This window comes from Pseudomonas sp. GW458-11-26-14-LB4 (assembly GCF_059423925.1).
On the sequence record NZ_JBWKYU010000004.1, the window covers coordinates 110,259 to 221,795 of the forward strand.

A 111,537-nucleotide genomic window follows, 5' to 3' on the forward strand; every position below is an offset into this window, starting at 1 on the left:
GGCGGCGATGTTCCTGCACCAGGGTCATGACGCCCTGATCGAGGGCAGTCAGATACGGGTAACCGATGAACAGGCCGATCAGGATCAACAGGCTCATGCTGCTGATCCAGATCGTCGCCCGCCGATGGCGGCGCAGGCTGCTGTTGGCGCTCAGGCCGACCATCACCGCAATGCTGCCGGCGACGATTCCGGCCTGCAGCCAGAAACCTTCCGGCAACGGCAGGCGAATCGCCGCCCCGGTGGCCCAGCCCGGCAGCAGGTAGGCGAGGCTCCAGCCGGCCGCTGCCAGCAGACTCACGGCCGCGAAGCGCGGGAAGGGCATGTCGCACATCCCGGCGACCATCGGCAGCATCGGCCGCAGCGGGCCGATGAAACGTCCGACCAGCAGGCTGGCGATGCCGTACCGTTGGAAGTAGGTTTCCGCGCCGGCCATCCATTCCGGGTGATGGCGCAGACCCGGCAGGCGCCGGATATTCTGGTGGAAGTGGCGACCGAGGAAATAAGAAATCACATCGCCGAGAATCCCGCCGAGGAAACCCAGCAACAGGGTTTCGCTCAACGACAGCGCTCCGCTGCCGGCCAGCACCGCCACGGCAAACAGCAGCACCGTGCCGGGCACGATCAACCCGGCAATCGCCAGGCATTCCACGCAGGCCACGACAAACACAGCAGCGGCCAGCCACTGCGGATTGGCGGCCAGCCACCCGGTCACGCTATCGAGCCATGGGCCCATACAAACCACTCCATTTCATTGATGTCCCTGATCGGCGAGCCGAAGGGTGTGCATTCACAGCAAAAAATAATCGCGACCTTCGACCTGACCTCGACGCAGCGGGTTCCGCGTGCACCACTGGGCATAGGCGGCATCGACGAAGCGATACATCAAGTGTTCGTCACGGCCATGGGGAATGCCCAGTCGGGTGGTCTGAATGACGTGGGTCGGAGCCGGTCCGGTATCTTCCACCAGCAGGATTTCATGGTCGAAGCGCTTGGCATCCCACACCGGCACTTTCAGTCCCAGCGCCTTGCACAACAGCGTCTGCCCGGCACAGAGTTTCTGCGACGGACGCGGTCGCCCCTGGGCGTCGGGGTTGTTCAACAGCATCTGCGCCAGGCTGGCCGGGCCACTGATCTCGTCGACCCACGGATAGGCCGATTTGATCAGCACTGCATTGCCCGGACCCTGCGCGCTGAAGTTCAGCGAATCGCCGCCACGGGCGTAGTACATATAGATGTGGCCGCCGTCCAGAAACAAAGCCTTACGCTTTTCTGTGTAGCCGAGGGACGCGTGGCTGCCTTTTTCTTCGCAGTAATACGCTTCGGTTTCGATGATTCGGGCGCTGAGCCACAAATCGCCGACGCGGTGGCGGATGACTTTGCCGAGCAGATCGCGGGCCAGTGTCTGGGCGTCACGGTCGAAAAAAGCGTCCGCAAGGCCGACAGGCTGGCGCGCGGAGGTGGCGCGAACGGTCAGGTTGGACATGGCAAACAATGTTTATCCAGGCGAAGGAGGTCGTGATGATAACAATTCACGGCTTAATCCCGGCTGAACGTCGGCAAATCGCCGTCCATTTCGACCATCCGCCCGTCACCGCTGTTAGTCCCGGGACGCGACAGCTATAATCTGCCGCTTTCCTCTTTGCCAAGACCCCAGCAGACCATGACTGAGTCCGTTCTTGACTACATGACCCGATTGGGTCGCGCCGCCCGCGAAGCTTCCCGCGTCATCGGCCGTGCCAGCACCGCGCAGAAAAACCGCGCCCTGCTGGCTGCCGCCAATGCCCTGGACGCCGCCCGCGCCGAGCTTGCGGCAGCCAATGAACAGGATCTGGCGGCCGGTCGCGCCAACGGTCTGGAGCCGGCGCTGCTGGAACGTCTGGAACTGACCCCGGCGCGCATCGACGGCATGATCGTCGGTCTGCGTCAGGTCGCAGCGCTGCCGGATCCGGTCGGTGCGATCCGCGACATGAGCTTCCGTCCGTCGGGCATTCAGGTCGGCAAGATGCGCGTACCGCTGGGCGTGATCGGGATCATCTACGAATCCCGTCCCAACGTGACCATCGATGCCGCGAGCCTGTGCCTGAAGTCCGGCAACGCGACCATCCTGCGCGGCGGTTCCGAAGCGATTCATTCCAACCGCGCGATTGCCGCCTGCATCCAGCGCGGTCTGGCTGAAGCCGAACTGCCGGCTGCCGTGGTGCAAGTGGTGGAAACCACCGACCGCGCCGCCGTCGGCGCGCTGATCACCATGCCTGAATACGTCGACGTGATCGTGCCGCGCGGTGGCCGTGGCCTGATCGAGCGCATCAGCCGTGACGCCCGGGTGCCGGTGATCAAGCATCTTGACGGCATCTGCCACGTCTATGTCAGCGAACACGCCGACCTGCCGAAAGCCCAGCGCATCGCCTTCAATGCCAAGACCTACCGCTATGGCATCTGCGGTGCGATGGAGACCTTGCTGGTCGATCAAAGTGTTGCGAAGGATTTCCTGCCGTCGATGGCGAAGCAGTTCCGCGAAAAAGGCGTCGAGCTGCGCGGTTGCGAACGCACCCGGGCGATCATCGAGGCCGTAGCGGCAACGGAGGAAGACTGGAGCACCGAGTACCTGGCGCCGATTCTGTCGATCCGCGTGGTGGATGGCCTGGATCAGGCCATCGAACACATCAACCATTTCGGCTCCCACCACACCGACTCGATCGTCAGCGAAAACCTCGCCGACACCCGTCAGTTCGTGGCTCAGGTCGACTCGGCGTCGGTGATGATCAACACCCCGACCTGCTTCGCCGATGGATTCGAATACGGATTGGGTGCCGAGATCGGCATTTCTACTGATAAGCTGCACGCCCGTGGCCCGGTGGGCCTGGAAGGACTGACCTGCGAGAAGTACATCGTGGTCGGTGATGGCCAGTTGCGCGGCCAGGCGACGGTCTGACTTGTCCGACCTCGACCTGAAAGCGCCGAAACCCGGCAAGAGGTCCCGTCCCCGGCGCATTGGCGTCCTGGGTGGGACGTTCGATCCGGTGCATATCGGCCATTTGCGTGGCGCGCTGGAAGTTGCCGAAGCGCTGGGGCTTGATGAGCTGCGCATGATGCCCAGCGCCCGGCCGCCGCACCGCGATACGCCGCAGGTGTCTGCGCAGGACCGGCTGGCAATGGTTGAATGTGCGGTGGCCGGTGTGCCGCCGCTGGTGGTGGACGCCCGCGAATTGCAGCGGGACAAACCGTCCTGGACCATCGATACCCTGGAGTCGCTGCGTGCCGAAATGGCCGCCGAGACCCAGGTTTTTCTGCTTCTGGGCTGGGACGCATTTTGCGGCCTGCCCACTTGGCACCGCTGGGAAGAGTTGCTCCAGCATTGCCACATCCTGGTGCTACAGCGCCCGGACGCCGACAGCGAACCGCCGGATGCCTTGCGCAACCTGCTGGCAGCGCGTTCGGTGAGCGACCCGCTGGCCCTGAAGGGGCCGAGCGGACAGATTGCATTCGTCTGGCAGACACCGCTCGCGGTTTCCGCCACCCAGATCCGTCAACTGCTGGCCAGCGGTAAGTCGGTACGTTTCCTGGTGCCCGACGCGGTCCTGGCCTACATCGATGCGCACGGTCTGTACCGTGCGTCGAACTGAACAAGGCGTGCTTCACTGACACGAATCCACGTGTCGCCAAGCCGCCGAAAATATGAGCAAAACGAGTTTTATATGACTGACAAAGACCAAACCAAAGTAAAGCGCAAAGGCACATTCAAGAGCGCCCCGCTGCCAGAACCGGTCAACACCAACGAACCGCTGAAGGGCGACGAGCTGGTCAAGGTAGCCGTTGCAGCCCTGGAAGACGTCAAGGCCCAGGACATCCAGATCATTGATGTGCGCGACAAGCAGAGCATCACCGACTACATGATCATCGCCACCGGTACTTCCAACCGCCAGATCAACGCGATGCTGGACAAGGTTCGCGAAGAGGTCAAAAAGAACGGCGCCAAGCCGCTGGGTGAAGAAGGCAAGGGCGACAGCGACTGGGTGCTGCTGGACCTGGACCTGGTGATCGTGCACATGATGACCGCCTCCGCGCGTCAGTTCTACGACCTGGAGCGCCTGTGGGCCGGTGCCGAGCAAAGCCGTGCGGCGGACGCCAAGCACCACAGCCCGGAAAACACCCACGAGCACTTCACCAAGCTCAACAAAGACCAGCTGTAAGGGATTGCTGTGCGACTGCGACTGATCGCCGTCGGTTCACGCATGCCCAAGTGGGTGGAAGAAGGCTGGCATGAATATGCCAAGCGTCTTCCGTCCGAACTGGCGCTGGAACTGGTGGAAATTCCGCTCAATACCCGTGGCAAGAACGCCGACGTGGCCCGCTTCATCCGTCAGGAAGGCGAAGCCATGCTGGCCAAGGTCGGGCCGAACGAGCGGATCGTCACCCTCGAAGTTCATGGCAAGCCGTGGAGCACCGAGCAACTGGCGGTGGAACTCGATCGCTGGCGCCTGGACTCGCGCACGGTCAATTTCATGGTCGGTGGTCCGGAAGGGCTGGCGCCGGAAGTCTGTGCCCGCGCGGATCAGCGCTGGTCGTTGTCGCCGCTGACGCTGCCGCACCCACTGGTGCGCATCCTCATCGGCGAGCAGTTGTATCGTGCCTGGACGGTGCTGTCCGGCCACCCTTACCACAAGTAATCCGCCCTCATGTCTCAGCCGATCCGCATCAAGGACCACGAAAAAGACGCCCGTCTGGTGCGTGGTCGCGTCGTGTTCGGTGCAATTGCGGTGGTGGCGCTGATCTGCGTGCTGATTGCGCGGCTGTATTACCTGCAGGTGATTCAGTACGAATATCACTCGACCCTGTCGGAAAACAATCGGGTGCATGTCCAGCCGATCCCGCCGACCCGTGGCCTGATTTTCGACCGCAACGGTGTGGTGGTGGCGGACAACCGTCCGAGCTTCAGCCTGAGCATGACCCGCGAGCGCTCCGGCGACTGGCAGCAGGTGCTCGACGTGATCGTCGAGGTCTTGCAGCTGACGCCGGAAGACCGGGTGATCTTCGAGAAACGCATGCGTCAGGGTCGCCGGCCGTTCGAACCGGTGCCGATCCTGTTCGAGCTGAGCGAAGAGCAGATCGCCCGGATCGCGGTGAACCAGTTCCGTCTGCCGGGCGTCGAGGTGGTCGCGCAACTGGTGCGTCATTACCCGCAGGGCGCGCATTTCGCGCACTCGGTGGGTTACATGGGGCGGATCAACGAGAAAGAGCTGAAGACCCTCGATCCGGTCAATTACAGCGGTACCCACCACATCGGCAAGACCGGCATCGAGCGCTTCTATGAAGCCGAGCTGCACGGTCAGGTGGGTTACGAAGAGGTCGAGACCAACGCCCGTGGCCGCGTCCTGCGCGTGCTCAAGCGTACCGATCCGGTGCCTGGCAAGGACATTGTCCTGAGCCTCGACATCAAGTTGCAGGAAGCTGCCGAGGCTGCGCTGGGCGGTCGGCGTGGCGCGGTGGTGGCGCTCGATCCGAAAACCGGCGAAGTGCTGGCGATGGTCAGCCAGCCGAGCTTCGACCCGAACCTGTTCGTCACCGGCATCAGCTTCAAGGCCTACGCCGAGCTGCGCGATTCGATCGACCGGCCGCTGTTCAACCGCGTGCTGCGCGGCCTTTACCCGCCCGGTTCGACGATCAAGCCGGCGGTGGCGATTGCCGGTCTCGATGCGGGTGTGGTGACGGCGTCGAGCCGGGTGTTCGACCCCGGTTACTACATGCTGCCCAACTACGATCACAAGTACCGCAACTGGAACCGTACCGGCGACGGCTTCGTCGACCTCGACACGGCGATCATGCGGTCCAACGACACCTACTTCTATGACCTGGCACACAAGCTGGGCATCGACCGGTTGTCGGCCTACATGAACAAGTTCGGCATCGGCCAGAAGGTCTCGCTGGATATGTTCGAAGAATCTCCCGGCCTGATGCCGTCCCGCGAGTGGAAACGCGCGACCCGGCGTCAGGCGTGGTTCCCCGGCGAAACCCTGATTCTCGGGATCGGCCAGGGCTACATGCAATCGACCCCGCTGCAACTGGCCCAGGCCACGGCGCTGGTGGCCAACAAGGGCGTGTGGAACCGCCCGCACCTGGCCAAATCCCTCGAAGGCGTGAAACCGGTGGATGAGAATCCGATGCCGGACATCATCCTGCGCGATCCGTCGGACTGGACCAAGGTCAACCATGGCATGCAACAGGTGATGCACGGCGCACGGGGTACGGCGCGTAAAGCGGCCATCGGCGCGCAATACCGGATCGCCGGCAAGTCGGGTACGGCGCAGGTCGTGGCGATCAAGCAAGGTGAAAAGTACGACCGCTCCAAGGTTCAGGAACGCCACCGCGACCACGCCTTGTTCGTCGGTTTCGCGCCGGCGGATGACCCGAAAATCGTGGTGTCGGTGATGGTCGAGAACGGTGAGTCAGGTTCCGGCGTCGCTGCACCGGTGGTGCGGCAGGTCATGGATGCCTGGCTGCTGGATCAGGACGGACGGTTGAAGGCCGAATACGCCAGCCCTATCAGTGCGGAGGCTACGGCCCGTGATGAATAATTTCGATCGCATGCTCTCCAGCGAGGATGTGATGCGTCGCCGGGCGACGCTGTTGCAACGTTTGCATATCGACGGTCCGTTGCTGGTGCTGCTGCTGATTCTCGCGGCCGGCAGCTTGTTCGTGCTGTATTCGGCCAGCGGCAAGAGTTGGGATCTGCTGGCCAAACAGGCCACGTCGTTCGGCATCGGTCTGGTGTCGATGATTGTCATCGCCCAGTTCGAGCCAAGGTTCATGGCGCGCTGGGTGCCGCTCGGCTACGTGATCGGGGTGGTGCTGCTGCTGGTGGTGGACATCATGGGACACAACGCCATGGGTGCGACCCGCTGGATCAACATTCCCGGGGTGATCCGCTTCCAGCCCTCGGAATTCATGAAGATCCTGATGCCGGCGACCATCGCCTGGTACCTGTCCAAACGCACGCTGCCGCCGCAGCTCAAGCATGTCGGCATCAGTCTGCTGTTGATCGGCGTGCCGTTCGCCCTGATCGTGCGTCAGCCGGATCTCGGCACTTCGCTGCTGATTCTGGCCGGCGGCGCCTTCGTACTGTTCATGGGCGGGCTGCGCTGGCGCTGGATTCTCAGCGTGCTGGCGGCGGCGATTCCGGTATCGGTGGCGATGTGGTTCTTCATCATGCACGACTACCAGAAGCAGCGGATCCTGACGTTCCTCGACCCGGAAAGTGATCCACTCGGCACTGGCTGGAACATCATCCAGTCGAAAGCCGCCATCGGTTCCGGCGGCGTATTCGGCAAGGGCTGGCTGCTGGGCACCCAGTCGCACCTGGACTTCCTGCCGGAAAGCCACACCGACTTCATCATCGCCGTGCTCGGCGAAGAGTTCGGCCTGGTGGGTATCTGTGCGCTGTTGCTGATCTATCTGTTGCTGATCGGTCGCGGCCTGGTGATTACCGCCCAGGCGCAGACGCTGTTCGGCAAATTGCTGGCCGGCGCTCTGACCATGACGTTTTTTGTTTACGTTTTCGTCAACATCGGTATGGTCAGTGGCCTGCTGCCGGTGGTGGGGGTGCCGTTGCCGTTCATTAGCTATGGCGGAACTTCGCTGGTGACGCTGCTGTCAGCGTTTGGGGTTTTGATGTCGATCCATACCCATCGCAAGTGGATCGCACAGGTTTGAATAAGGTGAAGAGTTCAATGCAAGTAATGCGTGACTGGGCGACACGATACGCACCGTGGCTCGGCCTGGTAGGCATCCTTGGCAGCGCGCAGGAAGCGTTGGCCGGCGATTACGAAGGCTCGCCCCAGGTGGCCGAGTTCGTCGGTGAAATGACCCGCGACTACGGTTTTGCCGGCGAACAGCTGATGGCTGTGTTCCGCGAGGCCCAGCGCAAACAGGCGATTCTCGACGCCATTTCCAAACCGGCCGAACGGGTCAAGCAGTGGAAAGAATACCGGCCGATGTTCATCACCGACGCGCGCATCGCCCGCGGTGTGGACTTCTGGCGCCAGCATGAGGCGACCTTGGCCCGCGCCGAGCAGGAATACGGCGTTCCGGCCCAGGTGATCGTGTCGATCATCGGCGTTGAGACCTTTTTCGGACGTAATACCGGCAATTACCGGGTGATCGATGCCTTGTCCACGCTGGGTTTCGACTATCCTCCCCGTGCCGAATTTTTCCGCAAGGAGCTGCGTGAGTTCCTGCTGCTGGCGCGTGAAGAGCAGGTCGACCCGCTGACCCTCAAGGGTTCCTACGCCGGGGCGATGGGTCTGCCGCAGTTCATGCCGAGCAGTTTCCGCGCCTATGCGGTGGATTTCGACGGCGACGGCCACATCAATATCTGGAACAACCCGGATGATGCGATCGGTAGCGTCGCCAGCTATTTCAAGCGTCACGGCTGGGTCGCCGGCGAGCCGGTGGTCAGTCGCGCGGATGTACGCGGCGAGCAGGTGGATGAAGGCCTGACCACCGGCATCGAGCCGACGAAAACCGTCGGGGAGTTGCGAGCGCTGGGCTGGTCGAGTCATGATGCGCTGCGCGATGACATGCCGGTCACCGCATTCCGCCTGGAAGGCGACAATGGCCCGGAATACTGGATGGGCCTGAAGAATTTCTACGCGATCACGCGTTATAACCGCAGCGTGATGTACGCCATGGCCGTACATCAACTGTCTGAACAGCTGGTACAAGCACGGGGCGTCAAGTAATGCGGGCATTGCCTATCAATAAACCCCTGAAGCTGGTGGCTTTCGCTGCGTTGGCGGTGCTGGTCGCCAGTTGTTCGACCAGCCGTTCGCCGAGCCAGAAGCCGACCACCGCCGTTCGCTCGCAGCCGGGCCTGGACATCAACCGGGCCCACAAGGACGGCGCGCCGTGGTGGGATGTCGACGTATCGCGCATCCCGGATGCCACGCCGACCCTGCACACCGGCCCCTACAAGGCCAACCCGTACACCGTGCTGGGCAAGACCTACTTCCCGTTGCAGGAATCCAAGACGTACGTGGCTTCCGGCACCGCGTCCTGGTACGGCACCAAGTTCCACGGTCAGAACACCGCCAACGGCGAGGTCTACGACCTGTACGGCATGAGTGCCGCCCACAAGACATTACCGCTGCCGAGTTACGTTCGGGTGACCAACCTGGACAACAACAAGAGCGTGATCCTGCGGGTCAATGACCGCGGGCCGTTCTACTCGGACCGGATCATCGACCTGTCCTACGCCGCCGCCAAGAAGCTCGGTTATGCCGAAATCGGTACCGCGCGGGTCAAGGTCGAAGGCATCGACCCGCAGCAATGGTGGGCCGCCAAGGGCCGTCCGGCGCCTTTGATGCTCAACGAGCCGCAAGTCGCGCAGAATAGCGCCCCGGTGATCACGGCGTCGGCCGGTACCGTCGAGCAATGGACTCCGCCGCCGCAGCAGCACGCCGCGGCCGTCGTGCCAGTCCAGCTCGATGCAAAAAAAAACGCTTCTGCACCAGCGTCTGGCCAGTATCTGCAGGTGGGCGCGTTCGCCAACCCGGACGCTGCAGAACTCCTGAGGTCGAAGCTCAGCGGGATGGTGAGCGCTCCGGTGTTCATCAGCTCGATCGTGCGCAATCAGCAGACCCTGCACCGGGTTCGCCTGGGACCGATCGGTTCGCCGGGTGAAATTGCCCAGGTACAGAACAGCGTGCGCCTGGCCAACCTGGGTTCGCCAAGTGTGGTCACCGAGTAAACGTAGGACTTGATTGACGGTTCACCAGCGATTGGGGGGTGAACCAGGTTGTTGGCTCGTCGAAGAACAAAAGCCCGGCAAGGGTGACTGGAGTGAGCAACTGAACACGCGATGGCCCGTTAGAAAGCCATCTGATTAATTTTGCCCGCAAGGGCAGTTTCCATTAGCGATTTCGAGAGACGGATGAACATCACCACCTTTGCCAAACGCCTGTGTCTGCTAGTCCCGCTGCTCCTCTCGCCTGCCGCGTTCGCGGCCGAGATGATGCCGTCGCCACCACAACTGGCCGCCAAATCCTACGTGCTCATGGATGCCAACAGCGGCAACGTGCTGGTGGAGAACAACGGTGACCAGCGCCTGCCACCGGCCAGCCTGACCAAGCTGATGACTGCGTACATTGCCACGCTGGAAATCCGTCGCGGCCAGATCGGTGAAAACGACCCGGTGACCGTCAGCGAAAACGCCTGGCGCACCGGCGGTTCGCGGATGTTCATCAAGGTCGGCTCACAAGTCACTGTCAGCGACCTGCTGCACGGCATCATCATCCAGTCCGGCAACGACGCCAGCGTCGCGGTGGCTGAACACATCGCCGGCAGCGAAGATGCGTTCGCCGACCTGATGAACAAGACCGTCGCCGATCTGGGCATGACCAATACCCACTTCATGAACCCGACCGGTCTGCCGAACCCTGAGCACTACTCGTCGGCTCACGACATGGCGATCCTGGCTCGCGCGATCATCCACGAAGACCCGGCTCACTACGCGATCTACTCGCAGAAAGAGTTCTTCTGGAACGGCATCAAACAGCCTAACCGCAACCTGCTGCTGTGGCGCGACAAGACCGTCGACGGTCTGAAAACCGGTCACACCGACGAAGCCGGCTACTGCATGGTGTCCTCGGCCGTACGTGACGGCATGCGCCTGATCGCCGTGGTGTTCGGCACCAACAGCGAAGTGGCCCGTGCCGCCGAGACCCAGAAGCTGCTGACCTACGGTTTCCGCTTCTTTGAAACCCAGACCTTCTACCAGAAGGGCACTGAACTGGCTCAGGCCCCGGTGTGGAAAGGTACCACCAGTCAAGTCAAGGCCGGCCTGGCACAAGACCTGACCATGACCCTGCCGAAAGGCCAGCTGAAGAAGCTCGCTGCCAGCATGACCATGAACCCGCAACTGACCGCGCCAATCGCCAAGGGCGACGTGATCGGTAAAGTCGAAGTGAAACTGGACGACAAGGTGGTGCACAGCGCCGACCTGATCGCCCTGGACGCTGTCGAGGAGGGTGGTATCTTCCGCCGCATGTGGGATAGCATCCGTCTATTCTTCTACGGCTTGTTCAACTGATTCGAGTTGACCTGCATGGCCCCGTTCCGGTCCGGAGCGTGGCCTTGTTCGTTACCGGGCTTACGCTTACGAGGCCGTTACGCCATGACCGATACCGAAGTAAAGGCGCCAAAGATCGAATTTCCCCAGGTTGATTATCCGGTTAAGGTGATCAGCGATACGGGCGTCGGCAACAAAGACAGGATCATCGACATCGTCAAGAAACACGCCAAGATCAACGATGAGCGTGTCGACGAGCGTCAAAGCAGCAACGGCAAGTACACCACCATCCAGTTGCACATCGTCGCGACCGACCAGGATCAGCTGTACAACATCAACAGCGAACTGCGGGCCACCGGTTTCGTGCACATGGTGCTGTGATGCCGGGCACGCTGGGCTTTCGCGAGCTTGGCCAGATGGCTTACGAGCCGGTCTGGCAGGCCATGCAACGTTTTACCAACGAGCGTGGCACCACGGCCCCGGACGAAATCTGGCTGGTGGAACACCCGCCGGTGTTCACCCAGGGCCAGGCCGGCAAGGCCGAGCACCTGTTGCTGCCGGGGGATATTCCGGTGGTGCAGGTCGACCGCGGCGGTCAGGTGACCTACCATGGCCCAGGCCAGTTGGTAGCCTATCTGCTGCTGGATGTGCGCCGACTCGGTTTCGGCGTGCGCGATCTGGTCAGCCGCATGGAGCGCTGCCTGATCGAACTGCTGGCCAGCTACGGCGTGACCGCCGTGGCCAAGCCGGATGCTCCCGGCGTCTACGTCGACGGGGCGAAGATCGCTTCTCTGGGTTTGCGGATTCGCCATGGTTGTTCCTTTCATGGCTTGGCCCTGAACGTGGACATGAACCTGGAGCCGTTTCGACGGATTAATCCCTGCGGCTATGCCGGGCTGGCGATGACCCAGCTGAGCGAGCACGCAGGATCGATTGAATTTGCCGAGGTAAGTGCCCGGCTGCGCGCGCAGCTCGTCAAACACCTCGACTATGCTGAGCAGACGACCCTGACGGGCGGAATCGACTGATATGACTACTGATGCAGTGCAAACCATGATCCCGACGCTCGACGTGACCGAGCGCCCGGCCCCGCGTCCCAAGGTTGAAGCCGGCGTCAAGCTGCGCGGCGCCGAGAAGGTTGCACGCATCCCGGTGAAGATCATTCCGACCACCGAACTGCCGAAGAAACCCGACTGGATCCGCGTGCGCATCCCGGTTTCGCCGGAAGTCGACCGCATCAAGAGCCTGCTGCGCAAGCACAAGCTGCACAGCGTCTGCGAAGAGGCGTCCTGCCCGAACCTGGGCGAGTGCTTCTCCGGCGGCACCGCGACCTTCATGATCATGGGTGACATCTGCACCCGTCGTTGCCCGTTCTGTGACGTTGGCCACGGTCGTCCGAAGCCACTGGACGTCAACGAGCCGGAAAGCCTGGCCATCGCCATCGCCGACCTGAAACTCAAGTATGTGGTGATCACCTCGGTTGACCGCGACGACCTGCGTGACGGCGGTGCCCAGCACTTCGCCGACTGCATCCGCGAAATCCGCAAACTGTCGCCGAACGTGCAGCTCGAGACCCTGGTCCCGGACTACCGTGGCCGCATGGACATCGCCCTGGAAATCACCGCGGCCGAGCCGCCGGATGTGTTCAACCACAACCTGGAAACCGTACCGCGCCTGTACAAGGCTGCGCGTCCGGGTTCGGACTACCAGTGGTCGCTGACCCTGCTGCAACGCTTCAAGCAGATGATGCCGCACATTCCGACCAAATCCGGCCTGATGCTGGGTCTGGGCGAGACCGACGACGAAGTCATCGAAGTCATGAAGCGCATGCGCGAACACGACATCGACATGCTGACCCTGGGCCAGTACCTGCAACCGTCCCGCAGCCACTTGCCGGTGCAGCGTTTCGTGCACCCGGACACCTTCGCCTGGTTCGCCGAGGAAGGTTACAAGATGGGCTTCAAGAACGTCGCGTCCGGCCCGTTGGTGCGTTCTTCGTACCACGCCGACGAACAGGCGAAACTGGTCAAGGCCGAGCTGCTCGGTTCCTGATTCAGCGCTGAATAAAAAATGCCCGCCGGGGTTTATCGCCCGGCGGGCATTTTTTTGCCTGGCTTACACTCGTTACTGACTTTTCCTGCAATTTGCGGCGCGGCCGAGCCTCTTCTGTTTGTCGCCGTTCCTGACTACTGTGTGAGCATGACTTCACACAGGGAGATCCATGGATGACCGTTCGACCGACCCACACCCTTTTTCCGCACAAGCCCGTGCCCGCGCTGCCGTCGGAAGGGCTGATAGGCGTCATTGCGCCCGCCGGCCCCGGCACGCTGGATACCGAAAAGGCCGTTCAGTGGATGCGCGCCCGGGGTTACGGTTTGCGGGTGTTCCCTGGCGTCTACGAGAAGGATGGCTATCTGGCCGGCAGCGACGAGGTGCGGCTCAACGATCTGCACGCGGCGTTCGCTGACGAGGAGGTGGATGCAATCATTTGCCTGCGCGGTGGTTACGGCACGCCAAGGTTGCTGGACCGGATCGACTACGACTTGCTGAGCCGCCATGCCAAGCCCTTCGTCGGTTACAGCGACATCACAGCTCTGCATCTGGCCATCAGTCGCTACGCCGGGTTCGTGACCTTTCACGGGCCGTTATTGAATGCCGATCTGCTGGGTGACAAGGAACCGCCGACGGTGACGTCGTTCTTCGCCATGCTGCGCGGTCAGTTGAAGGCCGGCAGTGTGCTGAGTCATCCGGCGGCTTATCCATTGACCACAGTGGAGCCCGGCATTGCTCACGGGCGTTTGCAGGGTGGCAATCTGGCGATGATCGCCGCGACCCTGGGCACGCCTTACGAAATCGATGTCGAAGGGGTGATTCTGCTGATCGAGGACATCAACGAGCCGCTGTACCGGATCGACCGCTTGCTGACCCAGATGCGTCTGGCGGGCAAGTTGGCCAGATTGCGTGGCGTGCTGGTCGGGGATGTGGCGGGCGTGGATGTCGAGGCCTTGAACCGCTTGCTCAAGCAGACCTTTGAACCCCTGCGGATTCCGGTGCTTTCAGGATGGCGTAGCGGGCACTGTAATCCGAACCTGACGCTGCCGTTGGGGGCGCTGGTTCGACTGGACGCAGGGAAGAAGGAGTTGATGCTGGAACAGGATGTGGTGATTCGCTGATCGAGCCGCAAAAAAAGACCGCCGCCTGAAGAGGCGGCGGTCTTTTGGTTTTTACTGGTTACGCAGGCTTTCCAGCAGCTTGTGCGTCGGATAACCGTCCGCCGGCCAGCCGAATGACTGCTGCGCAGCGCGAATCGCCTTGCGCGTATTGGCACCGATGATGCCGTCGGCGGTGCCTGCGTCGTAGTTGCGCGCGGTCAGCAGGTTTTGCAGTTCGATCCGTTCGGTGCGGCTCAACGGCAGATCGTCTTTTGGCCAGCTGCCATTGATAAGGCCGGCACCGTTGAAGCGCTCGGACAACAGGCTGACGGCCAGTGCGTAGGACGACGAGTTGTTGTATTTGAGGATCGCCCGGAAGTTATCGAGGAACAGGAACGCCGGGCCGCGGTAGCCGGCCGGCAGCAGCAGGGCGGCGGACAGTTGCTCGGAGCCGGCCGGCACCTGGCCGCCGTTCGGCAGGATCACACCCAGTTGCCGCCATTCGGCGACGCTCTTGCGAATTGCGCCGTCGGCCAAGGTGTAGTTGAAACCGCTCGGCAGCTGCACTTCGAAGCCCCACGGCTGGCCACGCTGCCAGCCGGAGCTTTGCAGGTAATGCGCGGTGGAGGCCAATGCGTCAGCGGGGCTGCCCCAGATGTCGCGGCGACCGTCACCGTCGAAATCCACGGCATGAGTGTTGTAGGTGGTCGGGATGAACTGGGTCTGGCCCATGGCGCCGGCCCAGGAGCCGAGCATTTTCTCCGGCGTGATGTCGCCCTGTTGCAGGATCTGCAGCGCCGCAATCAGCTGCGCATGTGCAAAGCCCGGGCGGCGGCCTTCATAGGCCAGGGTCGCCAGCGAGTTGATCACCGACTTGCTGCCCTGGAACTGGCCGAAGTTGCTTTCCATTCCCCACACCGACACCAGTGCCTGACGATCGACGCCGTAACGCTGTTCGATGCTTTGCAGAATATCGGCGTACTGGCTGATCAGCGCCTGGCCTTTGCGCACGCGCAAGGGCGAAAGGGCGCCGTCCAGGTATTCCCATACCGGCCGGGCGAACTCCGGCTGGCTGCGGTCGGCGCGAATCACGCTGGCATCGAAACTGACATTGGCGAACGCGCGGTCGAACAGGTCGGCACGAATGCCGGCAGCCAGAGCTTCCTTGCGGAAACCGGCCTGCCATTCGGCAAAGGTCTGGGTCGGTTGCAGGTCGAGGTTGTCACCGGACGGCACTACCGGCGGGATGACCGCTGGGGCTGTGGCAACGGGAACGGTCTGAAGCGGTTGAGCGTCGGCGGCGGTGGGTTTTTCCGCGCAGGCGACGAGCAGTACGAAGCTGGAGGCAGCGATCAGTTGGCGCAAGGGCCAACGACGGGAAAGACTGAGGGGCATGCACAGGTCCAGGGGATACGAATCAGGTGCAGACCTTAACATGAGGAAGGGGTGCTGTGCTTCAAGCGGCCAGAAAGTAAGAAGCCTCCCAGCTGTCAGACTGGAAGGCTTCGCGGCGGTAGCTGCCCTTACCCTTGGTTGGTCGTTCCTGGCGGCTGCGGAACAGGGGTTGGGCGACGATGGATTTGGCCTTGTTGTGGCCATGTTTCGATGGCTTTTTGCTCATGAGAATTCTCTCGATTGAGTGGGTCTTTGCGCGGCAGATAATCTGCCGATCTCGAACGTCTGTCTATAGGACCGAGGGCGGGATGTTCTGTAGGAAATGGCCTGGATAAAAAACGGGATCGCAGAGCGCGATCCCGGATTTCATTCGGCAGGCAATGTCAGACGCTGACCGGCCATCAGCAGCGCCAACCGGCTCAGGCTCATCCACGGCGAACCGGCCGCCTGGCCCTTGATCTGCGCATCGATGCGCTGGGCTTCGAGCAGCAACTGCGCCCAGCGTTGCGCCGAGTAGCGTTGCAGGGCCTTGCTCATCAGCGGTTTGCGCTTGTCCCAGACCGGCGGCTTGGCCTGACTGAAGCACTTGTCCAGCGGTGTGCCCTGACTGTATTGCAACGAGATGTTGGCCAGCAGGCGCAACTCACGGGCCAGGGCCCAGAGAATCACCGGCGGCTCGACCCCTTCACCGCGCAGCCCTTCGAGCATGCGCAGGGCGTGGGCTGGTTCGCCGTTGAGCACCGCGTCGGTCAGGCCGAACACGTCGAAGCGCGCACTATCGGCCACGGCCGCCTGCACGGTTTCGACGGTAATCTGCCCGCCCTCGGCCATCAGCTTGAGCTTTTCGATCTCTTGCGCAGCGGCCAGCAGGTTGCCTTCGACCCGCGCGGCAATCAGCTCGACCGCGTCCTGGCTGGCTGACAGGCCGGCCTGGGACAGGCGCTGACGAATCCAGCTCGGCAACTGGTTGGCGTCCACCGGCCAGATCTGCACGAACTGGGTCTGCTGACCTTCGACCAGCGCCTTGCCCCACTTGGTTTTCTGCGCGCTACCGTCCAGCTTCGGCAGGCTGATCAACAGCACCGTGTCTTCTGCCGGGCGCGAGCAGTATTCGATGAGGGCGGCCGCGCCCTTGTCACCGGGCTTGCCCGAAGGCAGGCGCAGTTCCAGCAGGCGTTTTTCGGCGAACAGCGACATGCTGGCGCCAGCCTGCAGCAACGTCCCCCAATCGAAATTGGCGTCGGCGGCAAAGACCTGGCGTTCGTCGAATCCTTGCTGACGGGCGGCAGAGCGAATGGCGTCGGCAGCTTCCTGGCACAGCAGCGGGTCATCGCCGCTGATGATGTAGACCGGCGCGAGAGCGCCTTGCAGGTGTTTGCCGAGTTGGGCGGGAGCGAGCTTCATAAGAGAGGGCGAACGGGGCGCCTGAGCGCCCCGAACGTCTTACTGCTGCGGCAGTTCGAGCGGCGACTGGCGCGGGGTTTCCGCTTCAGCCTTCTGTGCCGCTTCGAGGGCGTCGGCTTCTGCCTTGGCCCGTGCATTGGCGGTTTGCTGCAGAGCGTCCAGCTGTGCCGGCGTCAGCTGTTGCAGACGCAGCATCATGCGCTGTACCAGCTCGCGGCGGGTTTCACGGCGGGCATCGTTGGCTTCCTGGTCGGAACCCACCAGATTGTTGCCGTCGTGGATGAACACTTTCTGCACTTCAAGCTTGTCGCTTTTCAGCAGCAAATCTTTTTCGCCACGGATATCGTAGGTAAGGACGGTGCTGACCTGGTACTCGCCGGTACGACCGGCGCCGGCGTAGCTGAGAATCCGCTGGGATTCCTGCTCATCGGCCAGATACAGCTTGTACGGTGCACCGGTAACGACCTTGACGCCGCTGGACTCCAGCACCTGACGCAGTTGCGTCACGGTTTCGCCGTAGGCGTTGCGGGCGCTCAGGTCGAGCTCCTTGATCGATAGCTCATTGGTGCCGGTGCCACGCAGCTGGAAACCGCAGGCGCTCAACAGGACGGCGAGGCCCATCACCAGCAGATTGCGTTTGATCATTGTGTTGCTCCCCTTGAAACCATGTGGGCCGACTCTGTGGCCCGAAAGGTTTTACTGGACGCCAGGCTCACCTGACGCCCGATCCAATTAGCTGGCGACGATATTGACCAGTTTCCCGGGCACTACGATCACTTTGCGAATCGTCAGGCCGTCAACGAAACGCAGCACGTTTTCGTTGGCGCGGGCTGCCGCTTCGACTTCTTCACGGGTGGCGGCGGCCGGCATTTCGATCTGGCCGCGCAGCTTGCCGTTGACCTGGATCACCAGGGTCAGGCTGTCCTGCACCAGCGCGCTTTCGTCCAGCACCGGCCAGCCGGCGTCGATCACCGGATCGGCGTGGCCCAGACGGTTCCACAGCTCGTGGCTGATGTGCGGCGTGATCGGTGCGAGCAGCAGCGTCACGGTTTCCAGACCTTCCTGAACCAGTGCGCGATCCTGTTCGGTCGCTTGCGCGGCTTTTTCCAGCACGTTCATCAGCGTCATCACCTGGGCGATGGCGGTGTTGAATTTGTGGTTCTGGCCGACGTCGTGGCTGGCCTGCTTGATCGCCTGGTGGATCGCGCGGCGAATGACTTTCTGCTCGTCATTCAGGCCGGCGATGTCCAGTTTGCCCGGCAGACCCTGAGTGACATGGGCCTGAGCCAGACGCCAGACGCGCTTGAGGAAGCGGTGCGAGCCTTCCACGCCGGAGTCCGACCATTCAGCGCTCATGTCAGGTGGCGAGGCGAACATCATGAACAGACGGCAGGTGTCGGCGCCGAACTGGTCGATCATCGACTGAGGGTCGACGCCGTTGTTCTTCGACTTGGCCATCTTCTCGGTGCCGCCGATTTCCACCGGCAGGCCGTCGGCGATCAGCTTGGCGCTGATGACCTTGGCCTTGCTGTCGCGCTCGAGTTCCACGTCCGCCGGGTTGAACCAGGTGTAGGCACCGTTGGCTTCACGACGATAGTAAGTCTCGGCGACCACCATGCCCTGGGTCAGCAGATTCTTGAACGGCTCGTTGGAGCTCACCAGGCCTTCGTCACGCATCAGCTTGTGGAAGAAGCGTGCGTAGAGCAGGTGAAGAATGGCGTGTTCGATACCGCCGATGTACTGATCCACCGGCAACCAGTGGTCGGCCGCGGATTTTTCCACCAGACCGCCTTCGAAGTGCGGCGAGGCGTAACGGGCGTAGTACCAGGACGACTCGACGAAGGTGTCCATGGTGTCGGTTTCACGCTTGGCAGGCTGACCGCATTTCGGGCAGGCGCACTCGTAGAACTCGGGCATGCGCGCCAGCGGCGAACCGGCGCCGTCCGGCACCACGTCTTCCGGCAGAACGACAGGCAGTTGATCTTCCGGCACCGGCACGTCACCGCAGGCATCGCAGTGGATGATCGGGATCGGGCAACCCCAGTAGCGTTGACGGCTGATGCCCCAGTCGCGCAGGCGGAACTGGGTGCGCGAGGCGCCGAGGTTTTTCTTGATCAGGGCGACTTCCATGGCGTCGAACGCGCCAGCGAAGTCCAGGCCGTCGAACTCGCCGGAGTTGATCAGCGTGCCGTGCTCGCCGTAGGCGTCCTGCCATGGCGCCGGGTTGGTTTCACCGGAGCTGGTGCGCACCACGGATTTGACCGGCAGGTTGTACTTGTGGGCGAATTCGAAATCGCGCTCGTCGTGCGCCGGCACCGCCATGACCGCGCCGTCGCCGTAGTGCATCAGCACGTAGTTGGCGACCCACACCGGCAGTTTTTCGCCGGTCAGCGGGTGCTCGACGAACAGGCCGGTCGGCAGGCCTTTCTTCTCTTGGGTGGCGACGTCGGCTTCGGCGACGCTGCCGCCCTTGCATTCGGCGATGAACGCTTGCAGCTCAGGGTTGTTCTTCGCGGCGAGAGCAGCCAGATGATGCTCGGCGGCCACGGCAACATAGGTTGCGCCCATCAGGGTGTCCGGACGGGTGGTGAAGACTTTCAGGGTGCCGCTTTCGCCGATCGAATCGACGTTGTACGGGAACTGCACTTCCATCCCGCGCGACTTGCCGATCCAGTTGCGCTGCATGGTCTTGACTTGCTCGGGCCAGCCGGTCAGTTCGTCGAGGCTCTCCAGCAGCTCATCCGCGTAAGCGGTGATCTTGAAGTAGTACATCGGGATTTCGCGCTTTTCGATCAGCGCGCCGGAACGCCAGCCGCGACCGTCGATGACCTGCTCGTTAGCCAGAACGGTCTGGTCGATCGGGTCCCAGTTCACGGTGCCGTTCTTGCGGTAGATCACGCCTTTTTCGAACAGGCGAGTGAACAGCCATTGTTCCCAGCGGTAGTAATCCGGTTTGCAGGTGGTGACTTCGCGCGACCAGTCCACCGCCAGGCCCAGGCTGCGCAGCTGGGACTTCATGTAGGCGATGTTTTCATAGGTCCACTTGGCCGGAGCCACGTTGTTCTTCATCGCGGCGTTTTCCGCCGGCATGCCGAAGGCGTCCCAACCCATCGGTTGCAGAACGTTCTTGCCGAGCATGCGCTGGTAGCGGGAGATCACGTCGCCGATGGTGTAGTTGCGCACGTGCCCCATGTGTAGCTTGCCGCTGGGGTAAGGGAACATCGACAGGCAGTAGTAAGTCTCCTTGCCTGGCTGTTCACTGACTTCAAAGGACTTTTGCTCGTCCCAGAAGGACTGGGCGGCGGCTTCGATTTCACGGGGCTGATATTGTTCGTGCATGGCTACTTTTGTACTGGATAGGGGTGGCCTAATCCTCTTCAATGCGACGTTCGGGACGTGCCGGACGAGCTGGAAGTGGAGTTACAGGAAGCGCCGTAGCATACATGACCGCGCTCGGCCTAGGGAAACCCTGATTGCAGCCGTTTGACCGGCTGAAATTGCGGCGAGGGCCGTTGGTCGCGGCGTGCAGCCGGTTTGTGCAGCGAAGCTAAGCTCTAACTGGGGAGTGAGTCTTATCTTCAATGAGGTGAGGGATGGTGGAGTCACAGCAAAAAAACGTTACCAAACCCGAGTTGTACGAGCGGTTGATCGATCGTCTGGGTATGGCCCTGGACGCGGCAAAAACCGCTGGAAGGCTGCGCGACGAGCGCCCCCTGGAGCTGGAATTGCGTGGCTTGAGTCCCGCCGAGTTCAAACTGGTCAAGGCCTATCTGGATCGCAGTGAGCGTGAAACCCACGGATACCTGTCACAAGCCGTGAAACAACTCGATGCAGCCCATACGGCCAAGGTCATCTGGCTCAAGGACAAGGCGCCCGGCAGAGACACCGTCAAGGTGCGGACTCTGCAGGCCAAGTAAACGCATGGCAGGTCAAAAAGCGGATCTTTTTCAACGGGATCCGACCCTACTGGTTGTCGCGCTGCATCAACCCACTTAGGCTTCGGGCATCTCTGGAGATGCTCGATGCCTTTTCGTTATTTCATTAAACAACTTCTATTGCCGCCCGGCCTTCTTTTGCTGCTGTTGCTGGCGGCCTGGTGGCTGCGTCGCTCGCGGCCACGGCTGGCGGGGCTGTGTTTTGCCCTGGGGTTTGGCGGCTTTTGGCTGATGAGTCTGCCGGTGGTCGTGCAGTGGGGCGCCAAGGCGTTGGAGCGTGAGCCGCCGCTGGCCCGGGAAGCATGGACAAGCCTGGCGCAGCGCGCCGATGCGATTGTGGTGCTGGGCTCCGGTCGTGAGCGCGGCGATCTCGCCTGGGGCGAAGATCAGCCGACCGGTGTCGGGCTGGAGCGCCAGCGTTACGCGGCGCGACTGGCCAAGGCTTCGGGGTTGCCGATTCTGACCAGTGGTGGCCTGCATTACGGTACGCCGCCGACTGAAGCCAAATTGATGGCCGACTCGTTGCGTGATGATTTCGGTGTGACGGTGCGCTGGCAGGAAGGGGAGAGCCGCACCACGTGGGAAAACGCCGAATTCAGCGCCAAAGTGCTGTTGCCGGAAGGCGTCAAACGCATCGTGCTGGTGACCCAGGCCTGGCACATGCCGCGAGCGGTGTGGAGTTATCAACAGGCAGGATTCGAAGTGGTGCCGGCGCCGGTTGGTTTTCTAGGTACGGACAATGCCCGGCCGTTTGGCGGCTGGCTGCCTGAGTTCAAGTCGATCTGGCAGAGCGGGCAGTTGATGAACGAAGCGGTGGGGCAGATCGGTTATTCGATGTTCTATCGAGGGGGTGACAGCGCCGATTGACGCGGTGTCGTTGGTGGCGCCTTCGCGAGCAAGCTCGCTCCCACAGCGGTCATCTGTGGGAGCGGGCGATATCTCAGAGTGTCTTGGACATCCGATTGGTCATCAGCGCCCAGCCGAACAGCACCACGCACAGGATGATCAGCGGCCACGAGCGCCATTGCAGATACGGCGTCAGGTTGTGCATCGGCACCACTTCGCCGTACAGCACGCCCTGTTCGAACTGCGGGATACGCTCGGTGATCTGCCCGAACGGGTTGATCAGCCCAGTCACACCGTTGTTGGTCGCACGAATCATCCAGCGTCCGGCCTCAAGCGCGCGCATCTGCGCCATTTGCAGATGTTGCAATGGGCCGATGGACGTACCGAACCAGGTGTCGTTGCTGATCGTCAGCAGCAGATCGCTGCGTGCCGCCAGGCCTGCGGCGAACTCCGGATACACCACTTCGTAGCAGATGAACGGCGCGATCTGATATCCCTTGGCCTGCAACAAGGCCTGATCGGCAGGGCCGCGGGCGAAGTCGGACATCGGCAGGTCGAAGAATGCGATCAGCCCGCGCAGGATGTCCTGCAACGGTACGTACTCGCCGAACGGCACCAGTTTTTGCTTGAGATAGGTGCCATCGCCTTCGCCAACCACGGTGATGCCGTTGTAGAAGCGTCTCTCGTGGTGAACCATTTCGCGGATCGGTACGCCGGTGATCAGCGCTGATTTACGCTCGGCGGCGAAGTTGCCCATCATGGTCAGGTAGCCCTCGGCGGACTCCTTGAGCACCGGGACGGCGGTTTCCGGCCAGATCAGCAGGTCCACCGGTTTGGAGCGGAAACTCAGGTCGCGGTACAGCGCCAGTTGCGCATTGAGTTCGGCCGGGTCCCATTTCATGCTTTGCGCGACGTTGCCCTGAATCGCGGCAACGGTCAGCGGCGCGCCCGCCGGGCTGGTCCAGGCATGGCCCTTGAGCGCAATGCCCGCCGCCCATGGCCCGATCAGCAATACCAGGCCGGCAGCGATGAAGGCTTTGCGGCGGGTTTGCAGCAGGCGCGGTGCGTTGTAGATCAGTGCAGCGGTCAGTGCCAGGACGAACGACACCAGCCACATGCCGCCTACTGGAGCGAGCCCGGCCAGCGGGCCGTCGAGCTGGCTGTAACCGGAATACAGCCACGGGAAACCGGTGAGGAACCAGCCACGGAAAGCTTCCTGACCCACCCACAGCGCCGCGAACGCCAGGGCGTCGGCCACCGGCGCTTCGTTACGCCGCAGCCAGCGCGCCCACAGCCACGCGGGCAGGGCGAAGAACCAGGCAATGGCCGCCGTGAAGATCAGCATCAGGGACCCGGCCAGCAGCACCGAAGCGCCGCCGAAGTGGTGGATGCTGTAATAGATCCAGCTGGTGCCGGCGCCGAACAGGCCGAAACCGAAGCACCAGCCACGGCCCAGGGCTTGTCGCGGGCTCAGCTCGCGCAGGCCGGCATAGAACAGGCCGACCGCCAGCAACGCCAGCGGCCAGAGATCGAACGGTGCCAGAGCGAAGGTGGTGATTGCACCGGCCGCCACGGCCAGCAGGTTACCGGGCCAGCCGGGGCGGGTTGTCCAGCGCATTTCAATCCTTAGATTTTTTACCGGGCGATTGGGGTCAGTCGCAGCAAATGAATCCGACGGCTGTCGGCGTTCAGGATGCGGAAACGATAGGCGCCGATTTCAGTGATTTCGTTGCGTTTTGGCAAGTGCCCGAACGCGCTCATCACCAGCCCGCCGACGGTGTCGAACTCGTCGTCGGAGAATTCGCTGTCGAAGAACTCGTTGAAGTTCTCGATCGGCGTCAGGGCCTTGATCAGGAAGTCACCGCTGGGCAGCGGCTTGATGTAGCTGTCTTCTTCGACGTCGTGCTCGTCTTCGATGTCGCCGACGATCTGCTCGAGCACGTCTTCGATGGTCACCAGGCCGGCCACGCCGCCGTATTCGTCGATCACGATGGCCATGTGGTTGTGGTTGGCGCGGAATTCACGCAGCAACACGTTCAGACGCTTGGACTCCGGCACGAACGTGGCCGGGCGCAGCAGGTCCTTGATGTTGAAGCTGTCGCCGTTCTCCTTGAGGATCAGCGGCAGCAGATCCTTGGCCAGCAGCACGCCCATCACGTCGTCATGGCTTTCGCCGATGACCGGGTAGCGCGAGTGGGCCGAGTCGACCACGGCAGGGAGGAATTCGCGGGGTGTCTGGGTCGCCTTGATGCTGATCATCTGCGAGCGCGGCACCATGATGTCGCGAACCTGCAGGTCAGCCACCTGGATGGCGCCTTCGACGATGGCCAGCGCTTCGCTGTCCAGCAGTTTGTTCTGATGTGCATCGCGCAGCAGCTCAAGCAGCTCCTGGCGGTTCTTCGGCTCGTGGGCAAAAGCCTGGGTCAGTTTGCCCAGCCATGACTTTTGCCCGTTGCTCGATCGATCTTCGCTCATAGCGATTACTCTGAATCCTTTGTTGTAACAGTAGGGGATGTTTCGGTTTCGTCGTCCGCGTACGGATCGGGATAACCCAATTCGGCAAGCAACTCGCGTTCCAGTGCTTCCATTTCCTCGGCTTCCTCGTCATCTATATGGTCGTAACCAAGCAGATGCAAGCAGCCGTGAATGACCAGATGTGCCCAGTGGGCCTTTAGTTCCTTGCCCTGTTCGGCAGCTTCGCGCTCGACCACCGCCACGCAGATCACCAGATCGCCCAGCAATGGAATGTCGAGAAACTCGTCGGGCACTTCGGCGGGAAAGGACAGGACGTTGGTCGCGTAATCCTTGTGGCGCCAGGTGTGATTCAGTTCACGGCCTTCTTCCTCGTCGACCAGACGAATGGTCATTTCCGAGTCAGCGGTACGCTGGCGCAGGGCCAGTTCGCACCATTGGCGGAACTCGGCTTCGGTCGGCGCAGACGCTTCGGTCGCGATTTGCAGGTCAAGCTCAAGCATCGTGGCGGGTGTCCTTTGGCGCTTCATCAGCGACACGCGTCTCGAAGCGCTCGTAGGCTTCGACGATGCGTTGCACCAACGGGTGGCGCACCACGTCTTTGGGCTGGAAGTGGGTGAAGCTGATACCCGGCACATCTTTCAGGACTTCGATGACGTGATGAAGTCCGGATTTGGTGCCGCGCGGCAGGTCGACCTGGGTGATGTCGCCGGTGATCACGGCCGTGGAGCCGAAACCAATCCGGGTCAGGAACATCTTCATCTGCTCGACGGTGGTGTTCTGACTTTCGTCGAGAATGATGAAGCTGTTGTTCAGCGTGCGACCGCGCATGTAGGCCAGCGGCGCGACTTCGATCACCTGACGCTCGATCAGCTTGGCCACGTATTCGAAACCGAGCATCTCGTAGAGCGCGTCGTAGAGCGGGCGCAGGTACGGGTCGATCTTCTGCGACAGATCGCCGGGCAGGAAGCCGAGTTTCTCACCCGCTTCGACCGCCGGACGCACCAGCAGGATGCGACGGATCTGTTCACGCTCCAGCGCATCGACGGCGCAGGCGACAGCCAGATAGGTCTTGCCGGTACCGGCCGGGCCGATGCCGAAGTTGATGTCGTTGCCGAGAATTTCCTTCACATAGCGCAGCTGGTTCAAGCCGCGTGGGCGAATCATGCCTTTCTTGGTGCGCAGGGCGACGGAGGCTTCGGCGGGGGCGGGGTTGTCCAGTTGCTCGACGGCCGATTCCTGGAGGAACAGGTGAACCGTATCCGGCGACAGCTCTGAACCCTTGGTTTCCCGGTACAGGCGGCGAATCAGGTTTTCCGCGGAAGTGGTGTGCTTGGGCTCGCCGATCAGCTCGAACTGATTGCCGCGATTGCGGATCTCGATGGCCAGGCGCTGTTCGATCAGCCGCAAGTGCTCGTCGAACTGCCCGCACAGATTGGCGAAGCGGCGAGCCTCAAAGGGCTCGAGGATGAAACGATGTGGTTCGATGGGTGCGTTCAAGGTCGTATTTAGCCGCCCTGGGGCAATTAGGATGAAATCAAGGATAACGCCAGCGGCGTGGGTGCGAAAGCTCTTAAATTGATGCCGTTCCTGTGGGAGCGAGCCTGCTCGCGATGGGCATGAATGCGGTTCATCTGAAAAACCGCGTCATCGTTCATCGCGAGCAGGCTCGCTCCCACAGTTGAACAAAGGGTGTTACTGGATCAGCGAGCCGCGCAGCGAGTGCGGTTGCGCCGCGTCGATGTGGACGTCGGCGAACTGGCCGATCAGGGTCGGATTATCGCAGCGGAAGTTGACGATACGGTTATTCTCGGTGCGCCCTTGCAGCTCGCCCGGGTCTTTCTTCGAATAATCGGTCACCAGAATGCGCTGGACCGAACCGACCATTTGTCGGCTGATCTCGAACCCTTGCTGATTCAAACGGTGCTGCAAGGCGTTCAGGCGTTCTTTCTTCAGTTCTTCCGGGGTGTCGTCGGCCAGATCGGCGGCTGGAGTGCCCGGGCGCTGGCTGTAGACAAACGAGTAGGAAAAATCGAAACCGACATCGGCAATCAGCTTCATGGTCTGCTCGAAATCTTTCTCGGTTTCCCCCGGGAAGCCGACGATAAAGTCCGAGCTGATGCAGATGCCCGGTACGGCGGCGCGCAGTTTGCGCAGCTTGGATTTGTACTCCAGCGCCGTGTGGTTGCGCTTCATCGCGGCCAGGATCCGGTCCGAACCCGACTGCACCGGCAAGTGCAGGTGCTTGACCAGTTCCGGCACTTCGGCGTGGGCCTGGATCAGGCTGTCGGAGAATTCCAGCGGGTGCGAGGTGGTGTAGCGGATGCGGTCGATGCCATCGACCGCCGCGACGACGCGGATCAGTTCGGCCAGATCCGCCAGACGACCGTCGTGGGTCAGCCCGCGATAGCCGTTGACGTTCTGGCCCAGCAGGGTCACTTCACGCACGCCATGTTCGGCCAGGTGGATGATCTCGGCGATCACGTCGTCGAACGGTCGGCTGACTTCTTCGCCGCGGGTGTAGGGCACCACGCAGAACGTGCAGTACTTGCTGCAGCCTTCCATCACCGACACGTAGGCGCTTGGCCCATCGATGCGCGGCTCGGGCAGGTGGTCGAATTTTTCGATTTCCGGGAACGAGACGTCGACTTGCGGCAGCTTGCTGATGCGCGCGGCGTCGATCATTTCCGGCAGGCGGTGCAGGGTCTGCGGGCCGAACACCACGTCGACGTACGGGGCGCGATCACGGATCGCCGCGCCTTCCTGGCTGGCCACGCAACCGCCGACGGCGATCACCATGTCCGGGTTGGCCAGTTTCAGTTCGCGCCAGCGGCCGAGCTGGGAATACACCCGGTCCTGGGCGCGTTCGCGGATCGAGCAGGTGTTGAGCAGGATCACGTCGGCATCTTCGGCGCGCGCCGTGACTTCCAGGGCCTGGTGTTCGCCCAGCAGATCGACCATGCGCGAGCTGTCGTACTCGTTCATCTGGCAACCGTGGGTTTCGATGTAAAGCTTCTTGGCCATGGAATAGGGTCGTCACGTGGTTCAAAGAACCGCGCATTATAGGGAACATGTCCCCAGGTTCCTACCGCTGCGCGTCCGGTGGCTATGCTATAGTTCGCGCCCTCATTTTTACCCCGATGTCGTCCGCCCGCCATGACCAAACGCGAAGCTCCAATCTACAAGGTGATTTTCCTCAACCAGGGCCAGGTGTTCGAAATGTACGCCAAGCAGATCTATCAAAGTGATCTGTGGGGGTTCCTGGAAGTGGAAGAGTTCGTCTTTGGCGAGCGCACGCAAGTGGTCGTCGACCCGAGCGAAGAAAAGCTCAAGGCGCAGTTCGAAGGCGTGGTGCGCAGCTTTGTGCCGATGCACTCGATCGTGCGCATCGATGAAGTCGAGCGACTGGGGACGCCAAAGATCAGCGAAGCCCGTGGCGGTGTTGGCAATGTGATGCCGTTTCCGGTGCCGATGCCCGAGAAGTAAAACCGGGTTTTATGGAAGTGATCGTTCCCATGCTCTGCGTGGGAATGCCGCCTTCGACGTTCCGCGTCGGTGACGAAAAGCGCGGGAACTATCGTTAGTCAGGGCAGGGGCGAGAACGGCGTACGCCCGTCGGCGCTCTGCAGTTCCATCAGGTATTTACGGAAAATTTGCCCGAGCACCTGGGTCGCGGTTTCCAGGTCTTCGCGGGACATCTTTTCAGACACTTCGTCGGCGGTGTCTAGCGCGTCTTCGGCGCCGTTGACCGCGGCCATCTTCAGCACGATATAAGCCTGAATGTTGTTGGCCTGCACGCCTTCACCGTGGAAGAACATGGTGCCGAGCTTGAATTGCGCCTGGGCGTGACCTTGCAGCGAGGCCTTTTCGAAATAGCTCAGGGCTTGATTGAGGTCGCGCGGCGCATTCTTGCCGTCGTAGTAGAACTCACCCAACTCGTATTGCGCTTGCGCATCCCCCTCATCCGCTGCCTTTTGGCAGGCGGCGAGTGCCTGCGTGACATCTTGCGGCTGAGTATTGAGGGTGCAGCGACCCATCGCCGGGATCAACAACGAGTTGCCGCCTGCTTGTGCATGTGCGAGCAGCGGCTGAAGGAGCAACAGGCAGCCCAAGGCAAGGGTGCGGCCGGTGCGGTTCATGGGAATCGACTTACCTCTGAAGGGCGCGCGGACCCGTCGAGGGATCCAATAAGCGCGCATTATGAAATAAGCAGGGCCATCCTTACAAAGTCTTTACTCGATTTTCTGCTGCGCGGGAAATATATCGCCCACTTTATGGGAGATTTTTGGCAGGCGTGTCGGAAAAGGCGTGCGGATGTAGGAGAACGCTGACGCTGGCAATGGCCAACGTCAGCGGCGGGGCGTTTTACTTCAACTTGGCGAAGGCGCGTTCGGCGGCGTCGAGGGTCAGTTTCAGCTCGGCTTCGCCATGGGCGATCGAGGTGAAACCGGCTTCGAAGGCGCTCGGTGCCAGGTACACGCCACCTTCCAGCATCAGGTGGAAGAAGCGGCCGAACAGCGCTGCATCGCTGGCCATCACGTCTTCAAAAGTAACAATGTCGTCGGCACCGCTGAAGTACAGACCGAACATGCCGCCCGCCTGGGTGGTCACGAACGGAATGCCGGCGGCATCGGCGCGCTGTTGCAGGCCGTCGAGCAGGCGCGTGGTGTAATCGGTCAGTTCGGCGTGGAAACCCGGACGGCTGATCAGGCGCAGGGTGGTCAGGCCGGCGGCCATCGCCAGTGGGTTACCCGACAAGGTGCCTGCCTGATAGACCGGGCCCAGCGGCGCGATGCGCTCCATGATCGAGCGCTTGCCGCCGAAGCAGCCGACCGGCATGCCGCCGCCGATGATCTTGCCGAAGGTGGTCAGGTCCGGGGTTACGCCGTAGTAAGCCTGGGCACCGCCGAGGGCGACGCGGAAACCGGTCATCACTTCGTCGAAAATCAGCACCACGCCGTGCTTGTCGCACAGGCTGCGCAGGCCTTCGAGAAAACCCGGCGCCGGCGGTACGCAGTTCATGTTGCCGGCCACTGGCTCGACGATGATGCACGCCACGTCCTGACCGACTTCGGCGAGCATTTTTTCAACCGCGTCGATGTCGTTGAACGGCAGGGTCAGGGTGTGTTTGGCGAATGCCGCCGGTACGCCGGCCGAGCTTGGTACGCCCTGGGTCAGTGCGCCGGAACCGGCCTTGACCAGCAGACTGTCGGAGTGGCCGTGGTAGCAGCCTTCGAACTTGATGATGCTGTCACGGCCGGTGAAACCACGGGCCAGACGGATCGCGCTCATGGTCGCTTCGGTGCCGGAGCTGACCATGCGTACCATTTCCATCGACGGCACCAGCGAGCAGACCAGGTCGGCCATCTCGGTTTCCATCGCGGTCGGCGCGCCGTAGGACAGGCCGTGCTGCAACTGGTTGCGCACCGCATCCAGCACTTCCGGGTGGCTGTGGCCGAGGATCATCGGGCCCCAGGAGCCGACGTAATCCACATAACGCTTGTCGTCTTCGTCAGTGACGTAGGCGCCTTCGGCGTGCTTGAAGAACAGCGGCGTGCCGCCAACGCTCTTGAACGCGCGCACCGGCGAGTTCACGCCACCGGGAATGTGTTTCTGGGCGTTGGCAAACAGGGTTTCGGAACGAGACATGATCGGGCTCTCAGACTTTTAGTAATTCATTGAAGGCGCGGGCGCGGCGGGTCACTTCGGCGGTGCTGTCGGCGCCGAACAGGCCATGGACCACGGCCAGCAGATCGACACCGTGGGCCACCAGTGGCGCAGCGTTGTCGAGGGTGATGCCGCCGATCGCGCAGATCGGCAGGTGCAGGGTACGTTTGGCCTCGTCGAGCAGATCGAGGCTGCAACTCGGTGCACCGGGTTTGGTATTGGAATTGAAGAAGCGACCGAAGGCGACATAACTCGCGCCCTCTTTGGCGGCCTGTTCAGCCAGTTCAAGCTGTGCGTGGCAGGTCGAACCGATAATTGCTTTCGAACCGAGCAGGGCGCGGGTCGGCGACAGCGGGCCGTCGGTCTGGCCCAAGTGCACGCCGACGTTCAGGCGCGCGGCCAGTTCGGCGTCATCGTTGATGATCAGTTGCGTCTTGTAGCGTTCGCACAGGTCGCGCAGGGCCTCGGCCTCACGCAGGCGGCGGGCTTCGTCGCTGCTTTTGTCGCGGTATTGCAGCAGGGTGACGCCGCCTTCCAGCGCCGCCTCCACGTAGGACAGAAACTTGCCGGCCAGCAACTGGCTGTCGGTGATGGCATACAGGCCACGTAGTTTCATCGCGCAGACCTCAGGCTCGGAACATCAGGAACAGAAATCCAGCGGCAGACGACGCGGCACGAACTGGCCTTTGCCCAGCTGTTCGGCATCGCGCAGGGTGCGCCAGGTGTAATCCAGCGCAGTACGCACCGCGCTCGCAAGGTTTTCGCCCAGTGCCAGGCGACCGGCGAGGGTGCTGGCCAGGGTGCAGCCCGAACCGTGATAGCTGCCCGGCAGGCGCTGGCACTTGAAGGTTTCGCGCAGCCCATCACGGCTGTACAGGCGGTTGTGGATTTCAGTTTCGTCGCCGTGACCGCCGGTGATCAGCAGGTTCTTGATGAACGGCAGAAGTTTTTCAGCGCACTCGTCTGCGGTGCCTTCTGGCAGTTCGGCGAGGATCCGGGCTTCGGGAAGGTTGGGGGTGGCGATGATCGACAGCGGCAGCAGGCGTTCGCGCATGGCGTAGCCGACTTCGTCCTTGCCCAGGCGTCCGCCGCCGCCGGCACGCAGCACCGGGTCGCAGACCACTGGCAAGTGCGGGTGCGCCTGAAGCAGTTCGACGACGGTGTCGACCATTTCCAGAGAACCGAGCATGCCCAGTTTCACTGCCGCGACTTCGGAGTCGTTGAGCACGGCATTGGCCTGGGCCAGTACCCACTCACGGTCGAGGACGCGAAAGTCAGTGACGTTGACCGTGTCTTGCACGGTCAGGGCGGTGACGGCCGGAGCCGCATGGCAACCCTGAGCGAGCAGGGCTTCGATATCTGCCTGCAAGCCGGCGCCACCACTGGGGTCGTGGCCGGAGAGACAGAGGACAACGGGGCGTGAGCTGTAGATATTCATGGTGCGCGAGCTTACCACCAAACCTGTTTTCCGGGTGTTGTGGCGCAGCGCGCGGCCGATAACCCGGGTAGCGAGATCCACAGCGCTTGTCACAATCTGACCGAGCCAACAGCTCTAGCCCGGTGTTTTGCTCTGGAACGCCCGTTCTAGAGCCTTCCTTGGAAAAATTTCCATGGTGCTCAATGGCCATCAACGGCTATGCTAGAGTGGATCCAAACCAATAACAGGTAATACCGGTTTTACGTCATCTCAAAGGGAATGGGGGGCTTCCTGACACAACCGGCCAAGCCACGCTGGGGCTTCAATGCGCTATTTGTTGATGTTGCTGTTCTGCTTGCCCCTCCTGGCAAGCGCCGTCGAGTTCGACGAGTTCACCCAGAGCCTCCCGCTGGGTCGATCCCTGCAAGTGTTCGAAGACCCGAGCGGTCTGGCGAGCATTGCTGACGTCCGCGCGCAAGCCGCCGCTGGAAACTTCAAACCCCATGACAAAGCCACGCTCAATGCCGGTTATTCGCGCTCGGCGTTCTGGCTGAAGATCGACCTGCATTACCGCCCGACCAATCCGTCGGCGCAGCGCAGCTGGTTGCTGGAGCTGGCGTATCCGCCGCTCGATCATCTCGACCTGTATCTGCCCGATGCCGCCGGTGACTACCGTCTGGTGCGGCAGACCGGCGACGCTTTGCCGTTCGCCAGTCGCGAGATCCGCCAGAACAATTACCTGTTCGATCTGGCGTTCAAGCCGGATCAGCAACGAACCGTTTATCTGCGGTTGTCCAGCGAAGGCTCGATCCAGGCGCCGGTAACGTTGTGGTCGAGCACCGCTTACCTCGAAGACCAGCCAGTGCGCCTGTATGTGCTGGGGATCATTTATGGCGTGCTGCTGGGGATGCTGGTCTACAACCTGTTCATCTACCTCAGCGTGCGCGACACCAGTTACCTCTATTACATCTTCTATATCGCCTCGTTCGGCCTTTATCAGCTGTCGGTCAATGGCGCGGCGGTCGAGTATTTCTGGCCGGACAACCCGTGGTGGGCCAACGCCGCCACGCCGTTCTTCATCGGTTGCGCGGGGCTCTTCGGCAGCCAGTTCGCCCGCAGTTTCCTGCAGACGAAGAACCACAGCCGTTGGCTCGATCGTCTGTTGATCGCCCTGATTGTTTTTGGCGCCGTGGTGATCGGTCTGTCGTTGATGACCAGTTATGGCCTGGCCCTGCGTCTGGCGACGACCCTGGCACTGACCTTCACCGTGGTGATCTTCGCCGCCGGGATCCTCGCTTGGTGGCGCGGCCTGCGGGTGGCGCGCTATTTCATCATTGCCTGGTCGGCGTTCCTGATCGGCGGCATCGTCAACACCATGATGGTGCTGGGCCTGCTGCCGAATGTGTTCCTGACCATGTACGCCAGCCAGATCGGCTCGGCCATCGAAGTGGCGCTGCTGTCGCTGGCCCTGGCCGACCGCATCAACGCGATGCGCGAACAACAGGCGCAGACCCTGTTCGACGCCGGCCAGAAACTTGAAGTGCTGAACCAGCAACTGGCCCACAGCAACAAGCTCAAGGACGAATTCCTCGCGACCCTGACCCACGAACTGCGCACGCCCATGAACGGGGTGATCGGTTCGCTCGAGTTGATGCAGACCGTCGAACTCGATCCGGAACTGGAGCAATACCAGCAGACTGCCGCCGGTTCGGCGCGGGACATGATGCGCATGGTCAACGGCATCCTGACCCTGACCGAATTGCAGGCCGGCAAGCTCAAGGCGACGCCGGGCAGTTTCAGCCTGCGCGGGGTGGTCGAGGCGTTGCGGATTCAGTTCGATGGCAACGCTTCGAGCAAGTCGCTGGACTTCAAGGTCGACGTGCTGCCGACCCTGCCGGATCGCCTGCATGGCGACAGCGCCAAACTCGCGCAATGCCTGGAGTGCCTGCTGGACAATGCGATCAAGTTCACCCGCGTCGGCGGTCTGGCATTGCGGGTGACGGGCAAACCGTCGACGGACAATCGGCTGGCGCTGTCCTTTGCGGTGATCGACACCGGCATCGGTTTTACCGATCTGGGCGAGGCGACGATGTATCAGCGCTTCTTCCAGCTCGACGGTTCGATGACCCGCGAATACGGCGGGCTGGGCGTCGGTCTGGCGATCTGCCGTCAATTGGTGGAGTTGCTCGGTGGCAAGCTCACACACCGCTCCGAACCGGGGAGTGGCAGCCGCTTTCAACTGGATGTCGAGTTTGAGTTGCCGGAAGTGGAAACCGTGCCCGCGTTCAGCCGCGACACCGTGCGTGCGCCGCAGGATTGCACCGTGCTGCTGGTGGACGACAACAGCGTCAACCAACTGGTGATGCGCGGCATGTTGCTCAAGCTCGGTTTCCGCGTGCGCACCGCCGACCACGGCGCGGCGGCGCTCGACTGTTTGCAGCGCGAGCGCTTCGATGCCGTGCTGATCGACTGCCAGTTGCCGCCGCTCGATGGGGCATCGCTGTGTTGCCAGATTCGTGACCTGCCGGGATGCGCCCATCTGCCGGTGTTCATGATCGCGCTGGGGGCGGATCGCGAGCATTGCGCGTCGGGTGGCTCGATCGATTATCTGAGCAAACCGGTGAAATTCGAGGATCTGCAGGTTGCGATGCAGCGGCGGGTGTTGAGTTGCTGATAGGGTGAAAGCGCCGGTATTTAGGCCGATATGACACTTTGATCGGTTCGGGGGCGGTGCTTAACTGAAGCTCTGGCCGATCAAGGAGCCCCGTCATGAACCTGCATCAGTTCGCCGAAACTCACGAAGTCACCAACCAGCCACCGTCGCTGGACGGCACCAATCTATACCGCATCGACCTGCCGTTGCAGGAGTGGTCGCGGCGGTTCGGTGCCGGCTGGGCCGAGTCGCGGATCGACGCCTACGGCGCGCTGGCCGGCGGGCCGCTGATGGAGGCCGGGTTCCTCGCCAACCAGAACAAACCGGTGTTCGCCAGTCATGACCGCTATGGACATCGCATCGACCTGGTGGAGTTTCATCCGGCGTATCACGAGCTGATGCGCATCGCCATTGAACATGGCTTGACGTCGTTGCCCTGGGCTCATCCACAGGACGGCGCCCATGTCGCCCGCGCTTCCATGTCCTATCTGCACAGTCAGGCCGAAGCCGGCAGTGGTTGCCCGCTGACCATGACCTTCGCCAGTGTCCCCGCGATGCGTTTGCAGCCGAATCTGGCTGAGCAATGGCTGCCGAAAATCCTCGCCACCGAATACGACCCGCGCAATGTCGGCATGGCCCACAAGGCGGGCGTCACCATTGGCATGGCGATGACCGAGAAACAGGGCGGCACCGACGTGCGTGCCAACACCACCAAAGCTTATCCGGTCGGCGCCAGCGGCCCGGGCCAGGCCTATGAACTGGTGGGGCACAAGTGGTTCTGTTCGGCGCCGATGTGCGATGCGTTCCTGACGCTGGCGCAAACCGACAAGGGCTTGAGCTGCTTCCTGCTGCCGCGCCATCGCCCGGACGACACGCGCAATCAGTTCTACATCCAGCGCCTGAAAAACAAGCTCGGCAACCAGTCCAACGCTTCCAGCGAAGTGGAATTCCGAGGCGCGCTGGCATGGATGGTCGGCGAAGAAGGGCGCGGCGTGCCGACCATCATCGAGATGGTGGCGATGACCCGTTTCGATTGCATGGTCGGCTCCAGCTCGCTGATGCGTCAGGCGCTGACTCAGGCCAGCCATCACTGCGCCCATCGCAAGGTCGGCGGCAAACTGCTCAGTGAACAGCCACTGATGCAGAACGTGCTGGCCGATCTGGCGCTGGAAAGCGAAGCCGCGCTGGCGCTGAGCCTGCGCATGGGCAAGGCGCTGGATCATCTGGACGATCGCCATGAAGCGCAGTTCGCCCGACTGGTGACGGCGGTGGGTAAATACTGGATCTGCAAACGTGCGCCGGGGATGATCAACGAAGCCGCCGAGTGCATGGGCGGTGCTGGCTATGTCGAGGAGAGCATCCTGCCGCGGCTGTACCGCGAAGCGCCGGTGAACTCGACGTGGGAAGGCTCCGGCAACGTGCAATGCCTCGATGTGTTGCGCGCCTTGTCGAAAGAGCCGGGCGTACTCGATGTGTTGTTCAGCGAGTTGGGCGACGGTCATGGCGACAAGCGACTGGCCGCGCACATTCAGCAATTGCAGGCACAGTTCAAGGACACCAGCGACATTCAGTACCGCGCTCGGCAACTGACTGAAGACATTGCTCTGGGACTGCAAGCGAAGTTGCTGCTGGAGGCCGGGAATTCGGCGGTCAGCGATGCGTTCATCGCCAGTCGTCTGAACGGAGGCGGGCGGGCCTACGGCGCGTTGCCGCGCGGACTGGATGTCGAAGCCATCGTCGCCCGCTCTACGCCGCAAGGTTTCTGACCCAAGTCGCCCAAACACAACAAAACCCTGTGGGAGCTGGCTTGCCAGCGATGACGGCCTGTCAGTCAACATCGATGTTGAATGTGATGGCCTCATCGCGGGCAAGCTCGCTCCCACAGGGATCTTCATTGTTTGAATGATTAGGGTGAACCCACAACGCCACTGTTTCCGTGACGCCACGATGCAGGCAAGATGAAGCTCTGCAAGTCAGAACACAGGAAGCTGATCGTGACCGAAGCGTTTATTGTCGTTCAAACCGCCGAACAGGCCGTGGATCGTCTCGCCGAGCTGCATGAGCGGGCCACCACGGCGCTGAACTCGGCGCTCAAGCGTTATCTCAAGGATCGCGTCGAGCCCGACGCCGAGCAACGTGCCCTGTTCCGTTATCCCGAACTGCGTCTGACCTACCACTGCCAGGGCGAAGTCCCGCAGACCACCCGCGCCTACGCCAAGGTGCAGTTGCCGGGCACCTACAGCGTGACCGTCACCCACCCGGCGGCGTTTCGCAAATACCTGCTGGAACAGCTCACGCCGCTGATGCACGACTTCACCGTGACCGTCGAAGTCGGGGTCAGCGAGCAGAACATTCCATATCCGTACGTGGTCGAGCAGGGCGATGAACTGGCCGGCTCTGGCGTCACTGCCGCCGTGCTGGCACGGGTGTTCCCGAGTACCGACCTGTCCGCCGCCACCGATGGCATCGCCGACGGTCTCTACGACTGGGAAAACACCGATCCGCTGCCGCTGGCGCTGTTTGACGCCGCGCGCGTCGACTTCTCGCTGCGTCGTCTGGTGCACTACACCGGCAGCGACTGGCGCCATGTGCAGCCGTGGATTCTGCTGACCAACTACCACCGTTATGTCGACCAGTTCATCGTCCATGGCCTGGAACAACTGCGCCGCGACCCGCGTTTCGTACGCATGGTCTTGCCGGGCAACGTGATCATCGAAAAGGGCATGGATCACGGCGAAGCCTCGGCGATTGCGGCCGGTGTGGTCTGGCACCGCTACCAGATGCCGGCCTATCACCTGATCGCCAGCGATGGCCACGGCGTGACCTTGGTCAATATCGGCGTCGGCCCGTCCAACGCCAAGAACATCACCGACCACCTGGCTGTGCTGCGTCCGCATTGCTGGCTGATGATCGGTCACTGCGGCGGCCTGCGTCAGTCGCAGACCATCGGCGACTACGTGCTGGCCCACGCTTACATGCGTCGCGACGGTATTCTCGACCGGGTGGTGCCGCCGAACATTCCGATTCCGGCGCTGGCCGAAGTGCAACTGGCGCTGCAACAAGCGGCAGCCAATATCACCGGCGAAAAAGGCGAAGAGCTGAAAAAACGTCTGCGTACCGGCACCGTGCTGACCTACGACGACCGCAACTGGGAATTGCGCTGGGCTCAGGAACGACCGCTGATCAACCTGTCCCGCGCCGTGGCCGTGGACATGGAAAGCGGCACCATCGCCGCCCAGGGTTATCGCCTGCGGGTGCCGTACGGCACGTTGCTGTGTGTATCGGACAAGCCGCTGCACAGCGAAATCAAGCTGCCGGGTTCGGCCAACGCGTTCTACGAGCGTGCGGTCAGCCAGCACTTGAAGATCGGCATTGAAGCGGTGGATCTGCTGCGCACCGAACTCAATTCGCTGCACTCGCGCAAACTGCGCAGCTTCGACGAGCCGCCGTTCCGCTAACGGTTTGTCGTGGTCATTTGGCGGTCGGGGCACTAGCATTGTCAGCCCTGATCGCTAAATGTCTGCTCTCTTATGTCCCGTCCTCAACGTCCACCTTCCCGCCGCCCCGGCGCGAAGCCAGCTTCTTCAGCCCCGCGCCGTGTTGCCAAGGCACCGCCCGCTGAGCCGAAGCTGATCCTGTTCAACAAACCGTTCGATGTGCTGACGCAATTCAGCGACGGCGAAGGGCGGGCGACGCTCAAGGATTACATCGACATTCCGGGCATCTACCCGGCCGGACGGCTGGATCGTGACAGCGAAGGTTTGCTGCTGCTGACCAACGACGGCCAGTTGCAGGCGCGGATCGCCGACCCCAAGCACAAGCTGGCGAAAACCTATTGGGTGCAGGTCGAAGGCGTGCCGACGGCCGAGCAGTTGCAGCGTCTGCGCGACGGCGTCGAATTGAATGACGGCATGACCTTGCCCGCGCAAGCGCGGCAACTGGATGAGCCCGAGCTGTGGCCGCGCAATCCACCGGTACGCTTTCGCGCAACGATTCCGACAACCTGGCTGGAACTGGTGATTCGCGAAGGACGCAACCGCCAGGTGCGGCGGATGACGGCGGCGGTCGGGCTGCCGACGTTGCGGCTGGTACGGGTCAGGATTGGTGACTGGACGATCGAAGGGCTCGATCAGGGACAGTGGAAAGAAGTGCCGGCGCGCTTATAAGGCGCCGGACTCGATCAGGCCGATCACCACGCTCTTGATGATGAATGCGGCCACGCCCAGGCCCAGCACGAAAAACAGAATGAACGAGCCAAAGCGCCCGGCCTTGGACTTCTTCGCCAGATCCCAGACGATGAAACCCATGAAAATGATCAGGATGCTGACCAGACCGGTCATCATCCACTCTTCAAATACTGCTGGATCCATCGGGTTCTCCGGCACGCACGGGGCTAAAAGGGCGCGGCGAGTATACGCCAAGGGGGGCGGGGTGGCATTGATCTGGGTCTGATCCGACGACTGGCCCTCACCCTAACCCTCTCCCGGGGGGAGAGGGGACTGACCGAGGTGTCTGGCGTCATACATCGACCTGAAATTTCCAGTCGATTATGGATTCACAGCAGGGCGTTCAGGTCGGCGTACTTCTCGAGCAACCCACCGTCGGCCCCCTCTCCCTGCGGGAGAGGGCTGGGCGGGCGGCGTTCCGATGAGGGCAGCTCTTGATCAGCTACGCAGATGAGTCAGCGGCAATTCAGTGCTGTTGAGCACCTGATTCAGCACAAAGCTCGAGCGCACGCTGGTCACGCCTTCGATCCGGGTCAGGTGCCCCAGCAGCAGCTTCTGATAGTGATCCATGTCCGGCACCACCACTTTCAGCTGATAATCGGCATCGACACCGGTGACCAGGCTGCATTCCAGCACTTGCGGCAACGTGCGGATCGCCGCTTCGAAGTTCTCGAAACGCTCCGGCGTGTGCCGGTCCATGCCGATCAGTACGTAGGCGGTCAGGCTCAGGCCGAGCATCTTGCGATCGAGCAGGGCGACCTGGCGGGAAATGTAGCCGTCGTCCTCCAGTTGCTTGACCCGGCGCGAGCACGGGGAGGGCGACAGACCGATGCGCTCGGCCAGTTCCTGGTTGGAGATGCGGGCGTCGCGCTGCAATTCCGCCAAAATACTGAGGTCGTAACGGTCGAGTTTGCTCATCAAACGGTCCTTTGTCTTAACTATTGCGGCGGATTATCTATCCAGGGTTAAAAATTGCGCAAGTGATGTTTATTTGAGCAATCTTCGCAATCATCTGTCGCGGCGCCGGGCCTATTCTTATCACCAGAATCACTGCTCGGTAACACAGTCCACGCGGCCCGCCCAATCCGGCCTGCCGCGGCCGCCACCCCCACCGGGGTTGTGCCGGCCCCCGAGCTGCACACTGTCCAGAAGACGGCGTGAGGTGAGCCGATGTCAAAAGCGTCGAGCCAGGACGAAGTTCTCTAGAAGGGAGGCCGACGGGTCTCCCTTTTTTCTTGCCCGCGATTTGACTCTTCTCGCTCAATAAATAAATGACGTGACTGATAACCTGTAGCAGAACCCGGTGTGCCCATCCCCGGTCTTAGCTACACGCCCTCTTAATTTCAGGCTCTAGTCCGCAGTGAGGAATTTCATGAAGTCGCGCATCTGGCGTCTGGCCAGTGTTGGTTTGCTGTGTGTGAGTGTCGGTGCGCAAGCGCTGGCGGATGAGCCGCAGAATCGCGGCCCCGACGGCGGCGGACGCGGGCCGGAGCATCAGGGCAACAATCAGGGCCATGGCGGCGGCAATCAGCAGCACGGCCAAGATAATCCGCAGCGGCAGAACAACGACATCATTCGTGGCGACAACAGCCGCCAGTTCGAGCACAACGGCCAGCAGAATCACGGCCAACCGAACAACGGCCAGTGGCAGAACCAGAACCAGCCACGTCCGGCCTACAACCCCAACCCGGTGCGCCAGCCGCCACCGCCGCCGCAACTGCCGGCCAATGACCTGCCGATCCAGCCGCGCCCCGACACCGTGCGCCAGACCCAGGAACCCCGTCAGGGTTACTACCGCGACGAGCGCCCGCAGAACGGCTATCACCAGAACTGGCAGACCGGCAACCGCCCCAACGACAATCGCTGGCCGGGTCGCCCGGACGGGCATGGCAACGGCTGGGGCCCGGGCCCGCAATACCGGCCGGGCCATGTGATCGACCGTTTTCCGGATCGCGATTACCGTGTGCCGTATCGCGGCCAGGACTATTTCTACTCCGGCGGCTACTGGTATCGCCCGCAAGGCCCGCGCTACATCGTGGTTCAGCCGCCGCGCGGGATTCGCATCCAGTACCTGCCGGATTACGCTCGGGAAGTGTGGATCGGCGGTTCGCTGCTGTTCCTCGCTGCTGGCTCGTACTACGCGTATCAGGAAGCGACCCAGGATTACGTGGTGGTCGAGCCGCCGGTGCAGCAGCCACCGCAGCCGACCGGCAATGGCTATGACGTGGAAGCCTATCCGGCCAACGGTCAGTCACCGGAGCAGGTTCAACGCGACGGGTACGAGTGTTATCAGTACGCGGTGCAGCAGAGCGGCTTCAATCCGCGCACCGCGACTTATCAACCGGCACCCGAAGTGGTGCAGGCCTACCGTCAGGCCCAGGGCAATTGCCTGAGCAGTCGCGGTTATCAGGTCAACTACTGAGCCCGAGCGGCTTTGACCACTTCCTGCGGGTCGGCGTGCACCAGCACTTCGGCCCGTGGGTAGGCTTTGTGAATCGCATCCGCCGCCTGATCGCTGATGCCATGGGCGACTGACAGCGTCAGCTCCCCCGGCAATTCCAGGTGCAACTGCACGAACCAGTGATTGCCGGAAATACGCGTGCGCAAATCATGCGCACCCAAAACGCCTGGCACGCCGCACGCCAGTTCGAGCATGTGCTGACTGACATCCGTCGGCAGCTCTTCATCCATCAGCACCGAAAAACTTTCCCGGGCGATCTGAATCGCGCTCCACAAAATGTACGCCGCAATTCCCAGACCGAACCACGCATCCAGCTGATCGAACCCCAATCCGGCCAACACCAGCGCAATCAGAATGCTGCCGTTGAGCAACAGGTCCGAACGGTAATGCAGCGAATCCGCCCGCACCGCGTTGGACCCGGTCTGCTTGATGACCCGATGCTGCAGCATCAACAGCGCGACAGTCAGCAGCAGGGAAAACACGATCACACCAATGCTCAGCCACGGCGCGCCGAGCGGCTCCGGATTTTTCAAACGCTCATAAGCCTGAAACGCGATCAGCACCGCACTGCCACCAATGAATAACGCCTGTGCCATGCCCGCCAGAGACTCGGCCTTGCCGTGCCCATAACGGTGATCATCATCCGCCGGGCGCAGCGCGTAATGCACCGCCAGCAGATTGAGCAACGAAGTGACGCCATCGAGGGCCGAGTCGGTGAGGCCGGCGAGCATGCTCACCGAACCGCTCAGCCACCAGGCGATGGCTTTGGCGATGATCAGCGTACAGGCCACCGCCACCGAGGCGCGGGTCGCCAGCCGCAGCAGGCGGGCGTGTTCGGTGCTTGTGGTCATGGGTGCGTCTATTCCTTAAGCGGCAGGTTGCAGGCCGAACATCGCCAGTTGCTGGGTGCTGCCCTTGTGCTGGATCAGGCGCGGGTCGTCCAGCGGCAGATTGCGGCCCAGCTCCGTTTCGAGAATAGCCTGCAACTTCAAGTTATCGACCTGACCGTCCGGGCCGATGGCTTGCTTGAGCTTGGCCGGATCGACCTGCGCCGTATGGCCCGGTTCGAAGTAGATCGCGCCGGTGGCGAAGTCCACTGCAAACGCGATCACGCCGGGAAGGATATAGAACAACAGGCCCACGGCATCGAGCACGGCAATCGCCGGGTCGATCTTGCCGTCGATCTGGCCGCGCCGGTCTGGGTAGAAAATCGAACCGCACGCGGTGATCTGAGTGAGCAGGGTGGCAACCAGTACACCGCCGATCAGGCGAAAAGGTAAGCGCATGGGAATCTCCTGAGTCATCTGTTAACGAAGCGTCATCGTGTGAAGTTAAGACCCTGACGAACGCCTGGCAGTTCGCCGTTATACTCGGCCCTCTGTTTTGGAGCCAGTATGAATTCGTTGCCGATCGATGACGTTTTACCTGCCCTGCGTGAAGCCCTCGCGACACGCCACGAAGCCGTGCTCGAAGCACCGCCCGGCGCCGGTAAAACCACCCGCGTGCCCTTGGCCCTGCTCAATGAAGCGTGGCTGAACGGGCAGACCATCCTCATGCTCGAACCGCGTCGACTGGCGGCGCGTGCAGCGGCGGAGCGGCTGGCCAGCGAGCTGGGCGAGAAGGTCGGTGAAACCGTCGGTTACTGCATCCGCCTCGACAGCAAGGTCGGCCCCAATACGCGCATCGAAGTGGTTACCGAAGGCATTCTCACCCGGCGTCTGCAGGACGACCCGGCGCTGGAAGGCGTGGGCCTGCTGATCTTCGACGAATTTCACGAACGCAGCCTCGACGCCGATCTGGCGCTGGCCCTCAGTCTGAACGGTCGCGAGCTGTTTCGAGCTGAACAACCGCTGAAGATTCTGCTGATGTCCGCCACCCTTGAAGGCGAACGTCTGGCCGGGTTGCTCGACGACGCGCCGATCCTGCGCAGCGAAGGCCGGATGTTCCCGGTGACGATGCGCTGGGGCCGGCCGTTCCAGCCCGGCGAATACATCGATCAACGCGTCACGCAAACGGTGCTCGAAGCGCTGCACGATGAAACCGGCAGCCTGTTGGTGTTTCTGCCGGGGCAGGCGGAAATCCGGCGTGTTCATCAACAACTGGCGGACGCCATCGGTGAGCGCAGCGACGTGTTGCTCTGCCCGTTGCACGGCGAACTCGACCTGAATGCCCAGCGTGCCGCCATCGACCCGGCGCCGGCAGGCCAGCGCAAAGTGGTGCTGGCCACCAACATCGCCGAGACCAGCCTGACCATCAACGGCGTGCGCGTGGTGATCGACGCCGGGCTGGCGCGAGTGCCGCGTTTCGATCCGGGCAGCGGCATGACCCGCCTCGACACTCAGCGCATCTCCAAAGCCAGTGCCACCCAGCGCGCGGGTCGGGCCGGGCGTCTGGAGCCGGGCGTGTGTTATCGGCTGTGGTCGCAGGATCAGCATGAACAGCTGGCGGCTTATGGCAGCGCGGAAATTCTGTCGGCGGATCTGGCTGGGCTGGCTTTGCAACTCGGTCGCTGGGGCGTGGCGCCGAGTGATCTGATCTGGCTGGACGTGCCGCCGGCCGCCGCTTATGCACAGGCTCAGGATTTGTTGCAGCGCCTCGGTGCACTGGACGGTGAAAGCCTCAACCGTCACGGGCAGGCCATGGCTGAATTGCCGGCCCATCCGCGCATCGCGCATTTGCTGTTGCGTGGTCAGGCACTGGGCTTGGCGACCATGGCGTGCGACGTCGCCGCGTTGCTCGGCGAGCGCGACATTTTGCGCGGTGCCGGGGCGGATCTGCACAGCCGTCTGGTGCTGCTGTCCGGCGAAGAACGCGCGGCCCGTGGTGCCCAGGGCGGCGTGCAGCGCGCCCGGCAACTGGCGCGGCAATATCGCGGCTATCTGCGCGGCAAGGCCAGCGAACCAGTTGCCGATCCGGATCACCCGCGCTGGCTCGGCGCCTTGCTGGCGCTGGCCTACCCGGACCGCGTCGCTCAGCAGCGGCGTGCCGGTGGTGCCGAATATCGTCTGGCCAACGGCCGCGCGGCGCTGTTCGCCGAAGCCGACAGCCTGATGAAGGAACCGTGGATCGTCATCGCCGACCTCGGCAGCCGTCAGGGCCAGCGTGAGGAACGGATTTATCTGGCGGCAGATTTCGATCCGGCGCTGTTCGATTCGGTGCTGGCCGAACAAGTGCACAACGTCGATCAACTGGACTGGGACGAACGCGAAGGCGTGTTGCGCGCCGAGCGCCAACGCAAGGTCGGCGAACTGATCCTCAGCCGCGAACCTCTGACCGGTCTCGACGAAAACGCCCGCAGTCAGGCACTGGTCAATCTGGTGCGGCGCAAGGGGCTGGAGCTGCTGCCGTGGACCCCGGAACTGCGCCAGTGGCAGGCGCGAGTCGCGTTGCTGCGTCAGCTCGACCTGGACGCCAAAGGCGAAAGCCAATGGCCGGATGTCAGCGACGCCACGCTGCTGAAAACCCTTGAAGACTGGCTGATGCCGTACTTGGGCAAGGTCTCGCGCCTCAGTCATTTCGCCAACCTCGACCTGTCGAGCATCGTGCGCAATCTGCTGCCATGGCCACTGCCGCAACAGCTCGATGAACAGGCACCGCATCACCTGAGCGTGCCGTCGGGCTCGTCGATTCGACTCGACTACAGCGAACAGCCACCGATTCTCGCCGTGCGCTTGCAGGAGCTGTTCGGCCTCGCCGACACACCGCGCATCGCCGGCGGCCGGCAGGTGGTCAAGCTGCACCTGCTGTCGCCCGCACGGCGTCCGGTGCAGGTGACGCAGGATCTGGCCAACTTCTGGCGCAGCACCTATGCCGAGGTGAAGAAGGATCTGAAGGGGCGGTATCCGAAGCACTATTGGCCGGATGATCCGCTGGTGGCTGAAGCCACCGCCCGGGCCAAGCCGCGCGGTACGTGAGGGTCAGCGACTGGCCTTCGCGGTCAGCTGCTCCCGGCAATAATCGGCAAACAACTGCGCCGGTTTGGTCAGTTGTCCGCGTTTGAGCCACGCGGCCACGAGGCCTGAGCCGGTGACGTCTTCGACGATGTCGACGCACACGACTTTCTTGCCGTCGTAGGTGCATTCCGAATGCGGGCGGGTGACCAGGATCGAGAAGCCGAAACCCTGGCCGACCATGCCGCGCACCATTTCGATCGACGGCGAGCTGAATTCGATGCGCGGCGACAGCCCGAGTTCTTCGAACAGGCTGACGAAGTAGGTGCGGCTCGGTTGCACGTCGAGCAGGATCATCGGTTCCAGGCACAAGTCCCGCAGCGAAACCTGCTTGAGCTGGGCGAAGCGGTGATCTGCCGGGAGCAGGGCGTAAGGCCGTTGGGCCGGCATCAGGGGTTCGGTTTCGATGGTGGCGTCGAGGTCGTGTTTGTAGAGGATTGCCAGGTCGAAGGTGCCCGAGGTCAGGCCTTGCACCAGTTCCTGTTGTTCGCCGTCGCGGATGCGGATCTTCACCCCCGGATACAGCGCCGAGAAGCCGGCAATCAGTTGCGGCAGGTACAGCGGCGCGACGGTTTCAAAACAGCCGATATCGATCTGCCCGGCCACCACGTCGTTGTCGGCGAGGGCGTTCTGTTCGAACTCCTTGGCCATGCGCAGCAGTTCCTGGGCCTTGCGGAAGAACCGCGCGCCGCTAGGCGTTAGCGACACGCCTTGGGCGTGATGGCGGATCAGCAGTTGCACGCCGAAGCTGTCTTCCAGCCCCTTGATCGCCGTGGAAATCGCCGGTTGCGCGATGTACAGCTTGCGCGAAGCCTCGGCGACGCTGCCGCATTCGACGGTGGTGATGAAATATTTCAACTGACGCAGGTTGTAAGCGGCCACGGTGAACCTCAAAGCGAACGGATTTCACATCCAAGCAATTTGTAAGCCGCCGGCCTCCGTTCTGTCGGCGGTTTTTTGTCCCTGAACAATAGCCCCATACGCGCGCGAAGGGGCCATCGGCTGGTTACCTTTTTTATTGTCTGCGAAGACATTTTTACTGGTTTTAGCCCGCACGGGCCTGAGCGACTATCACTGCGCACTGTTCGCAAAAGAATAAAAGTCCAAGGAGCAACCACCGTGTTCGAGCTTGCAGACTGGCAGCGCAAGACCGCTGAATTGAGCTATCCGTACCAGGCCGTGATCGACGGTAAATTGCGTGCGGCGCAGTCGGGGCAGACCTTTGCCGCGATCAACCCGGCCACCGGCCAGCTGCTGGCAAACGTCGCCGCGTGCGGTGAAGAAGACGTCGATGCGGCGGTGCAGAATGCGCGACAGGTGTTCGAGGCCGGCACCTGGGCCGGGCGTTCACCGACCGAGCGCAAGCAAGTGTTGTTGCGGCTGGCGGATCTGATTCTGGCCCATCGCGAAGAGCTGGCGCTGCTCGATTCGCTGAACATGGGCAAGCCGGTGATGGACGCTTACAACATCGACGTCCCGGGCGCCGCCGGGGTGTTTCGCTGGTACGCCGAAAGCCTCGACAAACTCTACGATCAGGTCGCGCCGAGCGCCTCGAATGTACTGGCGACCATCACCCGCGAAGCGCTGGGCGTGGTCGCCGCCGTGGTGCCGTGGAATTTCCCGCTGGACATGGCCGCGTGGAAACTCGCACCGGCGCTGGCGGCGGGCAACTCGGTGATCCTCAAACCCGCCGAGCAATCACCGTTCTCCGCATTGCGTCTGGCCGAGCTGGCGCTGGAAGCCGGGCTGCCGGCCGGTGTGCTGAACGTGCTGCCGGGGCTTGGAGAGCAGGCCGGCAAAGCTTTGGGCCTGCACCCGGATGTCGATTGTCTGGTGTTCACCGGCTCGACTCAGGTCGGCAAATATTTCATGCAGTACTCCGCGCAGTCGAACCTCAAGCAGGTATGGCTGGAGTGCGGCGGCAAGAGCGCCAATCTGGTGTTCGCCGACTGCAAGGATCTGGATCTGGCGGCGCAGAAGGCCGCGTTCGGGATCTTCTTCAATCAGGGCGAAGTTTGCTCGGCCAACTCGCGGTTGCTGGTGGAGCGCTCGATTCATGATCAGTTCGTCGAGCGCCTGAAGGCTCAGGCCGAACGTTGGCAGCCGGGCGATCCGCTGGACCCTGCGAGTGCGGCCGGGGCAATCGTCGATACTCGTCAGACCGAAAGCATTCTGCGCTTCATCCATCAGGCTGAGCGTGAAGGCGCGACCCGCGTCTGCGGAGGTCGGCAACTAAGTTTCAACGGTTCGGGCAACTTCATTCAGCCCACGATTTTCACCGACGTGCAGCCGCACATGACCCTGTTTCGTGAAGAAGTGTTCGGCCCGGTGCTGGCGGTGATTCCGTTCGATGACGAGGCCCACGCCCTGCAACTGGCCAACGACAGCGTCTACGGTCTGGCGGCGTCGCTGTGGACCGATGATCTGCACCGCGCGCACCGGGTGGCGCGGCAATTGCGAGCCGGTACGGTGTCGGTCAACAGCGTCGATGCGCTGGACGTGACCGTGCCGTTCGGCGGTGGCAAGCAGTCCGGTTTCGGCCGCGATCTGTCGCTGCACTCGTTCGACAAATACACCCAGTTGAAAACCACCTGGTTTCAACTGCGCTCATGACAGCCGCTCACAACAAGAAAGGAGATCCGGCGATGACCACCTCACGTGAAACCCGCGACTACCAGGCCGCCGATGCAGCGCACCACATTCATGCGTTCGTCGACCAGAAGGCCCTCAACGACGAAGGCCCACGGGTGATGGTGCGCGGTGACCGCCTGCATCTGTGGGACAACGATGGTCGGCGTTACCTCGACGGCATGTCCGGGCTGTGGTGCACCAACCTCGGCTACGGGCGCAAGGATCTGAACGCCGCGGCGAGCCGGCAACTGGAGCAGTTGCCGTACTACAACATGTTTTTCCACACCACCCACCCGCAGGTGATCGAGCTCTCCGAGTTGCTGTTCAGCCTGCTGCCTGGGCACTACAGCCACGCGATCTACACCAACTCCGGCTCCGAGGCCAACGAGGTGCTGATCCGTACCGTGCGCCGTTACTGGCAGGTGCTGAGCAAGCCCGAGAAGAAAATCATGATCGGCCGCTGGAACGGCTATCACGGTTCGACCCTGGCGGCGACGGCCCTCGGTGGCATGAAGTTCATGCACGAAATGGGCGGGATGATTCCCGACATCGCGCACATCGACGAGCCGTACTTCTTCGCCCACGAAGGCAACCTGACCCCGGCTGAATTCGGTCTGCGGGCGGCGCAGCAACTGGAAGCGAAGATCCTCGAACTGGGCGCGGACAAGGTCGCCGGATTCATCGCCGAGCCGTTCCAGGGCGCGGGCGGGATGATCTTCCCGCCGGAAAGCTACTGGCCGGAAATCCAGCGCATCTGTCGCAAGTACGATGTGCTGTTGTGCGCCGATGAAGTGATCGGCGGCTTCGGTCGCACCGGCGAATGGTTCGCCCACGAATACTTCGGTTTCGAGCCGGACACCCTGTCCATCGCCAAGGGCCTGACCTCCGGATACATCCCGATGGGCGGCCTGATCCTGTCGAAGAAAATGGCCGACGTGCTGGTGGAGCAGGGCGGTGTGTTCGCCCACGGCCTGACCTATTCCGGGCACCCGGTGGCGGCGGCGGTGGCGATTGCCAACCTCAAGGCCTTGCGCGATGAAGGCGTGGTGACGCGGGTCAAGGATGACATCGGCCCGTACCTGCAACAGTGCCTGCGCGAGGTGTTCGGCAATCACCCGCTGGTGGGCGATATACAGGGCACGGGCATGGTTGCGGCGCTGCAACTGGCCGAGGACAAGGCTACGCGCAAGCGCTTTGCCAATGAGAACGACATCGCCTGGCGCTGCCGCACGATCGGTTTTGAGGAGGGGGTGATCATTCGCTCGACCCTGGGGCGGATGATCATGGCGCCGGCGCTGATTGCCAGTCGTGAAGAGATTGACGAGTTGGTGGGCAAGACGTTGAAAGCGCTGGATCGTACGGCGCAGGAATACGGCCGGCTCTAACTCCCCCGATCGCTCGTTCCGTGTCCTGATCGTTCCCACGCTCTGCGTGGAAATGCCTCAAGGGACGCTCCGCGTTCCAGCTCTCGAATGGGACGCAGAGCGTCCTGGGCTGCACTCCCACGCAGAGCGTGGGAACGATCTCCGCCAGACTTTTTCCCAATCTGCACCCACCTCGGGCACCCCCGCCCGACGCGCCCTTTCGCGGTGCGCACTACCCAGTTTTTTCATCGTTCGCGTCTAACTATTTCCTCGTTTTCCTGACGCCAAGCCTGGGTCAACATCGATTTCGCCAGCCAAGGCATTGCCCGCCAGAGTCCAGCAGAGACCGCAGCGTGCAATCGCGACACCACGGCTGGCCGTACTGCCCATGACAACTAAATCAACAGCGTTGGGAGTGCTCCATGAACAAGTCCTTGTTTACCCGTCTTGCATGTCCTCTGGCGATTTCCGCCCTTTGCGTCACCGCCGCCCAGGCCGGCACCTTGTCGATCGGCCACACCACGTGGGTCGGTTACGGCACCCTGTATCTGGCTCAGGATCTGGGCTACTTCAAGGAAAACGGCCTGACCGTCGAATTGCCGGTGGTCGAAGAGGCGTCGATGTACATGGCCGCCCAGGCGTCCGGGCAATTGTCCGGCTCGGCCTCGACCATCGACGAAGTGCTGAAGTACCGCCCGCAGTTCTGCTTCAAAGCCGTGGCCGCGCTGGATGACAGCCATGGCGGCGACGGCGTGCTGGTCGGCAAGAACGTCAAGAGCCTGCAAGAACTCAAAGGCCAGGCGGTGGCCGTCAACGAAGGGTCGACCTCGCAGTTCTGGCTGTCGTACCTGCTGAAAAAGAACGGCATGAGCATGAGCGACATTACCGTGCAGAACATGACCGCCGACGATGCCGCTACCGCGTTCATTGCCGGTCGCGTGCCGGCCGCCGTGACCTGGGAGCCGCATCTGTCGATGGTGCGCGACAAGCAGCAGGGCAAGGTGCTGATCGACAGCAGCAGTACGCCTGGCGTGATCGTCGATGTGGTGGCGCTCAATTGCTCGGTGATCGAGAAGCAGCCGGAAGACGTCAAGGCGCTGGTCGCCGGCCTCTACAAAGCAGTGCAGTTCACCAAGGACCATCCACAGAAAGCCTACGAAATCATGGCCAAGGGCGTCGGCGGTTACCTGTCCGATCCGAAGGAACTGGCCGCCGCCGCGCAGGGCGTGCGCTTCTACGATCAGGCCATGAGCGAAAAACTCCTTGGCTCGCCGGGCAAGCCGGGTGACAGCGCGCCGCTGATCAAACTGGCCAACGAAACCGCCAGCGAATTGCAGGGCAAGCCCTACAACGTCAGCAACGATGATCTGGTGGATAACCGTTTCGTCAGCCCGTTCTAGGAGACTGGTCATGTTCAAGCGCAATTCATGGCTGAGCCGCTGCATCACGCCGAAGACCGGATTGCCGGTGCCGGTGGTGTGGAGCGCCAGCGGGCTGGCCTGGGTGTTGCTGGTCGGCCTGTGGGCCGGGTTGTCTTATGGCGGCGTCGTGCCGGGGATGTTCCTGCCGACGCCCGGCGCGGTGGTCGAAGCCGCCGTGCGCCTGAGCCGCGACGGCACCCTTGGCCAGCATGTCTGGGCCAGTGTCGAAGTGGTGATGGTCGGCTTCATCGTGTCGTCGCTGGTGGCGGTGCCGCTGGGCTTGCTGATGGGCAGCTTTCGCATCGTCCAGGCGTTCCTCGAACCGCTGGTCAATTTCATCCGCTACCTGCCGGTGACCTCGTTCGTGCCGCTGTTCATCCTGTGGATCGGCATCGGTCTGGAACAGCGAGTGTCGGTGATCATTTTCGGCGTGTTCTTCCAGCAACTGGTGATGATCGCCGACGTGTCCAAAGGCATCTCCAAGGATTTGATCAACGCCTCCTACACCCTCGGCTCCAACCGGCGTGACGCGGTGCTGCACGTGATCGCCCCGGCGTCGTTGCCCGGCGTGCTCGACACCTTGCGGGTGACCATGGGCTGGGCCTGGACGTATCTGGTGGTCGCCGAACTGGTCGCCGCATCGAGCGGCCTCGGTTACTTGAGCCTCAAGGCCATGCGCGGCTTTCAGGTCGATGTGATTTTTCTCGCCATCGCGATCATCGGCCTGCTCGGCCTGGTCACCGATCAACTGTTTCGCTTCTTGCGTTTGAGGATTGCCGCATGGGCTCAGTAACCGCTGCCAACCGTCGTTTCATCGAGCCGGTCGCCGCACCGGCCCACGCCGCGCCAAGGTTGCAGGTGGACAAGGTCAGCCTGCGCTACAGCAAACCCGGTGGCGGTACGTTTACCGCGCTGGAAGAAGTGTCGTTCGAGGTGCCGGACCAGCAGTTCGCGGTACTGGTCGGGCCGTCCGGTTGCGGTAAGTCGAGTCTGCTGTACCTCACCGCTGGCCTCGCCGAGCCGACCTCCGGCGAGATCTACGTTGGCGGTCAGCAAGTGCAGGGCCCCGGCGCGGATCGCGGGATGGTGTTTCAGAGCTACACGCTGTTCCCGTGGCTGACCGTGCGGCAGAACGTTGAATTTGGCCTCAAGCGTCGGGGCATGCCGGCGGCGCGGCGCAAGGAAATTGTCGATCACTATGTCCACGAAGTCGGCTTGTCAGGATTTGCCGACAACTACGCCAAGCAGTTGTCCGGCGGCATGATGCAACGGGTGGCGATTGCCCGGGCATTGGCCAACGATCCGCAGATCCTGCTGATGGACGAACCCTTCGGCGCCCTCGACAGCCAGACCCGCCTGCAAATGCAGCAGCTGTTATTGCGGGTGTGGGGCAACAGCAAGAAGACCGTGTTGTTCGTCACCCACGACATCGACGAAGCGATCCTGCTCGGCGATCGGGTGTATGTGATGGGCGCCAGGCCGGGGCGGATCAAGCAGATTCTCGATGTGCCGATCGAACGCCCGCGCACGCTGGACATGGTCATGGAGCGCTCGTTCATCGACATGAAGCGGCAGATCTTCGGGCTGTTGCACGATGATCTCGAAGAGTCCCATTGAGGTCAGTTGGGTGGCAGGAGGAACTTCGCAATCACCGGTAAATGATCGGAGATGCGCAAGGTGTCGTCCTGCCGCACCGTGGCTTCGACCCGTTTGATCTTCGGGCTGTAGAACAGGTAATCGACCGTGCGGTCCGGGCCGTTGAGGCCGGGGTCGTTGGGGTAATGGGTCAGCCATTTGGCGCGGTCGATGCCGCTGGCTTCGTTGTTGGTCGGGATCATCGGGTACTTGTCCCACAGCACATGCAGCGCACTGTCGGCGGAGTACGGCGTGCGCTGCTCGGTGGGCAGGCGCCGGTACTGGCCGAGCGGCAACAGGTTGAAGTCACCACCGATCAGCCACGGCGTGCCGTGGCTTTCGTGTTTGTCGAGGACCTTGGCCACCGCTGTCACCTGCGCTTGCAAGGTGTCGTCCGGTTGGGTGGCGCGATCCAGATGGGTGTTGAACACCACCAGTTGCCCGCCATCGCTGAGCGGCAAAGTGGTGGCGAGCAGCGCATCTTTCGGCTGGAACTGACGGCTGATGAGGTTCGCTGGCTGCACCGGTAATTGCAGGCGCTCGGCGTGTTCGATGCGGTAGCGGCTGAGGGTGGCGAGCTGCCGGCCGACGCTGCCGAAGATGTGCGGATCCGGGACGAAATCGGCCTTCCAGTCGAAGGCGTGGGCGCTGCACGGGTAGAGGTCGGTCAGACGCTCCTGCAACAGCTTGAGCTGGTTCTGGTAGTCGCTGGCCTTGGCGCCGTCATCCAGTTCCTGCAACAGCACCACGTCGGGCTGTTCGTCGCGGATCACTCTCGCGACTTCATCGAGGCTGAACGCCATGTCTTCCGGGGTCGGGGCTTCGTCGTCGCCTTGCGCCAGGTCATTCCAGAACACGTAGCGCTTGCCGGCCAGGTATTGCACGTTCCAGGTCATGACTTTCAGGGCCTGGCCGGGCACCAGCGTCGGCGGTTGCCCGGTGCAGCTGACCGGCAGGGTTTCCCGGGCGTCGGGGCGCCAGGTCAGGCTGAAGATCAGCGTGCCGATCAGGGCGAGGGCGAGCAGTACGGGCAACAGGATGTAGCGCAGTAGACGGGTCATGGCTCGGCTTATAGCGATACGGAAGTGGTCCCGAGCATACCCGAGACCCATCCATCAGCCCAAGCTCGGTGCAGTCAGACTATTCCGTCACGTTTGTCGGGCAATTCGCTAATCAGCATGAACAGGCGGAACAGCACCACGCTAGTGAACAGTTGCAGGAAGCTGTGGCCACTGTCGATCAGCACCGCAATCAAAGGATTCTGCGGATCGGGATAGACCTGCAAAGTCAGGCCCTTGAGCAGCCACAGCGGCCCCATCACACACAGAATGCACACCAGAATCCGCAGAAAATGCCCACGACTCAGGCGCAGGCTTTCCTTCATCGCCTGCAGCGGACCGTAACCGCGCAGCACCAGCAGGTATTCACCGAAGGCCAGAGTGACCATCAGCCACAGCCCCGGCAGGAAATACAGGGACAGACCGAGCAGGATCAACAGCGTGTTCAGCGCAGTCAGCAGGGCAAAGCGCGGCCACAGGCGAGCGGCCATCGCCAGCAGATCGCGGGTTTGCGGGGATTCGCCGCGGGTGCGGGCGTCGAGAAACAGAATCAGCGCGGCGGTGTACAGCGGATAGACCAGCAGGCCGACGATCACGCTGATGGCCGAGTAACCGTCCGGGTCGCTGGCATGGTCGACCACCTGTTGCAGCACGGCTTCGACAATCACCAGCGGCAGGCACAACTGGACGATCCGGCCCAGATTGCGTTTGAAGAAATACAGGGAGTCGCGCAGCACATCGAAGGCATTCATCAGTCGGTATCGCAGGTCAAAAACAGTGGCCCACTTTAACCGATGATCCGTTTCGCTGCGCAAACGTAAACGTTCGGTAAAGGTCATTGAAACATTCTGTTGCTGCCTCCATTACAGAGGTGCGCCTTCTCCGATGTGGAGGAGGGCAACGTTATCCCCGGCAATCTACGAGGTCGCCATGAACAGCGAAGAACAAACCCTGATCGATGGACTGTTTTCCCGGCTGCAACAGGCCGAAACGGAGGCAGCCCCGCGCGACGCACTGGCTGAAGCGCGGATCAAGGAACACCTGACGCGCCAGCCGGCCGCAGGTTATTTCATGACCCAGGCGATTCTGGTGCAGGAGGCTGCCCTCAAGAGCCTCGACGAACAGAACAAACAACTGACTCAACAGGTCAAGCAATTGCAGGCCAAACTGCAATCGGCCAAGGCCCAGAGCGCGCCGCCGGCCTCCAGCGGTGGTGGCTTCCTGTCGAGCATCTTCGGTGGCAGCAGCCCGCGCCCGGCACCGACCCAGAGCGCCCCGACCTCCACTGGCGGCTGGCGTGAACCGGCACCTCAGCAGAACTTCGGTGCGCCTGCGCCGCAACAGAACTTCGGCGCGCCACCACCGGGTTATGGCCAGCAACAAGCGGCCCCGGCGGCCGGCAGCAGCTTCCTCGGCGGCGCCCTGAAAACCGCCGCCGGTGTGGCCAGTGGCGTGATGCTGGCACAAGGCATCAGCAGCCTGTTCCATCACAACCAGCAGCCGGAAGAAATCGTCGAAGTCATCAAGGAAGAGCCAGCTCAGGTCAACGACCAGAGCAACAACGGCTGGGGTGATGATCAGCGCATGGCCAACAACGACTCCTACGGTAATGACCAGGGTGGCTTTACCGACACCGACTACAGCGATGACAACTCATCGTTCTTCGATGACGACGATTCCTTCGTCTGACTCACCATTCGTCCGGGGCGCCTGATCGCCCCGGGCCGATTATTCGCGGAACCTTCCTTCGGGCTGGCATACTGAGCGCCTTTTTCGGGCCTGGTGCCTGATCCGGCTCATGCGCGTCAGCGCTCACAGGAACTCCGGTGAAAAAAATCGCAGTGTTCGCCGATGTGCAGAACCTCTACTACACCGTGCGTCAGGCCTATGGTTGCCACTTCAACTACGCGGCGCTGTGGGCGGATGTCAGCCAGCACGGGCAGATCGTCGAGGCCTACGCCTATGCGATCGACCGGGGCGACAGCAAACAGCAGCAGTTCCAGCAGATCCTGCGCAACCTCGGTTTCACCGTAAAACTCAAACCCTACATCCAGCGCAGCGATGGCTCGGCCAAGGGCGACTGGGACGTGGGCATCACCCTCGACATCATGGACGCCGCCGATCACGTCGACGAAATCGTCCTGGCCTCCGGTGACGGCGATTTCGACATGCTGCTCGAACGCATCATCAACAAACACGGCGTGCAAGCGGTGGCCTACGGCGTTCCCGGCCTTACGGCCAACTCGCTGATCCGCGCCGCCAGCCGTTACGTGCCGATCGAAGGCGCACTGCTGTTGAAAAATTGAGCGCAAGCTCAAGACTTGATTTGGACGGAGTACAACCCGGTTTGGAACGCATTGCAGTCATCGACTTTGAAACCACCGGCATCTCGCCGAGCAGCAGCTGCCGGGCCACGGAAATTGCCGTGGTCATGCTGGAAAACGGCCGCATCGTCGAGCGTTACCAGAGCCTGATGAACGCCGGCGTGCGCGTCCCGGCCTTCATCGAACAACTCACCGGCATCAGCAACGCCATGCTGCGCACCGCGCCGTCGGCCGAGCGGGTGATGAACGAAGTCAACGAATTCGTCGGCTGCACCCCCTTGCTGGCGCACAACGCCGCGTTCGACCAGAAGTTCTGGGACTTCGAACTGGGCCGGATCAAACGCACCCGTTTGCAGAACTTTGCCTGCTCGCTGTTGCTGGCGCGCCGCCTGATGCCGGCGGCGCCGAACCACAAGCTCGGTACGCTCACCACCTTCGCCCAATTGCCGCACACCGGCCAGGCGCACAGGGCGATGGCGGATGCGGAGATGGCGGCGAATTTGCTGGCGCATCTGGCGGATGAACTGCGGCACAAGCATGGGGTGCGGGAGCTATCGCACGACTTGCTGTGCAAATTGCAGAAAGTCCCGGCTGCTAAAGTGGTTGAGCACTTGCAACGCTATCGCTGAATTCCGGCCCCGGTTGATCGTTCCCACGCTCCGCGTGGGAATGCCTCAAGGGACGCTCCGCGTTCCAGCTCTCGAATGGGACGCAGAGCGTCCCGGGCTTCATTCCCACGCAGAGCGTGGGAACGAGCGGGACGGGAAGGTTACTTGGTGTTGCCCTCGATATGGCCGAGCGGCACCCGCTTCTCTATCGCACTCGACAACACGATCGACGTCTTGCTGAACCCGAATTTCGCCACCCGGTTTATCAGCTCTTCCAGCTCGGTCATCGAACCCACCGCGGCCTTCATGATCACGCACGGATCGCCCGTCACTCGAAAGCACTCGGTCAGTTGCGGAATTTTCACCAGTTCGTCGTAGACCTTTTGACTGCCGTTCTGGTGGAGGCGCAATTCGATCACGCACTGGATCGGCAAGCCGATTTTCGACAGGTCGATGTTCGCCTGATACCCGGTGATTACTCCGGCCGCCTCAAGTTTGGCCACGCGCTCGGCGACGGCGGGGGCGGAGAGGTTCACTTTGCGGGCGAGGTCGGCGTAGGACGCGCGACCGTTTTCGAGCAGGGCGCCGAGCAGCATGCGGTCGTATTTGTCCAAGGTCGGACTCCTGAAAATGCCAGACTTTCGAAATCGCGGTTAAGACCGTCGATCTCCGTGTTTTCAAAAGTGTACCGGCGCTATAAACAGGTTTTGTAACTTATTTTTAGCGGTTGGCCTTTCTAGAATAACCAATCCACTGAGTCTGACTTTCGAGCTGCCCATGTCTGCCTTGCGCCGTTTTTCCTTGCCCTTGATCGCTGCGTTTTTTGCGTTGTACGTGATTTGGGGATCGACCTATCTGGTGATCCGCATCGGCGTCGAGTACTGGCCGCCGCTGATGCTCGGTGGTGTGCGCTTCGTGATTGCCGGCACTCTGATGTACGCGTTTCTGCGCTGGCGCGGTGCACCGGCGCCGACCTGGGCGCAGTGGAAGGCGGCGGGGATCATCGGGATTCTGTTGCTCAGTTTCGGTAACGGCGCGGTGACGCTGGCCGAGCACAGTGGCGTGGCCTCGGGTGTCGCGGCGTTGGCGGTGGCGACGGTGCCGCTGTTCACTTTGCTCTGCGGTTATCTCTGGGGGGCGCGCAACACCCGCCTGGAGTGGGCCGGGGTGGTGATGGGGATTATCGGCATCGCGATGCTCAACATGGGCTCCAACCTGCAATCGAGTCCGCTGGGCGCGGCGTTGCTGATTTTCGCGGCAGCGAGCTGGGCGTTCGGTTCGGTGTGGAGCAAACACCTGCCGCTGCCTCAGGGCGCAATGGCCAGTGCCGTGGAAATGCTGGTTGGTGGGGCGGTGTTGCTGATCGGCAGCGCGGCCAGCGGTGAACACCTGCAGGCTATGCCGCCGCTGGAAGGCTGGCTGGCGCTGGCGTACCTGATCTTCTTCGGCTCGATCATCGCCTTCAACGCTTACATGTATCTGTTGAAAAACGTTCGTCCGGCGGCAGCCACCAGTTATGCCTACGTCAACCCGGCGGTGGCGGTGTTGCTGGGGATCGTGTTTGTCGGCGAGACCATCGGCATCGAAGAAGCGCTGGCGATGCTGGTGATCATCGGCGCGGTGGTGCTGATCAGTCTGCCACAGTGGCGGCGTCCGGCGCGGCCGCCGGTGGTCAGCGAGCCGGCTGCCGCAGCGAAGGTCATAGCGACGGAGCAGCGTGCGAATTAGGGTAAACTGCGCGCCATCGCACACTTGCTCTGATTTTTCCTACGGTACTCCCATGACTTTCGCCACCCTTGGCCTGATCGAACCCTTGCTGCGCTCCCTCGAGAAGCTCGGCTACCAGACCCCGACGCCGGTGCAGGCGCAAGCCATTCCGGCCGTGCTGGCCGGTCGCGACCTGATGGCCGCGGCCCAGACCGGCACCGGCAAGACCGCCGGTTTCGCTTTGCCGCTGCTGCAACTGCTGGCGATGGAAGGGCCGAAAGTCACCGCCAACTCGGTGCGCGCGCTGATTCTGGTGCCGACCCGCGAGCTGGCCGAGCAAGTCCACGAAGCCGTGCGCCAGTACGCTGAGAACCTGCCGCTGCGTACTTACGCGGTGTACGGCGGCGTCAGCATCAACCCGCAGATGATGAAGCTGCGCGGCGGTGTCGATCTGTTGGTCGCGACCCCGGGCCGTCTGCTCGACCTGTTCCGCCAGAACGCGCTGAAGTTCAACCAGCTGCAAACTCTGGTGCTGGACGAAGCCGACCGCATGCTCGACCTGGGCTTTTCCGAAGAGCTGGCGAACATTTATCGCGCGCTGCCGAAGAAGCGGCAGACGCTGCTGTTCTCCGCGACCTTCTCCGATGACATCCGCCTGCTGGCCGGGCAGATGCTCAACGATCCGCAGAGCATCGAAGTCAGCCCGCGCAACGTCGCCGCCAACACCGTCAAGCAGTGGGTGGTGACGGTGGACAAGAAGCGCAAGCCGGAACTGTTCGTGCACCTGATGCGCAAGAACAAGTGGAAGCAGGTGCTGGTGTTCGCCAAGACCCGTAATGGTGTGGACGCGCTGGTCGAGAAACTTCAGGGCCTGGGCGTGAACGCCGACGGTATCCACGGCGACAAGCCGCAAGCGACCCGGCAGCGGGCGCTGGATCGGTTCAAGCTGAGCGAAGTGCAGATTCTGGTGGCCACTGATGTTGCTGCCCGTGGTCTGGATATCGAAGATTTGCCGCTGGTGGTCAACTTTGATCTGCCGATCGTGGCCGAGGATTACATTCACCGTATCGGCCGGACTGGCCGCGCGGGTTCGACCGGTGAGGCGATCTCGCTGGTGTGCGCTGATGAAGTGAACATGTTGTCGGCGATTGAAATGCTGACTCGCAGCACGTTGAAGCGTGAGGTTGAGCCGGACTTCGTGCCGGAGCACCGCGTGCCGGACACCGATGCCAGTGGCCAGGTGATCAAGAAGCCGAAGAAACCGAAGAAGCCGAAAGCTTCCGGTGGTGGCGGTGGCAAGCGCAATCTGGGCAAGTGGGTGGACAGCGGCGAGACTCAGGCGCCGGAGCCTTCGATCAAGCCTGTTCGTAAAGTGCCGGTGTTTAATACCGGGCCGCGTAAGCGTAAGCCTTAAAGATTGCCTTAAAGATCAAAAGCCCCCTCACCCTAGCCCTCTCCCGGGGGGAGAGGGGACTGATCGAGTTGTTTTTGCGAGTTACGTCGACCTGAAATATCGAGTCGAACTCAAGTTATGAAAAACACTTGATCGATAAATCCATAAACGACTCGGTCTTTCAGGTCGATGTATGACGCCAGACACCGCGGTCTGCTCCCTCTCCCTCCGGGAGAGGGCTGGGGTGAGGGGAAAGGGGCGACCCGATCTCAGCGTCGTAACCAGTCCAGCATCCCCAACCCCGCCGCCCGGCCACTGGCAAAGCACGCCGTCAGCAGATACCCGCCCGTCGGCGCTTCCCAATCCAGCATCTCCCCCGCACAAAACACCCCCGGCAACGCCTTGAGCATCATCCGCTCATCCATCGCCTCGAACGTCACCCCGCCGGCACTACTGATCGCCTCGTCCAGCGGACGGGTTTTCACCAGCGTCAGCGGCAAAGCCTTGATCGCCCGGGCCAATATTGCCGGATCAGCAAACGTCGCAGCACCAGTGAGCTCTCGCAACAGCGCCGCTTTCACCCCATCAATCCCGACCTGACTGTGCAGATGCTTGGCCATCGAGCGCGAACCCCGTGGTTTGCTCAACGCCGCCTGCAATTTATCCACAGGCCGACCGGGCAGCAGGTCGATGTGAATGGTCGCGGCACCGTGCACATTGATCGCCTCACGAATCGGCGCTGACAGCGCGTAGATCAGGCTGCCCTCGATGCCGGTCGCGGTGATCACGCATTCACCCAAACGCGGAACATCGTCGTTCAAACCGATGGCGATGTTTTTCAACGGTGCTCCAGCGAATTTGCTGACCATCAACTCGCTCCAGGCCTGCACCTCGAAGCCGCAGTTACTCGGCTGCAACGGCGACAGTCCTACGCCGCGTTGCTCCAGCGGCAGCATCCACGCGCCGTCGGAACCCAGTCGCGACCAGCTGCCGCCGCCGAGGGCGAGCAGGGTGGCATCGGGGTTGAGGGTTTTCTCGCCTTCCGGGCTGTCGATGCGCAGCGCGCCGTTTTCGTCCCAGCCGAGCCAGCGGTGGCGGGTGTGGATAACCACGCCGCTGTCGCGCAGGCGCTTGAGCCAGGCGCGCAGCAATGGCGCGGCTTTCATGTCGGTGGGGAACACCCGGCCGGAGCTGCCGATAAAGGTTTCGATGCCCAGTTCGTGAATCCAGCGGCACAGTGCGTCGGCGTCGAACGCGCGCAGCAGCGGTGCGATGTTCGGGGCGCGTTCGGCGTAGCGCGAGAGGAATGCCGGGTAGGCTTCGGAGTGGGTGATGTTCATGCCGCCAACCCCGGCCAGCAGGAACTTGCGGCCCACCGAGGGCATGCCGTCGTACAGATCGACGCGGACTCCGGCCTGGCTCAGCACTTCGGCGGCCATCAGGCCGGCGGGGCCACCGCCGATGATGGCGACGTGAGCGGGAAGGGCGGCGGAAGTCTGGGTCATGGCAGCGGCAATAGCGTGGCGGAATAAGCGGCGCATTCTAGCAGCAGCGGCCATCGTCAGGCCTGATCAAAAAACAACCAGCGCGCTGCAGGCCATGTTCAGCATGGTCTGTAGTCCCTTTCGCTCAGGTTATCCACAGGCCGTTCCACAGCCATTGTGGGTAACGCAGCACAACTCAATGACAACCCGATGACTGCCAGACGCGCTGCGCACTGTGGTGCAGGATTCCGTGGCGGCGGGCGAGGGCGTGGCGATCCTTGCTGTAACCGCCGCCGATCACCCCGACCACCGGGATGTCGCGGCCCAGGCAGTGGCGCATCACACTTTCATCGCGGGCGGCGACGCCTTCGTCGGTCAGTTGCAGATAACCGAGGGCGTCGTCCTTGTGCACGTCGACGCCGGCGTCGTACAGCACCAGATCCGGCTGATACAGCGGCAGCAGATAGTTGAGCGCGTCATCGACAACCTTCAAGTAGTCGGCGTCGCCCATGCCGTTGGGCAGCGGAATGTCCCAGTCACTTTCGGCCTTGCGTGCAGGAAAGTTCTTTTCGCAGTGCAGGGAAACGGTGATTGCTTCCGGGGTGTTGTGCAGAATCCGCGCAGTGCCGTCGCCCTGATGCACGTCGCAGTCGAAGATCAGCACGCGGTTCACCCGGCCGCTTTGCAGCAGGTAGTGGCTGATGATCGCCAGGTCATTGAAGATGCAGAAGCCGGCGGGGTAATCGTAGTGGGCGTGATGGGTGCCACCGGCGAGGTGACAGGCCAGGCCATGTTCCAGGGCTTTCTCTGCCGCGAGAATCGAACCGCCGACCGCCCGCACCGTGCGTCGGGCCAGGGCTTCGTTCCACGGCAGACCGAGGCGCCGCTGGTCTTCGCGGGACAACTCGCCACTCATGTAGCGTTCGATATAACCGCGGTCATGGGCCAGGGCGAGAATGTCGGCGGGGCACAGTTCAGGGCGCAGCAGGTCTTCGTCGCGGGTCAGGCCGCTGTCCACCAGGTGATCGCGCAGCAGGCGGAACTTGTCCATGGGGAAGCGGTGTTCCGCCGGGAATTCCGGGCTGTAGTCTTCGTGGTAGATCAGCGGCAACGGCATGGTGGACTATTCATAAAGGCTGCAGGAAAGAGTGCAAAGCCTAACAGCGATGTAGACTGACGGCATCAAGCGGAGGGGCGGGATGGAACCGATACTGGAGCTGGAAAGCGCAAGGCTGCTGATGCGCCAATGGCAGGACGAGGATTTGCCGGCGTTCGCGGCAATGTGCGCCGACCCGCAGGTGATGCGCTACTTCCCCGCGCCCTTGAGCCGGCTGGAAAGCGCCGCGTTGATCGGCCGGGTGCGCGGGCATTTTGCCGAACACGGTTATGGCCTGTGGGCGCTGGAGCGCAAGGACAGCGGCGAGTTCATCGGTTTTACCGGGCTCGGCGTGGTCGGCTTCGATGCGCCGTTCACCCCGGCGGTGGAAATCGGCTGGCGGCTGGCCAAGGAACACTGGGGCCTCGGTTATGCCAGCGAGGCGGCGTGGACCGCGCTGCGCTGCGGTTTTGACCGGTTGGCCCTGAAGGAAATCGTGTCCTTCACTGCGCAGAGCAATCTGCCGTCGGAAAAAGTCATGCAGGCGATCGGCATGCATCACGATCCAGCCGACGATTTTGATCACCCGAAACTGGCGGTCGACCATCCGTTGCGTCGACATGTGTTGTACCGCATCACCCGGGAGCAATGGCTGCAGACCCTGCATGGCTAAGCCGACACGGACGTTTACAATGGCGCGATCATTGGCTCGCGCCAGAATCTGAATTGGCCGCCGCAGTCAGGACTGCGCGGCATAGCGTTGTGTGAGGAGAGTCTGAATGAGCCAAGTGTTGGAAGATCTGGTGGATCTGCTGACCCTCGAACCGATCGAGGAAAACCTGTTCCGTGGTCGCAGTCAGGATCTGGGCTTTCGCCAGTTGTTCGGCGGCCAGGTATTGGGCCAGTCGCTGTCGGCGGCCAGTCAGACCGTTGAAGAAGCGCGTCATGTGCATTCGATGCACGGTTATTTTCTGCGTCCGGGCGATGCCAAGTTGCCGGTGGTGTATTCGGTTGACCGCGTGCGCGACGGCGGCAGTTTCAGCACCCGCCGCGTGACCGCGATCCAGAAGGGCCACCCGATTTTCACTTGCAGCGCGTCGTTTCAGTACGACGAAGAAGGCTTCGAACACCAGAGCCAGATGCCGCAAGTGGTCGGCCCGGAAAACCTGCCGTCGGAGCTGGAACTGACCCAGCAACGCGCGCACCTGATCCCGGAACACATGCGCGAAAAGCTGCTGTGCCCGAAGCCGATCGAAGTGCGCCCGGTCACCGAAAAAGACCCGTACAACCCGCAACCGGCGGATCCGGTCAAGTACGTGTGGTTCCGCGCCGACGGCGCCTTGGCCGACATCCCGGCGCTGCACAAATACCTGCTGGCCTACGCCTCGGACTTCGGTCTGCTGACCACCTCGATGCTGCCTCACGGCAAATCGGTCTGGCAGAAAGACATGCAGGTCGCCAGCCTCGACCACGCGCTGTGGTTCCACAATGACCTGCGCGCCGACGACTGGTTGCTCTATGCCATGGACAGTCCGTGGGCCGGCAACTCGCGCGGGTTCTCCCGGGGCAGCGTGTTCAACCGCGCCGGGCAACTGGTGGCGTCGGTGACCCAGGAAGGCCTGATCCGTCATCGCAAGGACTGGGCATGAGTCTGGCGGATGTGCGGCACTGGGTGTTCGACATGGACGGCACCCTGACCGTCGCCGTGCATGACTTCGCGGCGATTCGCGTGGCGCTGGCGATCCCGCCGGAGGACGACATCCTTACCCACCTCGCGGCATTGCCCGCCGAGGAAGCAGCGGCGAAACATGCGTGGCTGCTGGAGCATGAGCGCGATCTGGCGCTCGGCTCGACCCCTGCGGTCGGCGCGGTGGAGCTGGTGCGCGACCTGCACGCCAGGGGTTATCGCCTGGGCATCCTGACCCGCAATGCGCGCGAGCTGGCCCACGTGACGCTGGAAGCCATCGGCCTGGCCGACTGCTTTGCGGTGGAGGATGTGCTGGGTCGCGAGGAAGCGCCGCCGAAACCGCATCCGGGCGGTTTGCTGAAACTGGCCGAAGCCTGGCAAGTGCCGGCGAGCGAGATGGTGATGGTCGGAGATTACCGCTTCGACCTCGACTGCGGTCGGGCAGCGGGTACGCACACGGTGCTGGTGAACCTGCCGGATAATCCGTGGCCGGAGCTGACCGATTGGCATGCGAAGGATTGTGTGGAGTTGCGGCGAATGTTGTTCGCTTGAAAAAAAAACGGGGGCTTCGGCCCCCGTTTTTTATTGCTCGAACAGTGCTTTCTGGCCTTCCGGCGAGGTCAGCATGCCGTCGCCGTTATGCCCGACGCCGGGCACTTCGATCAGGCGCTGATTGATCCCTTCAGGGTGACGACGCAGCAAGTAACCGAAAAACAGCTTCCCGCGCTCCAGTCGATAAGCCCCTTGGGCTTTGGCGGCGCAGCTCTTGTCCAGCGCCGGGTGCTGCGGGTCGGTGTCCTGCTGGCCCAGCAGATAAATCACCTCGCGTTTGACGTAACGGCCTTCAAGCTGCGCGGGCGTTTGCCCACCCGCGTAGATCGGCGGGTCCACCAGACCGTACTTCCAGCGGTTGAAACCCGGGCACTTCGCATGATCGAAGGCCACCGGGCGTTGCTCATTGAAGTAGGCGTAGGACGACGGGTTGGCCACCACATAACGCAAGCGAATGCCTTCGGTCTTGAGCGCCGGCTGTTCCTGGGCCAGCAGCACATAACGCTGCACCACCTGGGCACCGCCGGAGTGACCGAAGATCACGATCTGCTTCACGTCCGGAAACTGCTTGCGATCGCTCAGCCTTCCGACGATTTCGTCCAGTGCGGCGTAGGAACTCAGCGGATTCGGCCCTGTGGATAACCCGCCGCCCATCCACTCGTTGCCTTGCCAGCGCAGCACGCTGGCGGGTAGCGAGTAGAGCGACACATCGCTTTCGTTGAGAAACTGCGGGGCGATCACCAGGGTGTTGGCGGTTTGCCCGGCCAGTTCCGCCGCGACTTCGCCGCTTTTGCGATAGGTCTCGGCGTTGCGCAGGCGGCCATGAATGACGATCAGCACGCGCTCGATTTTCGCCGGCGCCGGGCCGATGCCCACCGCCATTTCGCCGGCCTGCAATTGCAGACGCCCGGGACTGATTGCGTCGACGCCGGCCGCTTGGGCGGTGCCGCCGATGAACAGTAAAGCCAACAGCCATTTATGCATTTACAGGTTTTTCGCCGCAAAGGTATCGCACTGGCCGACCTGGCCCTGGGCGAATCCGGTTTTGAACCAGCGCACCCTTTGCGCCGACGTACCGTGAGTAAATGAGTCCGGCACCACACGGCCCTGACCCTGTTGTTGCAGGCGATCATCACCGATGGCGTTCGCTGCGTTCAAGGCTTCTTCGATGTCGCCCGGTTCCAGCCAGTTCAGACGCTTCTGCGCGTTGTAGGCCCAGACCCCGGCCAGGCAATCGGCTTGCAGTTCCTGACGCACCAGCAGACCGCCGTCACCTTCCATCTGCCGGCCTTGCTGGCGGGCTGTCTGAATTTTCGCCGAGACGCCGAGCAGCGTCTGCACATGATGTCCGACTTCGTGAGCGATCACGTAGGCCTGGGCGAAGTCGCCGGCGGCCTTGAAGCGCTGGGCCATTTCCTGGAAGAACGCCATGTCCAGATAGACTTTCTGGTCTGCCGGGCAATAGAACGGGCCGGTGGCCGAGGTCGCCAGACCGCAGGCGGAATTGACCCGGTTGCTGAACAGCACCAGGGTCGGATCCTTATATTGCCGGCCGGCCTGCTGGAAGATCGCGCCCCAGGTGTCTTCGGTGTCGCCGAGGATCGAGCGCACGAATTCGGCCTGTTCATCGTTGGCCGGCGGTGCCTGACGGGTCTGCGAAGTAGGGGCCGATTGTTCGGTCATCTGCCCGGTGAGCTGGCCGAGGATCTGCAGCGGGTCCTGGCCGGTGATCCAGCCGATGCCGACGATCAGCAGGATCGCTCCGAGGCTCAGGCCCTTGCCGCCGCCGAAGCGCATACCGCCACCACCGCCCATGTCATCGCCACGGGCATCGACGACGTTGTCACTGCGTCGGCCTTTTTTCCATAGCATGTGGGAATCCTCTGTCTGATCGTGGTGATGAGTGTTGCTGGTGTGTGAGTGTGGCGCCAGTCCGGTCGTCCGTCTATTCGTACACACGCACAAAGGCCCGGCCTCGGGGTGACGAGGTCGGGCCTGTTATTGACGAGCGCGAGCGCCGGGAATTCAATCCGCCGGCGGTTTTCTTTCGCCGGGTCAGATTTCAGCGGTCGAAGGCATCCCATACCGGCGCGAAGTCCGGGCTGACCTGACGTTCGCGCTTGGACAACGCAGCGATCAGCGCCCGGTCGTCGTCATCCAGTTTGACATTCAGCGAGGCCAGGTTGGCCAGTTGATTGGTCTTGCTGCTGGCCTTGGGAATCGCCGCGACGTTGTCCTGATCCAGCAGCCACTTCAGCGCCACTTGAGTCGGCAGCACGCCGTGTTTTTCAGCGATCTGCTGAATCTGAGGAATCTCCGAGACCTTGTTGCGTGCCAGCGGCGTGTAGGCCGTCAGCGCCAGATCGTGTTGACGGGCGTAGTCGAGCAGGGCGTTTTGTCCGAGCAGGACGTGGTACTCGACCTGAATGGCTGACAGAGGAATGCCGTATTCCTCGACGACTTTGCGCAGCAGCGGCAGCGGAAAATTCGCCACACCGATGTTGCGAGCCAGACCTTGCTCCTTGAACGACGCGAGGGTTTCAAGGGTGCGCGGCAGGTCCCAGTCGGTGGTCGGCCAATGGATCATGAACAGGTCGACGTACTCGCTGCGCAATGCCTTGAGGCTGCGATCCAGCGAATGACGCATGGCATCCGGTTGCAACTGGTCCCACCAGACCTTGGTGGTGACGTGAATCTGCTCGCGGGGTGTCGGCGTATTCGCCAGGGCCTGTCCGACTGCGTCTTCGTTGTTGTAGGCCGCCGCTGTGTCGATGTGTCGGTAACCGAGTTCCAGGGCTTGTTCTACGGCGCGGGTGCATTCGTCGCCGAGCATCGGGCAGGTGCCGAGGCCGAGTTTTGGCAGGTTCAGTCCTTGTCTGTTAACGATGTGCTGCATGGTCGATCTCCTGTTCGAAAGCCGTGACGCCCGCCATGTGTCGGGCTGCGATGTAACCGAAAGTCAACGCCGGGCCGAGGTTGATCCCGCCCGCCGGATAATGCCCGCCCATGATGCTGGCCATGTCGCCACCGGCCGCGTAGAGCCCGGTGATGGGCCGGTCTTCGGCGTCGAGCACCTGCGCATGCGGGTTGACCTTGAGCCCGGCGAAGGTGCCGAAGCAGCCCGGCTGCACCTTCACCGCGTAGAACGGGCCTTGTTCGATAGGTGCCACGCACGGATTGGGCTGTTGCGCCGGATCGCCCTGTTTGCGGTTGTACGGGGTCGAGCCGCGACCGAACAGCGGGTCTTCGCCGTGCCGGGCATGGTGGTTGTAATCATCGACGGTGGCGCGTAAACCCTTCGCGTCGATGCCGCATGCGCCGGCCAATTCCTCCAGGGTATCGCCGGTTTTCAGATAGCCGCTGCGGATAAAATCTGACACCGGCACCGGAAACGGCCGAGACATGCCGAGCCCGTAACGGCGCTGGAACGCGCGGGTGCAGATCAGCCAGGACGCGACCTCTTCGCCTTCGGGGGCGGCGGCGACCATGGCGCTGACGTAGTCGTAATAGCCGTTGGCTTCGTTGACGAAGCGCTGGCCGTTGCGCAGCACGCCGATGACGCCCGGTTTGCCGCGTTCGATGATGTGCGGGAAATGGCCGATGCTGCCGTCGGAATGTGGCACCTGCGAGACCGGTGCCCACGCCACGGGCGAGGCCACATCGGTGTTGACCCGGGCTCCGACGGTTTCGCCCAGTCGCAGGCCGTCGCCATTCACTCCCAAGGGTGGCAGCGCCCAATGTTCGTGACCGGTGGGCGTGCGCGGGAACAAGGCCTTGCGCCGCTCGATGTCGTTGGCAAATCCGCCGGCCGCGAGCACCACGCCCTTGCGCGCATGGACAGTGACCGGGCCTTTCGCGGTGTGCACGCGAGCGCCGGTGATGCGTGATTCGTCGCGCAGCAGTTCCGTCACTGGCGCCGATTCCCACAGCAGTACGCCGAGGTCTTCGGCGGATTTCGCCAGCCGCGCCACCAGCGCCACGCCGTTGACCAGTTGCATTGCCCGGCCGTACAGCGCCAGGTCCAGCAGGTGGCGAGTGAAACGCCGGGTCACGTGCCAGGCCGCCGACAACGAGCGGGTCAGATTGAGAAACGCCGACAGGTCCGCGCCGGCCATGATCGGCATGCCCATGAACGATGTTTCGCGCATGGTTGTACGAAGACGCTTGAGCAGGCGCCCGACCTTTCGTCCGTCGTAGGGCGCTGCAATCACCGAGCGTCCGCCGGTGCCGGCGCCCGGTGTTTCGCCGTGGATGTCGGCAATGGCGTTGCCGTCCGCGAATTGCAGGGCGGTGTGTTGTTCGAAGAACGCCACCATGCGCGGGCCGGCTTCAAGGAAGGCGTCGATCATGGCCGGGTCGTAGTGCTCGCCGAGTTCGTGGCGCAGATAGGTGCGCGGCAGTTCCACGTCTTCCACGATCCCGGCGCGCCGGGCCAGCGGATTGCACGGCACCCACGCCCAGCCGCCGGACCACGCGGTGGCGCCGCCGAACACCGGATCCTTTTCTACCACGATGACCTTCAAGCCATGCCAGGCGGCGGTGACGGCGGCCGACAAACCAGCGGCGCCGGAGCCGACCACCAGAACGTCGCAGTCGATATCGGGAAGGGCAGACATCAGCAAGGGCTCCAGCAATCAGTTGTTTTTAGAATCATGTTCCAGAAAATAACCAGTGCGGGCGAAGCAGATCAACCGACTGACGCGCAAAGTGGGCGGTTATCGGACGTCGGGTTCCAGATTTCGCATTCCTTGGGATGTCTTCTAGAATCGGCGAAACTTCACCGAGAGCGCACCATGGCCGGCAGTCAAATCGAACGGGTTTTCAGCGTGCTGGAAAGCCTCACCAGTGATCCGCGCGGGCTGCCGATGCAGACCCTGGCCGAGCAACTGGATATTCCGAAGAGCGCGACGCACCGCCTGCTCGCCGAGCTGATCCGCCTGGGTTACGTGCGGCAGAATCCGGAAACGTTGCGCTATCACCTTTCCACCAAATTGGTTGCGATGGGCTTTCAATATCTGTCGAGCAGCGGTGCCGACATTTTGCAGCCGGTGCTCGATCGACTGGCCCAGGAAACCGGTGAGCTGGTGCGCCTTGGTGTGATTGACGGCGAGCGCCAGACCTGGATTGCCAAGGCCCAGGGTGCGCGCACCGGTCTGCGTTACGACCCGGACATGGGCCGCGATGCGCCGCTGTTCTACACCGCGTCGGGCCATGCGTGGCTGGCGTGCATGAGCGACGCCGAGGCGTTGTCGCTGGTCGAGCGCCAGGGCGCGGAGGTGCCGGCGGATATCGGGCCCAACGCGCCGCGCTCCAATATTGAACTGCTCGAACGCCTGCGCGTGGCGCGGGAGCAGGGGTATGCATGTGTAGAGGAAAGCTCGGCGGTGGGCACGTCGGCGATTGCTGCCGTGGTGAAACATCCCGCCGATGGTCGGGTGATTGGCGTGCTCAGCATCGCCGGCCCAAGCGCCCGGATGCCGGGGGCGCGATTGCATGAACTGGCGCCGCTGTTGCTAACTTTCACCGAGGAGCTGTCGGCGGCCAGCCTGGCCTCGGAATTGTTCGTTTAAGCAAAGCTGTGCGCTGTTCGCCCACTTTTCAGTCGGGCGGGTGTGAGAATCTGGAACCGGGTTCTAAATTGTTGATTGAGTGAGTTTTCCCACAACAATCACAAGAGGATCGCACCTTGAACCCGCCCCTTCGCATCGCCCTGATCGGCGCCGGTAACATGGGCCAGCAACATTACCGGCACCTGAAACATCTCACTGAGGCCATGTTATGCGCCGTGGCCGATCCCGGCCCTCAGGCACCGGCCCTGGCGGCGGAGTGGGGTGTGGCGCATTTCACCGATCACCGTCAGATGCTGGAGCAGAACCGGCCAGACGCCGTGATCGTCGCCAATCCGAATAATCAGCACGTCAGCACTGCGCTGGATTGTCTCGCCGCTGGTGTTCCGGTGTTGCTGGAAAAACCGGTGGGCGTAAACCTGGATGAGGCGCGGGAACTGGTGGCGGCGGTGAAACGCAGTGGCGTGCCGGTGCTGGTTGGCCATCATCGGCGGCACAATCCGTTGATCGTGCGGGCCCATGAACTGGTCAAGGGCGGAGCATTGGGGCGGCTGACTCTGGTGACTGCGTTGTTCCAACTGCGCAAGCCTGACCAGTATTTCGAAACCGCGTGGCGGCGCGAAGAGGGCGCGGGCATGCTGTTGACCAATCTGATTCACGACCTCGATCTGCTGCGTCATCTGTGCGGCGAAGTGCGTTCGGTGCAGGCGATCACCGACCGTGCGTTGCGTGGTTTTGCCAATGAAGACAGCGCGGCGATCCTGCTGCAGTTCGACGGCGGAGCGCTGGGTACGCTGACCGGTTCCGATGCGGTGGCGGCGCCGTGGAGCTGGGAGTTGAACTCCGGGGAAAACCCGGCCTATCCGCGCCAGGCCGATCAACCTTGCTACTTGCTGGCGGGAACGGCCGGAGCCTTGAGCATTCCGCAGCTCAAGCGCTGGCATTACCGCGCCGATCAGGTGGACGCCGGTTGGCACGAGCCGTTGCTGTCGGTCGATGAACCGTTCACGCCTGATGAAGCGCTGCGGTTGCAGTTGCAGCATTTCGTCCGCGTGGCGCGACGGGAGGTTGAACCGCTGGTGAGTGCCGCCGATGCCGCCCGCACTCTGGCGCTGGTCGAGGCCATCCGTGAAGCAGCGGCCAGCGGTCGCGCCACCGAACCTGCGCAGATCGAGGCCTGAACATGAATGAACGAATTCTGTCCCTCGCCAGCCTGACCGTGCTGGAGTTGTCGCCACCCGAGATGGTCGAGGTCGCGGCCCGTGCCGGTTACAGCCATGTCGGCCTGCGTCTGGAGCCGGCGACGCCCGAGGAATATCACTTTCCATTGGTAGCCGATGGCGATTTGCGGCGTCAGACACTGGCGCGTTTGCGTGACACCGGAATCGGCGTGCTCGACGTGGAAATCCTGCGTTTGAAACCGCAGACGGTGGTTGCGGATTTCGAACAACTGCTTAGCGTCGGCGCGGAGTTCGGTGCCAGTGAATTGCTGGTCGCCGGTAACGATCCTGACGAACAGCGGCTCACCGATAATTTCGCGGCACTCTGCGATCTGGCGGCGCCCTACGGTTTGCATCCGCATCTGGAGTTCATGCCATGGACCGATGCGCGCAATCTCGAACAGGCGTTGCGCATCGTCGACAAGGCCGGGCGCGAAAACGGGGCGGTACTGGTCGATGCGTTTCACTTCGACCGTTCCGGATCGCGGCTGGAGGATCTGGACGGTGTGCCGCCCTCGCGGCTGCGCTATGCACAGTTGTGCGATGTTGCCGGGCCGAGGCCGACGGACATGGCCGAGATCTTGCGTCAGGCTCGCAATGAACGACGGTTTCCCGGCGAGGGCGATTGTGACTTGATCGGTTTGTTGCGCAGTCTTCCGGCTAACCTTCCCCTGAGTCTGGAAATTCCCACGGTCAAATTGCTGGAGCAAGGCGTGAGTGGTTTACAGCGGGCGCAAATGGCGATCGACCGGACACGGGAATTGTTGGCCCGGCTATAAGTCTGCTTCAAGGGGCGAGGGCGCACGCGTCCTCGTCACCGTTTATTTTTCATTCAGAGAGAGCCCATGACCGTCAGCACTCCGCTTTCCGGCGTCAACCAACCCTTCAAGGGGATCTTGCTGATTGTCGTGGCAACCTTCCTGTTCTCCAGCCACGACGCGCTGTCGAAATACCTTTCGGGTTTTTATCCGATCGTGATGGTGGTGTGGGCGCGGTATCTGGTGCACACGCTGCTGATGGCGGGGATTTTCCTGCCGCAGTCCGGGCTGCGCGTGCTGCGCACCAAACGTCCGTTGTGGCAGTTGGCGCGGGCGTTGTGCCTGTTGGGCACCAGCCTGTTTTTCACCACAGCGTTGCTGTACATCCCGCTGGCCGAGGCCACGGCGGTCAACTTTCTTGCTCCGGTGCTGGTGACGGCGCTGTCGGTGCCGCTGCTCAAGGAACGGGTGACGCGCGGTCAGTGGATCGCGGTGGTGTGCGGGTTCATCGGTGTGCTGATCATCGTCCATCCGGGCGGTGACTTGTTCACCCCGGCGATTCTGTTGCCGTTCTGCTCGGCGCTGTTTTTCTGCTTCTATCAGTTGCTCACCCGCAAGCTCGCGGAAATCGACAGCCCGACCACCAGCAACTTTTTCGCCGGGTTGTGCAACACGCTGGTGATGAGTGCGCTGGTGCCGTTCTTCTGGCAGGTGCCGAGTCTGGGGCATGCCTTGTTGATGCTGGCGCTGGGCAGTTGCGGAATGACCGCGCACCTGTTTCTGACCCAGGCGTTCCGCCATGCCGCGCCGGCGTTGCTGGCGCCGTTCGGTTATTGCCAGATTGTGTTTGCGGGGTTGTTGGGCTGGTTGCTGTTTGCTCACACGCCGACCCTGATGACGGTGATCGGGATTGCGGTGATCTGTTGCAGCGGGCTGGCGGCAGCGTGGCAGCAGAGCCTGCGCTGAAGACGTGACCGGCCTGAGATCAGGCCGGTCAGTGCAGGAAGGCTACTTAGTATTGAAGGGCTACTCGGTAACGGTAGGAATCTTGCGCGGTGCCATGAAGTACATCCAGGTCAGCGCGATGAAGTACATCGCCGGAATCAGGGTGAACAGCACGGTGTAGTTGTTATTGGTGACGGTCAGGATGTGGCCGACGATCTGGGTCATGAACATCCCGCCGATCGCCGCGCACATGCCGCCGAAACCGAACACCGTGCTCATCATGTGCTTGGGCGTGTAGTCCATCACCAGGCTCCAGATGTTCGCTGTCCAGGCCTGATGCGCGCCGATGGCCAGAGAGATGGCGGCAACCGCGATCCACAGGTTGGCGGAGCCGGCGGCCATGACCACGCCGATGATGCAGCAGGCGAACAGGAACATCGACAGCAGCCGCGCCTTGATCGAGTTCATGCCGCGACCGATCAGGAACGAAGACAGAATCCCGCCGCCCACGCTGCCGAAGTCGGCGGTGACGTAGATGATGATCAGCGGAATGCCCATCTGGGTAACGTTGATGCCCAGGTTGTATTGCTGATTGAGAAACGGCGGCAACCAGTACAGGTAGAACCAGAACACCGGCGCGGTCAGCGAGTAAGCGAGGGCGAAGGCCCAGGTACCGCGCATGCGCAGGATCTTCGAGAACGGCACGCGGGCCTGTTCCGGTTCGACTTCTTTCTGGATGTATTCCAGCTCCGACTGCTTAACGTTTGGGTGATCTTCCGGGTTGAAATACTTCAGGCCCCAGAACAGCAGCCAGATCCCGCCCAGTGCCGACATGCACAGGAACGCAGCCTGCCAGCCCCACACGTGAAGGATCAGCGGCAGCAGCATCGGGGTGAACATCGCACCGACGTTGGTGCCGGCGTTGAAGATGCCGGTGGCCACGGCGCGCTCGCCGGCCGGGAACCACAGGCGTGTGGTCTTCACACAAGCCGGGTAGTTCGCCGCTTCAGTCAGGCCGAGGATGAACCGGCAGACCATGAAGCCCACCGCCGAGGTCGCCAGGCCGTGGGCGCCGGTGGCCAGGCTCCAGAGCAGCACCGCGCAGAAGAACACGCGCTTGACGCCGACCCGATCGATCAGCCGTCCTTGCAGCACGAAGCCGATCGCGTAGCCGACCTGAAACCAGAAGTTGATGTTGGCGTAGTCCATCGCCGTCCAGCTCATTTCCTTGGCGAGGATCGGCTGCATGACGCCGAGAGCGGCGCGGTCGATGTAGTTCAGCGTGGTGGCGAAAAACACCAGCGCCAGCATGCCCCAACGGGTCTTGCCGACGGCCATGGCGCCGCGGATCTTGTCGCCGATGCCACCCGTGGCAGTGCTCATGGCCGGAGCCATGCGGGAAGTCTGTGAAGGAATCATGTGTTCCACCCGTTTTTGGATTTGTTATTTGGTGTGCTTTTCTTGTGCACGCTGCGACCGGTGGTTCAGTTCCGGACTCAAGGTGAGACGGATGTTGGGCAGTGGACGAAAAATCGTCAATTCGCCAAACCGGCATTCTGTTCGATAATCGCACGCAAAACTAACCGGGTAGTACAGTTTAAATTGCTCAATGAAAAACCGGGACCAATAATTCGCTCACCCTATAAAAGCGGCGCAATTTCCGTAGCCGACGTCTCCACCGGGAGTTGAAACATGCAGCGATCCATTGCCACCGTCTCCTTGAGCGGAACCCTGCCGGAAAAACTCGAAGCCATTGCCGCCGCCGGGTTCGACGGGGTGGAGATTTTCGAGAACGATCTTCTGTATTACGACGGCAGCCCCCGGGAAATCCGGCAGATGTGCGCCGACCTCGGGATCGCCATCACGCTGTTCCAGCCGTTCCGCGATTTCGAAGGCTGCCGCCGTGATCGTCTGGACCGTAACCTGGAGCGGGCCGAGCGCAAGTTCGACCTGATGCAGGAACTGGGCACCGACCTGGTGCTGGTCTGCAGCAATGCCTCCCCCGACAGTATTGGCGATCAACAGATCCTCATCGACGACCTGCGCCTGCTGGCCGAGCGCGCCGGCGCCCGTGGCCTGCGTATCGGTTATGAAGCGCTGGCCTGGGGCCGTCACGTCAATACTTATCAACAGGTCTGGGACATCGTGCGTCAGGCCGATCACCCGGCCCTCGGCGTGTTGCTCGACAGCTTCCACACCTTGTCGCTCAAGGGCGATCCACGGGCGATTGCCGAGATTCCCGGCGACAAGATTTTCTTCGTGCAAATGGCCGACGCGCCGATCCTGGCGATGGACGTGCTGGAGTGGAGCCGGCATTTCCGCTGCTTCCCGGGGCAGGGCGAATTCGATCTGCCGGGTTTCCTCGCACCGATCATCCAGAGTGGTTACACCGGACCGCTGTCGCTGGAAATCTTCAACGACGGCTTCCGCGCCGCACCGCCTCGGGCCAATGCGGCCGACGGTCTGCGTTCGCTGCTGTACCTGGAGGAGAAAACCCGCCAGCGTCTGGAGCAGGACATCCGTCCTGTGGATAACCGCAAAATCCTCTTCGAAACGCCGAAGGCCAGCGAGTACAACGGCATCGAGTTTCTTGAGTTCGCCGTGGATGAAAGCCTCGGGGCCAAGCTGTCGAACTGGCTGGAGCGGCTGGGTTTTGTCAAGGCCGGTCAGCATCGTTCCAAGAGCGTCAGCCTGTTGCGTCAGGGCGATATCAACCTGATCCTCAACTCGGAACCCTATTCGTTCGGCCACAGCTTTTTCGAGGCCCACGGCCCGTCGCTGTGCGCCACCGCCGTGCGGGTCAAGGACAGCGCCAGCGCGCTGGCCCGCGCCGTCGCTTATAAAGGTCAGCCGTATCGCGGACTGGTCGGCCCCAACGAACTGGAGCTGGCGGCGGTGCGTGCGCCGGACGGCAGCCTGATTTACCTGGTGGATCAGGAAGCGGATGTCTACGGCACCGACTTCAATCTGCTGCCGGACGCGGTGGCTCGCGGCGGGCTCAAGCGCATCGATCACATGGCCATGGCGCTGCCGGCGGACAGCCTCGACAGCTGGGTGCTGTTCTACAAGAGCCTGCTGGATTTCGAGGCTGATGACGAAGTGGTGCTGCCGGATCCTTACGGGCTGGTGAAGAGTCGCGCGCTGCGTAGCCGCGACAGTTCGATCCGTCTGCCGCTGAACATTTCCGAGAACCGCAACACCGCGATCTCACACGCGCTGTCGAGTTATCGCGGCTCCGGGGTGCATCACATCGCCTTCGATTGCGACGATATCTTCGCCGAAGTCAGCCGGGCGAAAGAGGCGGGCGTGCCGCTGCTGGACATCCCGCTGAACTATTACGACGACCTGGCGGCGCGCTTCGATTTCGATGACGAATTCCTCAGCGAGCTGGCGTACTACAACGTGCTGTACGACCGCGATGCACAAGGCGGCGAGTTGTTCCACGTCTACACCGAGCCGTTCGAAGGGCGTTTCTTCTTCGAGATCATCCAGCGCAAGAACGGTTACGCGGGTTATGGCGCGGCTAACGTCGCGGTGCGGCTGGCGGCGATGGCCAAATCACGCAGTGGCGCCGTTCGCCAGGCCAAGTTGTAGGAAATTCGTAAACGCGGGATTAAACACCGGTCGCGCGGCTTCCTTCACTGGGGCGCGCGGCCCATAATCGCCAGCCTGTGCAGTGATGGCCGTGAGCCCGCAATGACGATGACTTCAGAACTTTCCGCAGCCTCCGATCTACCCGCGGTAGAGCCGCGCAAAAGTCGCAAGAACAACCCGGAAAAGACCCGCGAGAATATCCTGCAGGAGGCGATCGTCGAGTTCGTCCAGCAGGGTCTGTCCGGCGCTCGCGTCGACGCGATCGCCGAGCGCATCCACACCTCCAAGCGCATGATCTATTATTACTTCGGCAGCAAGGAGCAGTTGTACGTCGAGGTGCTGGAGAAGCTCTACGGAGATATCCGCAACACCGAGAACCGTCTGCACCTGGCCGAACTGCCGCCGGTGGAAGCGATCCGGCGTCTGGTGGAGTTCACCTTCGATCACCACGATCGCAACGTCGATTTCGTGCGGATCGTCAGCATCGAAAACATCCACAACGCCGAGTACGTGAAGCGTTCCGACGCGATCAAGGCTATGAACAACACCATCCTCGATTCACTGGGCGAGATTCTGCGTCGCGGTGCTGAAGAGGGCGTGTTCCGCGCCGGGCTCGACGCGCTGGACGTGCATCTGCTGATCAGTTCGTTCTGCTTCTATCGCGTATCGAACCGCCATACGTTCGGTGAGATCTTTCAGATCGACCTGCCGGACGAAAGCATTAAGCAGCGTCATCGCGAGATGATTTGCGAGTCGGTGCTGCGCTACCTGCAGGCGTGACCGAAGTCGAGGGGGCGTCGCCCCCCTCACGGTTTTATCCCTTCATGCTTTGAAAATGCGCGAGCATTCGCTGCGCATCCGGCACTCTGCCGCTGAACAGCTCAAACGCCTTCACCGCCTGAAACACCGCCATGTTGCCGCCATCCAGGGTTCGGCAACCCAGCGCGCGGGCGTTGCGCAGCAGTTCGGTTTCCAGTGGGAAATACACGATCTCCGCCACCCACAACTCGGGTCGCAGCAACGCCGCCGGCACGGGCATGCCCGGTAATTTGGCCATGCCCATCGGCGTGGTGTTTACCAGGCCATTCGCCTGACTCAGTGTGCTCGCCAGATCATGCCCGGCAACCGCCCGGCCAGCGCCGAAATGCTGGTTGAGGTTGTTGGCCAGGCTATCGGCCCGCTCCACGTCCACATCAAAAATGCTCAGTTGCTGTACGCCTTCGCTCAACAAGGCGTGGGCGACTGCCGCACCGGCGCCGCCAGCGCCCATCTGGACCACACGTTCGCGGGCGACGTCTGGCAGGCCGCGACGAAAACCTTCGGCAAAACCCAGGCAATCGGTGTTGTGGCCGACGCGTTTGCCGTCCTTCAGCACCACTGTGTTCACGGCGCCGATGCCTCGGGCTTCCGGAGACAATTCATCGAGCAGCGGGATGATTGCCTGCTTGCACGGGAAGGTGATGTTCAGCCCGGTGTAATTCATCCGTTCGGCGGCCAGCAGCAGGTCGGGCAGGGCGTTGCTGTCCAGTTGCAGTTGATCGAGATCGATCAGCCGGTAAAGGTAACGCAGACCCTGTTCGTCGCCTTCGTGCTCGTGCAGCGCCGGGGTGCGGGAGGCCTGGATGCCGGCGCCGATCAGCCCGGCGAGTATCACGTTGTTGCGGTTCATGCGGATCGCCCCTTCAGCCGCTGGCTGAAATGTTCCAGGGCCAGGCGATAGCCGTGGCTGCCGAAGCCGCACATCACGGCTGTGGCGATGGCCGAGACGAACGAATGGTGACGGAACGGCTCGCGGGCGTGGACGTTGGACAGGTGCACTTCGATCACCGGCAATTCGCTGGCGACCAGAGCGTCGCGGATCGCGACCGAGGTGTGAGTCCAGGCGGCTGGGTTGATCACGATGCCGGCGCAGCGCTGACGGGCGCCGTGAATCCAGTCGAGCAGTTCGCCTTCGTGGTTGGTCTGGCGAAACTCCACGGCCAGGCCGAACTCTTCGGCGGCGCGCCCGCACAGGGCAGAAATGTCGGCCAGGGTTTCGTGACCGTAGGTCGCCGGTTCACGGGTGCCGAGCAGGTTCAGGTTCGGGCCGTTGAGCACCAGAACGATAGGGGGCATGGGGGCAAACTCCACTTATTGTTTTTGGCTTGGGCCGAGGGTTTCGACCTGTGGAGTTAAATTGTACTAGATGGTTACTTTAATCAATTGCTCTGCATCGACAGCCCGGTTTTGTGTGCGGTGATCGCACACTGGTGCAATTCAGTGCGGCAACTTCTCGACCAGAAAATCGATGAAAGCCCTGACCCGCAGCGGCATGTGGCGATTCTGCGGGTACAGCAGCGTGAACGGTCGCGAGCGCCCGTTGTAGGGTTTGAGCACTTCTATCAGCGAGCCGTCGGCCAGTTCTTTTTCGACGATGAAGCGATAAGTCTGGAATAACCCGGCACCGTGCCTGGCCAGGGTCACGCCACCGAGCACATCGTCCGAGCAGCAGAAATTGCCCTCGGCGAGGATTTCCCGTGGCGCGTCTTCGTCGTAAAACAGCCAGGTGATCCGCCGCCCACTGCTGGGTAATTCGTACTGAATGCACTCGTGCTGTTCGAGGTCTTCGAGGGTCTGCGGCGTACCGGCGCGTTTCAGGTAATCGGGGCTGGCAACCATCACCAGCGCCGCATCTTCCAGATGCCGGGCGATCAAACCCGAATCGGGAATCGCGCGCACGCGGATCGCCATGTCGTAGCCCTCGCCGACGAAGTCGATGTTGCGGTTGCTGATGTGCATGTCGACCTTCACCTGCGGGAATCGCGCGCGAAAGGCCGGCAGCAGCGGCAGGATCCGGTGATGGGCGTAAGTCGTAGGAATACTGATACGCAGGATGCCGGACGGTTCCTGCTGCTGGCCCATGACTTCCCGTTGCGCCTCGACCAGTTGAGCCAGCGCTTGGCTGCATTCTTCGTAATAGCGACGGCCGCTATCGGTCAGTTTCACGCTGCGGGTGGTGCGTGCAAACAGCCGCACGCCCAGGCGTTCTTCCATGCGTGATACCGAGCGGCTCACCGCTGCCGGCGTCACCGAAGCCGCCTGCGCCGCGCCGGTGAAACTGCCGCACTCGGCGGCCAGGCAAAACAACTCGATGCTGCCCAGCTGAAGATCGTCGAAGTGTCGCTGCATGATTGATTACACCGGGGAATGAGTCTTCGTATGTAGCAAATGCGCAGCCGGTGCGAAAGAACTGCTTACCATTTTGCCCGCGGCTTTTTCGGCTCCCGCACTAGGCTCGAAAGGTAACGGCCACAGCAGACGTTGGCGCCGATGGTCGGATTTGCCAGGGAATGGCAAGTGTTGAAACGTTTAAACCTAACGGATGGGTTAGCATGAAGGTATGCAGTTACAAAGGACTGTCAGTGGTGATCATGTTGCGTGACGAACATTGTCCGCCCCACGCACATGTGGATGCAGGCGCCTGGAGCGCCCGCTTCAAATTCAGTTTCTGGCACAACGGCGTCGAACTGTGGGATGTGGTGCCGTTGTCGCATCGACCGCCGGTCAGTCTGCTTGAAGGGCTGCGCCAGTCGCTGCGCGAAACCGATCATCTGCGGCGGGCCCGCTGGATCTGGTGGACTCGATTGCGCACCGCTTGTCTCGACAATCAGTGGTGGGACGGACAGTCGAATCAGGTGGCGGTGCTGCGGGAGGTCACCAGCACGAGTTTCAGGATCGGATCTGCGTATTACGAGCCTGAGGTCAACAAAACCCTGTTGGCCCTGGTCGGCGCTCACGAAGGAGTGGAAATAGAACTATGAAAACAGTCAAAGCCGCCTTGCACGCGGATCGGCCCGTCACGGAAAAACGTCTGGACGAAGCCGTCGACCGTGGCGGCGTGCGCCGACGCAGCAGCCTGCAAGCCGTGTCGGTGGCCTTTCAGAAACCATGCCTGGTGATTCACTTCGAGGACAACAGCGGCGTGTTGCTGCCAGTGAATCTCTACCGGGAATTCGATGATTTCGAACCGGAAGACTTCAGCGGATTGAACGTCGGCTTTGCCGGCACCGCGCTGTGCCATGATGGCAAGGATCTGCAGGTTTCCATCGCCGGCATGATCTCGGCCAGTCAACCATTGATGGCCATGGCCGCCTCGGTGATCGCTTCGCGCAATGGCCGCCAGAGCAGCACCGCGAAAGCCGAAGCTGCCCGGGCCAACGGCAGGAAGGGCGGGCGCCCGCGCAAGATCGATCCCGTGCCATGAACAGGCACAAAAAAGCCGTCGGTGAGGACGGCTTTCTTGTTTCTGGCACTTGCGATCAACGTCGGGTCAGCAGCACGCCGGATTCCATGTGGTGAGTCCACGGGAACTGGTCGAACAGCGCACAGCGCGTGATGCGGTGCGTGTCGTGCAGCTGGGCGATGTTGGCCGCCAGGGTCTCGGGGTTGCAGGAGATGTACAGGATGTTGTCGAAGCGACGGGTCAGTTCGCAGGTGTCCGGGTCCATGCCGGCCCGTGGCGGGTCGACGAACACGCTGCCGAACTCGTAGCTTTTCAGGTCGATGCCGTGCAGGCGACGGAACGGGCGAACTTCGTTCAGGGCTTCGGTCAGCTCTTCGGCGGACAGGCGCACCAGAGTCACGTTATCCACAGCGTTTTCGGCCAGGTTGCTCAACGCGGCGTTGACCGAGGTCTTGCTGATTTCGGTGGCCAGCACTTTGCGCACGCGGGTCGCCAGCGGCAGGGTGAAGTTGCCATTGCCGCAGTACAGCTCCAGCAGATCGTCGCTGCGATCGCCCAGTGCTTCGTATGCCCAGTTGAGCATCTTCTGGTTCACGGTGCCGTTGGGTTGGGTGAACGCGCCTTCCGGTTGGCGATAGCTGAATGTGCGACCGCCAACGTCGAGTTTCTCGACCACGTAATCGAGGCCGAGCACTTCGCGCTTGCCCTTGGAGCGACCGATGATGCTGACGCCCAGATCCGCCGCCAGTTTGGTCGCCGCCGCATGCCAGTGCTCGTCCAGCGGACGGTGATAGCACAGGGTGATCATCGCGTCGCCGGCCAAGGTGGTCAGAAACTCCACCTGAAACAGCTTGTGGCTCAGCGCCGCGCTGGCCTGCCAGGCAGCCTTCAATTGCGGCATCAACTGGTTGATGCGCAGGCTGGCGATCGGGAATTCCTCGATCAGGATCGGCGTGCGCTTGTCGTCCTGAGAAAACATCGCGTAGTGCCGCTCACCGCCCTCGCGCCACAGGCGGAATTCGGCGCGCAGGCGGAAGTTCTGCAAAGGCGAGTCGAACACCGTTGGCTCCGGTGCATCGAACGGGGCCAGCAGGTCACGCAGGCGCGTGACTTTGTCTTCGAGTTGTGCGGCGTAGGCCTGGGAATCAAAAGTCATGCGTTGAACCAACCCAGCTTGATCACGAACAGAATCGACAGGATCACCAGCGCCGGGTTCAGCTCACGGGCGCGGCCGGACAGCAGTTTGATTGCAGTCCAGGCGATGAAGCCGAAGGCGATGCCGTTGGCGATGGAATAGGTGAAAGGCATCGCCAGGGCGGTGACCACGACCGGCGCGGCGACGGTGATGTCTTCCCAGTCTATTTCCGCCAGGCCCGAAGTCATCAGCACGGCGACGAACAGCAGCGCTGGTGCGGTGGCGAAGGCCGGTACGCTGGAGGCCAGTGGCGAGAAGAACAGCGCCAGCAGGAACAGGATTGCGACGACGATGGCGGTCAGGCCGGTGCGGCCGCCGGCACTCACGCCCGCAGCGGATTCGATGTAGCTGGTGGTGGTCGAGGTGCCCAGCAGCGAACCGACCATCGCCGCCGTACTGTCGGCGATCAGTGCACGGCCCATTTTCGGCATGTGGCCTTCCTTGCCCATCAGGCCGGCGCGCTTGGCGACGCCGATCAGGGTGCCGGAGTTGTCGAACAGGTCAACGAACAGGAAGGCGAAGATCACGCTGACCAGGCCGATGTCCAGCGCGCCCTTGATGTCCAGTTGCAGGAAGGTCGGGGCCAGCGAAGGTGGCATCGAGGTCACGCCGCCGAACGGGGTGAAGCCCATCACGATCGAGACGATGGTCACCGCGAGAATGCCGATCAGCACTGCGCCGCGCACTTTCAGGGCTTCAAGGGCAACGATCAGGGCGAAACCGAGAGTGGCGAGGATCGGGGCCGGTTGTTTCAGGTCGCCGAGGCCGACCATGGTCGCCGGGTTGCTGACCACGATACCGGCGTTGTGCAGGGCGATCAGCGCCAGGAACAGGCCGATACCGGCAGCAATCGCCGAGCGCAGCGGCAGCGGGATGCTGTTGATGATCCATTCACGGATGCGGAAGATCGACAGCAGGAAGAAGCACACGGCGGAAATGAACACCGCGCCCAGCGCCACTTGCCAGGTGTGGCCCATGTGCAGCACGACGGTGTAGGTAAAGAAGGCGTTCAGACCCATGCCCGGTGCGAGAGCGATCGGGTAGTTGGCGATCAGGCCCATGACCGTGGAGCCGATGGCGGCTGCCAGGCACGTGGCGACGAACACCGCGCCTTTGTCCATGCCGGTCTCGCCGAGGATGCTCGGGTTGACGAACAGAATGTAGGCCATGGCCAGGAAGGTCGTGACGCCCGCGAGAATCTCGGTCCGCACGTTGGTGTTGTGTGCCTTGAGTTGAAACAGCCTTTCCAGCATGTCTGCTCCCCGTGGCGCGCGTGGCGCCGTGAATGTATCGACCTCAACAGCAAAGCACAGACCGTCGCAAGCGCCTGGAAAATTGTGGTGGGCCGGAAAAAGCCGCGCATCATACCAGCAGCGTGAGGAAGATGGCGGATGTTGGTGTCGATCGTCGGCGAAGTTTTGCACCACGGCCAACTACGCCATACTGCGCGCTGTTTTTTCGGGGATGGATCGCATGAACAAGGGTTGGATGAAGACCGCTGGACTGATGGCCTTGTGGCTGGCCGGTACACCGATGGTACTCGCGGCGTCGGCACCGCCATTGAGCGAGGTGAAAGTCATCAAGGTTCAGTCGTCGTCCTGCGGGCTCGAAGACATTACCGATGGCCAGGTGCAGACCCGTTGCGATCACAGCGCGCCGGGCATCAAGGTCTATGTGCTGGAAATCGGCTACGGCCAGAGCCAGCCTCAGGCTGCACTGGACGGCTTTGAAGTGAACGGCACCCGGAGTCCGGTCTGTGCCTTCGATAACGGCAACCTGACCGAATGCACGCCGGGCGCGAAAACCGTCGGTTCGCTGTACACCTTCGATCTGGCGACTCGTCAGGAAGGCACCTTTACCTTCAGCAACACCTCGATCAACGCCCCGCGCAACACGATGTCGACCCAGCTTTACATCAAGTAACGGCTGTCGCTGAACAGGGCAGGGCAAAGCTGACTACGCTTTAAAGATCACCCAGCGGATGGCGCCCATGACCTTTAGAGCCCTGATTACCCTCGCCGAGGGCATCGATGATCTGCAATGCGTAACCCTGATCGACGTGCTGCGCCGCGCCGGCATCGAAGTGGTGGCGGCCAGCATCGAGGGCCGGCGCATGCTGACCTGCGCCCGAGGCACGCGACTGACCGCCGACGGCATGCTCATTGATGTGCTGGCCCAGACCTTCGACCTGATTGTCTTGCCCGGCGGTGCGGTCGGCGCACAACACCTTGCCGCGCACCAGCCTCTGCAACAACTGCTAAAGGATCAGGCCAGTGCCGGACGACTGTTCGCCGCCATCGCCGAAGCCCCGGCCGTCGCCCTGCAAAGCTTCGGTGTATTACGTCAACGCCGGATGACCTGCCTGCCCGTCAGCAGTCATAACCTTTCCGGTTGCACATTTGTTGATCAACCGGTGGTGGTCGACGGTAATTGCATCACCGCCCAGGGCTCCGGCGCCGCGCTTGCGTTTGCGCTGACACTGGTCGAGCAACTGGCGGGCAAGGCCGCCAGAGCAAAGGTGGCGGGGGAGTTGCTGGCCTGAGAAGGTCAGGCGTGAGCAGCGATTGGTCGAATGGCTGGCTGCTCACGGTGCTCGGCTTGCCAAAGGTCGTAATCGGTTTGAACGCCTAGCCACATGCGAGCCTTGCCAATCCCCGCGCGTTCCAGTCGCACGGCCAGATCCGGGCTGATCGGCGCATGTCCGTGCAAAACGCGAGATAGATGAGGACGAGCGAATCCCAGATGCCGAGCCAATTCGGTAACGCTGATGCCAAGTTCCGGCAATACGTCCATCAGCAGTGTTTCACCGGGGTGTGGCGGGTTGTGCATGGGCATGAGCCTGCCTCCTGTCAGTGGTAATCCAGATAGTCGATCAGTTCGATATCCGAACCTGCAAATCGAAAGATAACCCGCCAGTTCCCGGACACACTGAGTGACCAGTACTCGCAAAGCTCCCCTTTCAGTGGATGCAGACGCCAACCGGGAAGGTCCAGATCCCCGGGAGCCGCTGCGCGATCCATGAACTGCAGCATGCGCGATAGCCGTTTAGCGTGATCGGCACGAATCCCGCGAGTCGAACCGGTTTCATAGAAGCCGCGAAGGCCTTTGTGCTGAAAGGATTTGATCATGCGGCGAGTGTAAGGCGATACATTACACTCAATGCGGTATCTATGTACCGCATCTTTTCGAGCTATTTGTGCTTGGGGGATGGCCCCGCTGGTGGAGCCGGTGTAGCTAGGCCTTCACCTCTTCCACCGGCACATGCATCCGGTCGCGGTTGGCCAGGGTCGGGAACAGTTTGATCCAGGTTCCGGTCACCACCAGCGTGCCGATGCCGCCCATCACCACCGCCGGCACGGTGCCGAACCAATGCGCGGTGAGACCGGACTCGAATTCGCCCAACTGGTTCGAGGCACCGATGAACAGGCCGTTCACCGCGCTGACCCGGCCGCGCATTTCGTCCGGGGTTTCCAGTTGCACGAAGGAGGCGCGGATCACCATGCTGATCATGTCCGCCGCGCCGAGCACCACCAGCACCGCCAGCGAGAACCAGAACGAGGTCGACAGACCGAAGGCGATTGTGGCCACGCCGAACACGCCGACGGCAGTAAACATCACCCGACCGACGTTTCGCTCAACGGCAAACCGCGCCAGGAACAGCGACATCATCAACGCCCCGACCGCCGGCGCCGAGCGCAGCAGCCCCAGCCCCCACGGCCCGGTCAGCAGGATGTCCTTGGCGAACACCGGCAACAGCGCCGTGGCGCCGCCGAGCAGCACGGCGAACAGATCCAGCGAAATCGCCCCGAGAATGTCCGGGCGGCTGCGAATGAAACGAATCCCCGCCAGCAACGAATCCAGCGTCGCCTTGCCTTTGTTCAGCGGAGTTTGTCGCGCGGGCAGGTTGAGCATCAGCGTGCAGGCGATGACATACAGAATGACCGTCGGCCCGTAGACCCACACGCTGCCGAAGGCATAAAGCAGACCGCCGAGCGCCGGGGCTACGATGGTGGCCGATTGCTGTGCAGATTGTGCGGCGGCGACGGCACGCGGGAACAGCGCACTGGGCACGATGCTCGGCAGCAGCGCCTGGGTGGTCGGCATCTCGAAGGAGCGTGCAGCGCCGAGCAGGAACGCCAGGATAAAGATCATTTCCCGGGTGACATGATCGGTTGCACTGCCGATGGCCAGTGCCAGGGCGATCAAGGCCTGCAACGACTGGCAGATCGCCGCGACCTTGCGCCGGTCGTAGCGATCGGCAACGTGGCCGGTGTGCAGCATGAACAAGACCCGTGGTGCGAATTCCACCAGTCCGACCAGACCCAGGTCGAGCACGTTGCCGGTCAGTTGATAGAGATTCCAGCCGATCGCCACGGTGAGCATCTGAAAACCGCTGGCGGTGAAGATCCGGGCCAACCAGAACGCAAGAAAGGGACGGTGGTGACGTAACAGCAAGGGCTCTTGGCTGGGCATTTGCGGGCCGGTCTTGATCGAGGGGAACCGCGAGATTATCACCAGTCTGTAACAGGAAGTTGCTATGACAGAAAATTTAGTTAGCCAGACATCGATTTTTCCCCGCCCGGACACCGATCCCGGCCAGGGATGTATTTCAGGGCGTTGCCATGACTGTGAGGCAACTTGTCACGCGGCAAAAGACCACGCGGTTCCCCGTCGGAAATGGGACTACTCTTTTAACGTTAATTGATCCAGATCAAGACCCATTGCGGAACTGATCCGTGACCCGTTGGCAGACTCCCTGCGTCGCGATGCCTGTAAAAAGAAGAACGAATCCGAGTTCGCCGCACTCCATACCCGTGGGGGCAGTGGTCCAAGGCCGCCAGTCTTGGAACCGTTATCTGATAGAGGAAAGCTTATGTTCGGTTTAGAGGCCCTGGATCTCGCCCGAATTCAGTTCGCGTTCACCATCTCGTTCCACATCCTGTTCCCGGCGATCACCATCGGTCTTGCGAGCTATCTCGCGGTGCTGGAAGGCCTGTGGCTGAAAACCGGCAACGACACCTACCGTGACCTCTACCATTTCTGGTCGAAGATCTTTGCCGTCAACTTCGGCATGGGCGTGGTCTCGGGACTGGTCATGGCCTACCAGTTCGGCACCAACTGGAGTCGCTTCTCGGACTTCGCCGGTTCCGTCACCGGCCCGTTGCTGACGTATGAAGTGCTTACGGCGTTCTTCCTCGAAGCCGGTTTCCTTGGCGTGATGCTGTTCGGCTGGAACAAGGTCGGGCGCAAGCTGCACTTTTTCTCCACGGTAATGGTGGCCATTGGCACGCTGATTTCGACCTTCTGGATTCTCGCCTCCAACAGCTGGATGCAGACGCCGCAGGGCTTTGAAATCGTCAACGGTCAGGTCATTCCAACCGACTGGCTGGCAATCATCTTCAACCCGTCGTTCCCGTATCGCCTGATGCACATGGCGACGGCGGCGTTCGTCGCGACGGCTTTCTTCGTCGGCTCGTCGGCGGCCTGGCACTTGCTGCGCGGCAAGGACAATCCGGCGATTCGCACCATGCTGTCGATGGCGATGTGGATGGCGCTGATCGTTGCGCCGATTCAGGCAGTCATCGGTGACTTCCACGGCCTCAACACCCTCAAGCATCAGCCGGCGAAAATCGCCGCGATCGAAGGCCACTGGGAAAACCATGGCAACGAAGCGACGCCGCTGATCCTGTTCGGCTGGCCGGACATGAAGGAAGAGAAAACCAAGTATGCGGTCGAGATCCCGTACCTCGGCAGCCTGATCCTGACGCACTCGCTGGACAAGCAAGTCCCGGCGCTCAAGGAATTCCCACCGGAAGACCGGCCGAATTCGACCATCGTGTTCTGGTCGTTCCGGATCATGGTCGGCCTCGGCTTCCTGATGATCTTCACCGGCCTCTGGAGCCTGTGGCTGCGCAAGCGCGACACGCTCTACACCTCGCGGCCGTTCCTGTACCTGGCGCTGTGGATGGGGCCGTCCGGTCTGATCGCGATCCTGGCGGGCTGGTTCACCACTGAAATCGGTCGTCAGCCATGGGTGGTCTACGGGCTGATGCGCACGGCGGATGCATCGTCCAACCACAGTTTCATGCAGATGAGCATCACGCTGATCATGTTCGTGGTGGTGTATTTCGCGCTGTTCGGTGCGGGTCTGGGCTACATGATGCGTCTGGTGCGCAAAGGGCCGAAGACCGACGAAGGCAAGGAAACCAACGACGGTGGTCCTGGCCAGAAACGCACGCCGGCCCGTCCGTTGTCCGCTGCCGACGACGATGGCGCCGAACACGACCGCAGCCTGACCAAGGAGATTTGAGTCATGGGTATTGATCTTCCGCTGATCTGGGCCGTGATCATCATCTTCGGGATCATGATGTACGTGGTCATGGACGGTTTCGACCTGGGGATCGGGATTCTCTTCCCGTTCATCCCAGGCAAAGTCGACCGTGACGTGATGATGAACACCGTCGCCCCGGTATGGGACGGCAATGAAACCTGGCTGGTACTGGGCGGCGCTGCGTTGTTCGGTGCGTTCCCGCTGGCCTATTCGGTGGTGCTGTCGGCGCTGTACCTGCCGTTGATCTTCATGCTGATCGGGCTGATTTTCCGCGGCGTGGCGTTCGAGTTCCGCTTCAAGGCCAAGGACGACAAGCGTCACCTGTGGGACAAGGCGTTCATTGGTGGTTCGGTGGCCGCGACGTTCTTCCAGGGTGTGGCACTTGGTGCGTTCATCGACGGCTTGCCCGTGGTCAACCGGCAATACGCCGGCGGCTCACTGGACTGGCTGACGCCGTTCACGCTGTTCTGCGGCGCCGCGCTGGTGGTGGCGTATGCCTTGCTCGGCTGTACCTGGCTGATCATGAAGACCGAAGGCAAGCTTCAGGAACAGATGCATGACCTGGCGCGTCCTCTGGCCTTCGTGCTGTTGGCGGTGATCGGTGTCGTCAGTCTGTGGACGCCGCTGGCCCATCCGGAAATTGCGACGCGCTGGTTCAGCATGCCGAATCTGTTCTGGTTCATGCCGGTGCCGATTCTGGTGCTGGTGACGATGTACGGTCTGATTCGCGCGGTGGCACGTAATGCCAACTACATGCCGTTCCTGCTGACCTTGGTGCTGATCTTCCTCGGCTACAGCGGTCTGGGCATCAGCCTGTGGCCGAACATCGTGCCGCCGTCGATCTCGATCTGGGACGCCGCCGCACCGCCGCAAAGCCAAGGCTTCATGCTGGTGGGCACGCTGTTCATCATCCCGTTCATCCTGGGTTACACCTTCTGGAGCTACTACGTGTTCCGCGGCAAGGTGACCCACGAAGACGGTTATCACTAAGCAAAAACCTGTGGGAGCGAGCTTGCTCGCGATGGCGTCGGGAGCGGCGCCATCCATCTTGAAGAGGTTTAAAGAAAATGACTGGCAAACATTCCCTGCACGACATTGAAGAAGCCGAAAAAAAGCCGCTGTGGCAGCGGCTCGGCTGGTTGGCCATGATCTGGGTCGGCAGCGTCGGTGCTTTGTTCATCGTCGCCAGCCTGATGCGCATGTTCATGAACGCCGCAGGTCTGACCACGCACTGAGACTTCCCATCCCGCTGCCTTGCGGCACGGATTTTTGACCCTCCGACCGGAGGGTTTTTTTTTGCCCGGATTATTTGCGCGCCTTGAGGATCACGAACTTCGGCGTAGCCGCGACTTGCTCGACACCGCGGAACAGTCGCGCCAGTTTGCTGTGATAGCCCAGGTGACGGTTGCCGACGATGTACAGCGCGCCACCTACCACCAGCGCTTCGCGGGCCTGCTGGAACATGCGCCAGGCAAGGAAATCGCCGACCACCTGTTGCTGGTGGAATGGCGGGTTGCACAAGACTACGTCCAGCGATTGCGCTTCCTGGCCGGCCAGACCGTCGCCGGCGCGCACGATCACTTCACGTTCACCCAGCGCCGCGCGCCAGTTTTCGGCCGCCGATTGCACGGCCATGAACGATTCATCCAACAGCGTGTAATGCGCGTCGGGGTTTTGCAGGGCGCTGGCGATGGCCAGTACGCCGTTGCCGCAGCCGAGGTCTGCGACTCGTGCCGAACCGAGGTTTTTCGGCAGGTGCGGAAGGAAGGCGCGGGTGCCGATGTCCAGCCCTTCACGGCAGAACACGTTCGCGTGGTTGAGCAGTTCGATGGCTGGCTCGTCGAGGCGATAGCGGGTCGGGTAGGGCGAGACGGCGGGTGTCTTGGCCTCGGGCGTGGCGATCAGCAATCGGGCCTTTTTCACAGCCAGCGAAGCCTGAACCGGGCCGATGTAGCGTTCCAGCAGGTCACCTGCGGCACGAGGCAAATGCTTGACCATCGCCGCTGCTACCACCTGAGCGCCGGGTGCCAATTGACCCTGCAAGCGAATCAGTTGTTCTTCCAGGAGTGCCAGGGTTTTCGGGATGCGGATCAGCACCCGGTCGAACGGCCCGACCAAGGGCTCGCTGGCGGGAATACCGCGCAGCGCATCGAATGCCTGACCGTTACGCAGCAGGTTCTTTTCCAGCCCCTGAAACGCCAGGAACGAATCACCGCTGGTGCTGACCTGCACCTTGCCCGAGAGGCTGATGGCCAATGCGCCGAAACTGTCGTTGAGCACCAATACTCGGGTATTCGCCGGCAGATTCTGTTCGGCCAGATGATTGAGCAGGTATTCGTCGGCCGCATCGAAGGCTTGCAGCGGTTCGTTCTGCTGTTCGGGCTGGCGGATCAGATCAAGCTGGGCGAAGGGCGTATCGAGCAAAGGCATGGGGCGGGGACTCTGGGTAATCGATGGATGTCCCGCGGCCCAGGGTGTCGTGCGGCGGAACCGACCGAGTGGACAGCGGCGTGAATGCTCACGACATCACTCAGGAAGGCTGCAAATGGTACGTTTTTTTTGTTGGTAATACTCGTCTGATTTCAGTGCAGTGGAAGAGGGCGGCCTAGAGATATCCGGCCTTGGCGGCGGCGATGACGGCTGACATCTTGTTGCAGGCGTTGAATTTGGTGATCAGGTTCTTGGTGTGATAGTTCACGGTGCTTTCAGCGATATTCAGGATCCGGCCGATTTCCCAGGATGTTTTGCCAAGGGCGCACAGCCTTACGATTTCAAGCTCTCGAGTGGACAATCGCACAGGCGGAGGCTTGGCCAGCGTTGCCGGGCAGGCAATGAGGAACAACTCACACAAATGCTGCAAGACGTATTGCAATACGCCGTACTCGTTGTACAGCTCCAGGGCAAAAATTTCGCAGTGGGTTCGGGCCAGGCTGATTGTGCAGCACAAGTCATTTTTCTCATCGTGATATGACTGCGACCAACCATGTTCCATCCCGTGATTTTGAAGCGCACTCCACATCAGCGGAGCCTTCGAGAAGGCTTTCCTGCTCCAGAGAAACGGCAGCATGGAGCGATCGCAATAGGCTGTTATCGGGTCGTCCTTTGCGTAAGTTTTTTCGTATTCGTCGTTCCACGCCGTTGTGAAGTTATTGATATGGAACGCGTTGAATGACGGGAAGCCAGGCCGGGAAACTTTAATGCCGCAAAACTGAAAGCTGAGGTTCCTGGCAAACGTGCTCAGAATCGGAAATGCATTCTCGATTTCCTTCGCGCGCGTGATCTGTTCTATCTGGTACTCCTTCCACCTTTCCATTTGAGTGTTCTCCAAAATAATAATCCGCGGGGGGCGCCGTATTGGATCCAATGTGGTGGCACGGAGTCGAGTGTAGGACGCTTCCTACAAAAGTGTTTGGATTTTTTTGTTCTTGGTAAGTGCTCCTATTTGGAATATCTCTGAACAAGTCTTTATATGTGGGAGATCATTTAAATAATTCTGACTTCAGGTTGACTATTTTAGAGTTTTAAAACTAGTGGCACTTTGAGATTCCATCACAAACTATCGGTGTTTCATCGTGCAATTATGCGTAACAATCGAATTATTGTTGATGGAGTGAACCGATGACCGCCAGCAGCGAAAAATTCAGCCGCCAGACATTACTCGATGTGCAACCGCTGACCCCGAACCTGTTCACCCTGCGTACCACGCGGGATGCCGGTTTCCGCTTCCGCGCCGGGCAATTCGCGCGGATTGGCGTGACGCGCCCGGACGGCAGTACGGTGTGGCGCGCCTACTCGATGGTGTCTTCGCCGTTCGATGAGTTTCTCGAATTTTTTTCCATCGTAGTGCCGGGCGGTGAGTTCACCAGCGAACTGAGCCGGCTGAAAGCAGGGGATACCTTGCTGATCGAGCGTCAGGCCTTTGGTTATCTGACGCTGGACCGTTTTGTCGATGGTCGGGATCTCTGGCTGCTATCCACAGGTACGGGGGTGGCACCGTTTCTTTCGATCCTGCAGGACTTCGAGGTCTGGGAAAAGTTTGAGCGAATCATCCTGGTCTACAGCGTGCGGGAGGCTCGGGAACTGGCTTATCAACCGCTGATTGCCGAGCTGACTCAGCGTGACTACCTGGCTGAATATGCGCATAAATTCCAGTTCATTCCGGTGGTCACCCGCGAGCCTTATGCCGGCGCCCTCAACGGACGCATCACGACGCTGATCGAGAATGGCGAGCTGGAGAGGATGGCAGGCGTCGAGCTGACCCCGGAGCATTCGCGGGTCATGCTCTGCGGTAATCCGCAGATGATCGACGACACCCGGGCCTTGCTCAAGCAACGCGGCATGGCCTTGAGTCTGACCCGGCGCCCGGGACAGGTGGCGGTGGAAAACTACTGGTAAGAAAACGGCGCCCTCAGGCGCCGTTTCAATCTTCAAGGCCGGTTGTTCTGGGCCTTGAGCAGATCGCGGATCTCGCCCAGCAGTTCTTCTTCCTTGGTCGGTACCGGCGGCAAGGTAGGCGCCACGGCTTCTTCGCGCTTGAGGCGGTTGATGGCTTTGACGCCCATGAAAATCGCGAAGGCGACGATCACGAAGTCAAGAACGCTCTGGATGAATTTGCCGTAGGCCAGCACCACCGCAGGGGCAGTGCCCTCGGCAGCTTTCAGCGTGATGGCCAGGTCACTGAAGTCCACGCCGCCGATCAGAAGGCCGATGGGCGGCATGATCACGTCGCCGACAAACGACGAAACGATTTTGCCGAAGGCCGCGCCGATGATGATACCGACGGCCATGTCGACCACATTGCCTTTGACCGCGAAGGCCTTGAACTCGCTGAGCACGCCCATAGTTATTTCCTTGTTACAGATGAGTTTGGTGTACGCAGTGTAAATCAGCATAACGCGTCCTGCGCGTAACACCTTCTTACAAAGCCTGTTTTTATCGACACACCATTTCGCAATTAGTTTGCAAAGTGCCACTAATCGCGCGCGGAATACGCCTCAAGCCGCTGATTCCGAAGAAAAAATATTCAATCACGGCGTTGTGATCTTTCTATTTAGGTTTGGCGAATCGAGCTTCTAGCCTCTGTCTGGCGCACCTGGATGCGCCTCAAAAAAAACAGAGGAACCTGAAATGAATTCCACACTTGGCTCAGGGATTACTCCCCGTCGCACCGTTGGTGTATTGGCCGCCAGCCTGTTGACCCTTTCCGTGAATGCCGCGCCGCTGACCCGTGACAACGGTGCGGCGGTCGGCGACAACCAGAACTCGCAAACCGCCGGCGCCAACGGCCCGGTACTGTTGCAGGACGTGCAACTGATCCAGAAGCTGCAACGCTTCGACCGCGAGCGCATTCCCGAACGCGTTGTGCATGCCCGAGGCACTGGTGCCCATGGTACGTTCACTGCGACCAACGATCTGAGCGATCTGAGCAAGGCCAAGGTGTTTACCGCCGGCCAGGTCACGCCGGTGTTCGTGCGTTTCTCGGCGGTGGTTCACGGCAATCACTCTCCGGAAACCCTGCGTGACCCTCGAGGTTTCGCGACCAAGTTCTACACCGCCGACGGCAATTGGGATCTGGTGGGCAATAACTTCCCGACGTTTTTCATCCGTGATGCGATCAAGTTCCCGGACATGGTGCATGCCTTCAAGCCCGATCCTCGCACCAACCTTGACGATGACTCGCGCCGATTCGACTTCTTCTCTCATGTACCGGAAGCCACCCGTACTTTGACCGAGCTGTATTCCAACTCGGGAACCCCGGCCAGTTATCGGGAGATGGACGGCAATAGTGTGCACGCCTACAAGTTGGTCAATGCCAAAGGCGAAGTCCATTACGTGAAGTTTCACTGGAAAAGTTTGCAAGGCATCAAGAATCTCGATCCGCAACAAGTTGTGCAAGTTCAGGGCCGGGATTACAGTCACATGACTCACGATTTAGTAACAAATATTAACAAAGGTAACTTTCCCAAGTGGGACTTGTACATCCAGGTCTTGAATCCGCAAGATTTGTCCAAGTTTGATTTCGATCCTCTTGATGCAACCAAGATCTGGCCAGGTGTTCCGGAGCGAAAAGTTGGACAAATGGTCTTGAACCGCAATCCTGCTAATGTTTTCCAGGAAACCGAACAAGTGGCCATGGCTCCATCGAATGTGGTGCCAGGTATCGAGCCCTCGGAGGACCGTCTGCTGCAAGGTCGGATATTTGCCTATGCCGACACCCAGATGTATCGCCTTGGCGCCAACGCCCTGCAATTGCCGATCAATGCCGCCAAAACCGCCGTCAACAATGGCAATCAGGATGGCGCGATGAATGCCGGTGCGAGCACCTCGGGCATCAACTATGAGCCAAGCCGTCTGCAGCCGCGTGAAGAGACCCCGGCTGCGCGATACAGCCAGACCGCGCTGCAGGGCAGCACGCAACAGGCGAAGATCCAGCGCGAACAGAACTTCAAACAGGCCGGTGATCTGTATCGCTCGTTCAGCAAGAAGGAACGCCAGGATCTGATCGAAAGCTTTGGCGGTTCGCTGGCGGGCGCCGATGACGAGAGCAAGCACATCATGCTGTCCTTCCTTTATAAGGCGGATCCGGAGTACGGCGCCGGTGTGACCAAAGTGGCCAAGGGTGACCTGGATCGGGTCAAGGCCTTGGCCGCCAAACTGGTCGACTGACAGCGACCCTTTCAAGCCCCGGCAATTGCCGGGGACTGACCGGCAGCAGCGCCGTGCGTCTGGCCAGCGGAGAAATCCGTCCCGACGCGCCGCGCTGATCGACGATGGCTGCGTTATCATCGCGGTTTTTGCCGGGGGTTCAGATGGCCAAGGCCAAGCGCATGTATGGCTGCACCGAGTGCGGCGCAACCTTTCCCAAGTGGGCCGGGCAGTGCGGCGAATGCGGCGCCTGGAACACCCTGACCGAAACCATGGTCGAGAGCGGCGGTGCCGCCGCCCCGAGCGGGCGCACCGGCTGGGCCGGACAGCAGGCCCAGATCAAGACCCTGGCCGAAGTCAGCATCGAAGAGATTCCGCGTTTTTCCACAGCCTCCGGCGAGCTCGACCGAGTGCTCGGCGGTGGTCTGGTGGACGGCTCGGTGGTGCTGATCGGCGGCGATCCCGGCATCGGCAAATCGACGATCCTCTTGCAGACCCTGTGCAACCTCGCCAAGAGCATGCCGGCGCTGTACGTCACCGGCGAAGAGTCCCAGCAACAGGTCGCCATGCGCGCACGCCGCCTGGGCCTGCCGCAGGATCAACTGCGGGTCATGACCGAAACCTGCATCGAAACCATCATCGCCACCGCCCGTCAGGAAAAACCCAAGGTGATGGTGATCGACTCGATCCAGACGATCTTCACCGAGCAACTGCAGTCGGCACCGGGTGGCGTGTCCCAGGTGCGCGAGAGTGCGGCGTTGCTGGTGCGTTACGCCAAGCAAAGCGGTACGGCGATTTTTCTGGTCGGCCACGTGACCAAGGAAGGTGCGCTGGCAGGGCCTCGCGTGCTGGAGCACATGGTCGATACCGTGCTGTATTTCGAGGGCGAGTCCGACGGGCGATTGCGCCTGCTGCGGGCGGTGAAGAACCGTTTCGGCGCGGTCAACGAACTCGGCGTGTTCGGCATGACCGACAAGGGCCTGAAAGAAGTCTCCAACCCTTCGGCGATTTTTCTCACCCGCGCTCAGGAAGAAGTCCCGGGCAGCGTGGTGATGGCAACGTGGGAAGGCACCCGGCCGATGCTGGTGGAAGTCCAGGCGCTGGTGGATGACAGTCATCTGGCCAACCCGCGTCGGGTCACGCTGGGTCTGGATCAGAATCGTCTGGCGATGTTGCTGGCGGTGCTGCACCGTCACGGCGGCATTCCGACCCACGATCAGGACGTGTTCCTCAACGTGGTCGGCGGGGTGAAGGTGCTGGAAACTGCGTCCGACCTGGCGTTGATGGCCGCCGTCATGTCGAGCCTGCGTAACCGGCCGTTGCCCCATGACTTGTTGGTGTTCGGCGAAGTCGGCCTGTCCGGCGAAGTGCGCCCGGTGCCGAGCGGTCAGGAGCGATTGAAGGAAGCCGCCAAGCACGGCTTCAAGCGCGCGATCGTGCCCAAGGGCAATGCGCCGAAGGAAGCTCCGCCAGGCTTGCAGATCATTGCGGTGACACGACTGGAGCAGGCGCTGGACTCGTTGTTCGAGTGATCAGACGTCAATCAGCGCCGCGAGCTCGCGTTCCAGTTCGGTTTCGTCGGCCAGATTGAGTTCGATCAGGCGACGCAGGCGCTGAATCGACTCCAGGCTGATATGCCGACACACGAAACCGAGCTGGCCGTGATCTTCATGAGCCAGTTGCACATCCATCTCGATGTGTACGTCCTCGCTCAGATGAATATCGACGAAAAAATCCTGCTCGGAATTGCCCAGCCAGGGCTCGGGCCGCTCGATCAACAGCCCCTTGAGCGACAGATCGATCAGCTTCACCGGCCAGATGTACTCGCCCTGGCTCAATTCGGTTCGGGCATCGAACGCGATACGTTTGAAGCGGCGACGCTCGGACGGGTGCTCGCTCATGGCGCAATCCTCAGGAAGGTCAGCTGACTATAGACCCGACCGGCGGGGTGTTGCCAACGAATGGACTGTCTAGACCAATGTCGGGGTATGGCCTTTGCCGCCAACAGCGCTAAACTCGGGGTGGCTGTCTTTCTTGTCCACCCTGGCTGGAATAATAAAATGAAAAATAATAATAGCCTGCTACGCCACTTACCCTGGCTGCTGCTGGCAATCGTAGGAGCGTGCGCCCTTGGCGTAGTGGCATTGCGCCGAGGCGAGGCGATCAACGCCTTGTGGATTGTGGTCGCCGCCGTGGCCATTTATCTGGTTGCGTACCGTTACTACAGTCTGTTCATCGCTAACAATGTGATGCAACTCGATCCGCGTCGGGCCACCCCCGCCGTACTCAACAACGACGGTCTGGACTACGTTCCAACCAACAAACACATTCTCTTCGGTCACCACTTCGCGGCCATTGCCGGCGCGGGGCCGCTGGTCGGCCCGGTACTGGCGGCGCAGATGGGCTACCTGCCCGGTACGCTGTGGCTGATCGCCGGCGTGGTGCTGGCGGGCGCGGTGCAGGACTTCATGGTTCTGTTCATGTCGACCCGTCGCAACGGCCGTTCGCTGGGCGACATGGTGCGTGAAGAAATGGGCCGTATCCCCGGCACCATCGCGCTGTTCGGCTGCTTCCTGATCATGATCATCATCCTCGCGGTGCTGGCGCTGATCGTGGTGAAAGCCCTGGCTGAAAGCCCTTGGGGCATCTTCACCGTGATGGCGACCATCCCGATCGCGATGTTCATGGGCATCTACATGCGCTACATCCGTCCGGGCCGCATCGGCGAGATCTCGGTAGTCGGCGTGTTGCTGCTGCTCGGTTCGATCTGGCTGGGTGGGCAGATTGCCGCCGATCCGGTCTGGGCCAAGGCCTTCACCTTCACTGGCGTGCAGATTACCTGGATGCTGGTCGGCTACGGTTTCGTCGCCGCTTCGCTGCCGGTTTGGCTGATTCTGGCGCCGCGTGACTATCTCTCCACGTTCCTCAAGATCGGTACCATCGTCGCCCTGGCGATCGGCATCCTGGTGACCATGCCCGAGCTGAAAATGCCGGCCCTGACCCAGTTCGTCGACGGCACTGGTCCGGTGTGGAAGGGCGGTCTGTTCCCGTTCCTGTTCATCACCATTGCTTGCGGTGCGGTATCGGGTTTCCACGCGCTGATCTCTTCCGGGACCACGCCGAAACTGCTGGATAACGAAACCAACGCCCGTTACATCGGTTACGGCGGGATGCTGATGGAATCGTTCGTGGCCATTATGGCCATGGTCGCTGCCTCGGTGATCGAGCCAGGCGTGTACTTCGCCATGAACAGCCCGGCCGCCGTGGTCGGCGGTGATGTGGTGTCCGTGGCAACTGCGGTCAGCAACTGGGGCTTTGCAATTACCCCGGAAGCCCTGCAAGCCGTGGCGCATGACATCGGTGAAACCACCATCCTGGCCCGTGCCGGTGGTGCGCCGACCCTGGCGGTCGGTATCGCGCAGATCCTGCACAGTGTGCTGCCGGGTGAAAACACCATGGCGTTCTGGTACCACTTCGCGATCCTGTTCGAAGCGCTGTTCATCCTGACCGCAGTCGATGCCGGCACCCGTGCCGGTCGCTTCATGCTGCAGGACCTGCTCGGCTCCTTCGTACCGGCGCTGAAACGCACCGAATCCTGGTCCGCCAACCTGATCGCCACCGCCGGTTGTGTCGCGATGTGGGGCTGGTTGCTATATCAGGGCGTGGTCGATCCACTGGGCGGTATCAACACCTTGTGGCCGCTGTTCGGCATCTCCAACCAGATGCTTGCCGGTATCGCGCTGATGCTCGGCACCGTGGTCCTGATCAAGATGAAGCGCCAGCGCTACATCTGGGTCACCCTGCTGCCGGCCACCTGGCTGCTGATCTGCACCACGACCGCTGGCTTCATCAAGCTGTTCGACGCCAACCCGGCGATCGGCTTCCTGTCGCTGGCCAAGAAGTACAGCGATGCACTGGCCAATGGTCAGGTGCTGGCGCCGGCGAAAAGCGTCGAGCAGATGCAGCACGTGATCTTCAACGCCTACACCAACGCTACATTGACCGCGCTGTTCCTGTTCGTGGTATTCAGCATCCTGTTCTATGCGCTCAAGGTCGGCATCGCTGCCTGGGGCAAAAAAGAGCGTACGGATAAAGAATCGCCATTCCAGGCCCTGCCGGACGCGTAACCAGAGGATTGCAGCATGTTCAATGACCTGAGTCGCCTCGGTAAATACCTCGGTCAGGCCGCGCGCCTGATGGTCGGCATGCCCGACTACGACACCTACGTCGAGCATATGCAGACCAAACACCCGGACAAACCGGTGATGAGCTACGAGATGTTCTTTCGCGAACGTCAGGAAGCCCGTTACGGTGGCAAGGGTGGGCCGAAGTGCTGCTGAGCCGCTGATCGTGGTTCAGCAGAGATAGGTGGGAGCAGGTCTTTCGGCCTGCTCCCATTTTTATTTGTGCAATTGAAGGAGATCGAGTTTGTCTTCTCCCATCCCGGTCACGGTGCTCAGCGGTTTCCTCGGCGCCGGCAAGACCACCTTGCTGCGCCATCTGTTGAAAGCCGAGCACGGCCTGAAAATCGCCGTGATCGAAAACGAATTCAGCGACGCCGGCATCGACACCCAATTGCTGGGCGACGAGCCGGTGCAAGTCATGACCCTGGCCAACGGCTGCGTCTGCTGCACCATCCACACCGATTTGACCAAGGCCTTGTACCTGCTGCTTGAACGACTGGACAGCGGCGAAATCGCCTTCGATCGGCTGGTCATCGAATGCACCGGCCTGGCCGACCCGGCTCCGGTGGCGCAGACTTTTTTCATCGACGAAGAACTGCGCGAACGTTATCTGCTCGACGGCATCATCACCCTCGTCGACGCCGCTCACGCCGAACTGCACCTGACCCAGACCATCGCCCAGGCGCAGATCGGTTTTGCCGACCGCTTGCTGGTGAGCAAGACCGATCTGGTGGACGAGGCTGCGTTCACCGCGCTTAGCGAACGCCTGACTCGCATCAACCGCCGTGCACCGATCCGCGTGGTCGAGCACGGCAACATCGATCTGGCCGAATTGCTCGATGTGCGCGGTTTCAACCTGAATGCCGATCTCGGCGGCGGGGTGAGTCTGCGGCCGGTGAGCAAGGCGCCATCCATCGACCGGATTTCCAGTCTGGTGCTGCGTACCGATCAGCCGCTGGATATCGATCAGCTCAGCGAATTCATGAATGAACTGTTGGAAGAGCACGGCAAGCAATTGCTGCGCTACAAAGGTGTGTTGAACATTGCGGGTGAAGATCGGCGGCTGGTGTTCCAGGGCGTGCTGAAACTCTACGGCTTCGACTGGGATACCGAGTGGGCCGAGGGCGAGGCGCGGGAAAGCGTGATCGTGTTTATCGCCGACGATTTGCCGGAAGAGAAAATCCGGGCGGGTTTTGCCAAGGTGGCGGCGAACTGAGTCCGCCGCGCTTTCAGTGAGTGGAGCCGCTGAGAATCGTCTGCTCCAGGTGATCCAGATGACGGTTCATCAGCGACACCGCCTCGGCAGCGTCATCACGCTCGATCGCCTCGACGATCCGGGCGTGATCCTGCCAGCCGCAACAGCTGTGCGTGGTTTCTGTGCATCGCGCAATCGCCAGTGAGGTCAGCGGCACCAACGTGCCGAGAAAATGCGCCAACGGTGCATTCCGCGCCATTTTCGCTACCTGCAAATGAAACTCCCCGGACAAGCGAATCGCCGCCCCGCGCCGATCTTTATCCACAGCCTGACGCTCCCGTTCGATCAACGCTCGCAGGCGCTTCAGATCTTCAGCCTGCGCATGCTGACAAGCCAATCGCACCAGCGTGTTCTCGGCCAGACGCCGGGCGTGCAGGGCCTGACGTGTCTGCTCGGCATCCGGCGCAGCCACTCGTGGTCGATGGTTGGCCCGCAGTACGATGATCTGTTCGTGGGACAGTTGAGTCAGCACCCGACGCACATCGGCGCGGCTGACGCCGAACATCTGCTTGAGACTTTCTTCGGTGAAACGGCTGGCGGCATCGATACGCTGTTCGAGAATCGCGTCGAACAGGCGCGGATACAGGTCGTCCACCGGCGCGTGCAGGCGGGAGAAGGGCAGGGCCGCCGAGGTCGAGCGAGGGTGCGATGGCGTGGCAAGGCTGTTCATGGCCGGTCTCCAGTGTGAGGCGTTTCAGTGACTCAGGTTGTCATCCGGAATATTCAGCTCGATACCCATCCGCTGGCCTTCACGCAAAATGTGCCGGCGCATTTCGGCGCTGGCCTGGGCGCTGTTCTTGCTGCGGATCGCGCGCACCACGGCTTCGTTTTCCTCAAGGCGTTCGGCCAGGTGCTCCGGCGAATTGCGCAGCACTTCGGCGCTTTGCTTGAGGGCGTTGCTGGTCTGTTGCACCACGCTCTGGAAAATCGGGTTCGAGGTCAGGGTGAACAGCTCCTCGTGGAACGCGATGTAGGCGCTGACCCCGGCCTCGCTGTCACCCGCTTCGAGGGCTTCGCGCATGTCCATCAGGGTCAGGCGCAACTGCCCGACTTCCTTGCTGCTGATCGACTGCGCTACCAGACCGACAATGAACGGTTCGAGGGTGTAGCGCAGTTGCAGCACGTCTTCGAGGCTTGCGCCGGCCACTGCGCTGTCGTGGCTTTGAGTGTCACTGGCCTGCGCGTCGAGCACCACCACGCCTTTGCCCGGCATCGAGCGCACCAGACCGAGGGTTTCCAGCACGATCACCGCTTCACGCAGGCTCGGGCGGCTGATGCCCAGTTGCTCGGCCAGCTCGCGCTGCCCCGGTAGCATCTCGCCGGAGCGCCACTGGCCACGGGCCAGCGCGGCCCGGAGTTTTTCCACCACTGAGTTGACGACGGTTGATGTAGTAATCACGTGTTCGCTCCATGAGCCGAGCCTGCATTGGCGCAGGCACGGCGCTCATTCAGAATTCTTTGGCCGCCGCTTGAGCGACCGTTTTTCTCGGCTGAAAGTTATAGCCCTGCTCGCCGTTGAGCACCTTGTTCGCCCGCTGCACGTCGATGTCCTTTTCCCAGCGGGCGATGGCCACGGTGGCGACGCAGTTGCCGATCAGGTTGGTCAGCGCGCGACCGATGCCCATGAACCAGTCCACCGCCAGCACCAGCACCAGACCGACCACCGGAATCGCCGGGATGGCCGTCAGCGTGGCCGCGAGAATCACGAGCGCCGACCCCGGAATGCCGTGGGCACCTTTGGAGGTAATCAGCGACACCAGCAAAATAGTCAGCAGATCGGTCATGGCCAGCGGCGTACCGGTAGCGTTGGCAATGAATACGATGGCCAGGGTCAGGTAGATCGAAAAACCGTCGAGGTTGAACGAGTAACCGGTGGGAATCACCAGCCCGACGGTCGAGCTGCCGATGCCCAGATGTTCAAGCTTGCGCATGATCTGCGGCAGCACGGCGTCGGAGGAGGCGGTGCCCATGACGATCAGCAGTTCTTCGCGCAGGTACTTGAGCAGCGGCCACATGCGCAGACCGGAGGCACGCATCACCAGACCCAGAATCACGCTGACGAAAGCGATGCAGGTCAGGTAGAACAAACCGACCAGACTGCCCAGGTGTTGCAGCGAATCCAGGCCATATTTGCTGGTGGTGAAGGCGATGGCGCCGAACACGCCGATTGGTGCCAGACGCACGATCATGCCCATGATCCGGAAGATCACGTGGCTGAGCTCGTTGATCAGCCGCGAGATCCCGGAAGCCGCTTCGCCCACCAGATTCAACGCGCTGCCGAACAGCACCGAGAACAGCAGCACTTGTAGAATGTTGTTGTCGGCAAAGGCGCCGAGTACCGAGGTCGGGATCAGGTCCATCAGGAACTGGGTGGTGGTGTGCATGTGCTGGCCGCGTTCGGCGATGTCGCCCATGTCGGCGGCGGACAGCTGCTCCAGATGGATGTTGGCGCCGCTGCCGATCCCGGTGGTGAAGGCGAACACCAGACCGATCACCAGGGCGATGGTGGTCAGCACTTCGAAGTAGATCACCGACTTGAGGCCGATGCGCCCGACCTTCTTCAGGTCGCCGGCGCCGCTGATGCCGCTGACCACCACGCAGAACACGATCAGGCCGATGAGCATCTTGATCAGTTTGATGAAACCGTCGCCGAGCGGTTTGAGCTGGGCCGAGTATTCAGGAAGGGTCAGCCCGCAGACGATGCCGAGCACCAGTCCGAGAACCACTTGGAGGAAGATTGAACGCGAGCACCATCTGAGCATGGGAGGAATCCTGGTCGGTGTCCTGGCTGCCGTGCGCGGGGCGCATCAGATTCAGGACTTAATTATTGTGGTCTTACCGGTATGTCCAGTGCGGGTGCAGTCTAGGCGCGGTTTTTTAGGGATCGCAAGTGAAAAATGACGAATTGGCATGACCGGTCTGACCAGTTGGGCGCCAAGCCCCGACCTTGAGCTATTCGCAGTCCGAAACTTTTTTGCGGGCGAAAAAAAACCGGCCATCACTGGCCGGTTTTTCATGCTGCGGTTTTACCGTCGCAATTAAGCGCCGTATACCGGCAGTTTCTTGCAGATGGCTTTGACTTTTTCACGAACGGCGTCGATCACCGCTTCGTTGTTCAGGTCAGCCAGGATGTCGCAGATCCAGCCAGCCAGCTCTTTGCACTCAGCCTCTTTGAAGCCGCGAGTGGTCACAGCCGGAGTACCGAAGCGCAGACCGGAGGTGACGAACGGGGAGCGTGGGTCGTTTGGCACGGAGTTCTTGTTCACGGTGATGAACGCTTTGCCCAGAGCGGCGTCGGCGTCTTTACCGGAGATTTCCTGCTTGATCAGCGACAGCAGGAACAGGTGGTTTTCAGTACCGCCCGAAACCACGTCGAAACCGCGCTCGATGAACACGCCGGCCATGGCCTGGGCGTTTTTCACCACTTGTTGCTGGTAAGCCTTGAACTCCGGCTGCAGTGCTTCCTTGAAGCAGATCGCTTTGGCGGCGATCACGTGCTCCAGCGGGCCGCCCTGGGCGCCCGGGAATACGGCGGAGTTCAGCTTCTTCTCGATGTCGGCGTTGGCTTTGGCCAGGATCAGGCCACCACGTGGACCGCGCAGGGTCTTGTGGGTGGTGGTGGTCACGACGTCAGCGAACGGAACCGGGTTCGGGTAGACGCCAGCGGCGACCAGACCGGCTACGTGAGCCATGTCGACGAACAGGTAGGCGCCAACCTTGTCGGCGATGGCGCGGAAGCGCGGGAAGTCGAGGATCTGCGAGTAGGCAGAGAAACCGGCCACGATCATTTTCGGCTTGTGTTCAACCGCCAGACGCTCGACTTCGTCGTAGTCGATCAGGCCGTTGGCGTCGATGCCGTACTGGATGGCGTTGTACAGCTTGCCGGAGGAGGAAACGCTGGCGCCGTGGGTCAGGTGACCGCCGTGAGCCAGGCTCATGCCCAGGATGGTGTCACCGGCCGACAGCAGGGCCAGGTAGACAGCGGCGTTGGCTTGGGAACCTGCGTGCGGCTGAACGTTGGCGTAGTCGGCGCCGAACAGTTCCTTGGCGCGGTCGATGGCCAGTTGCTCAACGACGTCGACGTACTCGCAACCACCGTAGTAGCGCTTGCCCGGGTAGCCTTCGGCGTACTTGTTGGTCAGTACCGAGCCTTGAGCTTCCATCACCGCTGGGCTGGTGTAGTTCTCCGAAGCGATCAGCTCGATGTGTTCTTCCTGGCGCTGGGCTTCTTGCTCCATGGCGGCAAAAAGATCGGCGTCGTACTTGGCAATAGTCAAATCACGGCTGAACATGGCGGTCCTCAAGGATCGGGGGCAGAAAAGGGGGGCATTCTAACCCATCGGGTTTTGGATGGCATATGAAACGACATCATGTCGCAGACAAGTGGCGTTCATGACCAGATATGTGGCGTCCGTGCCGGCCTTCGCTGACCAGCCGGTTCGCACAATAACTGAGGCCGGCCCGCGATTTTGTGATCGACATCAATCCCTGTGGAAGCGAGCTTGCTCGCGAAGATCACGCCGCTGGTCTTCAGTCGAACATGAACAGCGCATCATTGCTGAACTGCGCCTCGAACCGTCCCGCCGGCATCGGCCGCCCGAACAGATAACCCTGAACCTCGTCGCAACCATGCTCGCGCAGGAAGTCCAGTTGTTCATGGGTTTCCACGCCCTCGGCGATCACCGCCAGATTCAGGCTGTGGGCCATGGCGATGATTGCCCGGGCGATCTGCGCGTCCTGCTCGCCGGACGGCAGGCCGTCGACGAAGGTGCGGTCGATCTTCAGCACGTCGATCGGGAATTGCTTGAGGTAGTTCAGCGACGAGTAACCGGTGCCGAAGTCGTCGACCGCGATGCTCAGGCCGAGGTTCTTCAGGCCGGCAAGGATCTGCATCGCCTCGCTGACTTCGCGCATCAGAATACTTTCGGTCAGCTCCAGCTCCAGGCACGCCGGCGGCAGGCCGGTTTCCTTGAGGATGGTGGCGATCCGCGTGCCGAGCTGGCCATCGGAGAACTGCCGGGCGGAAATGTTCACCGAGACCTTCGGCACGCGCACGCGACTCTGGTGCCAGGTCTTCAGCTGACGGCAGGCCTCGCTGATCACCCAGTCGCCGACGTCCACCACTAGCCCGAGTTCTTCGAGCACCGGGATGAAATCCCCCGGCGGCACCAGTCCGCGACGCGGATGACGCCAGCGCAGCAGGGCTTCGGCACCGGTCAGGCGTTTGCCGTCGCCGCTGAACTGCGGCTGGTAGTACAGCACGAATTCGTTCTGCTCCAGCGCGTGGCGCAGGTCGCTTTCCAGTTCCAGACGCTCCAGCGCACTGGCGTTCATGTCGGCCTGATAGAACTGGAAGTTGTTCTTGCCGCGCTCCTTGGCGTGGTACATCGCGGTGTCGGCGTTCTTCATCAGCTGGCTGAGTTCGTTGCCGTCCTGCGGGCTCAGGGCGATGCCGATGCTGGCGGTGACGAAGAATTCGCGACCCTCCAGCACGAACGGCCGTACAAGGCTGGCGAGAATCTGCTCGGCCACGTGGATCGCCCGGTTCAGCGCCATCTCGCGGCTGGAGCGGTGTTGCAGCAACAGGGTGAATTCGTCGCCGCCCATCCGCGCCACGGTGTCGTCATCGTCGACGCAGGCCAGCAACCGCGTGGCCATGTCCTTGAGCATGCGGTCGCCGGCGGCGTGACCTAGGGAGTCGTTGATCGGTTTGAATCGGTCGAGGTCGAGGAACATCAGCACCACCCACGACTTCTGCCGTTCGGCCGATTGCAGCGCGGTGTGCAGACGATCCTGGAACAGCGTGCGGTTCGGCAGGTGAGTCAGGGCGTCGTAGTAGGCGAGGCGGTGGATCCGCTGCTCGCTGGCCTTGCGCTCGCTGATGTCACTGAAGAAGCACACGTAACTGGCGAGGTCGCCCTCGTCGTCGAGCACGGCGGTGATGCCGACCCACGCCGGGTAGTGCTCGCCATTGCGGCGCTTGAGCCAGACTTCGCCTTCCCAGGTGCTGTGCTGATGCAACTGCTTGAGCACGTAGCGCAGGTGCGCGTCCTGCTGTTCGTCGACGGTCAGCATGTTCGGCAACTGGTCGAGCACTTCGCTCACCGCGTAACCGCTGACCCGGCTGAACGCCTCGTTGGCCTGGACAATGTAACCGGCCGGGTCGGTGATCAGGATTGCCGAAGTCGAGTGCTCGAATACCGTGGCCGCCATGCGCAGGTCTTTCTCCGCACGGCGCTGCTGGCTGATATCGCGACCGACCCCGAGCACGCCTTCGAAGGCGCCATGTTCGTCCCATACCAGCACCAAGCGCAGTTCGATCGGGATCTTGCGACCGTCGGCGCGCAGGCAGTCGAACAGGAACAACTGGGTCTGCACCTGGCTGCGCAAAATCACCAGTTGCTCGGGTTTGCCCAAGGCTTTGCTGACCCGATCCATCAGGTGATAGATGCCGCTCAGTTGCTGCGGGTTGGCGATGGTCGATTGCCAGCCGTTCTGGAAAATCCACTCGGCGTCGTAACCCAGCACGGCTTGCACCGACGGGCTGACGTAGTTCAGCGACAGCTTGCTGTCGGTGGAGAAGATCACGTCGCTGATGCTTTCGGCGAGCATCCGGTAGCGTTGTTCGCTGTCGCGCAACGATTCGCTGGCTTCGATCTGCTCGGTGATGTCCTTGGCCACGCCGATGATCCGCGTGACCTGATCGTGCTTGTCCCGGGCCAGCGCCTGTTCGCGAATGTCGAAGCGCCGCCACTTGCCGTCGCGATGACGGAAGCGCAGCTGGCATTGCAACAACTGGCTGTAACCGGCGTGACGCTGCATCTGCCGCGAGCGATGGTAATAGTCGGCGTCTTCAGGGTGCAGGAGGATTTCCCAGAAGTACTCGCCCATCTGATGCAGCTCGGTGCGGTTGTAACCGAGGGTCTGGCCGAGGTGGTGGTTGCTGAAGATCATCCGCTGGCTGATCACGTCCTGCACATACAGGTGATCCGGCACGGTACGCACCACGTCCGACCAGAAACCTTCGCGCTCCAGCAGCGACAGTTCGATCAGCTTGCGGCTGGTGATGTCGTTGATGCTCAGGATCACGGCCTTGTAGTCGTGCTGTTCCTGCGGCAGGCGCAGCACCAGCCACAGGTGCTGGTCGCGGCCATTGATGTCCGGGAGTTTGATTTCCAGTTCCAGCTGCTTTTGCTGCTGGAGCACGGCGTCGAGCACCTGATTGCCGATGGCGCACTGACTGTGCGGCTGACCGTCGATCAACAGTTGCCAGGCGTGATCGCAGGAATTGACATTGAGCAGTTGCAGCGCGACCTGGTTGACCTCGGTGACCCGCAGTTCGTGGAGCAATTGCTGGCGCTGCGCCGGCTGGTCGAGCCAGGCCTTGAGCTGGTCGCTGGTCTGGATCTGGGCTTTCTCGAAAATCAGCTTGAGCCCCGAAAGATCCAGCACGCACAACGCCACGCCGGTGCCTTCGAAAATATCCTGATAACGCCGACGCCCTTCATGCACCTGACGCTGACGGCGGCGCATATTGAGCAGCGCGATGAACGGCAGCAGCGAGAGCGCCAGGCCCAACAGGCATTTGCCGATGAACGCCGGCAGCAGTTGTTCGAGCACATGTTGACGGTCGAACAGGCCACGCAGTTGCCAGTCGCTGCTGCTCAGCGGCACGGTCAGCACGCTGTTGGCCAGATCGTCCGGGGTCAGGACGCTGGTGCTGCCGATGGGCATCGCTTCGTCGCGGCTGATGATCTGATGGTTGATGCGATTTTCCACCAGCCACAGGGGACGGATACCGGTTTCGCCTTGTTTGGTCAGTGCTTTAAAGAAGGTGGGTGTCAGCCGCAGTGCCCAGTAACCGCGAGTGCTGCCACTGGCCTGATGCAACAGCAGATGCACCACCGAGCCGTCGTCGTCATTGCTGAAATAATGCGCCTGAGCGCGGCTGCGGCGTACCAGATCGCTGAGGTAATCGGCGTCTTGGCTGTCAGTCGCGCTGTCGCTGAGGATTTTTCCGGAGGGGCTGAGCAGGGCCAGGCTGCGCAGGTCGGGCAGCGACTTCTGAAGTTTGCGCAGCAGCGCCTGCTGTTCGTCGGCCGACTGCGGTTGTTCGACGATCGGTAGCAGGTTGAGGGCGATCTGCGCGTTCAACGCCATGTTCAGGCTGACCTGTGCGGCGAGGTCAGCGGTGTAGTCGATGGTGTACTGACGCTGGTTTTTCTGGGTTTCACGCAGTTGATCGAGCAGCTGCCAGAACAGCAGCGCCAGCAGCAAAAGCACCAGCGTCGCCAGCGCGCCTTTCAATGTTCCGCGCAGGGACGAGCCGGGCGCCGGTTGGGTGCTGCTCACAGAGGCTGGCGGAGTGACGTTGGACAAGCTGTAATCCTGCGGTCTGGCTGGACTGGCGCGACGTGCACTATAAGCCGGACGCCCAAGGGCGGCTAGCATGCCTTGAGTTGTGGCGAAGTGCCAGCCCCACTCGGCTGGACTGCCACCGGTCATTCAGGTAGCTTTGCCGGTTACGCGGGAGCGTTCCAGCTCCTAGACTCAGACTTTTTCAGCGCGCACGCATTGATGACCATCAAGTGAACGACGCGCATCGGTCTGGCCGGGCATCGCCTGCGCTCCAATCATTCATCTGTCACTGACCCAAGGTTCTCCATGGCTCAATACGTCTTCACCATGCATCGGCTGGGCAAAGTTGTTCCGCCGAAGCGGGAAATCCTGAAAAACATTTCGCTGTCTTTCTTCCCCGGCGCCAAGATCGGCGTACTCGGCCTCAACGGTTCGGGTAAATCCACGCTGCTGAAAATCATGGCCGGCGTCGACACCGAGTTCGAAGGCGAAGCGCGCCCGATGCCGGAACTGAACATCGGTTACCTGCCGCAAGAGCCGCAACTGGATCCGACCAAGACCGTGCGTGAAGTGGTCGAGGAAGCGGTCAGCGTGATCAAGGATGCGCAAGCGCGTCTGGACGAGGTCTACGCCGCTTACGCCGACCCGGATGCCGACTTCGACAAGCTGGCCGCCGAACAGGCCAAGCTCGAAGCGATCCTGCAGGCCAGCGACGGTCACAACCTGGAGCGCCAGCTGGAAGTCGCCGCCGATGCGCTGCGTCTGCCCGCCTGGGACGCCAGGGTCGAGCACCTGTCCGGTGGTGAAAAACGTCGTGTGGCCCTGTGCCGTCTGCTGCTGTCCGCCCCGGACATGCTGCTGCTCGACGAACCGACCAACCACCTGGACGCCGACTCCGTTGCGTGGCTCGAACACTTCCTGCACGACTTCCCGGGCACTGTGGTAGCGATCACGCACGACCGTTACTTCCTGGACAACGTCGCCGGCTGGATTCTGGAACTCGACCGCGGCGCGGGCATTCCTTACGAGGGCAACTACTCGGGTTGGCTGGAAGCCAAGTCCGATCGTCTGGCCCAGGAATCCAAGCAGCAATCGGCTCACGAAAAAGCCATGAAGGAAGAACTGGAGTGGGTGCGCAAAGGCGCCAAGGCCCGCCAGTCGAAATCCAAGGCACGTCTGCAACGCTTCGAAGAAATGCAGTCGCAGGAATTCCAGAAGCGTTCGGAAACCAACGAGATCTACATCCCGGCCGGTCCGCGCCTGGGCGACAAGGTCATCGAATTCAAGAACGTCACCAAGGGCTACGGCGATCGCGTGCTGATCGACAATCTGTCGTTCTCCATGCCGAAAGGCGCCATCGTCGGCGTGATCGGCGGTAACGGTGCCGGTAAGTCGACCCTGTTCCGCATGCTGATGGGCAAGGAAACCCCGGACTCCGGCAGCATCGAAATCGGCGAAACCGTACAACTGGCCTGCGTGGATCAGAGCCGCGAAGATCTGGACGGCAGCAAGACCGTGTTCCAGCAGATCTCCGACGGTTCCGACCAGATCCGCATCGGCAACTACGAGATCCCGTCGCGTACCTACGTCGGTCGCTTCAACTTCAAGGGCGGCGATCAGCAGAAGTTCGTCAAGGACCTGTCCGGTGGTGAGCGCGGTCGTCTGCACCTGGCGCTGACCCTGAAGGAGGGCGGCAACGTCCTGCTGCTCGACGAACCGTCCAACGACCTCGACGTTGAAACCCTGCGTTCCCTGGAAGAAGCCCTGCTGGACTTCCCGGGCGCTGCCATTGTGATCTCTCACGATCGGTGGTTCCTTGACCGCGTCGCGACTCACATCCTGGCGTACGAAGACGACTCGCAGGCGGTGTTCTTCGAAGGCAACTACACCGAGTACGAAGCCGATCGCAAAAAGCGCCTCGGCGAAGCAGCGGCCCAGCCACACCGGGTACGCCACAAGAAGCTGGCCTGATTACGGGTTGGTTGCATGAAAAAGCGGAGCCTTCGGGCTCCGCTTTTTTTTGCCTGCAATGCAGGCTGTTTTATACCTTGTGTACTATTTGTTTTCATAAATGCGACATTTTTGTCTGTTGCTGTGTACATGTCGTTTGTTACAGTCCGGCTCAATCGCTTCCAACGACAACAAATCTGCCGAGACTTTTCCCATGATCGAATCCGTCGAATCCTTCCTCGCCCGTCTGAAAAAACGCGATCCGGATCAACCCGAATTCCACCAGGCCGTCGAAGAAGTCCTGCGCAGCCTGTGGCCGTTTCTCGAAGCCAATCCGCACTATCTGACCTCGGGGATTCTGGAGCGCATCTGCGAGCCGGAGCGGGCGGTGGTGTTCCGCGTGTCGTGGGTCGACGATCAGGGCAAGGTTCAGGTCAATCGCGGTTTCCGCATCCAGATGAACAGCGCCATCGGCCCGTACAAGGGCGGATTGCGTTTCCACCCTTCGGTGAACATGGGCGTACTGAAATTCCTCGCCTTCGAACAGACCTTCAAGAACTCCCTGACCTCGTTGCCCATGGGCGGCGGCAAGGGCGGTTCGGACTTCGATCCGAAGGGCAAGAGCGACGCCGAAGTCATGCGTTTCTGCCAGGCGTTCATGAGCGAACTGTACCGCCACATCGGTGCCGATGTGGACGTGCCGGCCGGTGATATCGGTGTCGGCGCACGAGAGATCGGTTTCCTGTTCGGCCAGTACAAACGCCTGAGCAACCAGTTCACCAGCGTGCTGACCGGAAAAGGCATGACCTATGGCGGCAGTCTGATCCGCCCGGAAGCCACCGGTTTCGGTTGCGTGTACTTCGCCGAGGAAATGCTCAAGCGCCGCGAGCAGACCGTCGAAGGCAAACGCGTGGCGATCTCCGGTTCCGGCAACGTCGCGCAATACGCGGCTCGCAAAGTGATGGACCTGGGCGGCAAGGTGATTTCCCTGTCCGACTCCGAAGGCACGCTCTATTGCGAGGCGGGCCTGAGCGAAGAACAGTGGCTGGCGCTGCTGGAACTGAAGAACGTCAAGCGCGGACGGATCAGCGAATTGGCGGCGGCATTCGGCCTGGAGTTCCGCGCCGGTCAATTGCCATGGTCGTTGCCGTGCGACATCGCGCTGCCATGCGCGACCCAGAACGAACTCGACGCGGAATCCGCCCGCACCTTGCTGCGCAACGGCTGCATCTGCGTGGCCGAAGGCGCGAACATGCCGACCACCCTCGAGGCTGTGGATCTCTTTATCGAAGCCGGCATTCTGTTCGCGCCGGGCAAGGCATCGAATGCCGGCGGCGTGGCGGTGAGCGGTCTGGAAATGTCGCAGAACGCCATGCGCCTGCTGTGGACCGGCGGCGAGGTGGACAGCAAGCTGCACGGAATCATGCAGTCGATCCACCACGCCTGCGTGCATTACGGTGAGGAAAACGGCCGGATCAACTACGTCAAAGGCGCGAACATCGCGGGCTTCGTCAAAGTCGCCGACGCGATGCTGGCGCAAGGCGTGGTTTAAGCAACGGTGCTCAAGAGCGCTCGATGCGGATCACTTCAATCAGTTGATCACCGGCCGGGCGCTGCCAAAGCACTTCATCGTTGAGCCGCGCGCCAAGCAGCGCACGGCCCAGCGGTGAAGCCCAGTTGATCAGGCCGTTGGCCGCATCGGCCTGATCCTCG

At 61.7% G+C, this 111,537-nt stretch carries 105 protein-coding genes (2 of these 105 running past the window's edge); 56 read left to right on the plus strand and 49 right to left on the minus strand.

What is annotated here, in order from left to right; genetic code table 11:
- Together AC07XZ_RS07215 and AC07XZ_RS07220 are read right to left on the minus strand one after the other, a co-directional pair.
- On the minus strand, positions 1-733 hold the 5' portion of the coding sequence (locus AC07XZ_RS07215; protein ID WP_102686367.1) for a bifunctional DedA family/phosphatase PAP2 family protein. The gene continues 584 nt to the left of window position 1, outside the view; only the first 733 of its 1,317 coding nucleotides appear in the window; the start codon lies at positions 731-733; the stop codon falls past the left edge of the window.
- 54 nt (positions 734-787) lie between these two features.
- On the minus strand, positions 788-1,483 hold the full coding sequence (locus AC07XZ_RS07220; RefSeq protein WP_007958648.1) for a DNA-3-methyladenine glycosylase: 696 nt from the start codon (positions 1,481-1,483) through the stop codon (positions 788-790).
- A gap of 177 nt (positions 1,484-1,660) precedes the next feature.
- Here AC07XZ_RS07220 and AC07XZ_RS07225 point away from each other — a divergent pair, with 177 nt between their 5' ends.
- From AC07XZ_RS07225 to AC07XZ_RS07285, 13 genes are all read left to right on the plus strand, one after another.
- Complete coding sequence (locus tag AC07XZ_RS07225; RefSeq protein ID WP_007958650.1) at positions 1,661-2,932, plus strand: glutamate-5-semialdehyde dehydrogenase; 1,272 nt, start codon at positions 1,661-1,663, stop codon at positions 2,930-2,932.
- Entirely contained in the window at positions 2,901-3,623 is a 723-nt protein-coding gene (gene nadD / locus AC07XZ_RS07230) for a nicotinate-nucleotide adenylyltransferase (RefSeq protein WP_102686366.1), read from the plus strand. Before AC07XZ_RS07225 ends, nadD begins: the two co-directional genes overlap by 32 nt.
- 72 nt (positions 3,624-3,695) lie before the next feature.
- Positions 3,696-4,190: a ribosome silencing factor gene (gene rsfS, locus AC07XZ_RS07235; RefSeq protein ID WP_007958654.1), complete on the plus strand. Its 495-nt coding sequence runs from the start codon at positions 3,696-3,698 to the stop codon at positions 4,188-4,190.
- A gap of 9 nt (positions 4,191-4,199) precedes the next feature.
- Positions 4,200-4,667 (plus strand): 23S rRNA (pseudouridine(1915)-N(3))-methyltransferase RlmH, encoded by a 468-nt coding sequence (gene rlmH / locus AC07XZ_RS07240; protein WP_003185785.1) that lies wholly within the window; start codon positions 4,200-4,202, stop codon positions 4,665-4,667.
- Between the two features lie 9 nt (positions 4,668-4,676).
- Positions 4,677-6,572 (plus strand): penicillin-binding protein 2, encoded by a 1,896-nt coding sequence (mrdA, locus tag AC07XZ_RS07245; RefSeq protein WP_007958656.1) that lies wholly within the window; start codon positions 4,677-4,679, stop codon positions 6,570-6,572.
- Positions 6,573-6,603: 31 nt separating this feature from the next.
- Complete coding sequence (gene rodA / locus AC07XZ_RS07250) at positions 6,604-7,707, plus strand: rod shape-determining protein RodA (RefSeq protein ID WP_052026248.1); 1,104 nt, start codon at positions 6,604-6,606, stop codon at positions 7,705-7,707.
- A gap of 17 nt (positions 7,708-7,724) precedes the next feature.
- Positions 7,725-8,735, plus strand: coding sequence for a lytic murein transglycosylase B (gene mltB, locus AC07XZ_RS07255; protein ID WP_007958658.1), 1,011 nt, complete (start codon positions 7,725-7,727; stop codon positions 8,733-8,735).
- Positions 8,735-9,742, plus strand: coding sequence for a septal ring lytic transglycosylase RlpA family protein (locus tag AC07XZ_RS07260; RefSeq protein ID WP_011336096.1), 1,008 nt, complete (start codon positions 8,735-8,737; stop codon positions 9,740-9,742). The genes mltB and AC07XZ_RS07260 overlap by 1 nt, the downstream gene beginning before the upstream one ends.
- Positions 9,743-9,925: 183 nt before the next feature.
- Positions 9,926-11,083 carry a D-alanyl-D-alanine carboxypeptidase family protein gene (locus AC07XZ_RS07265; RefSeq protein ID WP_011336095.1) on the plus strand — a complete coding sequence of 386 codons (1,158 nt, stop codon included), beginning with the start codon at positions 9,926-9,928 and terminating at the stop codon, positions 11,081-11,083.
- An 84-nt stretch (positions 11,084-11,167) separates the two neighbouring features.
- Positions 11,168-11,443, plus strand: coding sequence for a DUF493 domain-containing protein (locus AC07XZ_RS07270; protein WP_102686365.1), 276 nt, complete (start codon positions 11,168-11,170; stop codon positions 11,441-11,443).
- Positions 11,443-12,090, plus strand: a complete 648-nt coding sequence (lipB, locus tag AC07XZ_RS07275) for a lipoyl(octanoyl) transferase LipB (protein ID WP_039771855.1) — start codon at positions 11,443-11,445, stop codon at positions 12,088-12,090. The genes AC07XZ_RS07270 and lipB overlap by 1 nt, the downstream gene beginning before the upstream one ends.
- Positions 12,091-12,115: 25 nt before the next feature.
- Complete coding sequence (lipA, locus tag AC07XZ_RS07280) at positions 12,116-13,114, plus strand: lipoyl synthase (protein WP_162130488.1); 999 nt, start codon at positions 12,116-12,118, stop codon at positions 13,112-13,114.
- A 173-nt stretch (positions 13,115-13,287) separates the two neighbouring features.
- The gene (locus AC07XZ_RS07285; RefSeq protein ID WP_085747651.1) at positions 13,288-14,235 is read left to right on the plus strand and encodes a S66 peptidase family protein; all 948 of its coding nucleotides are present in this window, start codon (positions 13,288-13,290) and stop codon (positions 14,233-14,235) included.
- A gap of 51 nt (positions 14,236-14,286) precedes the next feature.
- Here AC07XZ_RS07285 and AC07XZ_RS07290 read toward each other — a convergent pair whose 3' ends face one another.
- The 5 genes from AC07XZ_RS07290 to leuS form a co-directional block, all read right to left on the minus strand.
- Positions 14,287-15,609: a lytic murein transglycosylase gene (locus AC07XZ_RS07290; protein WP_102686364.1), complete on the minus strand. Its 1,323-nt coding sequence runs from the start codon at positions 15,607-15,609 to the stop codon at positions 14,287-14,289.
- A gap of 61 nt (positions 15,610-15,670) precedes the next feature.
- Positions 15,671-15,835 (minus strand): alternative ribosome rescue factor ArfA, encoded by a 165-nt coding sequence (gene arfA / locus AC07XZ_RS07295; RefSeq protein ID WP_007958672.1) that lies wholly within the window; start codon positions 15,833-15,835, stop codon positions 15,671-15,673.
- A gap of 140 nt (positions 15,836-15,975) precedes the next feature.
- Positions 15,976-17,013 carry a DNA polymerase III subunit delta gene (gene holA / locus AC07XZ_RS07300; protein ID WP_007958673.1) on the minus strand — a complete coding sequence of 346 codons (1,038 nt, stop codon included), beginning with the start codon at positions 17,011-17,013 and terminating at the stop codon, positions 15,976-15,978.
- Between the two features lie 39 nt (positions 17,014-17,052).
- Positions 17,053-17,658 carry an LPS-assembly lipoprotein LptE gene (locus tag AC07XZ_RS07305; protein ID WP_085747653.1) on the minus strand — a complete coding sequence of 202 codons (606 nt, stop codon included), beginning with the start codon at positions 17,656-17,658 and terminating at the stop codon, positions 17,053-17,055.
- An 87-nt stretch (positions 17,659-17,745) separates the two neighbouring features.
- Complete coding sequence (gene leuS / locus AC07XZ_RS07310; RefSeq protein ID WP_102686363.1) at positions 17,746-20,352, minus strand: leucine--tRNA ligase; 2,607 nt, start codon at positions 20,350-20,352, stop codon at positions 17,746-17,748.
- Positions 20,353-20,606: 254 nt separating this feature from the next.
- Here leuS and AC07XZ_RS07315 point away from each other — a divergent pair, with 254 nt between their 5' ends.
- Positions 20,607-20,930, plus strand: a complete 324-nt coding sequence (locus AC07XZ_RS07315) for a hypothetical protein (protein WP_085747655.1) — start codon at positions 20,607-20,609, stop codon at positions 20,928-20,930.
- 105 nt (positions 20,931-21,035) lie between these two features.
- Positions 21,036-21,815: a YdcF family protein gene (locus tag AC07XZ_RS07320; protein ID WP_085747656.1), complete on the plus strand. Its 780-nt coding sequence runs from the start codon at positions 21,036-21,038 to the stop codon at positions 21,813-21,815.
- 73 nt (positions 21,816-21,888) lie between these two features.
- On the opposite strand, the gene lnt is transcribed toward AC07XZ_RS07320, so the two are convergent.
- The 5 genes from lnt to miaB all read right to left on the minus strand — a co-directional run bounded on the left by lnt (position 21,889) and on the right by miaB (position 27,290).
- Positions 21,889-23,412 carry an apolipoprotein N-acyltransferase gene (gene lnt, locus AC07XZ_RS07325; RefSeq protein WP_102686362.1) on the minus strand — a complete coding sequence of 508 codons (1,524 nt, stop codon included), beginning with the start codon at positions 23,410-23,412 and terminating at the stop codon, positions 21,889-21,891.
- A 17-nt stretch (positions 23,413-23,429) separates the two neighbouring features.
- Positions 23,430-24,269 carry a CorC family transporter gene (locus AC07XZ_RS07330; protein WP_007909641.1) on the minus strand — a complete coding sequence of 280 codons (840 nt, stop codon included), beginning with the start codon at positions 24,267-24,269 and terminating at the stop codon, positions 23,430-23,432.
- A gap of 5 nt (positions 24,270-24,274) precedes the next feature.
- The gene (gene ybeY, locus AC07XZ_RS07335) at positions 24,275-24,769 is read right to left on the minus strand and encodes an rRNA maturation RNase YbeY (protein ID WP_007958682.1); all 495 of its coding nucleotides are present in this window, start codon (positions 24,767-24,769) and stop codon (positions 24,275-24,277) included.
- Positions 24,762-25,766 carry a PhoH family protein gene (locus AC07XZ_RS07340; RefSeq protein WP_085747658.1) on the minus strand — a complete coding sequence of 335 codons (1,005 nt, stop codon included), beginning with the start codon at positions 25,764-25,766 and terminating at the stop codon, positions 24,762-24,764. Before AC07XZ_RS07340 ends, ybeY begins: the two co-directional genes overlap by 8 nt.
- 195 nt (positions 25,767-25,961) lie before the next feature.
- Positions 25,962-27,290, minus strand: a complete 1,329-nt coding sequence (gene miaB / locus AC07XZ_RS07345; RefSeq protein WP_074691567.1) for a tRNA (N6-isopentenyl adenosine(37)-C2)-methylthiotransferase MiaB — start codon at positions 27,288-27,290, stop codon at positions 25,962-25,964.
- Between the two features lie 132 nt (positions 27,291-27,422).
- On the opposite strand from miaB, the gene AC07XZ_RS07350 reads away from it, so the two are divergent.
- Positions 27,423-27,752, plus strand: a complete 330-nt coding sequence (locus AC07XZ_RS07350; protein ID WP_007958692.1) for a DUF1820 family protein — start codon at positions 27,423-27,425, stop codon at positions 27,750-27,752.
- Between the two features lie 98 nt (positions 27,753-27,850).
- Here AC07XZ_RS07350 and AC07XZ_RS07355 read toward each other — a convergent pair whose 3' ends face one another.
- The 4 genes from AC07XZ_RS07355 to AC07XZ_RS07370 form a co-directional block, all read right to left on the minus strand.
- Entirely contained in the window at positions 27,851-28,405 is a 555-nt protein-coding gene (locus tag AC07XZ_RS07355) for a tetratricopeptide repeat protein (RefSeq protein ID WP_003228518.1), read from the minus strand.
- Between the two features lie 226 nt (positions 28,406-28,631).
- Positions 28,632-29,915, minus strand: a complete 1,284-nt coding sequence (gene hemL, locus AC07XZ_RS07360) for a glutamate-1-semialdehyde 2,1-aminomutase (RefSeq protein ID WP_064382167.1) — start codon at positions 29,913-29,915, stop codon at positions 28,632-28,634.
- 10 nt (positions 29,916-29,925) lie between these two features.
- Positions 29,926-30,549 (minus strand): thiamine phosphate synthase, encoded by a 624-nt coding sequence (gene thiE, locus AC07XZ_RS07365; RefSeq protein WP_085608753.1) that lies wholly within the window; start codon positions 30,547-30,549, stop codon positions 29,926-29,928.
- Positions 30,550-30,573: 24 nt separating this feature from the next.
- Positions 30,574-31,371, minus strand: a complete 798-nt coding sequence (locus tag AC07XZ_RS07370) for a hydroxymethylpyrimidine/phosphomethylpyrimidine kinase (protein WP_039771996.1) — start codon at positions 31,369-31,371, stop codon at positions 30,574-30,576.
- Positions 31,372-31,675: 304 nt separating this feature from the next.
- Between AC07XZ_RS07370 and AC07XZ_RS07375 the strand changes: the two genes are divergently transcribed.
- The 4 genes from AC07XZ_RS07375 (at position 31,676) to AC07XZ_RS07390 (ending at position 38,169) form a co-directional block, all read left to right on the plus strand.
- A complete protein-coding gene (locus tag AC07XZ_RS07375) occupies positions 31,676-34,024 on the plus strand; it encodes a hybrid sensor histidine kinase/response regulator (protein ID WP_102686361.1) in 2,349 nt (782 codons plus the stop codon).
- Positions 34,025-34,119: 95 nt separating this feature from the next.
- A complete protein-coding gene (locus AC07XZ_RS07380) occupies positions 34,120-35,769 on the plus strand; it encodes an acyl-CoA dehydrogenase family protein (protein ID WP_102686360.1) in 1,650 nt (549 codons plus the stop codon).
- 192 nt (positions 35,770-35,961) lie between these two features.
- Entirely contained in the window at positions 35,962-37,461 is a 1,500-nt protein-coding gene (gene amn / locus AC07XZ_RS07385; RefSeq protein ID WP_162130486.1) for an AMP nucleosidase, read from the plus strand.
- 72 nt (positions 37,462-37,533) lie between these two features.
- A complete protein-coding gene (locus tag AC07XZ_RS07390) occupies positions 37,534-38,169 on the plus strand; it encodes a pseudouridine synthase (RefSeq protein ID WP_085612563.1) in 636 nt (211 codons plus the stop codon).
- Here AC07XZ_RS07390 and AC07XZ_RS07395 read toward each other — a convergent pair.
- Positions 38,164-38,373: a DUF2788 domain-containing protein gene (locus tag AC07XZ_RS07395; protein WP_003228500.1), complete on the minus strand. Its 210-nt coding sequence runs from the start codon at positions 38,371-38,373 to the stop codon at positions 38,164-38,166. The genes AC07XZ_RS07390 and AC07XZ_RS07395 overlap by 6 nt on opposite strands.
- 294 nt (positions 38,374-38,667) lie before the next feature.
- Positions 38,668-39,147, minus strand: a complete 480-nt coding sequence (locus AC07XZ_RS07400; RefSeq protein WP_007909658.1) for an Lrp/AsnC family transcriptional regulator — start codon at positions 39,145-39,147, stop codon at positions 38,668-38,670.
- A gap of 454 nt (positions 39,148-39,601) precedes the next feature.
- On the opposite strand from AC07XZ_RS07400, the gene AC07XZ_RS07405 reads away from it, so the two are divergent.
- Positions 39,602-40,651: a DUF6515 family protein gene (locus tag AC07XZ_RS07405; RefSeq protein WP_102686359.1), complete on the plus strand. Its 1,050-nt coding sequence runs from the start codon at positions 39,602-39,604 to the stop codon at positions 40,649-40,651.
- Here AC07XZ_RS07405 and AC07XZ_RS07410 read toward each other — a convergent pair.
- Entirely contained in the window at positions 40,645-41,541 is an 897-nt protein-coding gene (locus AC07XZ_RS07410) for a cation diffusion facilitator family transporter (protein ID WP_102686358.1), read from the minus strand. The genes AC07XZ_RS07405 and AC07XZ_RS07410 overlap by 7 nt on opposite strands.
- 15 nt (positions 41,542-41,556) lie before the next feature.
- Positions 41,557-41,976 (minus strand): periplasmic Zn2+ metallochaperone PmcY, encoded by a 420-nt coding sequence (gene pmcY / locus AC07XZ_RS07415; protein WP_039771823.1) that lies wholly within the window; start codon positions 41,974-41,976, stop codon positions 41,557-41,559.
- Between the two features lie 108 nt (positions 41,977-42,084).
- On the opposite strand from pmcY, the gene hrpB reads away from it, so the two are divergent.
- Positions 42,085-44,604, plus strand: a complete 2,520-nt coding sequence (gene hrpB, locus AC07XZ_RS07420; protein ID WP_102686357.1) for an ATP-dependent helicase HrpB — start codon at positions 42,085-42,087, stop codon at positions 44,602-44,604.
- 3 nt (positions 44,605-44,607) lie between these two features.
- Here the strand turns inward: hrpB and AC07XZ_RS07425 are convergent, their stop codons facing one another.
- Positions 44,608-45,522, minus strand: a complete 915-nt coding sequence (locus AC07XZ_RS07425) for a LysR family transcriptional regulator (RefSeq protein WP_007958716.1) — start codon at positions 45,520-45,522, stop codon at positions 44,608-44,610.
- A 237-nt stretch (positions 45,523-45,759) separates the two neighbouring features.
- Between AC07XZ_RS07425 and AC07XZ_RS07430 the strand changes: the two genes are divergently transcribed.
- From AC07XZ_RS07430 to AC07XZ_RS07450, 5 genes are all read left to right on the plus strand, one after another.
- Positions 45,760-47,253: an aldehyde dehydrogenase gene (locus AC07XZ_RS07430; protein WP_102686356.1), complete on the plus strand. Its 1,494-nt coding sequence runs from the start codon at positions 45,760-45,762 to the stop codon at positions 47,251-47,253.
- Between the two features lie 32 nt (positions 47,254-47,285).
- Entirely contained in the window at positions 47,286-48,656 is a 1,371-nt protein-coding gene (locus AC07XZ_RS07435) for an aspartate aminotransferase family protein (protein ID WP_102686355.1), read from the plus strand.
- A gap of 401 nt (positions 48,657-49,057) precedes the next feature.
- A complete protein-coding gene (locus tag AC07XZ_RS07440; protein WP_102686353.1) occupies positions 49,058-50,035 on the plus strand; it encodes an ABC transporter substrate-binding protein in 978 nt (325 codons plus the stop codon).
- Positions 50,036-50,045: 10 nt separating this feature from the next.
- Positions 50,046-50,849: an ABC transporter permease gene (locus tag AC07XZ_RS07445; RefSeq protein WP_064599626.1), complete on the plus strand. Its 804-nt coding sequence runs from the start codon at positions 50,046-50,048 to the stop codon at positions 50,847-50,849.
- Positions 50,837-51,673: an ABC transporter ATP-binding protein gene (locus tag AC07XZ_RS07450; RefSeq protein ID WP_102686352.1), complete on the plus strand. Its 837-nt coding sequence runs from the start codon at positions 50,837-50,839 to the stop codon at positions 51,671-51,673. Before AC07XZ_RS07445 ends, AC07XZ_RS07450 begins: the two co-directional genes overlap by 13 nt.
- A gap of 2 nt (positions 51,674-51,675) precedes the next feature.
- Here the strand turns inward: AC07XZ_RS07450 and AC07XZ_RS07455 are convergent, their stop codons facing one another.
- Positions 51,676-52,752 carry an endonuclease/exonuclease/phosphatase family protein gene (locus AC07XZ_RS07455; RefSeq protein ID WP_102686351.1) on the minus strand — a complete coding sequence of 359 codons (1,077 nt, stop codon included), beginning with the start codon at positions 52,750-52,752 and terminating at the stop codon, positions 51,676-51,678.
- Between the two features lie 74 nt (positions 52,753-52,826).
- A complete protein-coding gene (locus AC07XZ_RS07460; protein WP_218189661.1) occupies positions 52,827-53,501 on the minus strand; it encodes a YciC family protein in 675 nt (224 codons plus the stop codon).
- A 178-nt stretch (positions 53,502-53,679) separates the two neighbouring features.
- On the opposite strand from AC07XZ_RS07460, the gene AC07XZ_RS07465 reads away from it, so the two are divergent.
- The 3 genes from AC07XZ_RS07465 to AC07XZ_RS07475 all read left to right on the plus strand — a co-directional run bounded on the left by AC07XZ_RS07465 (position 53,680) and on the right by AC07XZ_RS07475 (position 55,702).
- Positions 53,680-54,438 carry a DUF2076 domain-containing protein gene (locus AC07XZ_RS07465; protein WP_102686350.1) on the plus strand — a complete coding sequence of 253 codons (759 nt, stop codon included), beginning with the start codon at positions 53,680-53,682 and terminating at the stop codon, positions 54,436-54,438.
- A 137-nt stretch (positions 54,439-54,575) separates the two neighbouring features.
- Positions 54,576-55,055 carry an NYN domain-containing protein gene (locus AC07XZ_RS07470; protein WP_007958730.1) on the plus strand — a complete coding sequence of 160 codons (480 nt, stop codon included), beginning with the start codon at positions 54,576-54,578 and terminating at the stop codon, positions 55,053-55,055.
- 41 nt (positions 55,056-55,096) lie between these two features.
- Positions 55,097-55,702 carry a 3'-5' exonuclease gene (locus AC07XZ_RS07475; protein WP_102686349.1) on the plus strand — a complete coding sequence of 202 codons (606 nt, stop codon included), beginning with the start codon at positions 55,097-55,099 and terminating at the stop codon, positions 55,700-55,702.
- A 140-nt stretch (positions 55,703-55,842) separates the two neighbouring features.
- Here AC07XZ_RS07475 and AC07XZ_RS07480 read toward each other — a convergent pair whose 3' ends face one another.
- Positions 55,843-56,295, minus strand: a complete 453-nt coding sequence (locus AC07XZ_RS07480) for an Lrp/AsnC family transcriptional regulator (protein WP_102686347.1) — start codon at positions 56,293-56,295, stop codon at positions 55,843-55,845.
- A 163-nt stretch (positions 56,296-56,458) separates the two neighbouring features.
- On the opposite strand from AC07XZ_RS07480, the gene yedA reads away from it, so the two are divergent.
- Positions 56,459-57,409 carry a drug/metabolite exporter YedA gene (gene yedA, locus AC07XZ_RS07485; protein ID WP_102686346.1) on the plus strand — a complete coding sequence of 317 codons (951 nt, stop codon included), beginning with the start codon at positions 56,459-56,461 and terminating at the stop codon, positions 57,407-57,409.
- 52 nt (positions 57,410-57,461) lie between these two features.
- Positions 57,462-58,802: an RNA helicase RhlE1 gene (rhlE1, locus tag AC07XZ_RS07490; protein ID WP_007958742.1), complete on the plus strand. Its 1,341-nt coding sequence runs from the start codon at positions 57,462-57,464 to the stop codon at positions 58,800-58,802.
- Between the two features lie 248 nt (positions 58,803-59,050).
- Here rhlE1 and AC07XZ_RS07495 read toward each other — a convergent pair whose 3' ends face one another.
- Both AC07XZ_RS07495 and AC07XZ_RS07500 read right to left on the minus strand, forming a co-directional pair.
- Entirely contained in the window at positions 59,051-60,286 is a 1,236-nt protein-coding gene (locus AC07XZ_RS07495; RefSeq protein ID WP_102686345.1) for a TIGR03862 family flavoprotein, read from the minus strand.
- A 175-nt stretch (positions 60,287-60,461) separates the two neighbouring features.
- Positions 60,462-61,382 (minus strand): histone deacetylase family protein, encoded by a 921-nt coding sequence (locus AC07XZ_RS07500; protein WP_064382144.1) that lies wholly within the window; start codon positions 61,380-61,382, stop codon positions 60,462-60,464.
- An 82-nt stretch (positions 61,383-61,464) separates the two neighbouring features.
- Between AC07XZ_RS07500 and AC07XZ_RS07505 the strand changes: the two genes are divergently transcribed.
- The 3 genes from AC07XZ_RS07505 to AC07XZ_RS07515 all read left to right on the plus strand — a co-directional run bounded on the left by AC07XZ_RS07505 (position 61,465) and on the right by AC07XZ_RS07515 (position 63,600).
- The gene (locus AC07XZ_RS07505; RefSeq protein ID WP_064382143.1) at positions 61,465-62,034 is read left to right on the plus strand and encodes a GNAT family N-acetyltransferase; all 570 of its coding nucleotides are present in this window, start codon (positions 61,465-61,467) and stop codon (positions 62,032-62,034) included.
- A 106-nt stretch (positions 62,035-62,140) separates the two neighbouring features.
- The gene (tesB, locus tag AC07XZ_RS07510; RefSeq protein ID WP_007958750.1) at positions 62,141-63,010 is read left to right on the plus strand and encodes an acyl-CoA thioesterase II; all 870 of its coding nucleotides are present in this window, start codon (positions 62,141-62,143) and stop codon (positions 63,008-63,010) included.
- Entirely contained in the window at positions 63,007-63,600 is a 594-nt protein-coding gene (locus AC07XZ_RS07515) for an HAD family hydrolase (RefSeq protein ID WP_102686344.1), read from the plus strand. The genes tesB and AC07XZ_RS07515 overlap by 4 nt, the downstream gene beginning before the upstream one ends.
- Before the next feature lie 30 nt (positions 63,601-63,630).
- On the opposite strand, the gene AC07XZ_RS07520 is transcribed toward AC07XZ_RS07515, so the two are convergent.
- From AC07XZ_RS07520 to AC07XZ_RS07535, 4 genes are all read right to left on the minus strand, one after another.
- Complete coding sequence (locus AC07XZ_RS07520; RefSeq protein ID WP_102686343.1) at positions 63,631-64,584, minus strand: hypothetical protein; 954 nt, start codon at positions 64,582-64,584, stop codon at positions 63,631-63,633.
- The gene (ypfJ, locus tag AC07XZ_RS07525) at positions 64,585-65,472 is read right to left on the minus strand and encodes a KPN_02809 family neutral zinc metallopeptidase (RefSeq protein WP_039771788.1); all 888 of its coding nucleotides are present in this window, start codon (positions 65,470-65,472) and stop codon (positions 64,585-64,587) included. It abuts the gene before it with no gap.
- A gap of 190 nt (positions 65,473-65,662) precedes the next feature.
- The gene (locus AC07XZ_RS07530) at positions 65,663-66,496 is read right to left on the minus strand and encodes an aldo/keto reductase (protein WP_102686342.1); all 834 of its coding nucleotides are present in this window, start codon (positions 66,494-66,496) and stop codon (positions 65,663-65,665) included.
- Positions 66,480-68,216, minus strand: coding sequence for an FAD-dependent oxidoreductase (locus AC07XZ_RS07535; protein WP_173892708.1), 1,737 nt, complete (start codon positions 68,214-68,216; stop codon positions 66,480-66,482). The genes AC07XZ_RS07530 and AC07XZ_RS07535 overlap by 17 nt, the downstream gene beginning before the upstream one ends.
- Before the next feature lie 177 nt (positions 68,217-68,393).
- On the opposite strand from AC07XZ_RS07535, the gene AC07XZ_RS07540 reads away from it, so the two are divergent.
- The 4 genes from AC07XZ_RS07540 (at position 68,394) to AC07XZ_RS07555 (ending at position 72,111) form a co-directional block, all read left to right on the plus strand.
- Positions 68,394-69,170, plus strand: a complete 777-nt coding sequence (locus AC07XZ_RS07540; protein ID WP_085747681.1) for an IclR family transcriptional regulator — start codon at positions 68,394-68,396, stop codon at positions 69,168-69,170.
- Between the two features lie 116 nt (positions 69,171-69,286).
- Entirely contained in the window at positions 69,287-70,348 is a 1,062-nt protein-coding gene (locus AC07XZ_RS07545; RefSeq protein WP_102686341.1) for a Gfo/Idh/MocA family protein, read from the plus strand.
- Positions 70,349-70,350: 2 nt separating this feature from the next.
- Complete coding sequence (locus AC07XZ_RS07550) at positions 70,351-71,166, plus strand: sugar phosphate isomerase/epimerase family protein (protein WP_102686340.1); 816 nt, start codon at positions 70,351-70,353, stop codon at positions 71,164-71,166.
- Positions 71,167-71,232: 66 nt separating this feature from the next.
- Positions 71,233-72,111: a DMT family transporter gene (locus AC07XZ_RS07555; protein WP_102686339.1), complete on the plus strand. Its 879-nt coding sequence runs from the start codon at positions 71,233-71,235 to the stop codon at positions 72,109-72,111.
- Between the two features lie 60 nt (positions 72,112-72,171).
- Here AC07XZ_RS07555 and AC07XZ_RS07560 read toward each other — a convergent pair whose 3' ends face one another.
- Positions 72,172-73,509, minus strand: a complete 1,338-nt coding sequence (locus AC07XZ_RS07560; RefSeq protein ID WP_064599596.1) for an MFS transporter — start codon at positions 73,507-73,509, stop codon at positions 72,172-72,174.
- Between the two features lie 273 nt (positions 73,510-73,782).
- Here AC07XZ_RS07560 and quiC point away from each other — a divergent pair, with 273 nt between their 5' ends.
- A complete protein-coding gene (gene quiC, locus AC07XZ_RS07565) occupies positions 73,783-75,684 on the plus strand; it encodes a 3-dehydroshikimate dehydratase QuiC (protein WP_102686338.1) in 1,902 nt (633 codons plus the stop codon).
- Between the two features lie 102 nt (positions 75,685-75,786).
- Positions 75,787-76,464, plus strand: a complete 678-nt coding sequence (locus tag AC07XZ_RS07570) for a TetR/AcrR family transcriptional regulator (RefSeq protein ID WP_085747685.1) — start codon at positions 75,787-75,789, stop codon at positions 76,462-76,464.
- A 34-nt stretch (positions 76,465-76,498) separates the two neighbouring features.
- Here AC07XZ_RS07570 and AC07XZ_RS07575 read toward each other — a convergent pair whose 3' ends face one another.
- The 3 genes from AC07XZ_RS07575 to AC07XZ_RS07585 form a co-directional block, all read right to left on the minus strand.
- On the minus strand, positions 76,499-77,353 hold the full coding sequence (locus AC07XZ_RS07575; protein ID WP_102686337.1) for a shikimate dehydrogenase: 855 nt from the start codon (positions 77,351-77,353) through the stop codon (positions 76,499-76,501).
- The gene (aroQ, locus tag AC07XZ_RS07580; protein WP_064382130.1) at positions 77,350-77,799 is read right to left on the minus strand and encodes a type II 3-dehydroquinate dehydratase; all 450 of its coding nucleotides are present in this window, start codon (positions 77,797-77,799) and stop codon (positions 77,350-77,352) included. The genes AC07XZ_RS07575 and aroQ overlap by 4 nt, the downstream gene beginning before the upstream one ends.
- 141 nt (positions 77,800-77,940) lie before the next feature.
- The gene (locus AC07XZ_RS07585) at positions 77,941-78,852 is read right to left on the minus strand and encodes a LysR family transcriptional regulator (RefSeq protein WP_102686336.1); all 912 of its coding nucleotides are present in this window, start codon (positions 78,850-78,852) and stop codon (positions 77,941-77,943) included.
- A 203-nt stretch (positions 78,853-79,055) separates the two neighbouring features.
- On the opposite strand from AC07XZ_RS07585, the gene AC07XZ_RS07590 reads away from it, so the two are divergent.
- Positions 79,056-79,484: a DUF4160 domain-containing protein gene (locus tag AC07XZ_RS07590; protein ID WP_085747688.1), complete on the plus strand. Its 429-nt coding sequence runs from the start codon at positions 79,056-79,058 to the stop codon at positions 79,482-79,484.
- On the plus strand, positions 79,481-79,927 hold the full coding sequence (locus AC07XZ_RS07595) for a hypothetical protein (protein ID WP_085747689.1): 447 nt from the start codon (positions 79,481-79,483) through the stop codon (positions 79,925-79,927). Before AC07XZ_RS07590 ends, AC07XZ_RS07595 begins: the two co-directional genes overlap by 4 nt.
- A gap of 55 nt (positions 79,928-79,982) precedes the next feature.
- Here AC07XZ_RS07595 and trmA read toward each other — a convergent pair whose 3' ends face one another.
- Both trmA and AC07XZ_RS07605 read right to left on the minus strand, forming a co-directional pair.
- On the minus strand, positions 79,983-81,062 hold the full coding sequence (gene trmA / locus AC07XZ_RS07600) for a tRNA (uridine(54)-C5)-methyltransferase TrmA (RefSeq protein WP_085747690.1): 1,080 nt from the start codon (positions 81,060-81,062) through the stop codon (positions 79,983-79,985).
- Complete coding sequence (locus tag AC07XZ_RS07605; protein WP_102686335.1) at positions 81,059-82,354, minus strand: NCS2 family permease; 1,296 nt, start codon at positions 82,352-82,354, stop codon at positions 81,059-81,061. The genes trmA and AC07XZ_RS07605 overlap by 4 nt, the downstream gene beginning before the upstream one ends.
- Positions 82,355-82,574: 220 nt before the next feature.
- On the opposite strand from AC07XZ_RS07605, the gene AC07XZ_RS07610 reads away from it, so the two are divergent.
- Together AC07XZ_RS07610 and AC07XZ_RS07615 are read left to right on the plus strand one after the other, a co-directional pair.
- Complete coding sequence (locus tag AC07XZ_RS07610; RefSeq protein WP_085747691.1) at positions 82,575-83,024, plus strand: DUF4879 domain-containing protein; 450 nt, start codon at positions 82,575-82,577, stop codon at positions 83,022-83,024.
- Between the two features lie 67 nt (positions 83,025-83,091).
- Entirely contained in the window at positions 83,092-83,643 is a 552-nt protein-coding gene (locus tag AC07XZ_RS07615; RefSeq protein WP_085747765.1) for a DJ-1 family glyoxalase III, read from the plus strand.
- A gap of 5 nt (positions 83,644-83,648) precedes the next feature.
- Here AC07XZ_RS07615 and AC07XZ_RS07620 read toward each other — a convergent pair whose 3' ends face one another.
- From AC07XZ_RS07620 to AC07XZ_RS07630, 3 genes are all read right to left on the minus strand, one after another.
- Entirely contained in the window at positions 83,649-83,936 is a 288-nt protein-coding gene (locus AC07XZ_RS07620) for a HigA family addiction module antitoxin (protein WP_085747692.1), read from the minus strand.
- A gap of 14 nt (positions 83,937-83,950) precedes the next feature.
- Positions 83,951-84,229 (minus strand): type II toxin-antitoxin system RelE/ParE family toxin, encoded by a 279-nt coding sequence (locus AC07XZ_RS07625; RefSeq protein ID WP_085747693.1) that lies wholly within the window; start codon positions 84,227-84,229, stop codon positions 83,951-83,953.
- Positions 84,230-84,335: 106 nt separating this feature from the next.
- Entirely contained in the window at positions 84,336-85,574 is a 1,239-nt protein-coding gene (locus AC07XZ_RS07630; RefSeq protein WP_102686334.1) for an MFS transporter, read from the minus strand.
- 400 nt (positions 85,575-85,974) lie between these two features.
- On the opposite strand from AC07XZ_RS07630, the gene AC07XZ_RS07635 reads away from it, so the two are divergent.
- The 3 genes from AC07XZ_RS07635 to AC07XZ_RS07645 all read left to right on the plus strand — a co-directional run bounded on the left by AC07XZ_RS07635 (position 85,975) and on the right by AC07XZ_RS07645 (position 88,667).
- A complete protein-coding gene (locus tag AC07XZ_RS07635; protein WP_102686333.1) occupies positions 85,975-87,411 on the plus strand; it encodes a cytochrome ubiquinol oxidase subunit I in 1,437 nt (478 codons plus the stop codon).
- A 3-nt stretch (positions 87,412-87,414) separates the two neighbouring features.
- Positions 87,415-88,422, plus strand: coding sequence for a cytochrome d ubiquinol oxidase subunit II (gene cydB, locus AC07XZ_RS07640; protein ID WP_085747696.1), 1,008 nt, complete (start codon positions 87,415-87,417; stop codon positions 88,420-88,422).
- A 77-nt stretch (positions 88,423-88,499) separates the two neighbouring features.
- The gene (locus AC07XZ_RS07645; protein WP_007950992.1) at positions 88,500-88,667 is read left to right on the plus strand and encodes a DUF2474 domain-containing protein; all 168 of its coding nucleotides are present in this window, start codon (positions 88,500-88,502) and stop codon (positions 88,665-88,667) included.
- A gap of 70 nt (positions 88,668-88,737) precedes the next feature.
- Here AC07XZ_RS07645 and AC07XZ_RS07650 read toward each other — a convergent pair whose 3' ends face one another.
- Together AC07XZ_RS07650 and AC07XZ_RS07655 are read right to left on the minus strand one after the other, a co-directional pair.
- The gene (locus AC07XZ_RS07650; protein WP_102686332.1) at positions 88,738-89,862 is read right to left on the minus strand and encodes a methyltransferase; all 1,125 of its coding nucleotides are present in this window, start codon (positions 89,860-89,862) and stop codon (positions 88,738-88,740) included.
- A 175-nt stretch (positions 89,863-90,037) separates the two neighbouring features.
- The gene (locus tag AC07XZ_RS07655; protein ID WP_102686331.1) at positions 90,038-90,745 is read right to left on the minus strand and encodes a LuxR C-terminal-related transcriptional regulator; all 708 of its coding nucleotides are present in this window, start codon (positions 90,743-90,745) and stop codon (positions 90,038-90,040) included.
- Between the two features lie 305 nt (positions 90,746-91,050).
- Here AC07XZ_RS07655 and AC07XZ_RS07660 point away from each other — a divergent pair, with 305 nt between their 5' ends.
- Positions 91,051-91,827: a ferredoxin--NADP reductase gene (locus AC07XZ_RS07660; RefSeq protein ID WP_085747699.1), complete on the plus strand. Its 777-nt coding sequence runs from the start codon at positions 91,051-91,053 to the stop codon at positions 91,825-91,827.
- A gap of 32 nt (positions 91,828-91,859) precedes the next feature.
- Here the strand turns inward: AC07XZ_RS07660 and mscL are convergent, their stop codons facing one another.
- A complete protein-coding gene (gene mscL, locus AC07XZ_RS07665; protein ID WP_085608712.1) occupies positions 91,860-92,273 on the minus strand; it encodes a large-conductance mechanosensitive channel protein MscL in 414 nt (137 codons plus the stop codon).
- Positions 92,274-92,559: 286 nt separating this feature from the next.
- Here mscL and katB point away from each other — a divergent pair, with 286 nt between their 5' ends.
- Together katB and radA are read left to right on the plus strand one after the other, a co-directional pair.
- Positions 92,560-94,098 carry a catalase KatB gene (gene katB / locus AC07XZ_RS07670; RefSeq protein WP_102686330.1) on the plus strand — a complete coding sequence of 513 codons (1,539 nt, stop codon included), beginning with the start codon at positions 92,560-92,562 and terminating at the stop codon, positions 94,096-94,098.
- Between the two features lie 143 nt (positions 94,099-94,241).
- Positions 94,242-95,609, plus strand: a complete 1,368-nt coding sequence (gene radA, locus AC07XZ_RS07675; RefSeq protein WP_007950985.1) for a DNA repair protein RadA — start codon at positions 94,242-94,244, stop codon at positions 95,607-95,609.
- Here the strand turns inward: radA and AC07XZ_RS07680 are convergent, their stop codons facing one another.
- Entirely contained in the window at positions 95,610-95,978 is a 369-nt protein-coding gene (locus AC07XZ_RS07680) for a PilZ domain-containing protein (RefSeq protein ID WP_085608710.1), read from the minus strand. It abuts the gene before it with no gap.
- A 159-nt stretch (positions 95,979-96,137) separates the two neighbouring features.
- Here AC07XZ_RS07680 and AC07XZ_RS07685 point away from each other — a divergent pair, with 159 nt between their 5' ends.
- From AC07XZ_RS07685 to yjiA, 3 genes are all read left to right on the plus strand, one after another.
- Entirely contained in the window at positions 96,138-98,204 is a 2,067-nt protein-coding gene (locus AC07XZ_RS07685; protein WP_007950983.1) for a carbon starvation CstA family protein, read from the plus strand.
- Between the two features lie 15 nt (positions 98,205-98,219).
- A complete protein-coding gene (locus tag AC07XZ_RS07690) occupies positions 98,220-98,417 on the plus strand; it encodes a YbdD/YjiX family protein (protein WP_003228401.1) in 198 nt (65 codons plus the stop codon).
- An 88-nt stretch (positions 98,418-98,505) separates the two neighbouring features.
- On the plus strand, positions 98,506-99,477 hold the full coding sequence (gene yjiA / locus AC07XZ_RS07695; RefSeq protein ID WP_045121631.1) for a GTPase: 972 nt from the start codon (positions 98,506-98,508) through the stop codon (positions 99,475-99,477).
- 13 nt (positions 99,478-99,490) lie between these two features.
- Here the strand turns inward: yjiA and AC07XZ_RS07700 are convergent, their stop codons facing one another.
- From AC07XZ_RS07700 to AC07XZ_RS07720, 5 genes are all read right to left on the minus strand, one after another.
- Positions 99,491-100,186, minus strand: coding sequence for a GntR family transcriptional regulator (locus AC07XZ_RS07700; RefSeq protein ID WP_102686329.1), 696 nt, complete (start codon positions 100,184-100,186; stop codon positions 99,491-99,493).
- 24 nt (positions 100,187-100,210) lie between these two features.
- Positions 100,211-100,915 (minus strand): FadR/GntR family transcriptional regulator, encoded by a 705-nt coding sequence (locus AC07XZ_RS07705; RefSeq protein ID WP_102686328.1) that lies wholly within the window; start codon positions 100,913-100,915, stop codon positions 100,211-100,213.
- A gap of 49 nt (positions 100,916-100,964) precedes the next feature.
- Positions 100,965-102,278, minus strand: a complete 1,314-nt coding sequence (locus tag AC07XZ_RS07710) for a C4-dicarboxylate transporter DctA (protein WP_085747703.1) — start codon at positions 102,276-102,278, stop codon at positions 100,965-100,967.
- Between the two features lie 276 nt (positions 102,279-102,554).
- Positions 102,555-103,808 (minus strand): serine hydroxymethyltransferase, encoded by a 1,254-nt coding sequence (glyA, locus tag AC07XZ_RS07715; RefSeq protein ID WP_007950978.1) that lies wholly within the window; start codon positions 103,806-103,808, stop codon positions 102,555-102,557.
- A 238-nt stretch (positions 103,809-104,046) separates the two neighbouring features.
- On the minus strand, positions 104,047-107,895 hold the full coding sequence (locus AC07XZ_RS07720) for a sensor domain-containing protein (protein ID WP_102686327.1): 3,849 nt from the start codon (positions 107,893-107,895) through the stop codon (positions 104,047-104,049).
- A 285-nt stretch (positions 107,896-108,180) separates the two neighbouring features.
- On the opposite strand from AC07XZ_RS07720, the gene ettA reads away from it, so the two are divergent.
- Positions 108,181-109,845 (plus strand): energy-dependent translational throttle protein EttA, encoded by a 1,665-nt coding sequence (ettA, locus tag AC07XZ_RS07725; protein WP_102686326.1) that lies wholly within the window; start codon positions 108,181-108,183, stop codon positions 109,843-109,845.
- A 193-nt stretch (positions 109,846-110,038) separates the two neighbouring features.
- Positions 110,039-111,376: an NADP-specific glutamate dehydrogenase gene (gene gdhA, locus AC07XZ_RS07730; RefSeq protein ID WP_085747705.1), complete on the plus strand. Its 1,338-nt coding sequence runs from the start codon at positions 110,039-110,041 to the stop codon at positions 111,374-111,376.
- Between the two features lie 10 nt (positions 111,377-111,386).
- Here gdhA and AC07XZ_RS07735 read toward each other — a convergent pair whose 3' ends face one another.
- On the minus strand, positions 111,387-111,537 hold the 3' portion of the coding sequence (locus AC07XZ_RS07735) for a GreA/GreB family elongation factor (RefSeq protein WP_102686325.1). The gene runs 344 nt beyond the window's last position; only the last 151 of its 495 coding nucleotides appear in the window; its start codon lies off the right edge, out of view; the stop codon is at positions 111,387-111,389.

What these genes read in the sequence shown, in the direction of transcription:
- AC07XZ_RS07220 (WP_007958648.1), bottom strand. Translation starts at nt 1,483, where the DNA reads ATGTCCAACCTGACCGTTCGCGCCACCTCCGCGCGCCAGCCTGTCGGC.
- AC07XZ_RS07225 (WP_007958650.1), top strand. Translation starts at nt 1,661, where the DNA reads ATGACTGAGTCCGTTCTTGACTACATGACCCGATTGGGTCGCGCCGCC.
- nadD (WP_102686366.1), top strand. Translation starts at nt 2,901, where the DNA reads ATGGCCAGTTGCGCGGCCAGGCGACGGTCTGACTTGTCCGACCTCGAC.
- rsfS (WP_007958654.1), top strand. Translation starts at nt 3,696, where the DNA reads ATGACTGACAAAGACCAAACCAAAGTAAAGCGCAAAGGCACATTCAAG.
- mrdA (WP_007958656.1), top strand. Translation starts at nt 4,677, where the DNA reads ATGTCTCAGCCGATCCGCATCAAGGACCACGAAAAAGACGCCCGTCTG.
- rodA (WP_052026248.1), top strand. Translation starts at nt 6,604, where the DNA reads ATGCGTCGCCGGGCGACGCTGTTGCAACGTTTGCATATCGACGGTCCG.
- mltB (WP_007958658.1), top strand. Translation starts at nt 7,725, where the DNA reads ATGCAAGTAATGCGTGACTGGGCGACACGATACGCACCGTGGCTCGGC.
- AC07XZ_RS07260 (WP_011336096.1), top strand. Translation starts at nt 8,735, where the DNA reads ATGCGGGCATTGCCTATCAATAAACCCCTGAAGCTGGTGGCTTTCGCT.
- AC07XZ_RS07265 (WP_011336095.1), top strand. Translation starts at nt 9,926, where the DNA reads ATGAACATCACCACCTTTGCCAAACGCCTGTGTCTGCTAGTCCCGCTG.
- AC07XZ_RS07270 (WP_102686365.1), top strand. Translation starts at nt 11,168, where the DNA reads ATGACCGATACCGAAGTAAAGGCGCCAAAGATCGAATTTCCCCAGGTT.
- lipB (WP_039771855.1), top strand. Translation starts at nt 11,443, where the DNA reads ATGCCGGGCACGCTGGGCTTTCGCGAGCTTGGCCAGATGGCTTACGAG.
- lipA (WP_162130488.1), top strand. Translation starts at nt 12,116, where the DNA reads ATGATCCCGACGCTCGACGTGACCGAGCGCCCGGCCCCGCGTCCCAAG.
- AC07XZ_RS07285 (WP_085747651.1), top strand. Translation starts at nt 13,288, where the DNA reads ATGACCGTTCGACCGACCCACACCCTTTTTCCGCACAAGCCCGTGCCC.
- AC07XZ_RS07290 (WP_102686364.1), bottom strand. Translation starts at nt 15,609, where the DNA reads ATGCCCCTCAGTCTTTCCCGTCGTTGGCCCTTGCGCCAACTGATCGCT.
- arfA (WP_007958672.1), bottom strand. Translation starts at nt 15,835, where the DNA reads ATGAGCAAAAAGCCATCGAAACATGGCCACAACAAGGCCAAATCCATC.
- holA (WP_007958673.1), bottom strand. Translation starts at nt 17,013, where the DNA reads ATGAAGCTCGCTCCCGCCCAACTCGGCAAACACCTGCAAGGCGCTCTC.
- AC07XZ_RS07305 (WP_085747653.1), bottom strand. Translation starts at nt 17,658, where the DNA reads ATGATCAAACGCAATCTGCTGGTGATGGGCCTCGCCGTCCTGTTGAGC.
- leuS (WP_102686363.1), bottom strand. Translation starts at nt 20,352, where the DNA reads ATGCACGAACAATATCAGCCCCGTGAAATCGAAGCCGCCGCCCAGTCC.
- AC07XZ_RS07315 (WP_085747655.1), top strand. Translation starts at nt 20,607, where the DNA reads ATGGTGGAGTCACAGCAAAAAAACGTTACCAAACCCGAGTTGTACGAG.
- AC07XZ_RS07320 (WP_085747656.1), top strand. Translation starts at nt 21,036, where the DNA reads ATGCCTTTTCGTTATTTCATTAAACAACTTCTATTGCCGCCCGGCCTT.
- lnt (WP_102686362.1), bottom strand. Translation starts at nt 23,412, where the DNA reads ATGCGCTGGACAACCCGCCCCGGCTGGCCCGGTAACCTGCTGGCCGTG.
- AC07XZ_RS07330 (WP_007909641.1), bottom strand. Translation starts at nt 24,269, where the DNA reads ATGAGCGAAGATCGATCGAGCAACGGGCAAAAGTCATGGCTGGGCAAA.
- ybeY (WP_007958682.1), bottom strand. Translation starts at nt 24,769, where the DNA reads ATGCTTGAGCTTGACCTGCAAATCGCGACCGAAGCGTCTGCGCCGACC.
- miaB (WP_074691567.1), bottom strand. Translation starts at nt 27,290, where the DNA reads ATGGCCAAGAAGCTTTACATCGAAACCCACGGTTGCCAGATGAACGAG.
- AC07XZ_RS07350 (WP_007958692.1), top strand. Translation starts at nt 27,423, where the DNA reads ATGACCAAACGCGAAGCTCCAATCTACAAGGTGATTTTCCTCAACCAG.
- AC07XZ_RS07355 (WP_003228518.1), bottom strand. Translation starts at nt 28,405, where the DNA reads ATGAACCGCACCGGCCGCACCCTTGCCTTGGGCTGCCTGTTGCTCCTT.
- hemL (WP_064382167.1), bottom strand. Translation starts at nt 29,915, where the DNA reads ATGTCTCGTTCCGAAACCCTGTTTGCCAACGCCCAGAAACACATTCCC.
- thiE (WP_085608753.1), bottom strand. Translation starts at nt 30,549, where the DNA reads ATGAAACTACGTGGCCTGTATGCCATCACCGACAGCCAGTTGCTGGCC.
- AC07XZ_RS07370 (WP_039771996.1), bottom strand. Translation starts at nt 31,371, where the DNA reads ATGAATATCTACAGCTCACGCCCCGTTGTCCTCTGTCTCTCCGGCCAC.
- AC07XZ_RS07375 (WP_102686361.1), top strand. Translation starts at nt 31,676, where the DNA reads ATGCGCTATTTGTTGATGTTGCTGTTCTGCTTGCCCCTCCTGGCAAGC.
- AC07XZ_RS07380 (WP_102686360.1), top strand. Translation starts at nt 34,120, where the DNA reads ATGAACCTGCATCAGTTCGCCGAAACTCACGAAGTCACCAACCAGCCA.
- amn (WP_162130486.1), top strand. Translation starts at nt 35,962, where the DNA reads ATGAAGCTCTGCAAGTCAGAACACAGGAAGCTGATCGTGACCGAAGCG.
- AC07XZ_RS07390 (WP_085612563.1), top strand. Translation starts at nt 37,534, where the DNA reads ATGTCCCGTCCTCAACGTCCACCTTCCCGCCGCCCCGGCGCGAAGCCA.
- AC07XZ_RS07395 (WP_003228500.1), bottom strand. Translation starts at nt 38,373, where the DNA reads ATGGATCCAGCAGTATTTGAAGAGTGGATGATGACCGGTCTGGTCAGC.
- AC07XZ_RS07400 (WP_007909658.1), bottom strand. Translation starts at nt 39,147, where the DNA reads ATGAGCAAACTCGACCGTTACGACCTCAGTATTTTGGCGGAATTGCAG.
- AC07XZ_RS07405 (WP_102686359.1), top strand. Translation starts at nt 39,602, where the DNA reads ATGAAGTCGCGCATCTGGCGTCTGGCCAGTGTTGGTTTGCTGTGTGTG.
- AC07XZ_RS07410 (WP_102686358.1), bottom strand. Translation starts at nt 41,541, where the DNA reads ATGACCACAAGCACCGAACACGCCCGCCTGCTGCGGCTGGCGACCCGC.
- pmcY (WP_039771823.1), bottom strand. Translation starts at nt 41,976, where the DNA reads ATGCGCTTACCTTTTCGCCTGATCGGCGGTGTACTGGTTGCCACCCTG.
- hrpB (WP_102686357.1), top strand. Translation starts at nt 42,085, where the DNA reads ATGAATTCGTTGCCGATCGATGACGTTTTACCTGCCCTGCGTGAAGCC.
- AC07XZ_RS07435 (WP_102686355.1), top strand. Translation starts at nt 47,286, where the DNA reads ATGACCACCTCACGTGAAACCCGCGACTACCAGGCCGCCGATGCAGCG.
- AC07XZ_RS07440 (WP_102686353.1), top strand. Translation starts at nt 49,058, where the DNA reads ATGAACAAGTCCTTGTTTACCCGTCTTGCATGTCCTCTGGCGATTTCC.
- AC07XZ_RS07445 (WP_064599626.1), top strand. Translation starts at nt 50,046, where the DNA reads ATGTTCAAGCGCAATTCATGGCTGAGCCGCTGCATCACGCCGAAGACC.
- AC07XZ_RS07450 (WP_102686352.1), top strand. Translation starts at nt 50,837, where the DNA reads ATGGGCTCAGTAACCGCTGCCAACCGTCGTTTCATCGAGCCGGTCGCC.
- AC07XZ_RS07455 (WP_102686351.1), bottom strand. Translation starts at nt 52,752, where the DNA reads ATGACCCGTCTACTGCGCTACATCCTGTTGCCCGTACTGCTCGCCCTC.
- AC07XZ_RS07460 (WP_218189661.1), bottom strand. Translation starts at nt 53,501, where the DNA reads ATGAATGCCTTCGATGTGCTGCGCGACTCCCTGTATTTCTTCAAACGC.
- AC07XZ_RS07465 (WP_102686350.1), top strand. Translation starts at nt 53,680, where the DNA reads ATGAACAGCGAAGAACAAACCCTGATCGATGGACTGTTTTCCCGGCTG.
- yedA (WP_102686346.1), top strand. Translation starts at nt 56,459, where the DNA reads ATGTCTGCCTTGCGCCGTTTTTCCTTGCCCTTGATCGCTGCGTTTTTT.
- rhlE1 (WP_007958742.1), top strand. Translation starts at nt 57,462, where the DNA reads ATGACTTTCGCCACCCTTGGCCTGATCGAACCCTTGCTGCGCTCCCTC.
- AC07XZ_RS07495 (WP_102686345.1), bottom strand. Translation starts at nt 60,286, where the DNA reads ATGACCCAGACTTCCGCCGCCCTTCCCGCTCACGTCGCCATCATCGGC.
- AC07XZ_RS07500 (WP_064382144.1), bottom strand. Translation starts at nt 61,382, where the DNA reads ATGCCGTTGCCGCTGATCTACCACGAAGACTACAGCCCGGAATTCCCG.
- AC07XZ_RS07505 (WP_064382143.1), top strand. Translation starts at nt 61,465, where the DNA reads ATGGAACCGATACTGGAGCTGGAAAGCGCAAGGCTGCTGATGCGCCAA.
- tesB (WP_007958750.1), top strand. Translation starts at nt 62,141, where the DNA reads ATGAGCCAAGTGTTGGAAGATCTGGTGGATCTGCTGACCCTCGAACCG.
- AC07XZ_RS07515 (WP_102686344.1), top strand. Translation starts at nt 63,007, where the DNA reads ATGAGTCTGGCGGATGTGCGGCACTGGGTGTTCGACATGGACGGCACC.
- AC07XZ_RS07520 (WP_102686343.1), bottom strand. Translation starts at nt 64,584, where the DNA reads ATGCATAAATGGCTGTTGGCTTTACTGTTCATCGGCGGCACCGCCCAA.
- ypfJ (WP_039771788.1), bottom strand. Translation starts at nt 65,472, where the DNA reads ATGCTATGGAAAAAAGGCCGACGCAGTGACAACGTCGTCGATGCCCGT.
- AC07XZ_RS07530 (WP_102686342.1), bottom strand. Translation starts at nt 66,496, where the DNA reads ATGCAGCACATCGTTAACAGACAAGGACTGAACCTGCCAAAACTCGGC.
- AC07XZ_RS07535 (WP_173892708.1), bottom strand. Translation starts at nt 68,216, where the DNA reads ATGTCTGCCCTTCCCGATATCGACTGCGACGTTCTGGTGGTCGGCTCC.
- AC07XZ_RS07540 (WP_085747681.1), top strand. Translation starts at nt 68,394, where the DNA reads ATGGCCGGCAGTCAAATCGAACGGGTTTTCAGCGTGCTGGAAAGCCTC.
- AC07XZ_RS07550 (WP_102686340.1), top strand. Translation starts at nt 70,351, where the DNA reads ATGAATGAACGAATTCTGTCCCTCGCCAGCCTGACCGTGCTGGAGTTG.
- AC07XZ_RS07555 (WP_102686339.1), top strand. Translation starts at nt 71,233, where the DNA reads ATGACCGTCAGCACTCCGCTTTCCGGCGTCAACCAACCCTTCAAGGGG.
- AC07XZ_RS07560 (WP_064599596.1), bottom strand. Translation starts at nt 73,509, where the DNA reads ATGATTCCTTCACAGACTTCCCGCATGGCTCCGGCCATGAGCACTGCC.
- quiC (WP_102686338.1), top strand. Translation starts at nt 73,783, where the DNA reads ATGCAGCGATCCATTGCCACCGTCTCCTTGAGCGGAACCCTGCCGGAA.
- AC07XZ_RS07570 (WP_085747685.1), top strand. Translation starts at nt 75,787, where the DNA reads ATGACGATGACTTCAGAACTTTCCGCAGCCTCCGATCTACCCGCGGTA.
- AC07XZ_RS07575 (WP_102686337.1), bottom strand. Translation starts at nt 77,353, where the DNA reads ATGAACCGCAACAACGTGATACTCGCCGGGCTGATCGGCGCCGGCATC.
- aroQ (WP_064382130.1), bottom strand. Translation starts at nt 77,799, where the DNA reads ATGCCCCCTATCGTTCTGGTGCTCAACGGCCCGAACCTGAACCTGCTC.
- AC07XZ_RS07585 (WP_102686336.1), bottom strand. Translation starts at nt 78,852, where the DNA reads ATGCAGCGACACTTCGACGATCTTCAGCTGGGCAGCATCGAGTTGTTT.
- AC07XZ_RS07590 (WP_085747688.1), top strand. Translation starts at nt 79,056, where the DNA reads ATGAAGGTATGCAGTTACAAAGGACTGTCAGTGGTGATCATGTTGCGT.
- AC07XZ_RS07595 (WP_085747689.1), top strand. Translation starts at nt 79,481, where the DNA reads ATGAAAACAGTCAAAGCCGCCTTGCACGCGGATCGGCCCGTCACGGAA.
- trmA (WP_085747690.1), bottom strand. Translation starts at nt 81,062, where the DNA reads ATGACTTTTGATTCCCAGGCCTACGCCGCACAACTCGAAGACAAAGTC.
- AC07XZ_RS07605 (WP_102686335.1), bottom strand. Translation starts at nt 82,354, where the DNA reads ATGCTGGAAAGGCTGTTTCAACTCAAGGCACACAACACCAACGTGCGG.
- AC07XZ_RS07610 (WP_085747691.1), top strand. Translation starts at nt 82,575, where the DNA reads ATGAACAAGGGTTGGATGAAGACCGCTGGACTGATGGCCTTGTGGCTG.
- AC07XZ_RS07615 (WP_085747765.1), top strand. Translation starts at nt 83,092, where the DNA reads ATGACCTTTAGAGCCCTGATTACCCTCGCCGAGGGCATCGATGATCTG.
- AC07XZ_RS07620 (WP_085747692.1), bottom strand. Translation starts at nt 83,936, where the DNA reads ATGCCCATGCACAACCCGCCACACCCCGGTGAAACACTGCTGATGGAC.
- AC07XZ_RS07625 (WP_085747693.1), bottom strand. Translation starts at nt 84,229, where the DNA reads ATGATCAAATCCTTTCAGCACAAAGGCCTTCGCGGCTTCTATGAAACC.
- AC07XZ_RS07630 (WP_102686334.1), bottom strand. Translation starts at nt 85,574, where the DNA reads ATGCCCAGCCAAGAGCCCTTGCTGTTACGTCACCACCGTCCCTTTCTT.
- AC07XZ_RS07635 (WP_102686333.1), top strand. Translation starts at nt 85,975, where the DNA reads ATGTTCGGTTTAGAGGCCCTGGATCTCGCCCGAATTCAGTTCGCGTTC.
- cydB (WP_085747696.1), top strand. Translation starts at nt 87,415, where the DNA reads ATGGGTATTGATCTTCCGCTGATCTGGGCCGTGATCATCATCTTCGGG.
- AC07XZ_RS07645 (WP_007950992.1), top strand. Translation starts at nt 88,500, where the DNA reads ATGACTGGCAAACATTCCCTGCACGACATTGAAGAAGCCGAAAAAAAG.
- AC07XZ_RS07650 (WP_102686332.1), bottom strand. Translation starts at nt 89,862, where the DNA reads ATGCCTTTGCTCGATACGCCCTTCGCCCAGCTTGATCTGATCCGCCAG.
- AC07XZ_RS07655 (WP_102686331.1), bottom strand. Translation starts at nt 90,745, where the DNA reads ATGGAAAGGTGGAAGGAGTACCAGATAGAACAGATCACGCGCGCGAAG.
- AC07XZ_RS07660 (WP_085747699.1), top strand. Translation starts at nt 91,051, where the DNA reads ATGACCGCCAGCAGCGAAAAATTCAGCCGCCAGACATTACTCGATGTG.
- mscL (WP_085608712.1), bottom strand. Translation starts at nt 92,273, where the DNA reads ATGGGCGTGCTCAGCGAGTTCAAGGCCTTCGCGGTCAAAGGCAATGTG.
- katB (WP_102686330.1), top strand. Translation starts at nt 92,560, where the DNA reads ATGAATTCCACACTTGGCTCAGGGATTACTCCCCGTCGCACCGTTGGT.
- radA (WP_007950985.1), top strand. Translation starts at nt 94,242, where the DNA reads ATGGCCAAGGCCAAGCGCATGTATGGCTGCACCGAGTGCGGCGCAACC.
- AC07XZ_RS07680 (WP_085608710.1), bottom strand. Translation starts at nt 95,978, where the DNA reads ATGAGCGAGCACCCGTCCGAGCGTCGCCGCTTCAAACGTATCGCGTTC.
- AC07XZ_RS07685 (WP_007950983.1), top strand. Translation starts at nt 96,138, where the DNA reads ATGAAAAATAATAATAGCCTGCTACGCCACTTACCCTGGCTGCTGCTG.
- AC07XZ_RS07690 (WP_003228401.1), top strand. Translation starts at nt 98,220, where the DNA reads ATGTTCAATGACCTGAGTCGCCTCGGTAAATACCTCGGTCAGGCCGCG.
- AC07XZ_RS07700 (WP_102686329.1), bottom strand. Translation starts at nt 100,186, where the DNA reads ATGAACAGCCTTGCCACGCCATCGCACCCTCGCTCGACCTCGGCGGCC.
- AC07XZ_RS07710 (WP_085747703.1), bottom strand. Translation starts at nt 102,278, where the DNA reads ATGCTCAGATGGTGCTCGCGTTCAATCTTCCTCCAAGTGGTTCTCGGA.
- glyA (WP_007950978.1), bottom strand. Translation starts at nt 103,808, where the DNA reads ATGTTCAGCCGTGATTTGACTATTGCCAAGTACGACGCCGATCTTTTT.
- ettA (WP_102686326.1), top strand. Translation starts at nt 108,181, where the DNA reads ATGGCTCAATACGTCTTCACCATGCATCGGCTGGGCAAAGTTGTTCCG.
- gdhA (WP_085747705.1), top strand. Translation starts at nt 110,039, where the DNA reads ATGATCGAATCCGTCGAATCCTTCCTCGCCCGTCTGAAAAAACGCGAT.